The organism is Streptomyces sp. SID13666, from assembly GCF_010548325.1.
Taxonomy (GTDB): Bacteria; Actinomycetota; Actinomycetes; order Streptomycetales; family Streptomycetaceae; genus Actinacidiphila; species Actinacidiphila fildesensis.
In genome coordinates, this window is sequence record NZ_JAAGLX010000017.1 from 1 (window position 1) to 113,516 (window position 113,516).

At 71.9% G+C, this 113,516-nt stretch carries 100 protein-coding genes, 1 other RNA gene, 6 pseudogenes and 1 riboswitch (1 of these 108 running past the window's edge); of the genes and pseudogenes, 50 read left to right on the top strand and 57 right to left on the bottom strand.

Features of this window, described 5'->3' with window-relative positions; all coding sequences use genetic code 11:
• The 4 genes and pseudogenes from G3I60_RS21970 to G3I60_RS21985 all read right to left on the bottom strand — a co-directional run.
• Positions 1-199 (bottom strand): annotated as a pseudogene (locus G3I60_RS21970) (Crp/Fnr family transcriptional regulator); the annotation flags it as partial.
• Between the two features lie 582 nt (positions 200-781).
• Positions 782-1,465, bottom strand: coding sequence for a DedA family protein (locus G3I60_RS21975; protein WP_164296685.1), 684 nt, complete (start codon positions 1,463-1,465; stop codon positions 782-784).
• Between the two features lie 231 nt (positions 1,466-1,696).
• A complete protein-coding gene (locus tag G3I60_RS21980; RefSeq protein WP_164296687.1) occupies positions 1,697-3,304 on the bottom strand; it encodes an alkaline phosphatase D family protein in 1,608 nt (535 codons plus the stop codon).
• A gap of 72 nt (positions 3,305-3,376) precedes the next feature.
• Positions 3,377-4,027, bottom strand: a complete 651-nt coding sequence (locus tag G3I60_RS21985; protein WP_138357708.1) for an HNH endonuclease family protein — start codon at positions 4,025-4,027, stop codon at positions 3,377-3,379.
• A gap of 476 nt (positions 4,028-4,503) precedes the next feature.
• Between G3I60_RS21985 and G3I60_RS21990 the strand changes: the two genes are divergently transcribed.
• Positions 4,504-5,256 (top strand): ABC transporter permease, encoded by a 753-nt coding sequence (locus tag G3I60_RS21990; protein ID WP_232485469.1) that lies wholly within the window; start codon positions 4,504-4,506, stop codon positions 5,254-5,256.
• Positions 5,257-5,458: 202 nt separating this feature from the next.
• On the top strand, positions 5,459-6,040 hold the full coding sequence (locus G3I60_RS21995; protein ID WP_138357701.1) for a TMEM165/GDT1 family protein: 582 nt from the start codon (positions 5,459-5,461) through the stop codon (positions 6,038-6,040).
• Positions 6,041-6,059: 19 nt separating this feature from the next.
• Here G3I60_RS21995 and G3I60_RS22000 read toward each other — a convergent pair whose 3' ends face one another.
• The 3 genes from G3I60_RS22000 to G3I60_RS46845 form a co-directional block, all read right to left on the bottom strand.
• Positions 6,060-6,722 (bottom strand): HAD-IA family hydrolase, encoded by a 663-nt coding sequence (locus G3I60_RS22000; RefSeq protein ID WP_164296689.1) that lies wholly within the window; start codon positions 6,720-6,722, stop codon positions 6,060-6,062.
• Positions 6,723-6,865: 143 nt separating this feature from the next.
• Entirely contained in the window at positions 6,866-7,426 is a 561-nt protein-coding gene (locus G3I60_RS22005; protein WP_138357707.1) for a hypothetical protein, read from the bottom strand.
• A 28-nt stretch (positions 7,427-7,454) separates the two neighbouring features.
• The gene (locus G3I60_RS46845) at positions 7,455-8,456 is read right to left on the bottom strand and encodes a peptidoglycan-binding domain-containing protein (protein ID WP_164296691.1); all 1,002 of its coding nucleotides are present in this window, start codon (positions 8,454-8,456) and stop codon (positions 7,455-7,457) included.
• Between the two features lie 211 nt (positions 8,457-8,667).
• On the opposite strand from G3I60_RS46845, the gene G3I60_RS22015 reads away from it, so the two are divergent.
• The 6 genes from G3I60_RS22015 (at position 8,668) to G3I60_RS22035 (ending at position 15,187) form a co-directional block, all read left to right on the top strand.
• Positions 8,668-10,719: an MFS transporter gene (locus G3I60_RS22015; protein ID WP_138357698.1), complete on the top strand. Its 2,052-nt coding sequence runs from the start codon at positions 8,668-8,670 to the stop codon at positions 10,717-10,719.
• Between the two features lie 158 nt (positions 10,720-10,877).
• Complete coding sequence (locus G3I60_RS22020; protein WP_138357697.1) at positions 10,878-11,537, top strand: hypothetical protein; 660 nt, start codon at positions 10,878-10,880, stop codon at positions 11,535-11,537.
• Positions 11,538-11,662: 125 nt separating this feature from the next.
• Positions 11,663-12,286, top strand: a complete 624-nt coding sequence (locus G3I60_RS22025) for a hypothetical protein (RefSeq protein ID WP_164296693.1) — start codon at positions 11,663-11,665, stop codon at positions 12,284-12,286.
• A gap of 154 nt (positions 12,287-12,440) precedes the next feature.
• Positions 12,441-13,676: a helix-turn-helix domain-containing protein gene (locus G3I60_RS22030; RefSeq protein ID WP_164296695.1), complete on the top strand. Its 1,236-nt coding sequence runs from the start codon at positions 12,441-12,443 to the stop codon at positions 13,674-13,676.
• A gap of 186 nt (positions 13,677-13,862) precedes the next feature.
• Positions 13,863-14,006, top strand: coding sequence for a hypothetical protein (locus G3I60_RS44650; protein ID WP_187144861.1), 144 nt, complete (start codon positions 13,863-13,865; stop codon positions 14,004-14,006).
• Entirely contained in the window at positions 14,003-15,187 is a 1,185-nt protein-coding gene (locus G3I60_RS22035; protein ID WP_343241696.1) for a protein-L-isoaspartate(D-aspartate) O-methyltransferase, read from the top strand. Before G3I60_RS44650 ends, G3I60_RS22035 begins: the two co-directional genes overlap by 4 nt.
• Before the next feature lie 70 nt (positions 15,188-15,257).
• Here G3I60_RS22035 and G3I60_RS22040 read toward each other — a convergent pair whose 3' ends face one another.
• Positions 15,258-15,599, bottom strand: coding sequence for an antibiotic biosynthesis monooxygenase (locus tag G3I60_RS22040; RefSeq protein ID WP_138357694.1), 342 nt, complete (start codon positions 15,597-15,599; stop codon positions 15,258-15,260).
• Positions 15,600-15,629: 30 nt separating this feature from the next.
• Entirely contained in the window at positions 15,630-16,865 is a 1,236-nt protein-coding gene (locus G3I60_RS22045; RefSeq protein WP_164296697.1) for a cytochrome P450, read from the bottom strand.
• 228 nt (positions 16,866-17,093) lie between these two features.
• Between G3I60_RS22045 and G3I60_RS22050 the strand changes: the two genes are divergently transcribed.
• Positions 17,094-18,263: a steroid 3-ketoacyl-CoA thiolase gene (locus G3I60_RS22050; protein WP_138357692.1), complete on the top strand. Its 1,170-nt coding sequence runs from the start codon at positions 17,094-17,096 to the stop codon at positions 18,261-18,263.
• Between the two features lie 47 nt (positions 18,264-18,310).
• On the opposite strand, the gene G3I60_RS22055 is transcribed toward G3I60_RS22050, so the two are convergent.
• The 6 genes from G3I60_RS22055 to G3I60_RS22080 all read right to left on the bottom strand — a co-directional run bounded on the left by G3I60_RS22055 (position 18,311) and on the right by G3I60_RS22080 (position 25,408).
• Entirely contained in the window at positions 18,311-19,177 is an 867-nt protein-coding gene (locus G3I60_RS22055) for an ECF transporter S component (RefSeq protein WP_164296699.1), read from the bottom strand.
• Entirely contained in the window at positions 19,174-20,790 is a 1,617-nt protein-coding gene (locus G3I60_RS22060) for an ABC transporter ATP-binding protein (protein WP_138357690.1), read from the bottom strand. Before G3I60_RS22060 ends, G3I60_RS22055 begins: the two co-directional genes overlap by 4 nt.
• On the bottom strand, positions 20,787-22,007 hold the full coding sequence (locus G3I60_RS22065) for a CbiQ family ECF transporter T component (protein ID WP_164296701.1): 1,221 nt from the start codon (positions 22,005-22,007) through the stop codon (positions 20,787-20,789). Before G3I60_RS22065 ends, G3I60_RS22060 begins: the two co-directional genes overlap by 4 nt.
• Positions 22,004-22,690 carry an SCO2322 family protein gene (locus G3I60_RS22070; protein WP_164296703.1) on the bottom strand — a complete coding sequence of 229 codons (687 nt, stop codon included), beginning with the start codon at positions 22,688-22,690 and terminating at the stop codon, positions 22,004-22,006. The genes G3I60_RS22065 and G3I60_RS22070 overlap by 4 nt, the downstream gene beginning before the upstream one ends.
• Positions 22,690-23,895 carry a prenyltransferase/squalene oxidase repeat-containing protein gene (locus G3I60_RS22075; protein WP_164296705.1) on the bottom strand — a complete coding sequence of 402 codons (1,206 nt, stop codon included), beginning with the start codon at positions 23,893-23,895 and terminating at the stop codon, positions 22,690-22,692. Before G3I60_RS22075 ends, G3I60_RS22070 begins: the two co-directional genes overlap by 1 nt.
• Positions 23,896-24,198: 303 nt before the next feature.
• Positions 24,199-24,326, bottom strand: a riboswitch (cobalamin riboswitch).
• A gap of 65 nt (positions 24,327-24,391) precedes the next feature.
• Entirely contained in the window at positions 24,392-25,408 is a 1,017-nt protein-coding gene (locus tag G3I60_RS22080; protein ID WP_138357686.1) for an MBL fold metallo-hydrolase, read from the bottom strand.
• Between the two features lie 102 nt (positions 25,409-25,510).
• Here G3I60_RS22080 and G3I60_RS22085 point away from each other — a divergent pair, with 102 nt between their 5' ends.
• The 6 genes and pseudogenes from G3I60_RS22085 to G3I60_RS46850 all read left to right on the top strand — a co-directional run.
• A complete protein-coding gene (locus tag G3I60_RS22085) occupies positions 25,511-26,995 on the top strand; it encodes an aldehyde dehydrogenase (RefSeq protein WP_138357685.1) in 1,485 nt (494 codons plus the stop codon).
• Positions 26,995-27,228, top strand: coding sequence for a ferredoxin (locus G3I60_RS22090; protein WP_138357684.1), 234 nt, complete (start codon positions 26,995-26,997; stop codon positions 27,226-27,228). The genes G3I60_RS22085 and G3I60_RS22090 overlap by 1 nt, the downstream gene beginning before the upstream one ends.
• A 165-nt stretch (positions 27,229-27,393) precedes the next feature.
• Positions 27,394-30,015, top strand: coding sequence for a class III lanthionine synthetase LanKC (gene lanKC, locus G3I60_RS22095; RefSeq protein WP_164296707.1), 2,622 nt, complete (start codon positions 27,394-27,396; stop codon positions 30,013-30,015).
• Positions 30,016-30,031: 16 nt separating this feature from the next.
• Positions 30,032-30,169, top strand: a complete 138-nt coding sequence (locus G3I60_RS22100) for a SapB/AmfS family lanthipeptide (RefSeq protein ID WP_164296709.1) — start codon at positions 30,032-30,034, stop codon at positions 30,167-30,169.
• A 96-nt stretch (positions 30,170-30,265) separates the two neighbouring features.
• On the top strand, positions 30,266-32,131 hold the full coding sequence (locus G3I60_RS22105; RefSeq protein ID WP_164296712.1) for an ABC transporter ATP-binding protein: 1,866 nt from the start codon (positions 30,266-30,268) through the stop codon (positions 32,129-32,131).
• A 668-nt stretch (positions 32,132-32,799) separates the two neighbouring features.
• Positions 32,800-33,612, top strand: a pseudogene (locus tag G3I60_RS46850) (ATP-binding cassette domain-containing protein); the annotation flags it as partial.
• 270 nt (positions 33,613-33,882) lie between these two features.
• On the opposite strand, the gene G3I60_RS22115 reads toward G3I60_RS46850, so the two are convergent.
• Both G3I60_RS22115 and G3I60_RS22120 read right to left on the bottom strand, forming a co-directional pair.
• Entirely contained in the window at positions 33,883-34,458 is a 576-nt protein-coding gene (locus G3I60_RS22115; RefSeq protein ID WP_164296714.1) for a DNA-binding response regulator, read from the bottom strand.
• A 278-nt stretch (positions 34,459-34,736) separates the two neighbouring features.
• On the bottom strand, positions 34,737-35,360 hold the full coding sequence (locus G3I60_RS22120) for a TetR family transcriptional regulator (RefSeq protein WP_164296716.1): 624 nt from the start codon (positions 35,358-35,360) through the stop codon (positions 34,737-34,739).
• Between the two features lie 234 nt (positions 35,361-35,594).
• Between G3I60_RS22120 and G3I60_RS22125 the strand changes: the two genes are divergently transcribed.
• The 3 genes from G3I60_RS22125 to G3I60_RS22135 are packed head-to-tail and all read left to right on the top strand — an operon-like array spanning position 35,595 to position 38,727.
• A complete protein-coding gene (locus G3I60_RS22125; protein WP_164296718.1) occupies positions 35,595-36,884 on the top strand; it encodes a glycosyltransferase family 4 protein in 1,290 nt (429 codons plus the stop codon).
• Positions 36,878-37,621, top strand: coding sequence for a class I SAM-dependent methyltransferase (locus G3I60_RS22130; protein ID WP_138357680.1), 744 nt, complete (start codon positions 36,878-36,880; stop codon positions 37,619-37,621). Before G3I60_RS22125 ends, G3I60_RS22130 begins: the two co-directional genes overlap by 7 nt.
• Positions 37,618-38,727 carry a prenyltransferase gene (locus G3I60_RS22135; protein ID WP_138357679.1) on the top strand — a complete coding sequence of 370 codons (1,110 nt, stop codon included), beginning with the start codon at positions 37,618-37,620 and terminating at the stop codon, positions 38,725-38,727. Before G3I60_RS22130 ends, G3I60_RS22135 begins: the two co-directional genes overlap by 4 nt.
• Before the next feature lie 94 nt (positions 38,728-38,821).
• Here G3I60_RS22135 and G3I60_RS22140 read toward each other — a convergent pair whose 3' ends face one another.
• Positions 38,822-39,109 carry a hypothetical protein gene (locus G3I60_RS22140; protein WP_138357678.1) on the bottom strand — a complete coding sequence of 96 codons (288 nt, stop codon included), beginning with the start codon at positions 39,107-39,109 and terminating at the stop codon, positions 38,822-38,824.
• Positions 39,110-39,192: 83 nt separating this feature from the next.
• On the opposite strand from G3I60_RS22140, the gene G3I60_RS22145 reads away from it, so the two are divergent.
• Entirely contained in the window at positions 39,193-39,972 is a 780-nt protein-coding gene (locus G3I60_RS22145; protein WP_138357677.1) for a maleylpyruvate isomerase family mycothiol-dependent enzyme, read from the top strand.
• 117 nt (positions 39,973-40,089) lie between these two features.
• Positions 40,090-40,635: a hypothetical protein gene (locus G3I60_RS22150; RefSeq protein WP_138357676.1), complete on the top strand. Its 546-nt coding sequence runs from the start codon at positions 40,090-40,092 to the stop codon at positions 40,633-40,635.
• A gap of 6 nt (positions 40,636-40,641) precedes the next feature.
• On the opposite strand, the gene G3I60_RS22155 is transcribed toward G3I60_RS22150, so the two are convergent.
• The 4 genes from G3I60_RS22155 to G3I60_RS22170 form a co-directional block, all read right to left on the bottom strand.
• Positions 40,642-41,652: an LLM class F420-dependent oxidoreductase gene (locus G3I60_RS22155; protein WP_138357675.1), complete on the bottom strand. Its 1,011-nt coding sequence runs from the start codon at positions 41,650-41,652 to the stop codon at positions 40,642-40,644.
• A 169-nt stretch (positions 41,653-41,821) separates the two neighbouring features.
• Positions 41,822-42,739, bottom strand: coding sequence for a DUF5336 domain-containing protein (locus G3I60_RS22160; protein WP_164296720.1), 918 nt, complete (start codon positions 42,737-42,739; stop codon positions 41,822-41,824).
• 176 nt (positions 42,740-42,915) lie between these two features.
• Positions 42,916-43,917: an N-acetylmuramoyl-L-alanine amidase gene (locus tag G3I60_RS22165; RefSeq protein ID WP_343241708.1), complete on the bottom strand. Its 1,002-nt coding sequence runs from the start codon at positions 43,915-43,917 to the stop codon at positions 42,916-42,918.
• Positions 43,918-43,984: 67 nt separating this feature from the next.
• Positions 43,985-44,632, bottom strand: a complete 648-nt coding sequence (locus G3I60_RS22170) for a class I SAM-dependent methyltransferase (RefSeq protein ID WP_164296722.1) — start codon at positions 44,630-44,632, stop codon at positions 43,985-43,987.
• Positions 44,633-45,296: 664 nt separating this feature from the next.
• Here G3I60_RS22170 and G3I60_RS22175 point away from each other — a divergent pair.
• The 4 genes from G3I60_RS22175 (at position 45,297) to G3I60_RS22190 (ending at position 51,321) form a co-directional block, all read left to right on the top strand.
• Positions 45,297-47,423, top strand: a complete 2,127-nt coding sequence (locus tag G3I60_RS22175) for an acyl-CoA dehydrogenase (protein WP_164607648.1) — start codon at positions 45,297-45,299, stop codon at positions 47,421-47,423.
• 34 nt (positions 47,424-47,457) lie between these two features.
• Positions 47,458-48,660, top strand: a complete 1,203-nt coding sequence (locus G3I60_RS22180) for a lipid-transfer protein (RefSeq protein WP_164296727.1) — start codon at positions 47,458-47,460, stop codon at positions 48,658-48,660.
• 186 nt (positions 48,661-48,846) lie between these two features.
• Positions 48,847-49,797 carry a hydrolase gene (locus G3I60_RS22185; RefSeq protein WP_138357854.1) on the top strand — a complete coding sequence of 317 codons (951 nt, stop codon included), beginning with the start codon at positions 48,847-48,849 and terminating at the stop codon, positions 49,795-49,797.
• A gap of 81 nt (positions 49,798-49,878) precedes the next feature.
• Positions 49,879-51,321 (top strand): MFS transporter, encoded by a 1,443-nt coding sequence (locus G3I60_RS22190; RefSeq protein WP_164296751.1) that lies wholly within the window; start codon positions 49,879-49,881, stop codon positions 51,319-51,321.
• 15 nt (positions 51,322-51,336) lie between these two features.
• On the opposite strand, the gene G3I60_RS22195 is transcribed toward G3I60_RS22190, so the two are convergent.
• The 3 genes and pseudogenes from G3I60_RS22195 to G3I60_RS22205 all read right to left on the bottom strand — a co-directional run.
• Positions 51,337-51,951 (bottom strand): response regulator transcription factor, encoded by a 615-nt coding sequence (locus G3I60_RS22195; RefSeq protein ID WP_138357852.1) that lies wholly within the window; start codon positions 51,949-51,951, stop codon positions 51,337-51,339.
• Complete coding sequence (locus tag G3I60_RS22200; protein ID WP_239070117.1) at positions 51,948-53,066, bottom strand: sensor histidine kinase; 1,119 nt, start codon at positions 53,064-53,066, stop codon at positions 51,948-51,950. Before G3I60_RS22200 ends, G3I60_RS22195 begins: the two co-directional genes overlap by 4 nt.
• 179 nt (positions 53,067-53,245) lie before the next feature.
• Positions 53,246-53,449 (bottom strand): annotated as a pseudogene (locus G3I60_RS22205) (ATP-binding cassette domain-containing protein); the annotation flags it as partial.
• A 334-nt stretch (positions 53,450-53,783) separates the two neighbouring features.
• On the opposite strand from G3I60_RS22205, the gene G3I60_RS22210 reads away from it, so the two are divergent.
• The 3 genes from G3I60_RS22210 to G3I60_RS22220 all read left to right on the top strand — a co-directional run bounded on the left by G3I60_RS22210 (position 53,784) and on the right by G3I60_RS22220 (position 56,783).
• On the top strand, positions 53,784-54,638 hold the full coding sequence (locus tag G3I60_RS22210; RefSeq protein ID WP_164607650.1) for a MaoC/PaaZ C-terminal domain-containing protein: 855 nt from the start codon (positions 53,784-53,786) through the stop codon (positions 54,636-54,638).
• A gap of 71 nt (positions 54,639-54,709) precedes the next feature.
• Positions 54,710-55,786, top strand: a complete 1,077-nt coding sequence (locus tag G3I60_RS22215; RefSeq protein WP_164296733.1) for a Zn-dependent alcohol dehydrogenase — start codon at positions 54,710-54,712, stop codon at positions 55,784-55,786.
• Positions 55,787-55,835: 49 nt separating this feature from the next.
• Entirely contained in the window at positions 55,836-56,783 is a 948-nt protein-coding gene (locus G3I60_RS22220; protein ID WP_138357848.1) for a 3-oxoacyl-ACP reductase, read from the top strand.
• A gap of 114 nt (positions 56,784-56,897) precedes the next feature.
• Here the strand turns inward: G3I60_RS22220 and G3I60_RS46475 are convergent, their stop codons facing one another.
• A complete protein-coding gene (locus G3I60_RS46475; protein WP_269287941.1) occupies positions 56,898-57,032 on the bottom strand; it encodes a hypothetical protein in 135 nt (44 codons plus the stop codon).
• A 164-nt stretch (positions 57,033-57,196) separates the two neighbouring features.
• On the bottom strand, positions 57,197-58,354 hold the full coding sequence (locus tag G3I60_RS22225; RefSeq protein ID WP_164296735.1) for a hypothetical protein: 1,158 nt from the start codon (positions 58,352-58,354) through the stop codon (positions 57,197-57,199).
• Between the two features lie 359 nt (positions 58,355-58,713).
• Between G3I60_RS22225 and G3I60_RS22230 the strand changes: the two genes are divergently transcribed.
• From G3I60_RS22230 to G3I60_RS22240, 3 genes are read left to right on the top strand one after another with little or no spacing between them, the layout of a single operon-like run.
• Entirely contained in the window at positions 58,714-59,661 is a 948-nt protein-coding gene (locus tag G3I60_RS22230; protein WP_138357846.1) for a Nif3-like dinuclear metal center hexameric protein, read from the top strand.
• Positions 59,658-60,401, top strand: a complete 744-nt coding sequence (locus G3I60_RS22235; RefSeq protein ID WP_138357857.1) for a zinc ribbon domain-containing protein — start codon at positions 59,658-59,660, stop codon at positions 60,399-60,401. The genes G3I60_RS22230 and G3I60_RS22235 overlap by 4 nt, the downstream gene beginning before the upstream one ends.
• Positions 60,401-61,636, top strand: a complete 1,236-nt coding sequence (locus G3I60_RS22240; RefSeq protein WP_164296737.1) for a bifunctional RNase H/acid phosphatase — start codon at positions 60,401-60,403, stop codon at positions 61,634-61,636. Before G3I60_RS22235 ends, G3I60_RS22240 begins: the two co-directional genes overlap by 1 nt.
• A gap of 109 nt (positions 61,637-61,745) precedes the next feature.
• Here the strand turns inward: G3I60_RS22240 and eda are convergent, their stop codons facing one another.
• Together eda and yaaA are read right to left on the bottom strand one after the other, a co-directional pair.
• Complete coding sequence (gene eda, locus G3I60_RS22245; RefSeq protein WP_187144859.1) at positions 61,746-62,372, bottom strand: bifunctional 4-hydroxy-2-oxoglutarate aldolase/2-dehydro-3-deoxy-phosphogluconate aldolase; 627 nt, start codon at positions 62,370-62,372, stop codon at positions 61,746-61,748.
• A gap of 83 nt (positions 62,373-62,455) precedes the next feature.
• Complete coding sequence (gene yaaA / locus G3I60_RS22250) at positions 62,456-63,244, bottom strand: peroxide stress protein YaaA (protein WP_164296739.1); 789 nt, start codon at positions 63,242-63,244, stop codon at positions 62,456-62,458.
• 67 nt (positions 63,245-63,311) lie between these two features.
• Here yaaA and G3I60_RS22255 point away from each other — a divergent pair, with 67 nt between their 5' ends.
• The 5 genes from G3I60_RS22255 to G3I60_RS22275 all read left to right on the top strand — a co-directional run bounded on the left by G3I60_RS22255 (position 63,312) and on the right by G3I60_RS22275 (position 70,415).
• Positions 63,312-64,784, top strand: a complete 1,473-nt coding sequence (locus G3I60_RS22255) for an RNB domain-containing ribonuclease (protein WP_164296741.1) — start codon at positions 63,312-63,314, stop codon at positions 64,782-64,784.
• Positions 64,785-64,823: 39 nt separating this feature from the next.
• Positions 64,824-65,229, top strand: an RNA gene (gene rnpB, locus G3I60_RS22260) — RNase P RNA component class A.
• A gap of 343 nt (positions 65,230-65,572) precedes the next feature.
• Positions 65,573-66,139 (top strand): hypothetical protein, encoded by a 567-nt coding sequence (locus tag G3I60_RS22265; RefSeq protein WP_164294695.1) that lies wholly within the window; start codon positions 65,573-65,575, stop codon positions 66,137-66,139.
• Entirely contained in the window at positions 66,136-68,400 is a 2,265-nt protein-coding gene (locus tag G3I60_RS22270) for a hypothetical protein (protein ID WP_203673506.1), read from the top strand. The genes G3I60_RS22265 and G3I60_RS22270 overlap by 4 nt, the downstream gene beginning before the upstream one ends.
• 371 nt (positions 68,401-68,771) lie before the next feature.
• On the top strand, positions 68,772-70,415 hold the full coding sequence (locus G3I60_RS22275; RefSeq protein ID WP_164294697.1) for a TROVE domain-containing protein: 1,644 nt from the start codon (positions 68,772-68,774) through the stop codon (positions 70,413-70,415).
• Between the two features lie 7 nt (positions 70,416-70,422).
• Here the strand turns inward: G3I60_RS22275 and G3I60_RS22280 are convergent, their stop codons facing one another.
• The 3 genes from G3I60_RS22280 to G3I60_RS22290 form a co-directional block, all read right to left on the bottom strand.
• The gene (locus tag G3I60_RS22280; RefSeq protein WP_164294698.1) at positions 70,423-71,280 is read right to left on the bottom strand and encodes a PhzF family phenazine biosynthesis protein; all 858 of its coding nucleotides are present in this window, start codon (positions 71,278-71,280) and stop codon (positions 70,423-70,425) included.
• Between the two features lie 84 nt (positions 71,281-71,364).
• The gene (locus tag G3I60_RS22285) at positions 71,365-72,291 is read right to left on the bottom strand and encodes a tyrosine-protein phosphatase (RefSeq protein ID WP_164294699.1); all 927 of its coding nucleotides are present in this window, start codon (positions 72,289-72,291) and stop codon (positions 71,365-71,367) included.
• 110 nt (positions 72,292-72,401) lie between these two features.
• Positions 72,402-73,205 (bottom strand): SDR family oxidoreductase, encoded by an 804-nt coding sequence (locus G3I60_RS22290; RefSeq protein WP_164294700.1) that lies wholly within the window; start codon positions 73,203-73,205, stop codon positions 72,402-72,404.
• A gap of 94 nt (positions 73,206-73,299) precedes the next feature.
• On the opposite strand from G3I60_RS22290, the gene G3I60_RS22295 reads away from it, so the two are divergent.
• Positions 73,300-73,611, top strand: a complete 312-nt coding sequence (locus G3I60_RS22295; protein WP_138357611.1) for a 4a-hydroxytetrahydrobiopterin dehydratase — start codon at positions 73,300-73,302, stop codon at positions 73,609-73,611.
• Between the two features lie 28 nt (positions 73,612-73,639).
• On the opposite strand, the pseudogene G3I60_RS22300 reads toward G3I60_RS22295, so the two are convergent.
• Together G3I60_RS22300 and G3I60_RS22305 are read right to left on the bottom strand one after the other, a co-directional pair.
• A pseudogene (locus tag G3I60_RS22300) lies at positions 73,640-73,762 on the bottom strand (Tat pathway signal sequence domain protein); the annotation flags it as partial.
• Between the two features lie 209 nt (positions 73,763-73,971).
• A complete protein-coding gene (locus G3I60_RS22305; RefSeq protein ID WP_343241168.1) occupies positions 73,972-74,988 on the bottom strand; it encodes a Gfo/Idh/MocA family oxidoreductase in 1,017 nt (338 codons plus the stop codon).
• Positions 74,989-75,158: 170 nt separating this feature from the next.
• Between G3I60_RS22305 and G3I60_RS22310 the strand changes: the two genes are divergently transcribed.
• Genes G3I60_RS22310 through G3I60_RS22320 form a run of 3 tightly spaced genes read left to right on the top strand, consistent with a single transcriptional unit; the run spans position 75,159 to position 77,707 of the window.
• Positions 75,159-76,427 (top strand): multidrug effflux MFS transporter, encoded by a 1,269-nt coding sequence (locus G3I60_RS22310; RefSeq protein WP_164294702.1) that lies wholly within the window; start codon positions 75,159-75,161, stop codon positions 76,425-76,427.
• Between the two features lie 16 nt (positions 76,428-76,443).
• The gene (locus G3I60_RS22315; protein WP_138357608.1) at positions 76,444-76,641 is read left to right on the top strand and encodes a hypothetical protein; all 198 of its coding nucleotides are present in this window, start codon (positions 76,444-76,446) and stop codon (positions 76,639-76,641) included.
• Positions 76,607-77,707, top strand: a complete 1,101-nt coding sequence (locus G3I60_RS22320) for a serine hydrolase domain-containing protein (protein ID WP_164294703.1) — start codon at positions 76,607-76,609, stop codon at positions 77,705-77,707. The genes G3I60_RS22315 and G3I60_RS22320 overlap by 35 nt, the downstream gene beginning before the upstream one ends.
• On the opposite strand, the gene G3I60_RS22325 is transcribed toward G3I60_RS22320, so the two are convergent.
• Complete coding sequence (locus tag G3I60_RS22325; protein WP_164294704.1) at positions 77,704-78,897, bottom strand: YncE family protein; 1,194 nt, start codon at positions 78,895-78,897, stop codon at positions 77,704-77,706. The two genes, G3I60_RS22320 and G3I60_RS22325, sit on opposite strands and share 4 nt — an antisense overlap.
• Positions 78,897-79,682 carry a polysaccharide deacetylase family protein gene (locus tag G3I60_RS22330; protein ID WP_164294705.1) on the bottom strand — a complete coding sequence of 262 codons (786 nt, stop codon included), beginning with the start codon at positions 79,680-79,682 and terminating at the stop codon, positions 78,897-78,899. Before G3I60_RS22330 ends, G3I60_RS22325 begins: the two co-directional genes overlap by 1 nt.
• 209 nt (positions 79,683-79,891) lie before the next feature.
• Between G3I60_RS22330 and G3I60_RS22335 the strand changes: the two genes are divergently transcribed.
• Positions 79,892-80,584: a CDP-alcohol phosphatidyltransferase family protein gene (locus G3I60_RS22335; RefSeq protein ID WP_239070119.1), complete on the top strand. Its 693-nt coding sequence runs from the start codon at positions 79,892-79,894 to the stop codon at positions 80,582-80,584.
• Positions 80,585-80,668: 84 nt separating this feature from the next.
• Here the strand turns inward: G3I60_RS22335 and G3I60_RS22340 are convergent, their stop codons facing one another.
• Complete coding sequence (locus G3I60_RS22340; protein ID WP_138353807.1) at positions 80,669-81,124, bottom strand: adenylyltransferase/cytidyltransferase family protein; 456 nt, start codon at positions 81,122-81,124, stop codon at positions 80,669-80,671.
• A 230-nt stretch (positions 81,125-81,354) separates the two neighbouring features.
• Here G3I60_RS22340 and G3I60_RS22345 point away from each other — a divergent pair, with 230 nt between their 5' ends.
• The 3 genes from G3I60_RS22345 (at position 81,355) to G3I60_RS22355 (ending at position 85,664) form a co-directional block, all read left to right on the top strand.
• On the top strand, positions 81,355-82,626 hold the full coding sequence (locus G3I60_RS22345) for a glycosyltransferase family 4 protein (protein ID WP_164294706.1): 1,272 nt from the start codon (positions 81,355-81,357) through the stop codon (positions 82,624-82,626).
• Between the two features lie 66 nt (positions 82,627-82,692).
• Positions 82,693-84,366 carry a polysaccharide biosynthesis tyrosine autokinase gene (locus G3I60_RS46480; protein ID WP_187144846.1) on the top strand — a complete coding sequence of 558 codons (1,674 nt, stop codon included), beginning with the start codon at positions 82,693-82,695 and terminating at the stop codon, positions 84,364-84,366.
• Entirely contained in the window at positions 84,363-85,664 is a 1,302-nt protein-coding gene (locus G3I60_RS22355; protein ID WP_138353805.1) for a hypothetical protein, read from the top strand. The genes G3I60_RS46480 and G3I60_RS22355 overlap by 4 nt, the downstream gene beginning before the upstream one ends.
• Here G3I60_RS22355 and G3I60_RS22360 read toward each other — a convergent pair.
• The 5 genes from G3I60_RS22360 to gmd all read right to left on the bottom strand — a co-directional run bounded on the left by G3I60_RS22360 (position 85,569) and on the right by gmd (position 92,268).
• Complete coding sequence (locus G3I60_RS22360; protein WP_239070110.1) at positions 85,569-87,056, bottom strand: O-antigen polymerase; 1,488 nt, start codon at positions 87,054-87,056, stop codon at positions 85,569-85,571. The genes G3I60_RS22355 and G3I60_RS22360 overlap by 96 nt on opposite strands.
• A 29-nt stretch (positions 87,057-87,085) precedes the next feature.
• Positions 87,086-88,258, bottom strand: coding sequence for a glycosyltransferase (locus tag G3I60_RS22365; protein WP_164294707.1), 1,173 nt, complete (start codon positions 88,256-88,258; stop codon positions 87,086-87,088).
• 7 nt (positions 88,259-88,265) lie between these two features.
• On the bottom strand, positions 88,266-88,943 hold the full coding sequence (locus G3I60_RS22370) for a hypothetical protein (RefSeq protein ID WP_164294708.1): 678 nt from the start codon (positions 88,941-88,943) through the stop codon (positions 88,266-88,268).
• Entirely contained in the window at positions 88,940-91,090 is a 2,151-nt protein-coding gene (locus tag G3I60_RS22375) for a LamG-like jellyroll fold domain-containing protein (RefSeq protein WP_239070112.1), read from the bottom strand. Before G3I60_RS22375 ends, G3I60_RS22370 begins: the two co-directional genes overlap by 4 nt.
• Positions 91,091-91,254: 164 nt before the next feature.
• A complete protein-coding gene (gmd, locus tag G3I60_RS22380) occupies positions 91,255-92,268 on the bottom strand; it encodes a GDP-mannose 4,6-dehydratase (RefSeq protein WP_138353801.1) in 1,014 nt (337 codons plus the stop codon).
• Between the two features lie 96 nt (positions 92,269-92,364).
• On the opposite strand from gmd, the gene G3I60_RS22385 reads away from it, so the two are divergent.
• Positions 92,365-93,309: a GDP-L-fucose synthase gene (locus G3I60_RS22385; protein WP_164294710.1), complete on the top strand. Its 945-nt coding sequence runs from the start codon at positions 92,365-92,367 to the stop codon at positions 93,307-93,309.
• A 34-nt stretch (positions 93,310-93,343) separates the two neighbouring features.
• On the opposite strand, the gene G3I60_RS22390 is transcribed toward G3I60_RS22385, so the two are convergent.
• Positions 93,344-94,717 (bottom strand): sugar transferase, encoded by a 1,374-nt coding sequence (locus G3I60_RS22390; protein ID WP_244809148.1) that lies wholly within the window; start codon positions 94,715-94,717, stop codon positions 93,344-93,346.
• A gap of 359 nt (positions 94,718-95,076) precedes the next feature.
• On the opposite strand from G3I60_RS22390, the gene G3I60_RS22395 reads away from it, so the two are divergent.
• Positions 95,077-96,141 (top strand): small ribosomal subunit Rsm22 family protein, encoded by a 1,065-nt coding sequence (locus G3I60_RS22395; RefSeq protein ID WP_164294711.1) that lies wholly within the window; start codon positions 95,077-95,079, stop codon positions 96,139-96,141.
• Between the two features lie 10 nt (positions 96,142-96,151).
• Here G3I60_RS22395 and corA read toward each other — a convergent pair whose 3' ends face one another.
• From corA to G3I60_RS22425, 6 genes and pseudogenes are all read right to left on the bottom strand, one after another.
• Positions 96,152-97,243 carry a magnesium/cobalt transporter CorA gene (gene corA, locus G3I60_RS22400; protein WP_164294712.1) on the bottom strand — a complete coding sequence of 364 codons (1,092 nt, stop codon included), beginning with the start codon at positions 97,241-97,243 and terminating at the stop codon, positions 96,152-96,154.
• A gap of 82 nt (positions 97,244-97,325) precedes the next feature.
• Positions 97,326-98,918: an NAD(P)/FAD-dependent oxidoreductase gene (locus tag G3I60_RS22405; protein ID WP_164294713.1), complete on the bottom strand. Its 1,593-nt coding sequence runs from the start codon at positions 98,916-98,918 to the stop codon at positions 97,326-97,328.
• Between the two features lie 13 nt (positions 98,919-98,931).
• On the bottom strand, positions 98,932-99,750 hold the full coding sequence (gene ddaH / locus G3I60_RS22410; RefSeq protein WP_343241175.1) for a dimethylargininase: 819 nt from the start codon (positions 99,748-99,750) through the stop codon (positions 98,932-98,934).
• A gap of 187 nt (positions 99,751-99,937) precedes the next feature.
• Positions 99,938-100,264, bottom strand: a pseudogene (locus G3I60_RS22415) (hemin ABC transporter ATP-binding protein); the annotation flags it as partial.
• Positions 100,198-100,374, bottom strand: a pseudogene (locus G3I60_RS22420) (iron chelate uptake ABC transporter family permease subunit); the annotation flags it as partial. The pseudogenes G3I60_RS22415 and G3I60_RS22420, both read right to left, overlap by 67 nt.
• Positions 100,375-100,425: 51 nt before the next feature.
• Positions 100,426-101,079, bottom strand: a complete 654-nt coding sequence (locus tag G3I60_RS22425; RefSeq protein ID WP_138353795.1) for a heme oxygenase (biliverdin-producing) — start codon at positions 101,077-101,079, stop codon at positions 100,426-100,428.
• A 199-nt stretch (positions 101,080-101,278) separates the two neighbouring features.
• Here G3I60_RS22425 and G3I60_RS22430 point away from each other — a divergent pair, with 199 nt between their 5' ends.
• Entirely contained in the window at positions 101,279-101,989 is a 711-nt protein-coding gene (locus G3I60_RS22430; protein WP_164294714.1) for a bifunctional DNA primase/polymerase, read from the top strand.
• A gap of 39 nt (positions 101,990-102,028) precedes the next feature.
• Here the strand turns inward: G3I60_RS22430 and G3I60_RS22435 are convergent, their stop codons facing one another.
• The 5 genes from G3I60_RS22435 to map form a co-directional block, all read right to left on the bottom strand.
• Complete coding sequence (locus tag G3I60_RS22435) at positions 102,029-103,006, bottom strand: hypothetical protein (protein ID WP_164294715.1); 978 nt, start codon at positions 103,004-103,006, stop codon at positions 102,029-102,031.
• Positions 102,888-103,850, bottom strand: a complete 963-nt coding sequence (efeU, locus tag G3I60_RS22440; RefSeq protein WP_138353792.1) for an iron uptake transporter permease EfeU — start codon at positions 103,848-103,850, stop codon at positions 102,888-102,890. The genes G3I60_RS22435 and efeU overlap by 119 nt, the downstream gene beginning before the upstream one ends.
• 6 nt (positions 103,851-103,856) lie before the next feature.
• Positions 103,857-105,179, bottom strand: a complete 1,323-nt coding sequence (gene efeB, locus G3I60_RS22445; protein WP_164294716.1) for an iron uptake transporter deferrochelatase/peroxidase subunit — start codon at positions 105,177-105,179, stop codon at positions 103,857-103,859.
• A gap of 11 nt (positions 105,180-105,190) precedes the next feature.
• Positions 105,191-106,321: an iron uptake system protein EfeO gene (gene efeO / locus G3I60_RS22450; protein WP_164294717.1), complete on the bottom strand. Its 1,131-nt coding sequence runs from the start codon at positions 106,319-106,321 to the stop codon at positions 105,191-105,193.
• Between the two features lie 168 nt (positions 106,322-106,489).
• Complete coding sequence (map, locus tag G3I60_RS22455) at positions 106,490-107,347, bottom strand: type I methionyl aminopeptidase (RefSeq protein WP_138353789.1); 858 nt, start codon at positions 107,345-107,347, stop codon at positions 106,490-106,492.
• 67 nt (positions 107,348-107,414) lie between these two features.
• Here map and G3I60_RS22460 point away from each other — a divergent pair, with 67 nt between their 5' ends.
• Complete coding sequence (locus G3I60_RS22460) at positions 107,415-107,663, top strand: hypothetical protein (protein ID WP_138353788.1); 249 nt, start codon at positions 107,415-107,417, stop codon at positions 107,661-107,663.
• A 38-nt stretch (positions 107,664-107,701) separates the two neighbouring features.
• Here G3I60_RS22460 and G3I60_RS22465 read toward each other — a convergent pair whose 3' ends face one another.
• Together G3I60_RS22465 and G3I60_RS22470 are read right to left on the bottom strand one after the other, a co-directional pair.
• Positions 107,702-109,018, bottom strand: coding sequence for an MFS transporter (locus G3I60_RS22465; RefSeq protein WP_187145287.1), 1,317 nt, complete (start codon positions 109,016-109,018; stop codon positions 107,702-107,704).
• A gap of 187 nt (positions 109,019-109,205) precedes the next feature.
• On the bottom strand, positions 109,206-109,853 hold the full coding sequence (locus G3I60_RS22470) for a hypothetical protein (RefSeq protein ID WP_164294718.1): 648 nt from the start codon (positions 109,851-109,853) through the stop codon (positions 109,206-109,208).
• Positions 109,854-109,951: 98 nt separating this feature from the next.
• Here G3I60_RS22470 and npdG point away from each other — a divergent pair, with 98 nt between their 5' ends.
• Both npdG and G3I60_RS22480 read left to right on the top strand, forming a co-directional pair.
• Positions 109,952-110,692, top strand: coding sequence for an NADPH-dependent F420 reductase (npdG, locus tag G3I60_RS22475; protein WP_164294719.1), 741 nt, complete (start codon positions 109,952-109,954; stop codon positions 110,690-110,692).
• A gap of 92 nt (positions 110,693-110,784) precedes the next feature.
• On the top strand, positions 110,785-110,991 hold the full coding sequence (locus G3I60_RS22480) for a hypothetical protein (RefSeq protein WP_138353785.1): 207 nt from the start codon (positions 110,785-110,787) through the stop codon (positions 110,989-110,991).
• On the opposite strand, the gene G3I60_RS22485 is transcribed toward G3I60_RS22480, so the two are convergent.
• Positions 110,958-111,731 (bottom strand): site-2 protease family protein, encoded by a 774-nt coding sequence (locus G3I60_RS22485; RefSeq protein ID WP_164294720.1) that lies wholly within the window; start codon positions 111,729-111,731, stop codon positions 110,958-110,960. The genes G3I60_RS22480 and G3I60_RS22485 overlap by 34 nt on opposite strands.
• Before the next feature lie 68 nt (positions 111,732-111,799).
• Between G3I60_RS22485 and G3I60_RS22490 the strand changes: the two genes are divergently transcribed.
• A protein-coding gene (locus G3I60_RS22490; protein ID WP_164294721.1) for a BTAD domain-containing putative transcriptional regulator crosses the window boundary here: on the top strand, positions 111,800-113,516 show its 5' portion. 1,643 nt of this gene lie beyond the right edge of the window; only the first 1,717 of its 3,360 coding nucleotides appear in the window; the start codon lies at positions 111,800-111,802; the stop codon falls past the right edge of the window.

Sequence of the window (113,516 nt, forward strand, 5' to 3'; positions counted from 1 at the left end):
GGTAGGTGCCGGCCGTGACTTCTACCCAGGGCAGCATGCGCAGCAGCCAGCGGGAGGAGATTCCCGCCATCTGAGGTGCGGACTTGGTGGTGGTCGCCAGATTCCGGGCAGCAGCCGTATCAAGGCTGGTGTGCGCCGAGTTGTTGTCCGGGGCGCCCGGGGTGCTGAGAGCGGCGGCCTGGCCCGCATCAACCGACATGCGTATGTCCTTCGCATTAGGGGGTGGGGTATGCGGCCTCATTCTTTTTCGTCACCCTTCGCGCTGGCTATCGCTGAATCGAGTGAGAATGAATCGTAAAAACGCCAGAGCCGGGGAATGGGAACATATGACCGATGGGGACAGTGTCCGCATATGACAAGTTATGGTGCGGGCGGCCTTTGCGGCGGCCAACTGGCCCTTGCTGGGGCGGTGTTTCGATTCTGTCCGGGTGAGCACGGAGATGATCGGAATGAGTCCGGAAGGGCGTCATTTCCGCACTTCTTTGACGGATTCGGCGGCCTAGCAGGTCCGCCGCGTAATTTCCCGCCGAGCATCGAACTGATGCCTGGCATCCGTGCTGCCGGACCGACCCCGGCCGGCCCCGCACCTCGGATATTTTTCCGTTCCCTTACTTGTTCGGGTACGTGTCCGCGGACGTGATCGCGTCGGCGACGGCCGCGGGGTGGTCGAGCATCACCAGGCGGCCGGCGGGGGCGGCGCGCGCTCGCGCAGGGCGGGCCCCGGAAGTCAGGGGCTGCGCGATGTGCCGGGCAGGGGTGGTGCGGGGGGCGTGGGGCCGGCCTACAGCGCTTCGACGACCGCGCCGCGGTCGGTGGCGGCAGCGGGCTGCGGGGGGATCGCCAGCGGCACGGTGGTCAGGGCCGCGGCCATCGCGGTCCGGCGTCCGCGGCGGAAGACATACGCGGCCAGCGCGCCGGTGCCCACCAGGGCGACCAGCGACATGAAGGTGCCGAGCCAGCTCGCGCCCAGCCACTCACCGCCGAGGTAGCCCAGACCCACGCTGTACGTCGCCCAGGCCACACCGGCCACGGCCGACCAGGGCAGGAACTCCTTGGGCCGGCGGTGCGCCACGCCCGCGCCGAGGCTGACCACGGAGCGGCCGGCCGGTGCGAAGCGGGCGAGCACGACGAGCGAGCCACCGCCCCTGGTCAGCACCTCTCCCAGTCGTTCCTGGGCGGTGGAGAGCCTGCGGGACTGTGCCATGCGGCGGTCGAACCAGTCACCGCCGCGCCAGGCCAGCCGGTAGGCGGCGATGTCGCCGAGGCAGGAGGCGATCGCGGCGCACACCAGGAGCGCGACCACGTCGAGCATGTCGCCGCCCGCACCGGTGGTGCCCGCGGTCGCCGCGCTTATCACCAGCACCCCGCTGGGCAGGATCGGCACGAACACATCGAGCAGCACGGACAGCGCGACGAGTACGTAGATCCATGGCCAGTCGAACAAGGAGCCCAGACCCTCGAGCACCGTGCCTCCCCGTCCGACATATTGCCTGTTGGCGTATGGGCGGATCTACATCCGCTCCCAGCCGTACAGCGTACGCCAGAGGGGGTGGCCGGCACCGGCGAGGGGTACGTGATGTTGTAGACACGGTGTGGGGAATATCCCGGACACCGCTTGCGGGGCGGGCGGAGAACCAGCTGATGGCGGTGTGCGCCGCCGCCCGGCCGCGCGCCGGCGGACGACGGATCGCACCGCTCATGTCCGCCGGTGTGTCGACGGCTCGAACGAGCCCTTCGGACCGGCCACCCGGAGGTCGAGCAGGCGGCCGCGCAGGGTCAGGGTCATCAGCTGGTTGCCGAACCAGGGGCCGCCCAGGCGCGTCCAGCGGATGACGGACGCGGGGAGCCGGCCGTGCCGGGCGAGGGCGCGGCCGATCCAGCGGCCCGGCCGGCTCCAGCCGACGCGGAAGCCCAGCCGTATCGCCGCGGGGACGCTGTTGTGGATCGGCGAGCAGGTGAGCTGGAGGACGCGGCTGCCCACCGGGCGCGGCCAGTGCGCCTCGGCGATGTACGCGTGGTGCACATCGCCGGACAGGACGCAGATGGTCGCGGGCGCCCGCGGCCCGCTGCCCACCTCGGCGAAGAGGCCGGCGAGCGCGTCGAAGGAGGTGCGGAACGCCGCCCAGTGCTCCAGGTCGGCCGCCTGCCGCAGCTTCTCGCCGCGCTCCGCCCACCGCGGGCCGCGCACCCCCCGGCAGAGCGCCGCGTCCCACTCCTCGGCGGCGTGCACGGCGTGCGGCAGCAGCCAGGGCAGCGAGCTGCCGACCAGGAGATGGTCGAACGAGCCGTCGGACAGCGCCTGTTCGCGCACCCACCGCCACTCGCCGTCGTCGAGCATCGAGCGCCGGTCCTCCTCCAGGACGCGGGCGGCCCGGGAGTCCACCATCAGCAGCCGGACGCGTCCGAAGTCGCGCCGGTAACTCCAGCGCACCGAAGCGGCGTCGGCGTCGGCGCGGGCGGCGAAGGCCCGGACGGCCTCGGTGCCGTCGGCGGCGGCGCGCACCGTGGCGAACAGCTCGTCGGCGGCCAGCTCGGCGGGGGAGAGGTTGCCCAGGTGCTGATGGACCCAGTACGACATCAGGCCGCCGAGGATGCGCTCCTGCCACCAGGGTGTGCCGCGGATCTGTCCGAGCCATGCCTCCGAGGTGTTCCAGTCGTCGATCACATCGTGGTCGTCGAAGATCATGCAGCTGGGGACGGTGGACAGCAGCCAGCGCACCTCGGGGTCGAGCCAGGATTCGTAGTAGAGGTGGGTGTACTCCTCGTAGTCCGCGACCTGGTCCCAGGGCGGATCGGAGAGGTCGCGGCGGCGGGCGAGCCAGCGGCGGGTGGCCTCCGAGGTCTCGTCCGCGTAGACCTGGTCACCCAGCAGGAGCAGCACGTCCGGGCGGGCGGCGCCGTCCCGCACGATCTCCTGGGCGAGGGAGTCGAGGGCGTCGGGGCCGACCGGGTCGCGGGTGTGGTGCGCGGGCGCCGCCCAGCGGCAGGAGCCGAAGGCCACCCGCAGCGGGGCGCTGCCGCCCGCGGCGGTATGGATGGTGCTGGGCGGGAACGGGGAGCCGGGCAGCGGCCACACCTGCCGGCCGTCGAGGTGCACGGCGTACGGCGTCCCGGCGCCGGGACGCAGCCCGGTGACGGTCACCAGCGCGTAGTGGTGCCCGGCGACCTGCCAGGTCCTGGCGGTCCCGCCGCCGTCCCCTTCGCAGGCGACGACCGCCTCGCACGGGCGGTCCGCCTCGATCCAGACGGTCGCGCTGTCCTCGCCCACGTACCGCAGCAGTGGACCCAAACGCAGCTCAGCCAAGGTGACCGGCCTCCCCTCCGTCGCCCAAGACTACGGACGACGGAGGGGAGGCGGGAGTTGTGCGTCAGGCCGTCAGCAGCCGTTGAGGATGGAGGTCAGGGCGCTCTTCTCCGCCGAGTCGACGGTCAGGGAGTACGAGTACTTCACCCAGACCCACATACGGGCGTAGGTGCAGTGGTACGAGGCCAGCGGCGGCAGCCACTGGGCCGGGTCCTTGTCGCCCTTGGCCTGGTTGACGTTGTCGGTGACGGCGAGCAGCTGGGAGTGGGTCAGGTCGTTGGCGAACGCCTGCCGCTGGGCGGTGGTCCAGCCGGCGGCGCCGGAGCGCCAGGCCTGGGCGAGCGGGACCATGTGGTCGATGTCGACGTCGGAGGCGGCGGTCCAGGTGGCGCCGTCGTAGGGGGAGTGCCAGGTGCCGCTGACGGCGGCACAGGAGGAGTCCTGGACGACGCCCGTCCCGTCGCGCTTGAGGACGACCTCCCGGGTGTTGCAGGCGCCGCTCTGGGTGATCCAGTGCGGGAACTTGTCGCGGCTGTAGCCGGTGGACGATCCCTCGGCCTGCACGGTGAGTGCGGCCAGTTCGGTGCGGGCGGTCGCGGCGCTCGGCGGCGTGGGGGGTGCGGCCTGGGCGGTGGTGGGGGCGACGAGCAGACCGAGTGCCGCGGCGATGGCGGCGAACGCGGTGAGCACACTCACGCGTCGACGCGCGTAGACATTGCGTATCCGGGACATGCGAACTCCCTGTGGGGGTGAGGGTGGTTGCGGGCGTGTCCTAGGTCGTGTGGTCGCAGTCCCGTCTGGCCGGCGGGGCCTGGCACGCACGCTCGCGGCGTTGTCCTCGGTCGCCGATACTCCGCATGGACTCCCTCCTCCGCCTTGCGATCGCACGCACCAGACCCCGCCGGCCCCGCCCTAGCGGGCGGACGACGCTACTTTGACGACACTCCCCGGCCCGGCGAGGGTGACGGGCCCGGGTAAGCGTGCCGGGTCCGGATTGCCTGCCGAGGTGCGGCAGGTTACAGGTTGGCGACATGGGCACGTCATGTCGAGGGGTGGCGCACCGTCAGTTCCGTTGGGTTCCCGTCGTACCCGCCTACAGTGACCCCGTGCTCGCCGTCGTGTCCGCCGCCACCACGTCCTCCGCCGGTACCGCGGCCGGCGCCACTCTCCCGGCCCTGACGTCCGCCGCCGCCACCTCACTGCTGCCCGTCGACCGCACCCTCGGCGTCGTGCTGGCCGTCCTGCTCGTGGTGGCCACCGGGGTCGCCGCGTACGCCCATCTCGCGGACGAGCGGGAGAACTACGCACGCGGGATCGCCGTCGCGGGGCTGCGCGCCGCGCTGCAGCTCGCGGTCGTCTCGCTGCTCATCGGCTGGGTCGTCCGCTATCTGCCGGCGCTGCTCGCCTTCGTCGGCGTCATGTACGCGGTCGCGGTGTGGACGGCGGGTCGCCGCATCACCGACGACCGCAGCTGGCGGTGGGCGGCCGTGCCGATCGGGGTGAGCGCGCTGCCGGTCGTCGCGCTCCTGGTGCTGACCGGCCTCGTGCCACTCGACGGCATCGCGCTGATCCCCGTCGCGGGCATTCTCATCGGGGGCGCGCTCACCGCGACGGTCCTCGGCGGGCGCCGCGCGCTGGAGGAACTGCACAGCCGGAACGGCGAGGTCGAGGCCGCCATGGCGCTGGGCTTCGAGGACCGGGACGCCCGGCTGGAGATCGCCAGGCCCGCCGCGTCCGGCGCGCTGGTGCCGGGGCTCGACCAGACGCGGACTGTGGGACTGGTCACGCTGCCGGGGGCCTTCGTCGGCATGCTGCTCGGCGGGGCATCACCCGTGATGGCGGGGGCCGTTCAGCTCTTCGTGCTGGTCGCGCTGCTGGTGGTGCAGGCGGTCGCGGTCTCGTCGGTCCTGGAGCTGGTGGCCAGGGGCCGGCTGACCCGTCGCGTAGAATAGGTGGCGCAGAAGGGGAGTAGCTCTTCGCCGGACCGTCGACATACTGCTCAGATCCTGAGCCGGCGCCCGGAGGCACGGTGGGTTTCCCACCGGGCCAGCGAGACCTTCGGCCGCAGCGTTTTCCATGGACGCTGTCGAGCCGAAGCGACCCCTTTTCCCGGCGCTCTCGGTGCGGCAGCCCGACCGATGAGGATCCCGCCCCGTGTTCAGCTTCACCGTCGCCGCCATCGTCTTCGGCGTCGTCTTCCTGGCAGAACTGCCCGACAAGACCGCGCTCGCCGGCCTCATGCTCGGCACCCGCTACCGCGCCTCGTACGTCTTCTGCGGTGTCGCCGCCGCCTTCGTCGTCCATGTCGGCCTGGCCATCGCGGCGGGCAGCGTACTGACCCTGCTCCCGCACCGCTGGGTGCAGGGCGTCGTCGGCCTGCTCTTCCTCGCGGGCGCGGCCATGCTGCTGTTCAAGAAGGACGATGACGAGGAGGGCGTCCGCGAACCCGCCGACCAGAGCTTCTGGAAGGTCGCGGGCACCGGCTTCATGCTCATCCTGGTCGCCGAGTTCGGCGATCTGACGCAGATCATGACCGCCAACCTCGCCGCCCGCTACGACGATCCGGTGGCCGTCGGCCTCGGCGCCGTTCTCGCGCTGTGGGCGGTCGCCGGGCTGGGGATCTTCGGCGGGCGGCTGCTGATGAAGCGGGTGCCGCTGGCGCTGATCACGAAGGTCGCCGCCGCCGTGATGGTGCTGCTCGCCGTGTTCAGCCTCTACGAGGCGATCGCGGGCTAGCGGGACGGGTGGGCGGCGCTCAGCCGATGTGGACCAGGAGGCCGCCGTCCGCGGTGGCCTCCACCCGCACCTGCTCCAGCGAGTCGACGTGCGCGGTGGGCGCGTGGAGGGCGGCGCGCGGGCCCACGCCGATGACACGCATCCCGGCGGCCTTCGCCGCGGCGATGCCGACCTCGGCGTCCTCGAACACGATGCAGTCCTCGGGGGCGAAGCCCAGCTCCGCGGCGCCCTTCAGGAAGCCCTCCGGGTCCGGCTTGCTCGCGCTCACCCGCTCCGCGGTCACCATGACCTCCGGCATCGGCAGCGCGGCGGCGCCCATCCTCGCGCGGGCCAGTGCCTCGTCGGCGGACGTCACCAGGGCGTGCGGCCGGCCGGCGAGCGACGCCAGGAAGGCGGGCGCGCCCGGGACGGGCACGACACCGTCGAGGTCGGCGGTCTCCTCGGCGAGCATCCGCCGGTTGTCGGCGAGGTTCTCCGCCATCGGGCGGTCCGGCAGCAGCACCGCCATGGTGGCGTGGCCCTGCCGTCCGTGCACGACCTGCAGCACCGCCTGCGCGTCCAGTCCCTGCGCCTCGGCCCAGCGGCGCCAGCAGCGCTCGACCACGGCGTCGGAGTTCACCAGGGTGCCGTCCATGTCGAGGAGCAGCGCTCGGGCGGTCAGGACGGACGGCGTGGACGGCATACGGACTCCTTAGAAGTACTCAGTGGCCCCGCCCGCCGGTCAGGGGAAACGGGCGGAGCCACTTTGTTTCTCTACGATACAAAACAAGGCCCCGGTTGGCCAGCGGCCCCCGTTCCTTGCCGCTGGAGGCCCGGAACGATGGCCTACGCCTCCTCGACGTACTGGAGCAGGCCCCAGGTGAAGTGGGCGATGCGGCGGGTGCCGGCCGAGGGATCGCCGAAGGCGAGTCGCCAGCGGGTGGGGGCGCTGCCTTCCAGGGGTGTCGCGGGCCGGAAGGCACGGGCGACCTCGTCGACGGTGCAGGACCACGGGACGAGGTCGTCGGGACTCTCCAGGACCGGGGCCGGGGCGCCCGGGGCGCGGATGAGCCACTCGTTCCACACCGCGCCGCCGCCGGGCGCGCACAGCACCTCGAAGCGCAGCTCGGGCCAGAGCGGTACGGGCCACAGCAGGGCCTCGCAGCTCAGATCCCCGATCCGGCGGACGATCGTGCTCTCGGGCGGCCCGAGCACGGCACGGTAGCGGCGTTCACCGCCCGGGGAGTGCCGCCCGTGCAGCCGCGCCTGCCAGCGGCGGTTCGCCTCCCGCAGCTCCGCGCGGGACGCGCCGAGCGTACGGAGCGCCTCCTCGACCAGCTCGGGCCGGTGGTCCGCCATCCGCCGCAGCAGGACGAGTTGGAACTGACCGGGCCCGAATTCCTCCATCGCCACGGCACGATCCTCGCAGACGCGGCTACCAGGAGGTCTGTCCCTCCAGTGCGGTCCGGGTCGCCGGGCCGTAGACACCCTCGGGATCGCTGGTGATCCCCATCCAGAACTGGAACGTCGCGACGGCGTCCCTGACCCCCGTGTCGAAGACGCCGTCCGCGCTGCCCATGTAGACGTAGGCGCGGCGCAGCCGCTGCTGGAGGTCCCTGACCTGGGTGCCGGTGTCACCCATGTGCAGCGCCGGCGTCGCGAGCGTCGGGTGGTTCGTGGGAGCGGGAGTGCTGCTCGGGGTCGCGTCGGGGCCGGGCACCACCGGGTCGCCCACCGGGGAAGGGGGCGCGGACGGGGTCGCCGACACCGGGGCGACGGTGGCCGGTGGAGTCGTCACCGGATTGGACGGGGCACGGTGGGTCGCCGTCGGCGAGGCCGTGGGCGCCTTCCCGTGGGCGGCGGTCGGTGCCACGGCGGCCATCGCGTCGCTGGTGGGCAGGACGACGTCGGGGACGCTGCTGCTGTTGTCGGGCAGGGCCCGCTCCGGCCGGTCGGGCGTGCTCAGCAGCTGGTTGGCGACGGCGACCGCGCCGGCGGCCATCGCCGTGGCGGCCACGGTGGCAGCCGCGACGACCAGGCCCCGTCTGCGGCGGCGGGGGCGGCGGCGCCGGCCGCCGCGGTGCTGACCCGGGCCCTCGGCGTCGCTCCAGTCGGAGTGGCCGGTGCGGTCCAGCAGCAGCCCTGACTCATGGGGGCCCGCAGCGGACAGGTCTGCCGGATGTCCGGGACCGTCCTCGGCCGGGTATGCGAGAGCATCGTCCGCCGGGTATTCGAAGCCGTCGTAGGTGGCCGGGAACATCCCCACGTCGGTGGCGGCCGGGCGGTACGCGGCCGTCCCGATCAGCGGCTTGACCGTCGACTCGGCGGGCCCGGTGCCCGGCTCCGCCACGTATGGCCGAACGCGCAGCGGGTGGAAGCCTTCCGTCGCCGCGAGCGCGATCTGCCGTTCGGCCGACCGGGCCGCGGCCGTGGCCACACCCGGCTCCGCTCCCTCTTCGCCCTCCGGCGCCACTGGGCTCCCCTCCCACAAACGGTCCTCGGATACCTCAAGACGCAGTGATTATGCCGCCGCGGGCATGCCGTGCCCAGGTCTGTCCAGCACGACCGGGGGTCCATAGAGCGCGAAACCGGAGCGAATAGTGTGAATATTGATTCGCGATCAAGCGGCGCGACGCGAGGAGCACGGCATGGCGCAGGAGACCACGGCCCCGACCGGACCGCCGACCGCCCCCGGCGAGATCCAGGACCGGCGATCGGTGCGCATCGCGATCAGCGCCCTCGCCCTCGGCATGCTGCTGGCCGCGCTGGACCAGACGATCGTGTCCACCGCCCTGCCGACCATCGTCAGTGACCTGGGCGGGATCGAGCACCTGTCCTGGGTCGTCACCGCGTATCTGCTCGCCTCGACGGCCGCCACCCCGCTATGGGGCAAGCTCGGCGACATGTACGGCCGGAAGAAACTCTTCCAGACCGTCATCGTGATCTTCCTGATCGGCTCCGCGCTGTGCGGTATCTCGCAGAACATGCCGCAGCTGATCGCCTTCCGCGCCCTCCAGGGCCTGGGCGGCGGCGGTCTGATGGTGCTGTCGATGGCGATCGTCGGCGACATCGTGCCGCCCCGCGAGCGGGGCCGCTACCAGGGCGTGTTCGGTGCGGTGTTCGGCGCGAGCAGCGTCCTCGGGCCGCTGCTGGGCGGGGTGTTCACCGAGCAGCTCTCCTGGCGCTGGGTGTTCTACATCAACCTGCCGATCGGCGTCGTCGCGCTGGCCGTCATCGCGGCCGTGCTGCACATTCCGGTACGCCGCACCACGCACCGCATCGACTATCTGGGCATGGCGCTGGTCGCCGCCGCCGCGACCAGCCTGGTGCTGGTGACCTCGCTCGGCGGCACGACCTGGCCCTGGAGCTCGCCGAAGATCATCGGGCTGACGGTGCTCGGCCTGGTCCTGGTGGCCGTGTTCATCGTCGTCGAGCGCCGTGCGGTGGAACCGGTGCTTCCGCTGCGGCTGTTCCGGATCCGCACGTTCTGGCTCGTCTCGGTGATCTCCTTCGTCATCGGCTTCGCGATGTTCGGCGCGATGACGTACCTGCCGACGTTCCTGCAGGTCGTCCACGGCTTCTCACCGACGCTGTCCGGTGTGCACATGATCCCGATGGTGATCGGCCTGCTGGTGTCCTCCACCGGCTCCGGGCAGATCGTCAGCCGCACCGGTCACTACAAGATCTTCCCGATCCTCGGCACCGGGATCACGGCCATCGGCCTCCTGCTGCTGCACCAGCTCGACGAGTTCACCAGCACCTGGGTGATGAGCCTGTACTTCCTGATCTTCGGCCTCGGCCTGGGCCTGGTCATGCAGGTGCTGATCCTGGCCGTGCAGAACTCCGTCGGCTACGAGGACCTGGGCGCCGCCACCTCCGGCGCGACGTTCTTCCGTTCCATCGGCGCCTCCTTCGGCGTCTCGATCTTCGGCACGGTCTTCGCCAACCAGCTCAACAGCAAGATCGAGGTCCTGGTCGCGAACACGCCGCTGCCGCCCGGCTTCGACCCGTCGCTGATCTCCTCCGACCCGCGCGCCGTGGAGTCCCTGCCGGCCGCGATCCACGGGCCGGTGGTGCACGCGTACTCCGAGTCGATCACCACCGTGTTCCTGTGGGCGGTGCCGGTCACCCTGATCGCGTTCGTGCTGGCCTGGTTCCTCAAGGAACAGCCGCTGCGCGGTTCCGTGACGGTGCCGGACGCCAGCGAGACCCTGGGCACCAACCCGGTGGAACGGTCCTCGATCGAGGAGATCGCCCGCGGGCTGTCGGTGCTCGGCAGCCGGGAGGCGCGCCGCGACCTGTATGTGCGGATCACCAAGCTGGCCGACCTCGACATCCATCCGGCGTCCAGCTGGCTGCTGTTGCGGATGGCCAAGGGCGGCGAGACCGACCCGGTGGAGCTGGCCCGGCGCACCACCGTGCCCGCCGACGTCATCGAGGAGGCGGCCGTCGAGGTCGAGACCCGCGGACTGGCCGTCCGGGACGGCAATCCGCTGGTCCTCACCGACAGCGGCCGGGCGATGGCCGCGCAACTCGGCGTGGCCCGGCGGACCGTCCTCGGCGAGCTGCTCGGCGACTGGGACCCGGAGCGGCACGCGGAGCTCGCGGCGCTGCTGACGAAGCTCAGCGGCGACCTGTGCGGCGGCGACACCGACCGCCTGGAGAAGGGGCGCCCGGCGACCGGCGGCGCCACGGCCTGACGCTCCCGGCCCCCGGGCCCCGACGCCCGCCCGGCCCTCGCCGGGCGGGTGTTCGACGTTTGAGCACCCACTTTCGGGCAAGCCGATCGATGAGCCGGCAACGAAGCACACCCTGTCCGTCGACCCGTAGAAGACCCGCAGAAACGGGAGGCATTCCCATGTCCACTGGCGTGATCATCGCCATCGTCGTGGTCGTCATCGTTCTGGCCGCCGCTCTCACGACCGTGCTGCTCCGGCCGGGAGGGATGGGAGGCAGGAGCCTGCACCGCCGCTTCGGGCCCGAGTACGACCGGGTCCTGCGCCGCCATGACGGCGACACCAAGGCCACCGAGAAGGAGCTCTCCGAACGGCTGAGCCGGCACGGGGACATCACCACCCGTCCGCTGCCGACGCAGGCCCGCGAGGAGTACACGGCCCGCTGGGCCGCCGTGCAGGAGCACTTCATCGACTCGCCCGCGAAGGCGCTCGGCGAGGCCGACACGCTGATCGGGGACCTGGTCCGCGACCGCGGCTTCCCGGACGCGAAGTCCGGCGAGCACTTCGACGCGCTGTCCGTGCACCACGCCCGTCATCTGCAGGGCTACCGCGACGCCCATGAGATCGCCGGGCGGCGGGGCGGCGACGACGGCACCTCCACCGAGGAGATGCGGGAGGCGCTCGTCCGGGCCCGCGCGATGTTCGAGGAGCTCGTCCGGGCCGACACGAACCGCGCGCCGTCGAACCGCGACGCGGACCCCGACCGCCCCGACGAGCCGGCCGCGGTGAAGCCGCACGGCAGCGGATCGCGCCTCGGAGTGCTCGGCCGCCGGCAGAACTGACGGACCACCGCCGGTATCCACCGCACCGCAGGACCGGGGCCGTCAGCCCCTGCCATGAGCCATGAGCCATGAGCCATGAGTCGTGAGTCGTGAGTCATCAACGAAGTGTCAGGAGTGCAGGGACGATGAACGAAGGCCAGGACCAGACCCGCGAGAGCGCCGTACCCGACCGGAACGCCGACCGGAACGCAGACCGGAACGCAGACCGGAACCCCGCCCAGAGCCCCGACGAGCCGCCGCGCCCGCCGCGCATGGCCGATCCGCGCAAGGACGAGGCCACCGCGGCACGCACGAGCGAGGCCCCCCGTACGAGCGAGGCCAAGCGGGTAACCGAACCCACGCGTACGACCGAACCCACCCGTACGACCGAGGCCCCGCGTACGACCGACGCCTCGCGCACCACCGACGCGACGCGTACGAGCGACGCCGCACGCGCAGGCGAGGGCTCCGGACTCCGTACCGCCGAGACCCACGGCGCCCGCCACAGCGGGCCCGCGGGCGCCGGTGACGGGCTGGAGGAGCGCTTGCAGCATGCGATGGGCACGTTCGTGGACGAGCCGCGCAAGTCCGTCGAGGAGGCCGACGCCGTCCTCGAGCAGGTCGCCCGGCAGCTCACCGAGAAGCTCGCGGAGCGCCGCCGGACCCTCCGGTCGACCTGGCAGAACGACGACGCCAAGGCCGACACGGAGGAACTGCGCGTGGCGCTGACGCACTACCGCGATCTGACGCAGCAGCTCCTCAGCATCTGAAGCGGCCGACCGAGCAGCCGGGCGCACAGCTGCGAGAGCAGCTGGGACGCGGGGCCTCGTTGGCGCGGGCTTCACCCTTGGAGCCCCTCCGGATCACCCCGGAGGGGCTCTTCGCCTTCGGTCAAGCGGCGTACGCTGAACGGGAGGTGATTCGATGTCATCGCTGCGAGAGAACGTGCGCACCCATCGCCGCCGGACGGGCATGAGCCAGGAGCAACTCGGCGAAGCGGCCGGTCTGTCGGTGGGTGTGGTGCGCAAGGTCGAGCAGGGCGGCAACGTCCAGGTCGAGACCATTCACCTGCTCGCGAGGGCGCTGGGCACCACTACGTCCAGCCTCTTCGCCACCGGGTCGCCGGAGCCTGTTCGTGCGAACCCGGGCGACGGCCCGAAGCTGATGGAGCTGCGCCGAGCGCTCATGCCGCCCATCGGGCTGTCGGAAGTGCTCACCGCACCTGATCGGACCCCCAACCTCGCGACCATCCAGCGAGACATCGACGACTCGCACAGCCTTTACCAGGCGGACCGCTATGACTCGGTTGCCAAGAAACTGCCCGCCATCCTGCGTTCCGCCGAGGCCGCGGTCGTGCTCGCCGAGGACGAGGAGGCCCGCCGGCGGGCCATCGTCCTGCGCGCGAGCTCCTTCCTGCTCGCCGGCAAGTACCTGACGCAGGTACGGCGGTACGACATGGCCTATCACGCACTCTCCCAGGGCATCAGGGACGCCAGGGAGGCCGGACAGACGCTGATTGCCGCTACAGGCGTCGTAGGCATGGGCTGGCTGCTCCTGCGCCAGGACCGGTTCGACGAAGCCGAGCGCTTGGCGACCGTCACGGCTGAGGAGATCGAACCGCGGATCTCCAGTGCGACACCAGGTGAGTTGGCGGTGTGGGGTGAGCTGCTCCAGCGCGTCGCCTCGGCCGCGATGCGCAACAACCGCCCGGATGTGGCCAAGGAAGCGCGGCGCATGACCGCGACAGCTGCGAGCGCGCTGGATGTCGAGCACGTCGACTTCCGGGAGCATTGGACCACCTTCGGGCCGGTGACCGCCGAGGCGAAGGCGATTGAGGACCTCTCCCTGATCGGGGACGCCCGAGGGGTGCTCCGCCGGGCTGACGAAGGCCCCGTGGGAGCAAAGGCGCTGAAGCGGTTCGGCCGGCCGAGTGCGAACAACTGGGACCGACACCGACTCGACGTCGCGAGGGCCCACGCGAAGCTGGGATCACATCAGGACGCGATGGATGAGCTCAACGCGATCCTCCGCAGCTCGCCGGAGTGGTTGAAGCATCAGTCCATGGCGCGGTACATCATGGAGGACATCCTGTCGCACCGAAAGCGGACGCTGACCACAGACATGCGGGACATGGCCGCTCACCTGGGCGTAACCGGGTAACTACTACGCGGTGTGGCACTTCCCGTCGATCCGCCGGAGAAGCACCACGCTACGTGTCTGTTGCGTCTCTCTGTGTAGCCATAACTTCGTACTCACGGCGCAGGACCAGCAGGCCGGAACCGGAATCAGCGAACTGGCCAAGGGACTGGAGCATTTGCACCGGCAGAGCGAACGAAGGAGCGACGCATGACGAGTCTGTGGGCCACCGCCCCCACCTGGGGCGGGGACGATGACAAGGACAAGCACCCGGGTACCCCCTGGACCCCGCCGAAGGACCCGCCCAGCCCTGACGGGGGAACCCCGCCCGGCGATGGGAAGCACAAGAGGTGACGCTCAACTCCGCGCAGGTGGACCGCCCCAGCCGCAAGGAGCTGGGGCGCGTCCTCCTGGAGACGCAATCGATGACGTCGGACTGGGCGCCGACCTTCGCGGCGGTGGACCGGGCCGCGTTCCTGCCGGATCTGATGTGGCCGTTCGACATGGAGCGGGGGACCAGCGTCTGCGTGGACCGCAGAACGGACCCCGGCGCCTGGTACGCCGCGGCGGACAGCGACATTCCCATCGTGACCCAGTGGGATGACGGGAAGCACACCGGCACGGCGCCAGGCGATGTATCCAGCAGTTCCTCGTCCATGCCCTCTGTCGTCTACGAGATGCTCCTGGACCTGGACCTGGACGCGGGCATGAAGGCGCTCGACGTGGGCACCGGCACGGGCGAGACGGCCGGTGCACTGACGCACCGTCTTCGCGGTGAGAACGTCACCACGATCGAGGTGGACCGCGTCGTGTCCGCACGTGCCCGTGAACGGCTGTGCGCAGCAGGTCTGTACCCGGTGGTGGTCATGGGCGATGGGTTCGCCGGATGCGCGGAGCAGGGCCCGTACGACCGCATTCTGGCTACCGTCGGACTCCGGGAGATCCCTGGTGCCTGGATCGAGCAGACCCGTCCGGGCGGACTCGTCGTCGCCCCGTGGGGGACGCACTTCTCCAACGCGGATGCCGTGGTCCGTCTGGTGGTGAAGGACGGCAAGGCGATGGGGAACTTCACGCGCCCCGTGGAATTCATGAAGCTCCGAGCTCAGCGGTTGTCCCGCCCTGACCACGACGACTACCTCGCCACGGGCTCGATGAATGACGCCGACACGTCCAGTACGACGATCACTGAAGCCGAGTTCGTCACCGGTCGATATACCGCCGCCCGGTTCGCCCTCGGCCTTCGCGTGCCCGACTGCTCGCAGGCCGTGGCCGACAAGCGTGACGGCGCGCGGCCCGTCTGGTTCTACGGGCTGAGCGACAGATCCTGGGCGTGCGTCATGTTCCGGGACGCGGAGAAAGAGGCGCGCGTCTGGCAGTCGGGTCCGCGCCGGCTGTGGGACGAAACGGAAGCGGCATACCGGTGGTGGGTGGCGCAGGGCGGCCCCGAGCACACACGGTTCGGGCTCACCGTCACGCAGGAGGGCGAGAGCGCCTGGCTCGACGACCCCTCGCAGTTGGTACGGCCGACGGACTGACGCTCGGCCGGCGGAACGAAGGACGCTCCCCAGCCGTCAAGGCCGGGGAGCGCGGCCGGGAAACGCGTGGTCAGCTCTTGGGGGCCGTCTGCTGGACGACCTCGAACGACCACAGGGCGGAGTCCGAAGCGGCCGGTTTGGGCCGCTCGGCTCCGCCCTCGCCCGTGCCCGCACCACCGCCGTGCGCGCCGGGACCGCGCATCGAGGTGGACATCCAGTTCTTGAAGTCCTCCTCGCTGCGCCAGCGCGTGTACACGAGGTACTGGTCGGTGCCTTCGACCGGGCGCAGCAGCTCGAACCACTCGAAGCCGTCGGAGTTCTCGACGGAGCCGGCACGCGCCGCGAACCGCTTCTCCAGCGTCTCGCGCATCTCCGCCGAAACGGTCAGGGCATTGATCTTCACGATGCTCATGGCCTCATCCTGCCGTATGCGCCGGCCGGCTCAGCCCTCGTAGCTGACCTGCATCTCCTTGACGCCGTTGATCCAGGCGGAGCGGAGCCGGCGGGGGTCGCCGACCAGCTTGATGTCGGGCATCGCGTCGGCGATGGCGTTGAACATGAGGTCGATCTCCATGATCGCCAGGTTCTTGCCCATGCAGTAATGCGGGCCGCCGCCGCCGAACCCCAGGTGCAGATTGGGTTCGCGGGTGATGTCGAAGCGCTCGGGGTGGTCGAAGACCTCGGGGTCGTGGTTGGCGGAGGCGTAGAACATGCCGACGCGCTGGCCCTTCTTGATCTCCTGGCCGCCCAGCACGGTGTCCCGGGTGGCGGTGCGCTGGAAGGACGTGACGGGGGTCGCCCAGCGGACGATCTCCTCGGCGGCGGTGCTCGGCCGCGTCTCCTTGTAGAGCTCCCACTGCTCGGGATGGGTGAGGAAGGCGTGCATGCCGTGGGTGATGGCGTTGCGCGTCGTCTCGTTCCCGGCGACGGACAGCACGAGGACGAAGAAGCCGAACTCGTCCGTGCTGAGGTTGCCTTCGTCCTCGGCGGCGACGAGCTGGCTGACGATGTCCTTGACCGGACACTCCTTGCGGGCGGCGGCGAGGTTCATGGCGTACGAGATCAGCTCCATGGCCGACTCGGCGCCCACCTCCTCGGTGATGGCCAGCTCGGGGTCGTCGTAGGCGATCATCTTGTTCGACCAGTCGAAGATCTTGGTCCGGTCGTCCTGCGGGATGCCGATCAGCTCGGCGATGGCCTGCAGCGGGAGTTCGGACGCGACCTCGGTGACGAAGTTGCCCGTCCGCCGGCCGCGCGCCTCGGCGACGATGCGGTGGGCGCGGTCGCGGAGGGTCTGTTCCATCTGGCGGATCGCGCGCGGGGTGAAGCCCCGCTGGACGATCTGCCGGACGCGGGTCAGCTCGGGCGGATCCATGTTGAGCATGATCAGCCGCTGCATCTCGATCTGTTCGCGGGTGATGTGCTCGTTGAAGCGGATGACCGCGGTGTTGAGGAACGACGAGTAGACGTCGGGGTTGAGCGAGACCTCTTTGACGTCGGCGTGCCGGGTGACGACCCAGTACCCCTCGTCCTCGAACCCGGCGGCGTTGAGGGGCTGTTCGTTCCACCACACCGGGGCGGTCTCGCGCAGTTGCGCGAGTTCGGGGAGCGGTACCCGCTGCTCGTACACGTCCGGGTCGGTGAAGTCGAAGCCTTCGGGAAGGGCGGGGCAGGGCATCGGCCACTCCATGTCTGACGGTCCATCAGATATGGCTCGAAGGTAGTAACCAGTTCTACAAGTGGCAAGGGGAATGACCGTGTGGATTGAGTGCGGGTGGATGGAGGCTCGTGCACGAGTCTTGCGCGCCGCGCTCCATGGGTAATAAGACTGCAGACAGAACTAGTACGCGTTCTAGTTCTGCCGGAGGCGCCGGGACGCCGACCGGTCGAGGAGAGGACGAGATTCATGGCCGCTGAACCCGTCATCGTCGAAGCTGTACGCACGCCCATCGGCAAGCGCGGAGGCGCGCTCGCCAATCTGCACCCCGCCTACCTGCTGGGTGAGACGTACCGCGAACTGCTCGGCAGGACCGGGATCCAGCCGGACGCCGTCGAACAGGTCGTCGGCGGCACCGTCACCCACGCCGGCGAGCAGTCGATGAACCCCGCACGCAACGCCTGGCTCGCCATGGGACTTCCGTATGAGACCGCCGCGACCACCGTGGACTGTCAGTGCGGTTCCTCGCAACAGGCCAACCACATGGTCGCGAACATGGTGGCCGCCGGAGTGATCGACATCGGCATCGGCTGCGGGGTGGAGGCGATGTCCCGGGTGCCGCTCGGCAGCGGTTCCAAGCACGGGCCGGGCAAACCGTTCCCCGACGAGTGGAACGTCGATCTGCCCAACCAGTTCGAGGCCGCCGAGCGGATCGCCCGGCGGCGCGGGCTGACCCGGGAGGACGTCGACCGGCTCGGCCTCATCTCGCAGGAGCGGGCCGCCCGGGCCTGGGCGGAGGAGCGGTACAAGCGCGAGACGTTCGCGGTACAGGTCCCCACCAACGAGGAGGAGCAGCAGGCCGGTCAGGGCATGTGGCGGCTGGTCGACCGCGACCAGGGCATGCGGGACACCACCATGGAGGGCCTGGCCAAGCTGAAGCCGGTCATGCCGACCGCCGTGCACACCGCGGGCAACTCCTCGCAGATCTCCGACGGCGCCGCGGCCGTCATGTGGGCCTCCAAGCGCATGGCGCGGGCGCTCAAGCTCCGCCCGCGCGCCAGGATCGTCGCCCAGGCACTCGTCGGCTCCGACCCGCACTACCACCTGGACGGCCCGGTCGACGCGACCCGCGCGGTGCTCGGCAAGGCCGGGATGACGCTCAAGGACATCGATCTCATCGAGATCAACGAGGCGTTCGCATCCGTCGTGCTGTCCTGGGCGCAGGTCTTCGACCAGGACCTGGAGAAGGTCAACGTCAACGGCGGCGCGATAGCCCTCGGTCATCCGGTGGGGTCGACGGGGGCGCGGCTGATCGTGACGGCGTTGCACGAGCTGGAGCGCACGGACAAGGAGTTCGCGCTGATCACGATGTGCGCGGGCGGTGCGCTGGCGACGGGCACGATCATCCAGCGGCTGTAGCCGGGGCTCCGCCCCGGGCCCCGGTCCTCAAGCGCCGGACGGCTGCATCAGCCGTCCGGCGCTTGAAAACTGGTCGGCACCTCGAACGCGGCGCGGCGCGTGGCTCGGCGTAGCGCCTTGAGGATCGTCGCGCCGAGGGTGAGCGTGAGGATTGCGGTGACGGCGGCGCGTGGGAGGTCCCAGCCGAGCGAGGTGACGAGGCAGTACGCGACGAAACGGCCGAGGTTGTCGAGGACCGGGTCGCCGCCGACGTAGGAGATCCCGGAGGAGAGCCCTCCGATGGTCACCCAGCCCTGCAGATTCATGACCGTGCCGTAGAAGATCGACGAGAAGACGCCGTACGCCGCGAGCATCGCGAGCTCGCCGCGGCCGCGCAGCGTGTCGGGGCGGGGCAGCAGGCCCGCGCCCATCGCGACCCAGCCCATCGAGAGCATCTGGAACGGCATCCACGGTCCGACGCCGCCGGTGAGCAGCGCGGAGGCGAACATCGACACGGCTCCCAGTACGAAGCCGAATCCGGGGCCGAGCACCCGTCCCGACAGCACCATCAGGAAGAACATCGGCTCGATGCCGGCCGTGCCGGCGCCCAGCGGGCGCAGGGCGGCCCCGACGGCGGCCAGTACGCCGAGCATGGCGATCGACTTGGCGTCCATCCCGCCGTCCGCGATCGTCGCGATCACCACGGCGATCAGCATCGGCAGCAGCGCGGCGAACAGCCAGGGGGCGTCCTTGCTGTGGGCGAGCCCGGTGCCGGGGTCGGCGAGCAGCGGCCAGCCGAACAGGGCGATGCCGATCGCGGAGATCAGGGCCAGCGCGACGACGGAGCGCGGACCGAGCCGGATGGGACGTACCTGGCGGTCGGCGCGCGGTCGCGGTCGGGGAGACGTTTCGGGAGGCGTTCCGGGAGGCGTCATGACGACTCCTCCAGGGCCAGCGCGACCTGCGGGACCGTCAGCCAGGGGAGCGGCGCGAGGATCTTGGAGACCTGGGGGGCGAAGGCGGGGGAGGAGACCACGACCTCGGCGGTCGGGCCGTCCGCGACCACCTCGCCGTCGGCCAGGATCACCACCCGGTGGGCGAGTTCGGCGGCCAGTTCGACGTCGTGCGTGGCCAGTACGATCGCATGGCCGTCGGCCGCCAGCGCCCGCAGGAGCGCGATCAGCCGGCCCTTGGCGGCGTAGTCGAGGCCACGGGTCGGCTCGTCGAGCAGCAGCAGCGGCGGCCGGGCGGCCAGGACGACGGACAGCGCCAGTGCCAGCCGCTGGCCCTCGGAGAGATCACGGGGATGGGTCTCGTCGAGGACGCCCGGCAGGAGCGCGGTGACCAGCGCGCGGCAGGTGCCGGGCGCGGCGTGCGCGTCCTGGTCGGCGGCCGCGCACTCGCCGGCCACGGTGTCCGCGTAGAGCAGGTCCCGCGGCTCCTGCGGTACCAGGCCCACCTGCCGGATCAGCTCGCCCGGCTTCGTTCTGGACGGGACCAGGCCGCCGACGGTCACCGTGCCGGAGGCGGCGGTGTGCAGGCCCACGAGCGTGGACAGCAGTGTCGACTTGCCCGCTCCGTTGCGGCCCATCAGCGCGACGGTCTCGCCCGGCCGGACGGTCAGCGACACCTGGCGCAGCGCCTCGGTCCTGCCCCGGCGGACGGAGAGCCGGTCGAGCACCGCCACCGGTGCGGCAGCGGCCGGCAGCACGGGCGCGGCCGGGGGAGTACGGTCCGCCAGCCGCTCACGCAGCGGTCCGGCCTTCCGGCGCGCGTCGCGTACCGACAGCGGCAGCGGCGACCAGCCCGCGAGGCGGCCCAGCGCCACCACCGGCGGGTGGACGGGGGAGAGCGCCATGATGTCGGCGGGCGCGCCCTGCAGCGGGGCGGCACCGGGGGCGGGCAGCAGGATCACCTGGTCCGCGTACTGCACGACGCGCTCCAGCCGGTGCTCCGCCATCAGCACCGTCGTCCCCAGGTCATGGACCAGCCGCTGCAGCACGGCCAGCACCTCCTCGGCCGCGCCGGGGTCCAGCGCGGACGTCGGCTCGTCCAGCACCAGCACCTTGGGGTGGACGGTGAGCACCGAGCCGATGGCGACGCGCTGCTGCTGGCCGCCGGAGAGCGTGGCGATCGGCCGGTCCCGCAGTTCGGCCAGGCCCAGCAGGTCGAGGGTCTCCTCGACGCGGCGGCGCATGGTGGCGGGCGCCAGGCCCAGCGACTCCATGCCGTAGGCGAGTTCGTCCTCGACGGTGTCGGTGACGAAGTGCGACAGCGGATCCTGGCCGACGGTGCCGACGACATCGGCGAGTTCGCGCGGCTTGTGCGTCCGGGTGTCACGGCCCGCCACCGTGACCCGGCCGGACAGGACCCCGCCGGTGAAGTGCGGCACCAGACCGGACACCGCGCCCAGCAGAGTCGACTTACCGACTCCGGACGGCCCGACGAGCAGGCACAGTTCGCCCTCGGGGACGGTGAGGTCCACTCCGGCGACGGCGGGCTCTGCGGCGTTGTCGTACCGGACGGACACCTGCTCGAAGCGGATCACGTGCGGTCCTCCTTCGAGTTCGGCTTCGGGATGACGCGCCGGGTCGGGATCACGCGCGGGGCCGGGACGACCTGCGGGGCGGGGGACACCGGGGTGGGCCGGGGCAGCGCCGGGGGCGGTGCGACGAACGCCGGCAGCAGCCCGATCAGGATCGAGAGCGCGGGCCACAGGGGCAGCGTGGGCGCGGCGAGCGGGATCGTCGGCGGGGCCAGCGCCAGCGGATCGTGCGAGGCCGCATAGATCATCAGCGCCGCCACCGCGATCCCGGAGCCCGAGACCAGCCAGGCCCGCGCGCCCCACCGGTCGGGCCGGTAGCGGCTGCGGATCGACCGCCGGCCGCCGAGCCGCAGCCCCGCCAGCGCCGAGACCAGCCCGAGCAGCAGCACCGGCACGCCGTACCCGGCGCCGGACGCGGACAGCAGCGCGTACGTCCCCGCGCACACGCCGAGCAGCCCGCCCAGCGTCAGCGCGGCCGTCGTCCGGCGTATCCCGGCCGGCACGTCGGCGGACCGGCCGTAGCCGCGCGCGTCCATCGCGGCGGCCAGCGCCACCGACCGTTCCAGCGCCCCTTCCAGAACCGGCAGTCCGACCTGCAGCAGCGCCCGCACCCCGCGGTCGTCGCGGCCCCGCAGCCGGCGGGCGGCGCGCAGCCGCTGCACATCGGTGACGAGGTTCGGAGCGAAGGTCATCGCCACGACGACCGCGACACCCGCCTCGTACAGCGCGCCCGGCAGCGACTTGAGCAGCCGGGCCGGGTTGGCGAGCGCGTTCGCCGCGCCCACGCAGACCAGCAGGGTGGCCAGCTTCATGCCGTCGTACAGCGCGAACAGCAGACCCTCCGCGGTCACCTTCCCGCCCAGCCTGACCCCCCGCGCCCAGTCGGGCAGCGGGACCTCGGGCAGCCGGAAGAGCACGTAGGTCCCCGGGATCGGCGAGCCGAGCAGGACCGCGAAGCCCAGCCGGATCGCCAGCACCACCAGGCCCAGCTTCAGGAACGCCCCGTAGGACTTCGCCCAGGGCGCGTCCGTGCGGCGGGCGGCGACCACATAGCCCGCGACCGCGACCAGCAGCAGGAGCAGCAGCGGATTGGTGGTCCTGGACGCCGCCGTCGCCAGCCCCAGCGCCCACAGCCACCACGCCCCGGCGTGCAGCGCGGTCGACCGGGTGGCGACGGCGGCCCCGCGGCCGGCGGTGTTCCGGCGTACCCCGGTGTTCATCCGCGCCGGCGGCGGGCCTGCCAGAGGGCCGCCCCGCCGAGGGCGAGGACGGCGGCGATGCCGGCGACACCGACCGAGGGACCCCCGCCGTCACCGCCGCCATCGCCCGACGCCTGTGGCGCGGGTGTCTTCGACGCCGATGCCGTGCCGGAGCCGCCCGAGCCTTCGGCCACCGGCTCCCCGCAGCCCGTCTTCGGGTAGCCGGCGATGGCGCACACCATGCCCGCGGAGTTGTAGCGCAGCGGTTTGGCGACGGCGGCGAGCGCGTCGGCGCCCGTCGCGTCGCCCGGGACCTGGGCGCACGCGGTACGGGGCGCGGGCGGTGCCGCACCGCCGCCCGCGTCGGCGGCGGTGCCGAAGTCCAGCACGAGGGCGATGCGCTTGGTGCCGCCCTTGGGCGGGGTGCCCGTGCAGATCGCGGCGAACGACGTGGCGCCGGGGACGTCACGCGGCTTCGAGGAGTCCTGGGCCTCGGCGCTGGCCGCGAAGCGCCAGCCCTCCACGGAACCGTCGGCGGGCCGGTCCAGCGCGGGACCGGTCTGCGCGTACGTCCAGGTGTCGCCTGAACGCTGCCAGAACGACCAGTAGCGGTACGCGGCGGCCTGTGCGGGCAGGGCGGAGACGGCGAGCAGGGCGCCGAGCGCCAGCAGGACGGCGAGGACCCGCAGCCGGGGGCGCGGCATCAGCCCTGCTTCTTCTTGCGGCCGCTGACGAGGAAGCCGACGCCGATGCTGGCGACGAAGAAGACCCCGACGATCCACCAGGTGGCGGAGGAGGACTTGCCGTCCTTCTTCTCGGTCTTGTCGGACGGCGACGGGCTCGCGCTCGCCGCGGCGGCCGGCTTCGGGCCGAGGTTGGTCAGCTGCTGGACGAGGTCCGCGCCGCCGGCGCTCCTCGGGTCGTTGCCCGTCGCGTGGGCGGCGAGGACCAGCTGGGAGAGGGCGGCGGGGTTGCCCTTCGACCAGACGGCGGAGTTCTTCGCGAGCCAGTCGTACGACGTCTTCGCGGTGTCGAGGTTGCCGCCCGCGGCCAGCGCGACCACGGCGTCGGCGGTGGTGCCGTAGTCCGGCGTCGGCTTGTCCGCACCCGGGGTGACGGCGGTCAGGTGCGCGCCGCCCGCGGTGAGCTGCGCGGTCAGGTACGCGGCGCCGGCCGAGGCCGAACCGGCCGCGTCGAGCGTCTTGAAGGCGTCGGGCGACGCGCAGTCCGGGGCCTTCGCGGCCGTGTTCGCGGTCGGCGCGGTGACGACGAAGCCCGCACCGCGGGCGCCGCGCACCGCGTCGGCGGTGGCCTTGGCGTTCACCGTGAGCTTGCCGTTCATCGGGTAGCCGAAGGCGCCGCGGTCGGCGGCCTTGGCGTCACAGCCGAACTGGAAGGCCTTGAGGCTGTCCTGCGACGCCTTCACGTCCTGCTTGACGGCCGCCAGCGCGCCGATCACGACAGAGGTGGAGTCCGGGTCGGAGGCGCCGCCGGGGTTGTACGACCAACCGCCGTCCTTGTTGCGCACCGAGGTCAGCCAGTCGGTGGCCTTCTTCACCACGGCGTCCTTGCCGCCCAGCGCGGTGAGCGCCTGCACGGCGATGCCCGTCGCGTTGGTGTCCTCCGTCTTGGCGTCGCAGGCCTTCGCCGGGTCGGCCCGGTACGACGGGAAGCCGCCGTCCGCGCACTGCTGACCGGTCAGCCAGGTGACAGCGCTGTCGGCCGGCCGCACCCCGGCGGTGTCCAGCGCCAGCAGCGCGTACGACTGCCGCCACACCCCGTCGTACGTCGGGTCCCCGGTGCCGTAGAGACCCGGCGGCAGCGGGGTGTCGGCGGAGGCTGCGGGCACCGCGGCCATACCGAGCACGGTGGCGGCGGCGAGCGCGGCGGCGCTGCGACGGAGGTTCATGAGGGGTTGATGCCTTTCGCTGAGCGGGTGCGTGGCCGGGCGCACCGCTGCGAGCCCGCGCATAGCGCGGGGCACCGGGCTCCGGCTCCTTGCGACCTGGGGAGACATAGGGAGCGGGCTCGCGACGCCCTGCGGCCGCGCCTCCGGCGTTGTCGTCGGTCGACGACGCTCCGCGTCGCCTTCCTCCTCCGCCTTGGATGCGCAGCCGCATGACGCCGCTCGCTGATCCGCTCCCTATGTCTCCGCAGGTCGCTACCTCGACGGTGCCGGTCGCCGCCGATACGTCGCCGCATCTGCCGGACCGGGAGCCGCTCCCGTCCGCGCGGGTACTCCGACTCGCCGCCCCTGCCCTGGGGGACGGCTCACGGTTGCGGGTCAGTGCCGGATTCGCGCCGGCTTCCCCCGCTCGGACGTGGATGGAATTGTCCCGAACATCGTATGCCCTGCGGGTGCCGCTCCCGGTCCCGGCCCGCCCGCGCCCCGGCCGCCCGTGCCGTCAGACCGCCTGGTAGGTGACCGGGTCGGAGCCGGGCACGGCCTCGGCGCGGCCGGCCTTCACCAGCCGCCGCAGATGGGCCTCGGCCTCGGAGACGGCGATGTTGCGGGAGCCGAACGGGATCTGCTCCCAGGGGCGGTTCCACTCCATCACCTCGGCGAGCTGCCAGGGGGTGCGCGGTGCGTCACTGATCAGCGCCGCCAGCCCGGCGAGCCGCTCCTCGTGGTGGTCGAGCAGCTCCCGCACCCGGCCGGCCGCGTCCTTGAACGCGTACTGGTGGGCGGGCAGCACCTCGTCGGGGTTCAGCCGGCCGATGCGCTCCAGGCTGGCCAGGTAGTCGCCGAGCGGATCGGTCTCGACCTCGTCGTCGGGGTCCTCGTACAGCCCGATGTGCGGGGAGATCCCCGGCAGCAGATGGTCACCGGAGAACAGCCGCCGGCTCTCCTCCAGGAACAGGCAGACGTGCCCGGGGGTGTGGCCGGGCGTCCAGATGGCGCGCAGCCGCCGGCCGGCGAGGTCCACGAGCTCGCCGGGTTCGATGTCGCGGTCCGGGAGCGCGGGCCGCAGCCCCGGCAGGGTGCTCATCCGCCCCGATTCGCGGGCGGCGCGCAGCGGGGCGATGTGCTCCTCGGGGGCGCCGGCGGCGGTGAGTTTGGCCGTCATGAAGGTCAGCCAGCGGGCCGGCTCGGCGGACCGGGTGCGGCGCACCACGTCCGCGTCGGCGGAGTGCATCGCGATCCAGGCGCCGGACACCTCGCGGACCTGCGCGGACAGCCCGTGGTGGTCGGGGTGGTGGTGGGTGATCAGGACACCGTGCACCTCGGCGACGGAGGTGCCCGCCTCGACGAGCCCGGCCTCCAGCGCGGCATACGAGTCCGGATCGTCCCAGCCGGTGTCGATCAGTACGGGACCGCGGTCGGTGTCCAGGAGATGGACGAGCGTGTGGCCGAGGGGGTTGTCGGGGATCGGGACCGGGATGCTCCAGACCCCTCCGCCGTGGTCGGTCACGCGCACCATCTGGTCCCCTCTCGCCGACGAAGTCATTGCCCACTATAACTAGAACTGGTATCAGTTCTGAAACAGCGTCAGGTATGGGCCGACCCGCAGGAGGCACCAGTAATGACCGACCTCATCGAACACGGACAGCTGTTCATCGGCGGGGAGTTGGTGGACCCGCTCGGCAGCGGGACCATCGAGGTCATCTCCCCGCACACCGAGCAGGTCATCGGGCGGGTGCCGCACGCCTCCCGCGCCGACGTGGACCGCGCGGTCGCCACGGCCCGCAAGGCGTTCGACGAGGGTCCGTGGCCGCGGATGACCCTCGACGAGCGGATCGCCGTCGTCACCCGCATCAAGGACGCCATCGCCGTCCGGTACGACGAGATAGGCCGTCTCATCAGCTCGGAGAACGGCTCCCCTTACTCGTGGAGCATCCTCGCCCAGTCGCTCGGCGCGATGATGGTGTGGGACGCGGCGATCACCGTCGCCCGCGACTTCCCCTACGAGGAGCACCGCACCGGCGTCCTCGGCCCGATCCTGGTCCGCCGTGAGCCCGTCGGGGTCGTCGCGGCCGTGGTGCCGTGGAACGTCCCGCAGTTCACCGCCGCCGCCAAGCTCGCGCCCGCGCTGCTCACCGGCTGCACCGTCGTGCTGAAGCCGTCGCCGGAGACCCCGCTCGACGCGTATGTGCTGGCCGAGATCACCAAGGAGGCCGGGCTGCCCGACGGCGTGCTGTCCGTCGTGGCGGCCGACCGCGAGGTCAGCGAGTACCTGGTCGGCCACCCCGGCGTCGACAAGGTCTCGTTCACCGGCTCGGTCGGGGCCGGCCGGCGGGTGATGGAGGTCGCGTCCCGCAATCTCACCCGCGTCACGCTGGAACTGGGCGGCAAGTCCGCCGCCGTCATCCTCCCGGACGTGGACCTGGACACCGCCGTCCCCGGCATCACCTCGGCCGCCTGGATGAACAACGGCCAGGCGTGCGTGGCCCAGACCCGGATCCTGGCGCCGCGCTCCCGCTACGACGAGATCGCCGAGCGCTTCGCGGCGGCCGCCTCCGCGCTGGTCGTCGGCGACCCGCTCGACCCGGCCACCGAGGTCGGCCCGCTGGTCGCCAAGCGCCAGCAGCAGCGCTCGTTCGACTACATCAAGATCGGTCAGGAGGAGGGCGCGAAGGTCCTGACCGGCGGCGGCCGGCCGGCCGGTCTTGACACCGGCTGGTACGTGGAGCCGACGCTCTTCGGCGATGTCAGCAACTCCATGCGGATCGCCCGCGAGGAGATCTTCGGCCCGGTCATCTGTCTGCTCCCGTACGACGACGAGGCCGAGGCGCTGCGGATCGCCAACGACTCCGACTTCGGGCTGTCCGGCAGCGTCTGGACCGCCGACGTCGAGCACGGCATCGACATCGCCCGCCAGGTCCGCACCGGCACGTACTCGGTGAACACCTTCAGCCTCGACATGCTCGGCCCGTTCGGCGGCTACAAGAACTCCGGCGTGGGCCGGGAGTTCGGCCCCGAGGGCTTCGGCGAGTACCTGGAGCACAAGATGATCCACCTGCCGGCCGGATACCAGGCGCCGGCCGGTACGGCGGGGGCGGAGGGCTGATGGGCGACCGCTGGCACATCGAGGTGGACCGCACGGTCTGCATCGGCTCCGGCATGTGCGTCAACGCGGCCCCGGACGGCTTCACCCTCGACGGCGCCCGGCAGTCCCACCCCGCCGCCGCCGAGTCCGACGCCTCGGAACAGGTGCTGGCGGCGGCCGAAGGGTGCCCGGTGGAGGCGATCACGCTCACCCTGCTCGCCACCGGCGAGCCGGTCTTCCCGCCCGAGGAGTAACGGAACAGCTGTCCCGCCGCAGGTCAGGACACCTCCTGACCTGCGGCTGCGCACCCGTGCATTACGCACATATGCGTTCTGCACGGGTGTTTCGTTACGGACGCGACTGTTCCCCGTTTCGGCCACGTGAAAATCTCAGCACCTCGAGGCCGGAGGGGGAGAGTCATGGACAAGCGGTACGAGGTCTTCTGCCTAGTCGACAGGTATTTCTACGAGACCCCGGACCGCTTGTCCACGGGCTCCGGTCCCGACAAGGGATCCGGTGCGTCGCTCTACGAGCCGGCCCAGCGCCCGGTTCCCGAGGGCTGGCGCACCGGACGCTCCGGTGACTGGCTGCACTTCACGCCGGTGGACGACACCAGCGTCCCCAGACCCGGATCGCCCCCGCAGGGGTGGAAGATCCACGTCTCCGCGTGTCTGGAAAACGCCGAGAAGACCATCGCCAAGGTCTGGGACCACTGCGTCCCGCGCGGCATACCGTTCAAGTTCGTACCCGGCCCCTACGCCCTGCACCTGCGCAACTCCAAGTACGCGGGGCGGGCCTCCAGTGGCAAGTGCATCACCATCTACCCGTCGGGTGAAGAGCAGTTGCACACGATCCTCCGCGAGCTGGAGGACCTGCTCGGCGGCGAGGCCGGCCCGTACATCCTCAGCGACCTGCGCTGGAACCAGGGACCGCTCTACGTCCGCTACGGCGGATTCGCCCAGCGGTACTGCGTGGACGCCTCGGGCGTGCTGGTCTCCGCGGTCGAGGACGCCGACGGGGTGCTCGTACCGGACCGCCGGGAGCCGGCCTTCCACGTCCCGCCGTGGGTGACGCTGCCCGCGTTCCTCCAGCCGCATCTGGACGCCCGCAACGCCACGACCACCAACGACCTCCCGTACCGCATCGAGAGCGCGCTGCACTTCTCCAACGGCGGCGGTGTCTACACCGGTCAGGACGTGCGGACCGGCGAGAAGGTCGTCCTCAAGGAGGCCAGGCCGTACGCCGGGCTGGCCGCCGACGGGGCCGACGCCGTCGCCCGGCTGGAGCGCGAGAAGACCGCCCTGGAACGGCTGTCGGGGCTGGGCATCGCCCCCGAGGTCCGCGACTGGTTCGTCCTGGGCGACCACCGCTTCCTGGTGATGGACTTCCTGGAGGGCCGTACCCTCAACTCGTTCTTCGCCCAGCGCCATCCGCTGATCTCCGTCGATCCCGACCCTTCGGCGGTCGCCGACTACACCGACTGGGCGCTGGGCATCCACGCGGCGGTCGAGGAGGCCGTCGCCGCCGTGCACAGCCGCGGTGTGGTCTTCAACGACCTGCACATGTTCAACATCATGGTCGGGCCCGACGAACGGTCCGTCTCACTGCTGGACTTCGAGGCCGCCGCGCACATCGACGAGCACACCCGCCAGGCCCTGGCCCACCCCGGCTTCATCGCCCCGGCGGACCGCAGGGGCTTCGAGGTGGACCGGTACGCGCTCGCCTGTCTGCGGCTGGCGCTGTTCCTGCCGATGACGACGCTGCTGGTGGTGGACCGCGACAAGGCCGTACACCTGGCGGACGTGATCGCCGAACAGTTCCCGGTGCCCAGGGAGTTCCTCGACGAGGCCGTCGAGACCATCACCGGAACCGGCCCCGCCACCCGCCGCCGCACCCGGTACGTACCGGTGGAGCCGGCCGACTGGCCGCGCAGCCGCGACTCGATGGTCGCCGCGATCCTCGCCTCGGCGACCCCGGAACGCGACGACCGGCTGTTCCCCGGCGACGTCGCCCAGTTCTCCGACGGCGGCGGGATCGGGCTGGCGCACGGCGCCGCCGGTGTCCTGTACGCCCTCGCCGAGACCGGCGCCGAGCGGTACGAAGCCGGTGAGGAATGGTTACTGCGCCACACCGACCCGCCGCCGCCCGGCACCCTGCTCGGCCTCTACGACGGTCTGCTCGGCACCGCGTTCGTCCTCGACCGGCTGGGCCACACCCCGCGCGCGCTCGATCTGACCGAGCGCGTGCTGGGCGAGAAGTGGCAGCGCCTGGTGCCCGACCTGTACGGCGGTCTCGCCGGCGTGGGCCTGGCCCTTGAGCACCTGTCCAGGACCACCGGCGAGAGCGGACTGCGGGACCAGGCCGTGGAAGCGGCCCAGTTGCTCGCCGACCGGCTGGCCGGCGAGCCCGGCACCCACACCGGGCTGCTGCGCGGCGCCACCGGCTCCGCCCTGCTCTTCCTGCGCCTGTACGAGCGGACCGGCGCGCCCGAGCTGCTCGACCTCGCCGCGACCGCGCTGCGCCAGGACCTCGCCAAGTGCGGCCAGGACCGGGAGGGCACCTGGCTCGTCAACGAGGGCTTCCGCACCATGCCGTATCTCGGAGCGGGCAGCGTCGGCATCGGCATGGTCCTCGACGACTATCTCGCGCACCGCCCCGACGAGGAGTTCGAACGGGCGCGGACCGGGATCCTGCCCGCCGCGAGATCGCGCTACTACGCGCAGCCCGGGCTGTTCAACGGACGGGCCGGCATGATCCTGCACCTCGGCCGCACCACGGCCCCGGACGCGGCCCCCGGCCACCTCGCCGCCCAGATCGCCGCACTCTCCTGGTACGCGATGCCCTATCAGGGCCATCTTGCCTTCCCCGGCGACCAGATGATGCGGCTCTCCATGGACCTCAACACCGGAACGGCCGGCTGCCTGCTCGCGCTCGGCGCGGCACTGGGCGAACAGCCCGCGGCCCTCCCGTTCCTCCCGCCGCTCACGCGGCCCCTGAGCAGCCCCTTCACCGGGGCTGGAACAACAACCCCGTCCCCATGATCGAAAGGACTACACCATGGCACTTCTCGACCTTCAGAGCCTGGAAATCCCGCAGGGCCACGGCGGTGGCGGCGGTGGCGGCGGCGACCTCAGCACCGCGAGCCTCCTCCTCTGCGACACCAACAGCCACGGCAGCGTTCTTCTCTGCCTGTGACACCAGTAGGTAGTTGAGCACGGACACGGTCCCGGGCGGCCTCATGCCGCCCGGGACCGTACCCGTCACCGCGCACGAGGTGAGGACCTCCACCACATGGCGACCTCCTCCGGTACGGAGACCAGCGGGGCCACCGGGACATCCACCGCCGCCGCCACCGGATCCACGCCCGCCACCGGATCCGCCGGGCCCGTCGCGGCCGAGGCCGACCGGCTGCTGCGCGCGGCGGTCCGGCACAGCGCGGGCCGCAGCGCCGCGCTCTGTCTCTGCACCACCGCCTCGGCGTTCATCGGGCTGGCCCTGCCGGCCGCCCTCGGCCGGACCCTGGACCTGCTGCTCAGCCGCGACAGCGGCCCGCAGGCCACCCACTGGATCCTGCTGTGCACCGCCCTCACCTGCGTACTCGTCCTCCTCGACGCCGTCGACGGGCTGATCACCGGCGTCACCAACGCCCGCGGCACCGCCTGGGTACGCGGCAGGATGCTGCGCCACGTACTGGCCACCGGACCGCGCGCCACCTCCCGCTTCCCGTCCGGCGACCTGGTCGCCCGGCTGATCGGGAACGCCGCGCACGCCGGTACCGCCCCGGCCGCGCTCGCCACGCTGCTCGCCACCGTGATCACCCCGGTCGGCGGCCTCGTCGCGCTCGCCCTCATCGACCCCTGGCTCGCCGTCGCGTTCCTCGCCGGGCTGCCGGTACTCGCCCTGACCCTGCGGGCCTTCGTCCGGCGCGCCACCGACAGCGTCGCGCGCTACCAGACCGCCCAGGGCGAGATCGCGGGCCGGCTCGTCGAAGCCCTCGGCGGCGCCCGCACCATCGCCGCCGCCGCGACCACCGAACGCGAGATCGCCCGGGTCCTGGAGCCGCTGCCGGAACTGCGCCGCCAGGGGCTGCGGATGTGGCAGGTCCAGGGCCGCTCCAACGCCCAGGCCGCCATCATCGTCCCGCTGCTGCAGATCGCCGTCCTCGCGGCCGGCGGGCTCCGGGTCTCCCAGGGTCACTTGAGCGTCGGTGACCTGCTGGCGGCCTCGCGGTACGCCGTGCTCGCCACCGCGCTCGGCATGGCCGTGGGCCAGATCAACGGCCTGGTGCGCAGTCGCACCGCAGCCCGGCGGCTCGCCGAGCTGCTCGCCGAACCGGCCACCGCCTACGGGACGGAACGCCTCCCGGCCGGCGGCACGGGACGGCTCGAACTGCGCGGCATCACCGCCGTACGCGGCGGCCGCGCCGTCCTGGACGACCTCGATCTGACGCTGCCCGGCGGCACGTCGGTGGCCCTCGTCGGACGGTCCGGCACCGGCAAGTCCGTGCTGGCCGCGATCGCCGGGCGGCTCGCCGACCCGGACCGGGGAACCGTGGCGCTCGACGGCGTTCCGCTCTCCGGCCTCTCCCACGACGAACTGCGCGGCGCCGTCGGCTACGCCTTCGAACGGCCCGCGCTGCTGGGCGGCACCATCGGCGGCACCATCGCCTTCGGCGTCCCCGAGCCCGCCGGGATCGCGGTCACCGAGGCCGCCCGCACCGCCTGCGCCGACAGCTTCATCCGGCTCCTGCCGGAGGGTTACGCCACCCCCTGCGGTGACGCGTTCCTGTCCGGCGGAGAGTCGCAGCGGCTGGGCCTCGCCCGCGCCTTCGCCCACCCGGGCCGGCTGCTGATCCTCGACGACGCGACGTCCAGTCTCGACACGGTCACCGAGTTCCGGGTCACGGCCGCCCTGCTGAGCCCCACCCCCGACCGCTCCCGGCTGATCGTGGCGCACCGCGCCTCCACCGCCGCCCGCGCCGATCTCGTCGCCTGGCTCGACGACGGCCGCATCCGCGCCATCGCCCCGCACGACCACCTCTGGCGGCTGCCGGAGTACCGGGCGGTGTTCCACGCCCCGACCGATCCCGAACCCGTTGCCGATCCCGATCCTCGACGCGATCGGGAAGGGGCGGCGGAGGAGGCGGGATCGTGGTGACGCGGCGGGGCGGCCGGGCTCCTTCCGGCCTGCGGGCCGAGGGGATCCGCTTCCTGCGGCGGCGGCCGCGGGTGGTCTGCGCGCTCCTCGGGTGGTCGGTGCTGGAGGCCGTCGAGACGTTCCTGACCGGATTCGCTCTGGCGCGGGCCCTGGACGACGGGTTCCTCGCCGGGCGCGCCGGGGTGGGTCTCGGCTGGCTGGGGCTGGCCGCGCTGGCCGTGGCGGCGGGTGCGTTCGGGACCGGCCGGGTCTACCGCGCGGTCGCGGCCCTGGTGGAACCGTTGCGCGACGGCCTGGTGCGGCGGGTGGTGGCCCGCGGCCTGGACGACGCCGTACGCGACCCGCACGGCGCGGACACCGCGGTCGTCTCGCGGCTGACCCAACAGGTCGAGATCGCCCGCGACACGTTCGCCGGTCTGGTGATGGTGTCGCGGTCGTTCCTGTTCACCGTCGCGGGCGCCCTCATCGGGCTGCTCTCGCTGGCACCCGTCCTGCTGCTCGTCGTCGTACCGCCGCTGTTCGTGGGGCTCGGGCTCTTCTGCCTGACGCTGCGGCCGATGAACCGCCGCCAGGCGGCCTTCCTCACCGCGAACGAGGACGTGGCCGAGAGCCTGGGCGCGATGGCCGCCGGACTCCGCGACATCGCCGCCTGCGGCGCGGAGGAGCGGATGACGGCGGAGGCCGCGCAGCGGATCGACACCGAATTCCGCGCGTCACGGGTCCTCGCCCGCTGGGGAGTGCTGCGCGCGCTGGCCCTGGGCGTCGGCGGCCGGCTCCCCGTCGTCCTGCTGCTCGCCTCGGCGCCGTGGCTGCTGGGCAGAGGGGTGACCGCGGGCGCGCTGGTCGGCGCCCTCGCCTACCTCACCCAGTCGCTGCTGCCCGCACTGCAGGCTCTGACCCAGGGGCTGGGCACGGCCGGCTCGCGCTTCGTCGTCGTCCTCGGCCGCCTGGTACCGCAGACCGCCGCACCGGACCCGGAGGACGGAGCGCCCGTCGGGGATGCGCCCGTGTCTGCCCCCAGGGATGTACCCACCGCCCCCGCCGTGGAGTTGCGCGGTGTCACCTTCGCCTACGGGGAACTGGCCGAGCCGGTGGTCCGGGAGCTGGACCTCGTGGTGCCGCGCGGCTGCCATCTGGCGGTCGTCGGGCCGAGCGGGATCGGCAAGTCGACCCTCGCGGGGCTCATCGGGGGGCTGCTGCACCCGGGTGCGGGTGTGGTGGAACTCGGTGGCCGGCCGCTGCGGGAGCGGCCGGCCACCGAACTGCCGGGGATGCGGGTGCTGATCCCGCAGGAGGCGTACGTCTTCGCCGGAAGCGTCCGCGACAACCTGTCCTACCTGTGCCCGGGTCCCGAGCCGGTCCCCGACAGCCGGCTGTGCGCGGCGGCCGGGGCCGTCGGGATGTCGGAACTGCTGGACCGGATGGGCGGGTTGGACGGCATCGCCGAGCCGGGCACGTTGTCCCAGGGGGAGCGGCAGCTGCTGGCGCTGACCCGCGTGTATCTGTCGCCCGCGCCGCTGGTGCTGCTGGACGAGGCGACCTGCTATCTCGACCCGGCGGCGGAGGCCCGTGCGGAACGGGCCTTCGCGCTCCGCCCCGGCGGCGGAGCGCTGATCGTGATCGCGCACCGCATCAGCTCGGCGCGGCGCGCGGACCAGGTGCTGGTCATGGACGGCACGCATACGGTCTGCGGCGGCCACGAGGAGCTCCTGGAGCGGTCCGCGCTCTACCGGGACCTGGTCGGGAACTGGTCAGAGCCAGCCGGCCACCCGGGATATTCGTATGGCGTCGACCCGGTTCCGGGCGCCCGTCTTGCGGGTGATCGCGGCCATGTAGTTGCGCACGGTGCCGTTGCACAGGTGCAGGACGCGGGCGATCTCGCCGATGGACGCGCCCTCGGCGGCGAGTGACAGCACGCTCAACTCGCGGGGGGTCAGCGGAATGTCGGCGGCCTGCAGGAAATCAAAAGCGAGCGAATTGTCGACGAAACGTTCCCCCGTAGCGACTCTCCTGATCCCGCGGACCAGTTCCTCCGGCGGTGCGTCCTTGTTGACGAACCCCAGCGCACGCGCCTGCGACGCGCGGCGCAGCAGACCCGGGCGGCTCGCGGTGGCCAGGACGAGCAGGGCACATTCCTGGCCGACCGCGTAGTCCTGTAACTCCGTCAGTTGGGCCACGTTGCCGTGTTCGGCACCAGGACACTCGACGTCGACCACACACACTTGAGGCCGTAACGACCGAGCGCGTCTCGGTGCGTTGCGCCATGGCGTGGCCACCACCTCGATGTCGTGTTCCCTGCCCAGCAGCGCCGCGAGCGCGGATCGCATCAGCCATGTGTCATGTACTAGTAAAACCCGGATCACATTTGCCCCTTCGAGAACCCCGTGGACCGGACCGTGCGAGCAACCCCATTCGTACCCGCGAAGTCGTCAGGGATGGCCCCGCAATCCGGCCAAGGAGATGCACGGAGGCGCATTCCGTGCGCCCATGTGCCCCCCGCACGCTGGGAATGTGCGTGCGACAGGGGCCACCTGGGGGTGCCTCCGGCACATCCCCCCGGCCGGTATCGCCAGGTCCCGGGCGTGCCGTTCCTGAGGCGCCTTTTTCAGCCGCTCCGCTCCGGCGCCGTCAGGTCGATCAGCCGGCACACGGTTTCGATGTCTATCTTCACCTGCGCGATGGAGGCGCGGCCGGAGAGCCAGGTCACCAGGGCCGAGTGCCAGGTGTGCTCGATCACCCGGACCGCGGAGAGCTGGTCGGCGGTGGGCGGGCCGTCCAGGCCCATCGCGTCCAGGATGATCGCGGTGGTGAGCCGGGAGACGGTGTCGACCTCGGGGCTCACGGAACGGTCGGCGAACGTCAGGGCGCGCACCATCGCGTCGGCCAGATGCGGTTCGCGCTGCATCGCGCGGAAGGCGCGCATCAGCGTCTCGGCGACCCGGTCGGCCGGCTCGGCGGTGACCGGCGGACGCTTGCGCAGCGTCTCGTGCATCTGGCCGAGCTGGTCCTGCATGGTGGCGACCAGCAGATGGATCTTGGACGGGAAGTAGCGGTAGAGCGTGCCGAGCGCGACGCCCGAGTTCTCGGCGACCTCACGCATCTGCACCGCGTCGAAACCGCCGCGGCAGGCGAGCTGCGCGCTGGCGTGCAGGATGCGACGGCGGCGCGCCTCCTGACGTTCGGTCAGCAGGGGCGACGACGGAGTCGGCGGCTTGGGTTCTGTTGTCATATGTCCCATTCCGTGACATTCCATCCGTAATCCGCGGTCACCGTGGCACTGCGTTGCATGATGGCAGGACAGATGTCGTGGTGCGAATCACCTGGTCCGCCTCATTCGGGGCCGTGCCGCTGCCGGTAGATTCGGTTCTGAACGTTCGAGTCTGAAACTTGTTCTAGATTAGCGCGACCGGTTACGCTCCGGCGGAAGTGAGTGAGAAGGGGGCCGGGAGTGACCGTTGAGGCCATGCCACTACGGATCGCGCTGCTCACCTACAAGGGGAACCCCTTCTGCGGGGGCCAGGGCGTCTACGTACGCCATCTCTCCCGTGAGCTCGCCCGGCTCGGCCACACCGTCGAGGTGATCGGCGCCCAGCCCTATCCGGTGCTCGACGCCGTCGGTGCCGGAGTGACCCTCACCGAGCTGCCCAGCCTGGACCTGTACCGGCAGCCGGACCCGTTCCGCAATCCCCGGCTCGGCGAGTACCGCGACTGGATCGACGCGGTCGAGGTCGGCACGATGTGGACCGGTGGCTTCCCCGAGCCGCTGACGTTCTCGCTGCGCGCCCGGCGCCACTTGGCGGCCCGGCGCGGCGAGTTCGACGTGATCCACGACAACCAGACGCTCGGCTACGGGCTGCTCGGGCTCGGCACCCCGCTGGTCACCACGATCCACCACCCGATCACCGTCGACCGGCGGCTGGACCTGGCCGCGGCGCCCGACTGGAAGCGCCGGCTGTCGGTGCGCCGCTGGTACGGCTTCACCCAGATGCAGAAGCGCGTCGCGCGCCGGCTGCCGTCCGTGCTGACCGTCTCCGGCTCCTCCCGCGCCGAGATCGTGGAGGACCTGGGGGTGCGGGAGGACCGCGTCCACGTCGTCCACATCGGCGCCGACACCCGGCTCTTCTCGCCGGACGCCACGGTGCCCGAGATCCCCGGCCGCATCGTCACCACCTCCAGCGCCGATGTGCCGCTGAAGGGCCTGGTCCACCTCGTCGAAGCGCTCGCCAAGCTCCGCGCGGAGCGACCCGACGCGCATCTCGTCGTCGTCGGCAAGCGCGCCGAGGACGGGCCGGTCGCCGCCGCCATCACCCGGTTCGGCCTCGAAGGCGCCATCGACTTCGTCAAGGGCATCACCGACGCCGAACTCGTCGACCTCATCCGCGGTGCCGAGGTCGCCTGCGTTCCCTCGCTCTACGAAGGCTTCTCGCTGCCCGCCGCCGAGGCGATGGCCACCGGCACCCCGCTGGTCGCCACCACCGGAGGCGCGATCCCCGAGGTCGCCGGGACCGACGGCGAGACCTGTCTCGCCGTACCGCCCGGTGACGCCGGCGCGCTCGCCACCGCCCTGGGCCGGCTGCTCGGGGACGCGGACCTCCGGCGCCGCCTCGGCGTGGCCGGCCGGCAGCGCGTCCTCAGCCGCTTCACCTGGGAACAGGCCGCCATCGGCACGGCCGAGCACTACCGAGCGGCGATCGCCGCCCAGTCCGCCGCCCCCGCCCCGACCCACCGGACGAAAGCAGAGGCTCCGTGCTGACCGTCGACTTCTCCCGTTTCCCGCTCGCCCCTGGCGACCGGGTCCTCGACCTGGGCTGCGGCGCCGGAAGGCACGCCTTCGAGTGCTACCGGCGCGGCGCCAATGTCGTCGCCCTGGACCGCAACGGCGACGAGATCCGCGAGGTCGCCAAATGGTTCGCGGCGATGAAGGCGGAGGGCGAGGCCCCGGCCGGCGCGTCCGCCGTCGCGATGGAGGGTGACGCGCTCCAACTGCCGTTCCCCGACGACAGCTTCGACGTCGTGATCATCTCCGAGGTCATGGAGCACATCCCGGACGACAAGGGCGTACTCGCCGAGATGGTGCGGGTGCTGCGGCCCGGCGGCCGGATAGCGATCACGGTGCCGCGCTTCGGCCCGGAGAAGATCTGCTGGGCGCTCTCCGACGCCTACCACGAGGTCGAGGGCGGCCACATCCGCATCTACCGGGGCGACGAACTGCTCGGCAAGATGCGCGAGGCCGGCCTCCAGCCCTACGGCACCCACCACGCACACGGACTGCACTCCCCGTACTGGTGGATCAAGTGCGCCGTCGGCGTCGACAACGACAAGGCCCTGCCGGTGAAGCTGTACCACAAGCTCCTGGTCTGGGACATCATGAAGAAGCCGCTGGCCACCAAGGTCGCCGAGCAGGCCCTCAACCCGCTGATCGGCAAGAGCTTCGTGGCCTACGCCACCAAGCCGCACACCCCCGTGCTGGATGCGCGGGTGGACGCGTGACGAGTCCGGGGCGCACCGAACACCTCGTCCTGCCCGGAGTCCTCACCGCCGAGCAGGCCGAACTGACCGTGGCCGGCATCTCCGCGATCCAGCGGGCCGACGGCGCCATACCGTGGTTCACCGGCGGGCACCTCGACCCGTGGGACCACGTCGAGGCGGCCATGGCCCTGGACGCGGCGGGCGAACACGGCCGCGCCGAGGCCGCGTACCGCTGGCTCGCCGACCGGCAGAACACCGACGGCTCCTGGTACGCGTCCTACTCGTACGCCGGAGACGTACCCGGCGCGGACGCGGCCGTCGCGCCGGGCGAGCCCCTCGACCGGACCCGCGAGACCAACTTCGTCGCGTACGTGGCCGTGGGCATCTGGCACCACTACCTGTCCACCGGCGACGACGCCTTCCTGGAACGGCTGTGGCCGACCCTCTACGCCGCCGTGGAGTTCGTGCTCGCGCTCCAGCTGCCCGGCGGCCAGATCGCCTGGAAGCGCGACGACGACGGCGGCTTCCCCGAAGAGGCGCTGCTCACCGGCTCGTCCTCGATCTACCAGGCGCTGCGCTGCGCGCTGGCCGTCGCGGACTACCGCGAGGAGCCGCAGCCCGACTGGGAGCTGGCGACCGGCCTGCTCGGCCACGCTGTGCTGCACCACCCCGAGCGCTTCCTCGACAAGGGGCGCTTCTCCATGGACTGGTACTACCCGGTCCTCGGTACCGCGCTGCGTGGCCCGGCCGCCAAGGAACGCATCGAGGCGCTCTGGGAGACCTTCGTGGTGCCCGGCCTCGGGGTCCGCTGCGTCTCGGACCGGCCCTGGGTCACCGGCGGGGAGAGCGCGGAACTCGCCCTCGCCCTGTGGGCGATGGGCGAGTCCGACCGCGCTGTGGAGATCCTCGCCGACATCCAGCACCTGCGCACCGGGGACGACGGGATGTACTGGACGGGCTACGTCTACGACGACGACGCCGTCTGGCCGGAGGAACGTACTTCCTGGACGGCCGGCGCACTGCTGCTCGCGGTGGCCGCGCTCGGGGGGGACGAGGCGACCACCGCGGTCTTCGGGGGCGAGCGGCTCCCGATCGGCCTGGCTCCGGACGACGCGGGCTGCTGCTAGGACCGTACGGCCGTGCTGTCAGGAGACCTTGCCGCCAGGGCGTGGCCGGGCCCTGGCGGCCTGCCGTTCGGCCGGTTTCTTCCGTGCTGCCGGATCAGGCCCGATTCACCCGGCCGGCCACGGCATGGCCGATGACCAGGTAGACCACGGCCGGCAGGCCGTAGTTCAGCACGGTGCGGAGTTTGTCCGAATCCATGGTGAACAGGTCGAGGGACCAGCCCGCGAGCCAATTCGCCGAATTGTGGATCCAGTTGACCAGGTCGTTGGCCTTGTTGGCGTCGAGCAGATACATGAGTATCCACAGGATCAGGATCAGGGCCGCGACATCTGCGACGATCAGAATGATCGCCGCTGCGGGATTGCCTCGGTAGCGTCTGGACATGACCCTCGCCTTGCCCCGTTAGGCTGGTTGAAACTGCTGGTGGAAAATCCTTTCGATATGAAGTAGACGAGGGATGGCGGCGCATGGCCTGGCTGGAGCACGAGGCGTACTGCACGGCGATCGTCGAGGAGACCGCCCGGCTGCGTGACACACTCCGCGGTTCCGACCCCGGCGCCAAGGTGCCGACCTGCCCGGGCTGGACCCTGCACGAACTGGCGGCCCACGTCGGCCAGGCGCACCGCTGGGCGGAGACGATCGTCGGCACCAGGGCCGAGAAGTACCTCCCGGAGAACCAGGTGCCGGACTACGAGGCACCCGCCGGCGAGAAGCTCGACAGCTGGCTGGCCGAGGGCGCCGAGCGGTTCGCCGCCACGCTGCGCGAGTCCGGCCCCGAACTGCCGGTCTGGACCTGGGCGCGGCCGCAGCAAGCCGGCTTCTGGGCCCGCCGGATGGTCCTGGAAACCCTGGTGCACCGGGCGGACGCCGCGCTGGCCACCTGGAGCGAGTACCACGCGCCGGCCGAGCTGGCCGCCGACGCGATCGACGAGTGGCTGGAGATCATCACCGATCCGTTCGCCGTCGAGCAGACCCCGGAGCTCGCGGAACTGCGCGGCCACGGACAGACCCTGCACCTGCACGCCACCGACAGCCCGGCCGGACTGGTCGCCGAATGGGTGATCGAACGCGGCCCGGAATCCGTCACCTGGCGGCGCGAGCACGCCAAGGGCGACGTGGCGCTGCGCGCTCCCCTCACCGACCTGCTGCTCGCCTTCTACCGGCGGCTGCCGCTGGACAGCGACCGCGTGCAGGTGCTCGGCGACCGCGAGCTGCTGGACCACTGGCTGGCCCGTACGGCGTTCTGAACGGCCTGGACGGCCGCCGATGATCCGTGCGGCGGTTCCGGCGGCCCGAGTGGCGGGGGTGTGCCGGCCGGGTGATCCTGCGAGGACGTGTGCCCCGTACGTCCTCGGAGGTCGACCGTGCCGAACGGCATCCCCTTGCGCCGCCTGCTGACCGCGCTGCTGCTCTGCGGCGCGCTCCTCACCGCGACGACCGCGTGCAACGACAAGGCGAAGACCGAGGTGTCCGGCAGCCCGACGGCCTCGACCACGGCCGAGAAGCAGAAGCTCGCCAAGACCCGCTTCGTCGCGAACGCCGGGCTCGCGGCGGGCGCCACCTATCAGTGGATCATCAAGCCGTACCGCGCCGGGACGTTCAAGAAGGGCGCGGACGGCCGGACGTTCGCCCTGGTCAAGGCGGGTCTGGCCGGGGCGTTCGCCTACAACCGGCTCAAAGCCGCGGCGGACAACGCCAAGGGCGACCCCACGCTCTCCAAACTGGTGGCCCCGCTGACCGCAGGCATCGACGCCCTCAAGGACCTGCCCAGCAAGCTGCGCAAGGGCGATTCGACGGACGACGTGGTCAGCACGTTCCAGAAGACGATCGACGGGGTGAAGGAGGCGGGCAAGCAGGCGGGCGCCGAGGTCAAGGACCAGATCCCGTCGGCAGGTCAGCTAGGGGGCTAGGTTCCGCTAGCTGTTCAACTCGGCGAGCACACGGAGCGTGTCCGGATCGGGCGCGGTCACCAGCAGGTCGGTGACCGGCCCCGACCGCCACAGCTCCAGCCGCTCCGCGATCCGCTCCCGCGGCCCGACCAGCGAGATCTCGTCGGCGAAGGCATCCGGGACGGCCAGCACCGCCTCCTCCCGGCGCCCGTCCAGGAAGAGCCGCTGGATGTGGCGCGCCTCCTCCTCGTACCCCATCCGGGCCATCAGGTCGGCATGGAAGTTCTTCGCCTGGGCGCCCATCCCGCCGATGTAGAAGCCGAGCATCGCCTTGACCGGCAGCAGCCCCTCGGCCACGTCGTCGCACACCTGGGCCCGTACCAGGGGCGCGACCATGAAGTCCTTGGGAGCCTCGGCCAGCGACAGCTCATAGACATCGGTACGCATCGGCGACCAGTACAGCGGCATCCAGCCGTCCGCGATGCGGGTCGTCTGGGCGATGTTCTTCGGACCCTCGGCGCCGAGCAGGATCGGCAGATCGGCCCGGAGCGGATGGGTGATCGGCTTGAGCGCCTTGCCGAGCCCCGTACCGTCCTCGCCGGAGTACGGATGACTGTGGAACCGCCCGGCGAGCTCGACCGGCCCCTCCCGCCGGAAGACCTGCCGCAGAACGTCCACGTACTCGCGGGTCGCGGTCAACGGGCTCTTCGGGAACGGCCGCCCGTACCACCCCTCGACCACCTGCGGCCCGGACAGCCCGAGCCCCAGCATCATCCGGCCACCGGACAGATGGTCCAGGGTGAGCGCGTGCATCGCGGTGGCGGTGGGGGAGCGGGCAGCCATCTGCGCGATGCCCGTCCCCAGCTTGATCCGCGACGTGTGCGCCGCGATCCAGGTCAGCGGGGTGAAAGCGTCCGACCCCCACGCCTCGGCGGTCCACACGGAGTCGTACCCGAGGCGCTCGGCCTCCTGCGCGAGTTCCACATCACGCGCACGGGGCCCACGCCCCCAATAGCCGAGTGCCAGCCCGAGCCTCATGGCGCCGCCCCTTCACCCCATCTGACGATGCGTCAGATCAGGACTGTACGGCACGGACAGGGACGGCGAAAGACGCGTGAGCCCCCACCCGGAATCCGGGCGGGGGCTCATAAAGCACGACGAGGGACGGCCACCTCGCATCCGCAGATGCTGCCGTCAGCCGTGAACGTCAGCCGCGCTGAATACCGCTCGTGTCCTGCAGCACGCCACGTCGGCCGTCCTGGGTCTGCGCGATCAGCGCCGCACCCCGCTGCTCCACCGCCAGGTACCACGTACCCGGCGCCAGCTCGGCGATCGGCGTCGGCGAACCGTCCTCCGCGAACAGCGGACGCGGCACCGGCACCGCGAACCAGAACGCCGTGAAGTCCGAGGAACCGGACTGCGGCGGCTGGCCCTGCGCCGGCTGCTGGGACTGCGGAGCCGGGGCGGGAGCCGGGGCCTGGCCGCCGAAGGCGTGCGGCTGGGGCTGCGGCTGTCCGCCGAACGACGGGTCGGGCGCCGGAGCACCGGGGTAGCCGTAGCCACCCGGCTGCGGCATACCCGGCTGCGGCATGCCCGGCTGGCCAAGACCCGGCTGCGGCGCACCGTAGGGCGCGCCACCGTACGGCTGCGGCTGCTTCGGGGCGCCCATGAGCGGGGCCTGCAGCGCCGGAATGCGGGACGACAGCACGGCGACGACCGCGAGCGCGATGCCGAAGACGAGCGTCAGCCAAGCGCCGACGCCCTTGCTGACGCCGTCGTTGTTGGCGCCGCCACCGAGGTCCGGGATGACGGTGGAGAACGCCGACCACAGCGCCGACCAGCCGACGAAGACCGCCAGCGCGGTGCCCCACTGCTCCAGGGTCAGCCCAGCCACCTGACGGCCCGCGGGCACCATCGCCCGGCCGGCGACGATCAGGCCCGCGGCCGCCAGTGCGGCGAGGGTCACGGTCGGCAGCAGCGGGAACAGTGCCGCGCTCCATGTGCTGACCGTCTTGTCGGAGCCTGCGCTATCGAAGGAGAAGAACGGCAGGAACGAAGCGATCAGCAGCAGCGCCGCTGCTCCGATCACCGCGCCGTCTCCTCGGGACAGGGAGCGGATGTTCACGTAAGGTCCTTTGTCGGTCTCGGTGTCTTCGTCGCTGTCGCCGGTACGCGCAGCGCTCTCTGCCAGTTCAGGGGCGAGGCGCGGGGAGTGGCCCCCTATCGTAAGGGTGTGGTCCGCAAGCGGTGAGCCGGGTGCGGCAACTGGTGCGCAATCGGCGCCGAATGGCTACCGGTTGGTCACCTCTTCCCTTGGAGGAAAGCCGTAATACCGTCAGCGATGCCCTCCGCCGCACGCTGCCGCCACTTCGGATCGGTGAACTTCGCCGCGTCCTGCGCGTCCCGCATGTTGCCGCACTCGATGAGCACTTTGGGGACGGTCGAGAGATTGAGCCCGCCCAGATCGCTGCGGGCCATCAGCCCCGTGCCGTCCGCCAGATAGTTCGCGGGTGCCGAGCCCGTGTCGGTCGCGAAGTGCGACTTCAGTGCCGCACCGAGCAGACCGGACGGCGCCACGATGGGCCGGGTGTCGGCGGCCCCCACGTGCAGGGACGCCGGGGTGATCACATGGAATCCGCGATTCCCCGCCGCCGAGCCGTCCCCGTGAACGGAGACGGCCGCATCCGCGTGCGCCTCGTTGCCGATCCGCGCCCGCTCGTCGATGCACGGTCCGAACGACCGGTCGCCGTCCTGCGTCAGCCGCACCTTCGCCCCGCGCTCGGCGAGCAGGGTGCGGACCCGCCGGGAGACATCGAGGCTGAACGACGCTTCGGCGTATCCACTGTTGGTGGACGTGCCGGTCGTATCGCATTCCTTGCGAGTCGTCCCGATATCGACGAGCCGGTTGATGTCCGCGGTGTGGTTGACGTTGTTCGTGTTGTGCCCCGGGTCGATGACGACGGTCTTCCCGCTGAGCGGGAGTGCGGCGGCCGGGGCGGCGGGCGTCCCCTTCGTGGGGGACGTACCGGACGCCTTCCGCTGCGGATCCGTCGACGACGGTTGTCCCGACGTCCCTGACGTCCGCGACGTCGGGGACCCGGCCTTGCCGTCCGTCTGCTCGCTCGGGTCCGCCAGGGCCGACGTCGACGGCAGGGGCAGCACCCGCTGGGCCCCGTCGTCGCCGCCCGGCCCGTGCATCGACTGGTACACGAGCCAGCCCGCGAAGCAGGTGGGCACCAACGCGGCCACGGAAATGACCACGGCGCCGGTCCTGCCGCTCATCCTCGACTCGTCGCTGAACACGCTTCCGATGCTATCGGCCGCCGGCGGCGGCCGTCCCGGATCCCCGTTTCGGGTCCCCGTCTCCGTCTCAGATCCCGGTGCCGGTGCGCCGCAGGACGCGCAGCGAACGCGTCACGGACACCTCCGTGAACGCTCCGGAGTCCAGCGCCCGCCGGTACACCCGGTACGGCGCCTGGCCGCCGTCCGCGGGGTCCGGGAACACGTCGTGCACGACGAGCACGCCGTCCGGCGCCACGTGCGGGGCCCAGCCCTCGTAGTCCGCGGTGGCGTGCTCGTCGGTGTGACCGCCGTCGATGAAGACCAGGGCGAGGGGCTTGCCCCAGGTCGCCGCGACCCGGGGGGAGCGGCCGGCGATGGCGATGACGTCGTCCTCGAAGCCGGCCGCGTGCAGGGTCCTTCGGAAGGTCGGGAGGGTGTCCATCAGGCCGACCTCGGGGTCGACGAGGTCCTTGTCGTGGTACTCCCAGCCGGGCTGCTGCTCTTCGCTGCCGCGGTGGTGGTCGACGGTGACGGCCACGGTGCGGGCCGCTCGGGCCGCGGCGGCGAGCAGGATGGTGGAGCGACCGCAGTACGTCCCCACTTCGAGGAGGGGCAGCCCGGGGAGGCGCGCGGCGGCGTCGGTGGCGGCGTCGTGGAGCGCGAGCCCTTCGTCGAGCGGCATGAACCCCTTGGCGGCCTCGAAGGCGGCTTGGACGCGGGGGTCGGGGTGGGCCATGAGCTGCCGCCTTCGGGTAGGTGTTCGGTCGCGTCCGGGCATCCTGCCAGGTGGGTTGGGGGGTACGGGGGCCGGGTCCTCCGGGGGAGGGCTCCGGAATCGTATATTTGCGGTCCCCCAACCTTCGGCCGGGGGTGCCCCAGCGGCTCACAAATAGCTCGGCAGCATTTCGGACCCCTCCCCCTGCGGCCCCGTCCCCCTCCCGTCCAGGCGGCGGGGGTGTCTGCCCGGACCATCCCATCGGCGGGCCGCGTACCCCCGGCGGGGGACGGGGCGGGTGGGCGAACGCGCCGCAGGCGCAGCGGTGCCGCGGGCGCTGACGTACCGGCCCCCGCCGGAGGCAGCGCGGCTCGCCGCAGGCGCAACGGCGGCCGGGTGTCGGCGCAGGTCCCGCGGGTCGCGGGAAAGGGCGGGCGGGGGGCGAACGCGCCGCAGGCGCAGCGGGCCTGCTCGTTGCCGACCCCTCGGCGTGCCCCGCAGGCAAGGCGGAAAGGGCGGAAGGGTGGGAAAGCCCGCCGCAGGCGCAGCGGTGCTGCGGGCGCTCGTGCACCTGTACCCCCCGCCGGAGGCGTGTGCCGCGGGTGGGCTTCCGGCTGAACCTCGCCGGAGGCGAAGCCGTTTCTGACCTTCCGTCAGAATGGAACACGTTCTAGTATCCGTCCGCATGGGCATCGGAATCACCGAAGAGCACCACGAGTTGGCGGCAGCCACCCGCGGGTGGGCGGGGCGCGCTGTTCCCCCCGAAGCCGTGCGCGCAGCGCTGGAGGTGGGCCCGGGCGCGGGGGCGCCCGTGTGGTGGGGGGAGGTGGCCGCGCAGGGGTTGTCGGGGGTGCATCTGCCGGAGGAGTTCGGCGGGGGCGGCGGCGGGCTGCTGGATCTGGCGGTCGTGCTGGAGGAGCTCGGGGCGGTCTGTCTGCCGGGGCCGTTCCTGCCCACCGTGCTGGCGGCAGCCGTACTGGCGCGGGCCGCGGAGGGCAAGGCGCTGCTACCCGGGCTGGCGGACGGCAGCAGGATCGCGGCGGTCGCGCTGGGCGCGGGGTCGATGACGGCCGAGCCGTCGGAGGGCGGCGGGTACGTACTGGACGGCACCGCTCCGCCGGTGCTCGGTGGGGCGGAGGCCGGCCTGATCCTCCTGCGGGCCGGTGCGGTGTGGATGGCGGTGGACGCCGCGGCGCTGGACGTGCGGGAGAAACCCGGTGCCGATCCGACGCGGCGCACCGCCGAGGTGGTCGCGCGGCGGGTGGTGGTGCCGCCCGAGCGGGTGCTGGGGATCGAGCCCGGGTCGGTGGAGGATCTGGCCCGGGTGCTGTTCGCCGCCGAGGCGTGCGGGATCGCGGGCTGGGCGCTGCGTACGGCCACCGAGTACGCGAAGGTGCGTGAGCAGTTCGGGCGGCCCATCGGGCAGTTCCAGGCGGTGAAGCACGCGTGTGCGGAGATGCTCGTACGGGTCGAGCAGGCGCGGGCGCTGACCTGGGACGCGGCGCGTGACGTACTGCCGCTGACGGCCGCGATGGCGGCGGCGGCCGCGGTCGAGGCGGCCTTCGGCTGCGCCAAGGACTGCATCCAGATCCTGGGCGGCATCGGCTTCACCTGGGAGCACGACGCGCATCTGTATCTGCGGCGGGCCACCGCCGTGCGGCAGTTGCTCGGGGCGGGGCACACCTACCGGCTGCGGGTGGCGGAGCTGGCGGAGGAGGGGGTCCGGCGGGAGCTGCGGCTCGATCTGCCTGAGGAAGCGGAGACCTACCGGGAGCGGGCGCGGGCGGTGGTGGCGGCAGCCGCGGGGCTCGATCCGGCCGCGGCGCGCGAGGCGCTGGCTCCCACCGGGTACGCGGCGCCGTATCTGCCGGCGCCGTACGGGCTGGGCGCCGGGCCCGTGCAGCAGTTGGCGGTGCAGCTGGAGCTGCGGGCGGCCGGGGTGAAGGTGAGCGATCTGGGGATCGCCACCTGGGTGGTGCCGTCCCTGATCGCGCACGGCAGCCAGGAGCAGCGGGACCGCTATGTGCCGCGCACGCTGCGCGGCGAGGCGCTGTGGTGCCAGCTGTTCTCGGAGCCGGGCGCGGGGTCCGACCTGGCGTCGCTGCGGACCCGGGCGGAGCGGCTGCCGGACGGCCGGTGGAAGGTCAACGGGCAGAAGGTGTGGACGTCGGCCGCCCAGTGGTCGGACTTCGGGATCCTGCTGGCCAGGACGGATCCGGCGGCGCCCAAGCACAAGGGCCTGACGTACTTCGTGGTGGACATGAAGAACACGCCCGGTATCGACATCCGGCCGCTGAAGGAGATCACCGGCGACTCGTTGTTCAACGAGGTGTACTTCGACGATGTCGTGCTGCCCGGCGACGCGGTCGTCGGGGAGGTGGACGGCGGCTGGCGGGTGGCCCGCAACACGCTCGGCAACGAGCGGGTGCACATGGCGGACCAGGTGGCCTTCGACACCGGTCTCGAGGCGCTGATCGGGCGGGCCGGCGCGGCGGGCGAGGTGGTGCGCGACCGGCCCGGCGGGCTGCTCGTCGAGGCGCACGCGCTGGCCTGCATCGGCCTGCGGACCACGTTGCAGCAGGTCTCGGGCCTGGAGCCGGGCGCCGGTGCCTCGGTGCGCAAGCTCGTCCAGACCCCGCACCAGCAGCGCATCGCCGAGCTGGCGCTGGAACTGCTCGGCCCGGAGGGCGTCACGGACGAACGCGCCCTGCACGGATTCCTGATGGCGCGCTGCCTGACCATCGCGGGCGGTACCACGCAGGTGCAGCTCAATGTCGTCGCCGAGCGGATCCTCGGCCTCCCCCGTGACTGAACCCGTGACTGAACCCGTGACTGAAGGAGAACGCATGACCAGCAAGGTCTTCGTCGTCGGCGTCGGCATGACGAAGTTCGAGAAGCCCGAGACCCGTGACTGGCAGTACTGGGACATGGCGAAGGAGGCGGGGACCGCGGCCCTGGCCGACGCCGGGATTTCGTACGACCTCGTGGAACAGGTACCGGTCGGGTACTGCTACCAGGCGTCCACGGCGGGCCAGCGGGCGGTGTACGAGCTGGGGCTCAGCGGGGTGCCGGTCTACAACGTCAACAACAACTGCGCCACGGGTTCCACCGCGCTGATGATGGCCCGGCAGTTCGTGGCGGGCGGTCTCAACGACTGCGTGCTGGCGCTCGGCTTCGAGAAGATGACCAAGGGCGCCCTGGGTGCCGGTTCCAGCGGCGGTGACTTCGCGACCTCGCCGGTCGCCCGGCACTACGGGGTGATGGCGGCGAAGCACGGCTTCGAGATGACCCCGCCGACCGCCCAGATCTTCGGCAACGCCGCGCGGGAGCACATGGAGCGCTACGGCACGACGGCGGAGCAGCTGGCGGGGGTCGGCGCGAAGAACCACGGGCACTCGGCGAACAACCCCAACGCCCAGTTCCAGGACGTGTACACCGTCGAGGAGATCCTGGCCGCCAGGACCATCCACTCCCCGCTGACCAAGCTGCAGTGCTCGCCGACCTCGGACGGCGCGGCCGCCGCGGTGGTGGTCTCGGAGCGCTTCGTGCGCGAGCACGGGCTGGAGGACCGGGCCGTGGAGATCGCCGGCCAGGCGATGACCACGGACACCGGCGAGAGCTTCTCGTCGGGCTCGTGCATCGATGTGGTGGGCAAGCCGATGTCGCGGGCGGCGGCGCACGCGGTCTACGAGGAGTCCGGGCTGGGGATCGAGGATGTCGACGTCATCGAGCTCCATGACTGCTTCTCCATCAACGAGTTGCTGACGTACGAGGCGCTCGGCATGTGCGGCGAGGGGGAGTCCGGCAAGCTCATCGGCGACGGGGCCACCACGTACGGCGGGCGCTGGGTCGTCAATCCGTCCGGCGGTCTGATCTCGAAGGGCCATCCGCTCGGCGCCACCGGGCTGGCCCAGGCCGCCGAACTGGTCTGGCAGCTGCGGGGCGAGGCGGGACCGCGGCAGGTCGAAGGGGCCCGGGCCGGCCTCGCGCACAACATCGGGCTGGGCGGCGCCGCGGTCGTCACCCTGCTGCGGCGGCCCGCCGGCTGACCGTTCCGGGTGCCGTCGGCGGGTGCGGTCGGATGCGCGGATGGGGCGCGTGGGGCCGTTGTTGGGGGCGATCGTGGCATGTACCGTTCAATGGTGCGTTGCCCGGTCGTTCCCCACACGACGTTCTACGCGCGCAGACTTGGCGACCGCACGACCTCTCCCACCCCCCCCACGGAGGTACGCCGGATGCTTGTACGCAGCAGTTCCCGACGCCGCATCACCAGCGCTCTCGCCGTTCTCGGCGCCCTCGTCGCGGGCACCGCCGTCCAGACGGCGACCGCGCACGGCGCCCACGCGGCCACCCCCCACCGCGTCCTGTTCGACAACGCCCACGCCGAGACGGCCGGCAACGCCGACTGGATCATCGGCACCAGCCAGCCCGACCCGCTGGGCCAGAACTCCGCGCCCAAGACCGACAAGGACTGGACCGGCGCCCTCTCGTCCTGGGGCGTGGCGCTCCAGAAGACCGGTGGCTACTCGCTCAAGACGCTGCCGTCGGGCGGGAGGATCACCTACGGGACGTCCGCCGCGACGGACCTGGCGAACTTCGACACCTTCGTGCTGCCGGAGCCCAACATCCTGCTCACCGCGGCGGAGAAGACCGCGGTGATGACCTTCGTGAAGAACGGTGGCGGGCTCTTCCTGATCTCGGACCACAACGGTTCCGACCGCAACAACGACGGTGCCGACTCGCCCAAGATCATCAACGATCTGATGTCCAACAACACCGTCGACAGCACCGACCCGTTCGGCTTCTCCGTCGACAAGCTCAGCATCAGCTCCGACCACCCGGCGGCGATCAACGACAGCGCCAACCCGGTGCTCAACGGAACCTTCGGCAAGGTGACCAAGAGCCTGATCGCCAGCGGCACCACCTTCACGCTCAAGCCGTCCGACAACCCCGCCGTCAAGGGCCTGCTCTGGCGCACCGGTTACAGCCCCACCGGCACCACCGGAGCCTTCTTCGCCACCAGTACCTTCGGCAGCGGCCGGGTCGCGGTCTGGGGCGACAGCTCCCCGATCGACGACGGCACCGGCCAGTCCGGCAACACCCTCTACGACGGCTGGAACGACTCCACCGCCACCAACGCGGCCCTGGCCCTGAACGCCACCGCGTGGCTCTCCCGGGCCAGCTGACCGGCTGACCGGCAGCCGCCCCGGGCCTGAGCCGCGCAAACCCGGTGCGCGAAGGGCGGCCGGGAGGGGACCATGGCCGACATGAGTGAACTGGCTGAACGGAAATGGCAGTCGAGCCGCCGACAGCGGGCCGCCGCGCCCGCCTGGGCGGTGCTCGCGGCCGTCTGCGCCGGGCAGTTCCTCGTCGTGCTGGACGTCTCGGTGGTGAATGTCGCGCTGCCGTCCATACGGACCGGCCTCGGACTCCACGAGGCCGGTCTGCAATGGGTGATCAACGCCTACGCGCTGACGTTCGCGGGATTCCTGCTGCTCGGCGGCCGGGCCGCCGATCTCTTCGGCAGAAAGCGGGTCTTCCTCGCCGGGCTGCTGCTGTTCGCGGTGGCGAGCCTGGCGGGCGGGATCGCCACCGAACCGTGGCTGCTGATCGCGGCCCGCGCGGTGCAGGGCGTCGGGGCGGCCCTGCTGTCACCGACCACCCTCACGATTCTCACCGCCGCCTTCCCACCCGGTCCGGCCAGGACCCGCGCCATCGGCACCTGGAGCGCGGTCGGCGCGGCCGGCGGCGCCTCGGGCGGGCTGATCGGGGGGCTGCTCACCAACTACCTGTCCTGGCGCTGGGTGTTGCTGGTGAACGTGCCGATCGGCGTTCTCGTGCTGATCGCCGCGGTGCTGTGGCTGCCGGAGAGCCGCGGCGGCACCGTCCGCCGGCTCGACGTGCCCGGCGCGGTGCTCGTGACGGCGGGCATGGCCACCCTCGCGTACGGCATCGCGCAGACCGAATCGCACGGCTGGACCACTCCTGACTCGCTCGTACCGCTGCTCGGCGGACTGGCGGTGCTGGCCGGATTCCTCGCGGTGCAGGCGCGGACCCGGGAACCGCTGATGCCGCTCGGGCTGTTCCGGATCCACTCGGTCTCGTCCGCCAACTCCGTGCTGCTGGTGACCAGCGCCGGATCGTTCGCGATGTGGTACTTCCTGACCCTCTCCATGCAGAACGTGCTGCACTACAGCCCGTTGCGCGCCGGGCTGTGCTTCCTGCCGCACACCCTGTCGATCATCCTCGGCTCGAAGCTCGCCCCCCGGCTGATGGGCCGGTGGGGTGTCAGAACGGTCGGCGCGCTGGGCGGCGTTCTCCTGGCGGGCGGCATGGTGTGGCAGTCCCGGCTGACGCCCGACGGCACGTTCGCCGGAACGATCCTGGCGCCCGGCATCATGATGGCGCTCGGCGGCGGACTGCTGCTGACCCCCGTCGCGACCGCGGCCACCACCGGCGCCGACCCCTCCGACCAGGGCCTGGTCTCCGGTCTGCTCAACACCTCCCGCACCCTCGGCGGGGCGCTCGGCCTGACCGTCCTCGCGACCGTCGCCGCGTCGCACACCGGCTCCCGCACCGCCGCCGGCGACTCCGCGGAACAGGCCCTCGCCTCGGGTTACAGCTCGGCGTTCCTGGTCGCCTCGGGGGTGGTGCTGGTCGGCACCCTCATGATCGTCCTGCTGCCGGCCGGTGCCCGCCGCGCCGGCTGACACCGACCGAGGGGGCTACAGCCAGCCGTTCTGGCGGGCCGAGCGGACGGCCTCCATGCGGTTGCGGGTGCCGGTCTTGCCGATGGCCGAGGAGAGGTAGTTGCGGACGGTGGACTCCGAGAGGTGGAGTTTGCCCGCGATGTCGGAGACGGTCGCTCCGTCGGCGGCCGCGTTGAGCACATCCTGCTCCCGGGCCGTGAGCGGGCTCGGGCCGGCGCTCAGGGCGGCTGCCGCGAGGGCCGGGTCGACGACGCGTTCGCCGGCCAGGACACGGCGGATGGCGCCCGCGAGGTCCTCGACCGGTCCGTCCTTGACCAGGAAGCCGGCGGCGCCCGCCTCCATCGCGCGGCGCAGATATCCGGGACGGCCGAAGGTGGTGAGTATCAGCACCTGGCAGGACGGCAGTTGCTTGCGCAGGTCGGCGGCGGCGTCGAGGCCGCTGCGGCCGGGGAGTTCGATGTCGAGCAGCGCGATGTCCGGCCGGGCGGCGAGCGCCGCCTCGACGATCAGGTCGCCGGCCGCCACCTGGGCGACGACCTCGATGTCGTCCTCCAGGTCCAGGAGGAGCGCCAGCGCGCCCCGCATCATGCCCTGGTCCTCGGCGAGGAGTACCCGGATCGGGTCGGTCATGCGGCGTTTTCCTCCTCGACGGGCAGTTCCGCGGTCACCTGGAAGCCGCGGCGCTGCGCCGGGCCCGAGTCCAGGGAGCCGCCGGCCGCGGCGAGCCGTTCCGACAGGCCCTTGAGGCCGGTGCCGATGCGGTGCGCCGCGGTGGTGGCAGCCGTCGCCGAGCTTACGCCGGAGCCGTTGTCGGTGATCGTCAGGCGGGCTTTTCCGCCGGCGGAGCGCAGCTCGATCTCGCACGAGGAAGCGCCGCTGTGCCGTACGACGTTGGTGACGCCCTCGCGGACCACCCAGCCCAGCAGGGCCTCGGCCTGCGGGGGCAGCGGCGGCCCGGATTCCAGCACGACGACCTCGATGTCGGAGGCGGACAGCGCGGACCGGGCCCGGTCCAGCTCGGTGGCCAGGCTGCCCTCGCGGTAGCCGGTGACGGCCTCGCGGATCTCGGTGAGGGCCTGCCGGCCGACCGCCTCGATGTCGGCGACCTGGGTGAGCGCGGCGTCCATGTCGCGCGGCGCGAGCCGGCGGGCGGCCTCGGACTTGACCACGATGACGGAGAGCGTGTGCCCGAGCAGATCGTGCAGATCGCGGGAGAAGCGCATCCGCTCCTCCGCCACCGCGCTGCGCGCCAGCTCCTGGCGGGTGGCCTTGAGCATGTGGACGGCGTCGAAGAGGGTGAGGATCACCGAGACGACCAGGCCGGACAGGAAGGTGCCGTAGGAGAGGGTGGCGGTGTTCCAGAAGGTCTCGTGGTGCACCATCCCCGCGATGATCCCGGCCGAGGCGCTGAGTCCGATCAGCACGATGCCGAGCCGGCGGCCGCGGGCGCTGACCCCGCACGCCAGCGACAGCAGCGGGAAGAGCAGCAGCCAGTTGCCCCCGTAGCCGAGGGTGAGGGCGAGGGTGACGGCGGCCTGGGCGATCAGCAGCCGCACCGGTACCGGGCCGCCGCTGAAGCGGTCGCTGAAACCGGCGCGGACGGCGCAGACGTAGAGGACGCAGAACGCGGCGAGACCGGGACCGGCCAGCCAGGGGAACGCCACCTGGCCCGTGGCCACGTCGACGGCGGGTCCGCTGGCCATCAGCAGCCAGGGGATGAGCGACCCGCCGTCCGGGCCCTTCATCCGGTCGATCTCCTCGCCGAAGTCCCGGGGCGCGTTCCCACCGCAGTCACCCCGCCCGCCGAAGGCCCGCCGCCCCCACATGTCGACCATGTCCGTTCCACTCCCCGTCCCGCCTGCACCGCGTCGATCAGCCCACATCATGCGGTACGCGCCCCCCGGCGGTAAGAGAGGACCGCGTATCCGCCGAACAGCCGCACCTCGCGGGCGTCCGGCGCGTCCAGCCCCAGCAGCAGGCCGATCGCGGTGGATTTCCCGGCCCCGTTGCGGCCCAGCAGGGCCACGGCCTCACCGCGCCGGATCTCCAGGTCGATCCCGTCCACGGCGCGGACGCCGCCGAAGGCCTTGACCGCCCCGGAGAACCGCACCGCGGGCTCGCTCGCCATGGTTGTCGTCATGCCGTCGACGGTACGGAGAGCGCCCCTGACCTCGGCAGAGGGGAATGTACGGGGTCGGCCGGGACAAATGTCACCGGTGGTGTGATCTGATGGTGCGTCAGCTATTCACAGGCCCAGGGCGATGCGTTATACATGAGCCACTGCTAGAACACGTTCTAGCAGTCCGTGATCGACCCCGGCGCGGCCGACGGTGCGGACAGTCGCGCCGGGGTCCTCCAAGACACGCGGGCACCGCCGTCGGCGCCCGCCGGCCCGTATCCGGCGCCCGCCCGCGCCGGTCAGCGCCTGTCCCTGTCCCCACGGCGAAGGAGCCAGCCGGACCATGCCCATCGACGTCGCGAAGGCCACCGCGGCCGAGCCCCGCACCACCGACCTCGCCTGGGACCACAAGGACGTCCTGCTCTACCACCTGGGCGTGGGCGCGGGCCGGCCCGCCACCGATCCCGACGAGCTGCGCTACACGCTGGAGAGCAGACTGCAGGTACTGCCCAGCTTCGTGACCGTCGCGGGCGGCAGCCTCGCCGCCGCGGGCGGGCTCAGCGCGCCCGGGATCGACGTGAACCTCGCCGCCGTGCTGCACGGCGGCCAGCGCATCGAACTGCACCGCCCGATCCCGGTCACCGGGAAGGCCGTGCAGACCAGCCGGATCGCCGCCGTGTACGACAAGGGCAAGGCGGCCGTCATCGTGCTGCGCTCCGAAGTCGCCGACGACGAGGGGCCGTTGTGGGAGGCCGACACCCAGATCTTCGTCCGCGGCGAGGGCGGCTTCGGCGGCGACCGCGGCCCCACCGTCCGGACCGAGGCGCCCGGCCGGGAGCCGGAGCGCACCGCCGAGATCACCACCCGCGAGGACCAGGCGCTGCTCTACCGGCTTTCCGGCGACTGGAACCCGCTGCACGCGGACCCCGAGTTCGCCAAGGTCGCCGGCTTCGACAAGCCGATCCTGCACGGTCTGTGCTCGTACGGGATCGTCCTCAAGGCCGTCGTCGACACGATGCTCGACGGCGATGTGGCGCGGGTCCGCGCCTACTCCACCCGCTTCGCCGGGATCTTCTTCCCCGGCGAGACGCTGCGCGTGCGGATGTGGCGCGAGGACGGCCGCATCCAGGTGTCGGCGACCTCGGCCGACCGGGACGACGCACCGGTCCTCGCGGACACGGTCGTCGAACACGCGTAACTCCGCCGGCGCACCACCGCACCACCCGCAGGACCCCGCACCATTCCGCACCTCGCGAAGGGAGCCGCCCCGTGCGCGCAGCAATCCAGCAGGAGATAGGCCAGGACAAGCTCGAAGTCGTCGACGACATCGAGGCGGTGGGATTCGGACCCGGCAAGGTGCGGATCCGCATTCGGGCGACCGGACTGTGTCACTCCGACCTCTCGGCGATGAGCGGCGTGCTGCCGCAGCCCGCGCCGTTCGTGCCCGGCCACGAAGGCGCCGGCGAGATCATCGAGGTCGGCGAAGGCGTCACCAACGTCAAGGCGGGCGACCGCGTGCTGGTCTGCTGGCTGCCGGCCTGCGGCGCCTGCGCGTCCTGCAAGCGCGGCCAGACCCAGCTGTGCATCGCCGGCTTCCTCAACGCCGGCACCCCCAACTACAAGCGCCCCGGCGGCGATGTCTTCGGCTTCGCCGGCACCGGCACCTTCGCCGAGGAGGTCGTCGTCGACGCGTTGTGCGCCGTCCCGATCCCGGACGACGTGCCGTACGAGATCGCCGCGCTGATCGGCTGCGGCGTCACCACCGGCATCGGCGCCGCCATCAACACCGCCAAGGTGGAGGCCGGTTCCTCGGTCGCCGTCATCGGCTGCGGCGGGGTCGGCATCAGCGTCATCCAGGGCGCGCGGGCGCTCGGCGCCGCCGAGATCGTCGCCATCGACCCGGTCGAGAGCCGGCGCGAGGCGGCCCTGCGGTTCGGCGCCACCGAGGGCATCGCCCCCGACGGGCTCGCCGACGCCAAGAACCGCATCACCGCGGGCGAGGGCTTCGACTACGTCTTCGAGGTCGTCGGCAAGTCCGCCACCGCCCGCACCGCGTACGAGAACACCCGCCGCGGCGGCACCCTGTGCATCGTCGGTGCGGGCGCCATGGACGACAACCTGCAGATCAACATGTTCGAGCTGTTCTTCGACGAGAAGCGCATCCTGCCGTCGCTCTACGGCGGCGGCGACGTGCTGCGCTCCTACGAGCGCGTCATCAAGCTCTGGCGCGCCGGCCGCATCGACCTGGAGGGTCTGATCACCCACCGGGTGCGGCTGGAGGAGATCAACGACGCGATCGACCAGATGCGGACCGGCGAGGCGCTGCGCACCTGCATCACCATCTGATCCGTCCGAACCCGCACCTGTCGCTGTAGATGTAGCTGAGAGGACCAGGATGTCTGTGCACGGGCAGCAACTGTCGGGTCTGGCCGCGATCGTCACCGGGGCCGGGCGCGGCCTCGGGCGCGCCGAGGCCCTGGAGTTGGGACGGCTCGGCGCGAGTGTCGTCGTCAACGACTTCGGGCAGCCGGGCCGGGACGGCTCCGGCGCGGCGTCCGCCACCCCGGCGGAGGAGGTCGCGGCCGAGATCGTCGCGGCGGGCGGGCAGGCCGTCGCCCACCACGGCGACGTGGCCGACTTCGAGGAGGCCCGCGGGCTGGTCCAGCTCGCCGTCGACACCTACGGAAAGCTCGACATCCTGGTCAACAACGCGGGCATCCTCCGCGACCGGATGATCTTCTCCATGTCGGAGGCGGAGTGGGACGCGGTGATCCACGTCCATCTCAAGGGCCACTTCAATACGACCCACTTCGCGGCCGTGCACTGGCGGGAACGCTCCAAGGCGGCGGGCGGCCCGGTCTACGGCCGGGTCGTCAACACCTCCTCCGAGGCGTTCCTCGCCGGCTCGGCCGGGCAGCCCAACTACGCCGCCGCCAAGGGCGGCATCGTCGGGCTCACCACCTCCACGGCGCTCGCGCTCGGCAAGTACGGAGTCACCGCCAACGCGATCTGCCCGCGGGCCCGCACCCGGATGACGGAGGACGTCTTCGCGGGCTTCCTGGAGGTGGAGGAGGGTCTCGACCCGCTCGCCCCCGAGCATGTCTCACCGCTCGTCGGCTACCTCGCCTCACCGGCGGCCGCGCGCGCCAACGGCCAGCTCTTCGTGGTGCACGGCGGCATGGTCGCGGTCATCGACCGCCCCCGCGTCGCCGCCAAGTTCGACACCGCCAAGGACGTCTTCAGCCACGACGAACTCGACGGCCTGCTGACCCCGTACTACGCGGACCGCGACCCGAACCACACGTTCGCGGCCACGGAAGTGCTGGGCCTCAAGCACGAGTAGCCCTGAGCACGAGTAGTCCTGAGCACGAGTACTCCTGACCACGAGTACTCCTGCTGCTTGGGCCGGCCGGCCGACGAGACCCAGGGGTCCCGTCAGCCGGCCGGTCCTTCAGTCCTAGTCCTTGCTTCCCGCGGGGCGCCGGTGGCGGCCGTGCGGGTCGCCGTCGCTGTCGTGCGGCGAAGCGGTACCGCGGTGCCGACCCCCGGCGTTGTCGTGACTCTCGCCGGAGTCGGACGTGGATTCGGACATGGAACGTCTCCCCGATGAATGGCGTGCCGGTTTGCGCTTGAAGCGGCCGAATATCCCCAACCCGGCCTGTGGGTACGCCCGTTGGTCACCCTCGGTGCCCGAGGGGTCCGGATCCGTAGCCCCCGGCGAGTGTAGTCGGCGACCGTGTCCGGTGATCATCGGGGTTACCGTGCCCGCGCCGGGTCGAGCGGGGCCTGCTGGAGGGGGAGCACGGACATCGGCCTCGGCTCGTCCCCCGCAGGCCCGTCGACCGTGGCGGCACCCTCGACGGCCGCCCGTGCGGCACCCGTGACGGCCGCCACGGGAGCCGCGGCCGGCGCCTCGTACTCGCTCAGCCCGAACGGCCAGCGCTCGCAGGCGTACGGCAGCCGCAGGGAGCCGCGCGCCGACCACAGCCCGGTGCCCGCGAGCCAGCCCTCGGGAGCGGTGAGCCACGTCACCGTCCGTTCGCCCGGCCGCCAGACCACGGGCGCGGCCCCGTCCGGCCCCTCGGCGCGCAGCGCCACCGCCGCCCCCTCCGGCATCAGTATCTGACCGGACTGCGCGGCGAACGGCGTGAGGACCGTGTCGGCCATCCGCAGCGCCTCCGGGAAGCGCACCGGACGCCGGCTGCCCAGCACGCCCCAGCCGAGCCGGTCGGTGCCGGGTGCGTCGCTGCGCAGCATGAGCAGCCCGCTGTCGGGCTCGGCGAGCAGGACCCGGTCGTTGCTGTCCTCGGCGATCTGCAGCAGCGGGGTCACCTCGCCCTGCCGCAGATCGACGGCGACGGCCTTGGTGCGGCCGCCGTCCGGGCCGACGCGGTCGAGGGCGAGCATCCGGCCGGCGCGGTCCAGCCAGACGCCGCCGGTGCAGCGGCCCCGCACGGTGGCGAGCAGCTGCGGCCCGCCGCTGTGGTTGCCGCCGCCGCTGCCGCAGACCAGCCACACCTGGGTGGCGCCTTCGGTGGGGGCGAGCGCGAAGGCCGCTCCGGCGACCGGCGGCAGCAGCCGTACCTCCTCGCCCTCCAGGGACTTGAGGGAACCGAGCGGCAGTTCGCCGGTGCCGGGCCCCGTCGGGTAGAGCAGCGCGAGGTCGAAGCGGTCGGCGACGCGGCGGCGGATGAGCACCCGCCCGTCGGGCAGCGGCAGCACTTCGGTGCCGGGTTCCTCCGGCTGGTTGCCGGGCAGCGGGACGGTGTACGGCTCGGGGCCGGCCAGCGTCCAGCGCTCGGGGTACCAGCCCCCTTCACCCGACTCGGTGAGGCAGGCCGCGTACGAGCCGTCGGACGCGATCGTGAACCCCGCCCGCAACACCGTGGCCTTTTCGATGGCACAAGCCGTCATGTGTTGGTTCACCTCCGGAGGACGACGCTAGTTTTCGCACTTCCGGACGATCAGCGCGAGTCGGTGCAGTTCACACGTAAGGGTGGCGGTTCTTCCGTTTGCCCAAGGATCGGACGCACGTTGTGATCCGTGACCGGAACCACATCTTCCGGACTTGGCGGGCGTCGCACAGCGGAGCAAGAGGAAAGGCTCGCCTTACCCGCGTCCGCGACGAGCCGGCAGCCCGTCCGGTACCTGACCGGTACCTGCCCGGCGCGTGTCCGGTGCTCGTCCGGCACGTGTCCGGTACTCGTCCGGTACCGGTCCCCTGGCCGCCCGCGATTCCGGTCGGCGCGGGGGAGGGCGGTAACCTTCCTCCCGTGCCCTCACTGTCCGACGTCATCGCCGCGCTCGAAACCCTCTGGCCCCCTCACCAGGCCGAGGAGTGGGATGCCGTGGGCCTGGTCTGCGGTGATCCCGACGCGGAGGTCACGCGGGTGCTGTTCGCCGTCGACCCCGTCCAGGAGGTCGCCGACGAGGCCGTCCGGATCGGCGCCGACCTGCTGGTCACCCACCATCCGCTGTACCTGCGCGGTACGACGACGGTCGCGGCCACCGGCTTCAAGGGCCGGGTCGTGCACACGCTGATCAAGAACGATGTGGCCTTGCACGTCGCGCACACCAACGCCGACCGCGCCGACCCCGGAGTCTCCGACGCCCTCGCCGGCGCCGTCGGGCTGCGGATCACCGGGCCCCTCGTACCGGACGCGACCGATCCGTCCGGCCGCCGCGGCCTCGGCCGGATCGGCGAGCTGGACATCCCACTCACGCTGGCCGAATTCGCCGCCCGGGCCGCCCGCGGTCTGCCGCGCACCGCGGCCGGCCTGCGCGTGGCCGGGGACCCGGAGCAGCTGGTCCGTACCGTCGCGGTCTGCGGCGGCTCGGGCGACGGCCTCTTCGGCGACGTCCGCGCGGCGGGCGTCGACGTCTACCTCACCGCGGACCTCCGCCACCACCCGGCCTCCGAGGCCCAGCAGCAGGGACTTCTCTCGGACGGTAGGCCCGCGCTGGTCGATGCCGCACACTGGGCAACCGAGTGGCCGTGGTGCGAGCAGGCCGCGGGCCAGCTCGACGAGATCTCGGACCGGCACGGCTGGGCCCTGCGGACGTATGTGTCGCACCAGGTCACCGACCCGTGGACGGCCCACGCCCCGGCCCCGGAAGCTCTGTCCAGCACCTCTTCCACCCGCTCTTCCCGCCAGTCGCCCGAAGCCATCCTTCCAACGAGCGCCTCGCGCCCGCAGTCTCACCCAGGAGCCCCCCGCTGAACGCCGCCCCCGCCGACCAGATCCGCCTCCTCGAAGTCCAGGCGCTCGACTCGCGTATCCAGCAGCTGGACCACAAGCGGCACCACCTTCCCGAGCACGCCGAGCTCGACCGTCTGAACGCCGACCTCACCCAGCTGCGCGACCTGCTTGTCGCCGCGCAGACCGAGGAGAGCGACACCGCCCGCGAGCAGACCAAGTCCGAGCAGGACGTGGACCAGGTGCGCCAGCGCGCCGCCCGCGACCAGCAGCGGCTCGACTCCGGCGCGGCGGCCTCCCCGAAGGACCTGGAGAACCTGCAGCGCGAGATCGTCTCGCTCGCCAAGCGGCAGAGCGACCTCGAGGACGTCGTCCTGGAGGTCATGGAGCGCCGCGAGACCATGCAGGAGCGGGTCAAGGAGCTCTCCCTCCGGCTGGAGTCCGTGCAGGCCAAGGCCGTTGAGGCCGAGACCCGCAGGTCCGCCGCGCTCAAGGAGCTCGACGCCGAGGGCTCCAAGGCGGTCAAGGAGCGCGAGATCGTCGCCGGCGCCGTGCCGGCCGACCTCCTGAAGCTCTACGACAAGCTGCGCTCCCAGCAGGGTGGCGTCGGCGCCGCCCGGCTCTACCAGAAGCGCTGCGAGGGCTGCCGTCTGGAGCTCAACATCACCGAACTGGGCGAGGTGCGGGCGGCTCCCGCCGACACCGTCGTCCGCTGCGAGAACTGCATGCGCATCCTGGTCCGCACCGCGGACTCCGGCCTCTGATGGCTCGTGGTTTCGTCGTCGAGGCCGACGGCGGGTCCCGGGGCAACCCGGGCCCCGCGGGCTACGGCGCCGTGGTCCTCGACCCGGCCACCGGTGAGACGCTCGCCGAGGCCGCCGAGTACATCGGCCACGCCACGAACAACGTCGCCGAGTACCGGGGTCTGATCGCGGGGCTGCGGGCCGCCAAGGCCCTGGATCCCGAGGCCCCGGTCCGGGTCCGGATGGACTCCAAGCTCGTCGTCGAGCAGATGTCGGGGCGCTGGAAGATCAAGCACCCGGACATGCGCCCGCTCGCCGCCGAGGCCAAGTCCGTGCTGCCGGCCGGCCAGGTGACGTACGAGTGGATCCCGCGCGAGAAGAACAGGCACGCGGACCGGCTCGCGAACGAGGCGATGGACGCGGGCAGGAAGGGCCGGCAGTGGGAGCCCGGGGCGCCCATCGTGCGCAGCGAACTCGGGCTGGGCGGCGGCGTCGGGATCTCGGCCCAGGGGTCGGATCCGGGGTCGGCGCACGGGTCTGGTTCGGGTTCGGCCGGGGCTTCGGCTCAGGGGTCGGTTCAGGACGCGCTGCCGGAGACCGCTCCGACCGTGGGCTGGTCGGCCGCCGCCGATCTCGGGACGCCCACCACCTTCGTCCTGCTCCGGCACGGCGAGACCGCGCTCACGCCCGAGAAGCGGTTCTCGGGCAGCGGCGGCACCGACCCCGACCTGTCGGAGACGGGCCGCCGGCAGGCCCAGCAGGCCGCGATCTCGTTCGCGGCCCGGGGCACCGTGCAGGCGATCGTCAGCTCACCGCTGGCCCGCTGCCGGCAGACCGCGGAAGCCGTCGCGAGCCGCCTCGGCCTCGAGGTACGGATCGACGAGGGCCTGCGCGAGACCGACTTCGGGGTCTTCGAGGGGCTCACCTTCGGGGAGGTGCGGGAGCGGTATCCGGCCGAACTGGACGACTGGCTGGCATCGGCCAAGACCGCCCCGCCGGGCGGGGAGAGCTTCGCGGCGGTCGCCCGCCGCGTGTCGCTGTCCCGCGACAAGCTCCTCGCGCGCTACGCCGGGAAGACGGTGCTGCTCGTCACGCATGTCACCCCGGTCAAGACGCTGGTCCGGCTCGCGCTGGGCGCGCCGCCCGAGTCCCTGTTCCGCATGGAGCTCTCGGCGGCGTCCGTGTCGGAGGTGGCGTACTACGCCGACGGCAACGCCTCGCTGCGCCTGCTGAACGACACGTCGCACCTGAGGTAGTCCGCGGGGTCCGGTCCGGTGCGCAGCCGGTGCCATGAGTCCTACGTTGCCTGCCCTGCCCTGCCCTGCCCTGCCTTGCCGCCGTCCGGCGCGTCCGGCCCTCCGGGGTTCAGCCGCGCAGGGCGGCGGCTTCGCGTGCGAGGGCCTCGACGCGACCCCAGTCCTTGGCGCGGAGCGCCTCGGCGGGCAGCATCCAGGTGCCGCCGACGCAGCCGACGTTGGGGAGCGCCAGATAGCGCGGCGCGGCGGCCGCGTCGATTCCGCCGGTGGGGCAGAACCGCGCGAGCGGCAGCGGTGAGGCGAGCGACGTCAGATACGCGGTGCCGCCGGCGGCCTCGGCCGGGAAGAACTTCATCTCCGTTATGCCGCGTTCCAGCAGCGCGACCACTTCCGACGTCGTCGAGACGCCGGGCAGGAACGGCAGCCCCGAGGCACGCATCGCCTCCAGCAGCCGGTCGGTCCACCCCGGGCTGACCAGGAAGCGGGCCCCGGCGGCGACCGCGGCGCCGACGTGCTCGGGCGCCAGCACCGTCCCCGCGCCCACGACCGCGTCCGGGACCTCGCGCGCGATGGCGGCGATGGCGTCCAGCGCGGCGGCCGTCCGCAGGGTGACCTCGATCGCGGGCAGCCCGCCCGCGACGAGGGCGCGGGCCAGCGGCACGGCGTCGGCGGCGTCCTCCAGGACGACGACGGGGACGACGGGGGCGAGGTCGAGGACGGAAGTCATGCCCGTCATCCTGCCTGCGGCCCGGCATCCTGCGCAACGAGCGTTGCACAGGATGCAATAGAAGTGCCCCGTGCCGGGGTTCCGCCGCGGGCTCAGTGGATCTCGGTCACCAGCACGTCGAGCTTCCCCGGTGCCTGCTCCTCGATCACGAAGCCCAGGTCCCGCAGCGTCGCGGCGAGCTTCGCCGGCGTCTTCGGCTTCGCGCCCGACTCCAGGAGGGCGCGCACCAGCCGGCCCTTCGTTGCCTTGTTGAAGTGGCTCACCACGGACCGCTTCTCGACGCCGTCGACGACCGTCACCTGCAGCACCCGCACGGTGGCCGTGCGCGCCGCCGGCTCGCTGCGCGGCTTCGGCTTCCACGCGCTCGCGTACGCCGAGGAGCGCAGATCCAGCACCAGGCCGTCGCCGGCCGCCTCCGGAACGACGCCGGCCATCGGCTCCCGCCAGTACGCGCCGAGCGCGCCCAGCGCGGGCAGCTTCACCCCCATCGAGCAGCGGTACGACGGGATCCGGTCGGTGATCCGCACCGCGCCCCACAGCCCGGAGAACACCAGGAGGGAGTCCTTCGCACGCTTGCGGGCGGCAGGGCTGAGCGTCGCGAGCCCCAGTGCGTCGTAGAGCACACCGGTGTACAGCTCCCCGGCCGGCAGTGTCGGCGCGGTGAGCAGTCCCGCGTCCTTGGCGACCTCGCCGCGCAGCCCCGGGCTCAGCCCGAGCACCTCGGCCGCCTTCTCCTCATCGCCCGAGCACAGCTCCACCAGCTCCGCCAGCACCGTCGACCGCGTTCCGGTCAGCCCGGGGAGCGAGAGCGACGCCAGGTCGACGGCGGGACCAGCACCCACGGTGGCCTTGCCCTCGGACGGCGGAAGCAGGACGAGCACAGCAGTTCTCCCTCGGACGGACCAACACGAACCGGGAGCAGCCTACGGCCCGTCATACGCTCACTTCATGCCCCGCCGCCACCTGCTCGTCCCGGCCGCCGACGGAACCCTGCTGCGCGACGCGCTGCGTGCGCTGCGCGTCCGGCTCGAGGTGCCGGAGGAGTTCCCGGCCGCCGTGCTCGCCGAGGCCCGGCAGGCAGCCGACCATCCCCGGATGCCGGAGCTGGACGCCACCGGCATCCCGCTCTTCACGATCGATCCGCCGACGTCCACGGATCTCGACCAGGCCATGCACCTGGCCCGTGGGACGGGGACCGGCACCGGGGCCCCGGCCGGGGGATACCGGGTGCACTACGCCATCGCCGACGTCGCGGCCTTCGTGACGCCCGGCGGCGCGCTCGACGCCGAGGCGCACCGCCGCGTCACGACCCTCTACTTCCCCGACGAGCGCGTCCCCCTCCACCCGCAGATCCTCAGCGAGGGCGCCGCCAGCCTGCTCCCCGGCCAGGACCGCCCCGCCCTGCTGTGGCGGATCGACCTCGACGCGACGGGCCAGGTCACCGCCACCGACGTCCGCCGGGCCCGGGTCCGCAGCCGCGCCAAGCTCGACTACGCGGGCGTCCAGCGCTCCATCGACGACGGCACCGCGGAGGAACCCGTCGCCCTCCTCAAGGAGATCGGGCTGCTCCGGGAGGGGCTCGAACGGGACCGCGGTGGCATCTCCCTCAACGTCCCCGAGCAGGAGATCGAGCAGCGTCCCGACGGCGACGGCTACGTACTCGAATACCGCGCCCCGCTGCCCGCCGACGGCTGGAACGCCCAGATCTCCCTGCTCACCGGCATGGCCGCCGCCGACCTCATGATCCGGTCCGGCACCGGCATCCTCCGTACGCTCCCCGCCGCCCCCCGGAGCGCCGCCGACCGGCTCGGACGCGTCGCCGAGGCCCTCCAGGTCGACTGGCCGGCCGGCACCCTGTACGCCGACGTCATCCGCTCCCTCGACCCCCGGCGCCCCCACCACGCCGCCTTCCTGCAGGAGTGCACCTCCCTGCTGCGCGGCGCCGGCTACACGGTCTTCGACGGCGCCGCCCCCGAGCACGCCGAACATGCCGCCGTCGCCGCCCCGTACACCCACTGCACGGCACCGCTGCGCCGCCTCGTCGACCGCTACGCCGGCGAACTCTGCCTGGCCGCCGTCGCGGGCGAGCAGCCCCCGGACTGGGTCCGCGCCGCCCTCCCCGGCCTCCCCAAGGAAATGGCCGAGGGCACGCAGCACGCCAACCGCGCGGAACGCGAATGCGTCGACCTGATCGAGGCCGCCCTCCTCAAGGACCGCGTCGGCGAGGTCTTCGACGCCTTCGTCATCGACCTCGACGACCGCGCACCCGGCACCGGCACCATCCACCTCGACGACCCCGCCGTCGTGGCCCGCATCCAGTCCCCACCGTCCGCCCCCCGCCTCCCCCTCGGCCACCACCTGCGAGTCCGCCTCACCGAGGCCGACCCGGCCACATCAACGGTGCTCTTCGCCCCGGCCTAGCACTCCGCACGCTTCGACTAGGATGGGCGGCACGGCGGACGAGCCGGCCGGGCGGTCGCGGCGGGATCCTTGTGATCCTTCCGAGGAACGTCCGGGCTCCACAGGGCAAGGTGGTGGGTAACGCCCACCCGGGGTGACCCGCGTGCCAGTGCCACAGAAAACAGACCGCCGGGAGCCGCAAGGCCCCCGGTAAGGGTGAAACGGTGGTGTAAGAGACCACCAGCGTCCAGGGTGACCTGGACGGCTAGGTAAACCACACCTGGAGCAAGGTCAAGAATGGGCCGCCGCAAGGCAGCTCTGCGCGGACGACTGAGGGCTGCCCGCCCGAGTCCGCGGGTAGACCGCACGAGGCCGGCGGCAACGCCGGTCCCAGATGGATGGCCGCCTCCCCATGGCCCGCAAGGACCACGGGAGACAGAACCCGGCGTACAGGCCGACTCGTCCGCCGCCTGTACCGCCCGCGGGTCGGAGCACGCCTCTTCGAGGCGGATGCATTTCGGCGGGATCGGCGGGATCGAATCCGCTCTTTCGCACACGGGGATCGCGTTGGAGTCGGTGCGCGCGGTGCGAGAACGTGCGATCCCCCAGTGGTGCTTTCGGTCGCACTTCTGACAATTTCCTTTCTGTATATGCGAGAAATTGACACCAATCGGGGCTGGCGGGGTCGTGTCTCGATTCCTGCCCGGTTTGCTGAAAGGTCATCACTGAGGCCGTGCCGGTCACTACGTTGTCTGTCGTGTGACGTTGTGGCCGTCGGGGGATGGCGGTCTTCCAGTTGGGGGTGGCGCATGTTCAAGTGGGCGCGGAACAAGGCATTGGCGGATCCCATTCCGGTGCCGTCCGATGTGGAAGGAGCCGACGGCTTGGGAAGCTGGGAGGTCTTCACGCATTTCGGCCGGGAGGTTTTCGCGGTGGCGCATGCGGAGGACCAGGATGTGTTCGAGAACACGCTGGCCGAATTCCGTAGGAATCCGCAACGGGTGCGCCGGACGCGGGAGCTCGAGCCTGCTGTGGGCACGGGCGTGGCGCTGGTCTCCGCCGTTCCCTATCTGCTGCCGGTGGTGTCGATGCTGTTGGGGGTCGTGGGGGAGCGGGTTTCGAACCGTGCGATCGACCTCATCGAGAGCACCACCCGCCGGAAGATCGCGCGCCTGCTCGAGAACCACCGCCGGGACCCGGCCGATCCCACCGACGCGGAGGGCGAGCCGGAACGGCTGGGCGCGGATGAGGAGCGTCAGCTCCATGCCGTGTTGCTGGGCTGGGGAGTCGGGATGCGCATGGAGGCGGACGCGGCCGGGCAGCTGGCGGACTCGGTGATCGAGGCGCTGCGCCGGCGGGGGAGTGAGGACCGGTGAAGGACCCGGCCGGCGCTGTCGCACCCGCGCCGCCACCCGGTTCCGGGGCCGGATCGCCGGCTCCCAACGGCGAGGCGCCGACAGCCCCGTTACCCGAGCACATGTCAGGGCTCTTCTCGCCGACCCGGGCGCGGTACCTGCTGCTCGTGGCCGTGCTGCTGCTTGCCGGTGCCTTCGCGGGACAGATCATGCACAACGTGCTCCTGGGCAGCTCGTGGGGCGCCGCGATGTCCCGCTGCCTTGGGGAAGCGCCGACCGCCGGTACGCCGGCGGAATTCAGCGACTATCTGCAGAACTGCACCGGTCCGGCGGAGCAGCGTCGTGCGCTGGTGTCGCTGGCGGGGGCGTCGGTGGTGATGGCGCTGGGGGTGGCGTGTCTGTGGGTGCTGCCGCTGCGGCTGCTGCGCCGGGCGGGACCGATGAGCGTGGCCTCCGCGCAGTGGCAGGAGCACGCGGCGTCGGTGGCGGCGGAGATGAGGGTCAAGCGGGTGCCCGAGGTGATGTGGGGATCGGCGTGGCTCAACCAGCCCTTCACCGCGGGCCGCCCGGGCCGGATCAGGATCGTCCTGCCGCTCGGGGTGCGCGCTCTGCCACCGGCGCAGGCGGACGCGATCCTGCGGCACGAGGTCGCGCATGTCGCCGCGGGCGATGTGACGCTGGTCTGGCTGACCCGCGGGGTGTGGTGGGCCCTTCCGCCGTTGCTGCTGGTGCCGGCGGCCGGCATCGTGCTCCAAGTCTGGCTGCAGACACGAAGGAACCCGCTCGTCCCCACGTTCAGCCACGGCTTCCTCTGGGAGTACGCGCTGCGCGCGGGCTTGCTGCTGGCGGTCGCCGCCCTGGTGTCGCAGCTCGTACTGCGCTCACGGGAACACGAGGCCGATCTGCGGTCCGTACGAGGACGGCCCACCGCGGGACTGGAGGCGCTGCTGGCCGGGCAGCCACCGCGAACCCGGACATGGCTGCAGCGGGGCCTGGCCAACCACCCCGCGACGGAGAGCCGGCTCGCCGTTCTGCGACGCGCACATCTGCCGCTGCGCGTCTCACTGCTCGACGCCGCGGTGATCGGACTGCTCAGCGCCATGGCCATGGACGCGGTGACGAACATGGCGGAGACCGGGTTCACCGGCACCCCCCTGATTCCGTACGCCCGCCTGACCGGCGCGCTGGTCGCCGGATCGCTGCTGGCCGTCGGCTGGGGCGTCGCGGTCTGGCGCGGCATCCTGGCCGACCGGGCGGCGGCGCCGCTGCCGCGACTGGCCCTCCTGGTCCTCGGCATCAGCATGGCGGCGGGACTGCTGGTGCAGCTCGAGCGGACCGGCACGGCTGCGAGAGGGTCGTTGTTCGGCTGGAGCCTGGTGGGCACGGTGCCGTTGCTGACACTGGGTGCGGGGACATTGAGCGTGGCGCTCGCCCGGCTGTGGGGGTGGCGGCGTGGGGGCCCGCACGGGTCTTCGTGGGGATGGGTGGCCGCTGTCGGCGCCAATGTCGCGCTGTTCGTCGGCGCGTTGCGGATCGGGCAGGACGGTGCCCTGTTCTTCGCGGCGCTGGGGTGGAGCCACGTGATCGACGTGATCGAGCTCAGCGGCCTGTACTCGGTGTCGGCGGCCTCGACGGCGCTGGGTCTCGGCGGTGTCGCCCTGCTCGCTCTCCGGTCGGCTCTGCGCCCCGATCACGCGATCGGTCCGCCCGCCCTCCCCGGACAGATGCCCAGCCTGCCCGGACAGATGCCCGCACTGCCCGGACAGATGCCCGCACTGCCCGGACAGGAGCAGCGGATCAACCTGTACGCGGTCACCCTGGGCGGCGTCGCCGCCGCTGCGGCCGTGGCGACCCGCTGGGCCGTGGAACCACCGCTCGCCCGGCACAACGCCGTGTACAGCACCCAGTTCGACTGGTGGACCGCGGTATGTGCGGGGCTCGTCTGCCTGGTGGTGCTGCTGACCCTGCACGGTGCCGGCGGGCTCGGCGACGCCCTGTACGCGGCGCCGCTGGCAACGATCCTCGCGGCGGGCCCCTTGTGGGCGCGCCACGCCACTTCGTGGCATCACCCCTGGGGGGCGGCCGAGCACTACGCGATCGGGCCGTTGGCACAACTCGCCCTGTTCCTGCTCGTTCTGGCGGTCCCGGCCGCGCTCCTGCCGGCCTACAGGATCCGGCAGCGCCGGGCGACCCTCCTGGGCGCCCTGCTGACCGCCGCCCTCACCACTGCCGCGGTCCTCGCGCTGCTCCACTCCGGGACCGGGCTGCTGGAGCTGACGTAGCCGTCCGGGCCGGGCGGCATAAAAACCGAGTGAATCCACGGCGGTTGGTCATTAGAGTCAGGCATGTCCAGGTGCGCAGGCCGGGGTTACTTCCAATGTCAATGGTGGTGTCGCGGGTTCGAGTCCCGTCGCCGGTTGTGAGACCGGTGTAGCTCAGTTGGTAGAGCACATTGTCACCTCAGCCGACTCTGATCTCTGGACGCTTGTTCTCTGCACCTCCCGGTGCGAAGGCGACGGTTACTTCTCTGGTTGAAACGCGTTCGCGCGTGGGGTTCAAATCCCCTCGACCGCCGCCAGGACTGATCTCGGGAGGCAACAACACCGGCATGTCCGGTGTGTGGCGCCTCCCCTCCTTTGTGAGGGGTTTCTTCATGTCCCGTTTCAATACCCGTACGGCCAAGCCGTCCGTTGTCTCGCCCGTGACCAGCTCGGGGGAGCGGAGTGTCACGCATCAGGGTGGAGCCGGATATCTGCGTGATGCCAAGAGCGAGCTGTTCCTGCTCGCGGTCGCGAACTTCGTTGCGCAGGAGTCCTTCTACGAGACGGGCGGGCAGCGCGACGACCGTTTCAGCGCTCTGGTCCGGCAGCTCGCTGTCGAGGACCCGCTGTGGACGGCCGGGCTGCTCGGGTGGCTGCGGGGGGACGGCAACATGCGGACGGCGGCGATTGTCGGGGCCGCGGAATTCGTCAAGGCACGGCTCGAGGACGGGAAGGGCGAGACGGCCGTTCCGGGTGTTTCCAACCGGGCTGTCGTCGATTCCGTGCTGCGGCGTCCTGACGAGCCCGGTGAGCTGCTCGCGTACTGGACCGCTCGGTACGGCCGTAATGTGCCCAAGCCGGTCAAGCGCGGTATCGCGGATTCGGTGCAGCGGCTCTACAGCGGGAAGTCGCTGCTGAAGTACGACACCGCGTCGAAGGGTTACCGGTTCGGCGACATCCTCAATCTGGTGCACGCCGCGCCGGACGCCGGAAAGGCGTGGCAGGGCGAGCTGTTCCGCTATGCGCTCGACCGTCGGCACAACCCCGACACGGCGGTGCCGCCGGCGTCCAACCGGACGCTGACCGCGCACCGCGCGCTGATGGCGGTGCCGGTCGCGGAGCGGCGGGCGCTGGTGACCGGGCCCGAGGGGGCGGCGCGGCTGGCGGACGCGGGGATGACGTGGGAGGCGCTGGCGGGGTGGCTGCAGGGGCCGATGGACGCCGCCGCGTGGGAGGCCGTGATCCCGTCCATGGGGTACATGGCGCTGCTGCGCAATCTCCGTAACTTCGACGAGGCCGGGGTGAGTGACGAGGTCGCCGAGGGGGTCGCGAAGCGGCTCGCCGACCCGGAGCAGGTGGCGCGGTCGCGTCAGCTGCCGATGCGGTTCTACTCGGCGTACAACGCGGCGCCGTCGCTGCGCTGGGGCTACGCGCTGGAGAAGGCGCTCACCGCGTCGCTGGCCAACATCCCGGTGCTGGGCGGCCGGACGCTGGTCATGGTGGACACCAGCTCGTCCATGGAGGCCGGTTTCTCCCGGGACGGCACGCTGATGCGCTGGGACGCGGCCGCGCTCTTCGGGATCGCGCTGGGCCAACGGTGTGCCGGCGGCGATGTCGTGTCGTTCTCCAGCGCCCGCTACTACGTCAGCGACAAGCCGGGAGCGCGCACGAAGGCGTTCCCGCAGCCGCGGGGCGAGTCGCTGCTCAAGGCCGTAGGCCGGTGGAAGGACGGCGGCTGGTTCCTGGGCGGCGGCACGGACACCGCCGCCGCGCTGCGCCAGGAGTTCAAGGGGCACGACCGGGTGGTGATCGTCACCGACGAGCAGGCCGGTACGGACACCCAGGAGGTCACCGCGGCGATCCCGGCCACGGTGCCGATGTACACCTGGAACCTCGCGGGCTACCGCGCCGGCCACGCGCCGTCCGGCAGCGCGAACCGTCACACGTTCGGCGGGCTCACCGACGCGGCGTTCCGCACGGTTCCGCTGCTGGAAGCCGGGCATGACGCCAAGTGGCCCTGGGAGAACAAGGCCTGACGAGACATCAGGCCGGGATGACGGCCCCCGTTCCGCTGACGCGGATGCGGGGGTCGTCCGCCCGCAGTTCGACGGTGAGGACGCCCGGGCGGCCGAGGTCGTCGCCCTGGTGGAGGGTGAGGACGGCGGGCGCGGTGACCAGCTTCCGGTCGCGGAGGTACGCGCCCAGTGCCAGGGCGGCCGCGCCCGTGGCCGGGTCCTCGACGACGCCGCCGACCGGGAACGGGTCCCGGACGTGGAAGACGGAGTCCGAGGCACGCCACACCAGTTGGACGGTGGTCAGGTCGAGGCTGAGCATGAAGGCGGCCAGCCGCTCGAAGTCGTAGTCGAGCGCGGCCAGCCGCTCACGGGTCGCGGCGGCGAGCACGAGGTGGCGGGCGCCGGCGTAGGCGATCCGGGGTGCGAAGGCGGGATCGAGGTCGGCGGCCGGCCAGCCGAGGGCTTCGAGCGCCTCGGTGACGGCCGCGTCCGGGATCTCCTCGACCTTCGGCTCGACACTGGTGAGCGTGGCGCGCAGCGCGCCGGAGGCGTCTGCGGCGACCGTGACCGGAACCTCACCGGCGGCTGTTGAGAACAGCAGGTCACCGACACCGATCCGCTCGCCGAGGGCGACCGCCGTGGCGACCGTGGCATGGCCGCAGAACGGCACTTCGGCCTTCGGGCTGAAGTAGCGGACGGTGAGGGAGCGCCCCTGCGAGGCGGTGATGAAGGCCGTCTCCGAGTAGCCGACCTCGGCGGCGACGGCGAGCATCTCCGTCTCGCCGAGGCCGGCGGCGTCCAGGACGACACCGGCCGGGTTGCCCCCGTCCGGGTCGTCGGAGAAAGCGGTGTAGCGAAGCACCTCGGTGCCGTGAATCGACGTCATGACCTGCACCAACGACGACCACCGCCGCGATGTTCCCGCGCCCGTACAAGGACTTCGTCCGCGGTTCGCGGGGGCCTTCGCGGGTCAGGCGACCAGCCGCAGGCGCAGCCGTACGAGCGTCGACGGGTCCAGGCCGAGCCCGTCGGTCAGGAAGCGGCCGAAGGATCCGTAGTCGTGCTCCGCCTGGTCCCGGAAGGCCGCGAGGTACTCCGTCCTGACCTCCTGGAGCGGGATGAGGAGGTCCGGGTTCCGCATCAGGCCCAGCTGCTTGACCTGGTCGCGCACGGCCCGGTCGGCGGCGGCGCGCAGGTCGTTGGAGAGCAGGTAGTCGGCGGTGGTCGTGGACTGCGGTACGCCGACGGCCCGCAGGACCGTGTCGATCAGTACGCCCGTACGGTCCTTGCCCGCGGTGCAGTGGACCACCACCGGGCCCGTGGAGTCCGCGATCCGGCGGATCGCGGCGCCGAGGGCGGCGCGGTTCGCCGCGGACGTGACGAAGCCGCGGTAGGCGGTCCGCATCCGCTGCGCCGCCCGGTCGCCGCCGAGGGCCGCTTCCTGGGCGGCCGGGTCGGCACTGCCGACGACCTGCGCGATGAACAGGTAGAGGCCGGTGTCGTCGACGGGCAGCGCGACCGGTACCGGTCCGGCCGGCAGCCGGTCGGCGCCGTCGGCCTGGACCTCCGAGGGGCTGCGCAGGTCGATGACGGCGCGCAGTCCGAGCCCGGCGAGCGCGGTGACGCCGGCCGGCGGGAGCTTGGCCAGGCTCTCGGTCCGGTAGAGGGTGTTCCACCGGGTGGTGGCGCCGTCGTAGGTGCGGTAGCCGCCGGTGTCCCGGGCGTTGACGGTGCCGGGGACGGTGAGCACCCGGCTGTGCGCCGTGGCCGGTGATGGTGCCTGGGATTTTCGGGCTGCCGGAGGGCTCGTCCCCGCCGCTTGGGCGGCGGGGACGAGCGGTCCTGCGAGGACGAGTGCGAGGGCGAGCGCGGTGGCGGCGCGTGCTCCGGTCCGCATACGGGGGTCCCTTCCTGGTCGGGAGCGGGACCGTAGCGCGAGGATCTTGAGAGCGGAACTGCTTTGCTGACGAATAGTCAACAAACCGCCGTGCGGCGGAGTCGGGCCGGTCAGCCGCGCCCGATGTACGGCATCGCCGTCGCCATCACCGTCGCGAACTGCACGTTCGCCTCCAGCGGCAGCCCGGCCATGTGCAGCACCGTGCGCGCGACGTCGGCCACGTCCATCACCGGTTCCACCGCCGTCGTGCCGTTGGCCTGCTGGACCCCGGTCGTCATCCGGGCGGTCATCTCGGTCGCCGCGTTGCCGATGTCGATCTGGCCGCAGGCGATCCGGTACGCGCGGCCGTCCAGGGACAGCGACTTCGTCAGACCGGTCATCGCGTGCTTGGTGGACGTGTACGCGACGCTGTTCGGGCGCGGCACATGCGCCGAGATCGAGCCGTTGTTGATGATCCGGCCGCCCTGCGGGTCCTGCTCCTTCATCGCCCGGAACGCCCCCTGCGCGCACAGGAACGCGCCGGTGAGGTTGACGTCGACGACCGAGCGCCACTGCTCGTACGTGAGGTCCTCCAGCGGCACCGGCGGCCCGAACATCCCGGCGTTGTTGAACAGCAGGCCGAGCGGCCCGAAGCCGCTCCGCACCGACGCGAAGAGCCGGCCGACGTCCTCGGGCCGGGTCACGTCCGCGGGCACGACGAGGGTGCGGCCGCCCGGCGGCGCCCCGGTGTCCCCGGCTGCCCCCGCGTCCCCGTCCGGCCGAGCCGCCGCCAGCCGGGCCGTCTCCTCCAGCGCTTCCTGACGGCGGCCCGCGAGCGCCACCGACCAGCCGGCCCCGGTCAGCGCCAGTGCCACCGCGCGCCCCACGCCGGATCCGGCGCCCGTCACCACTGCCACCTTCTGGATCTCACTCATGGCATCGCAGGGTATGCGGTGCGAGGATGGAGATCAGCGCAGCCCCGAAGGTGACCGCAGCCCCGAAGGTGACCACCGTCCCGCAGGAGGCCCTATGCCGATCGTCGACCCGCTGTCCGACAAGGAGATCGCCGACCGTCTCGCGGAACTCCCGGGCTGGGAACTCTCCGCGGACGGTACCGCTCTCGTCCGTACGTACCGGCTGGCGCACCTGGCCGCCGCGATCCTCGCGGTGCACATCGCTCAGGTGCAGGCGGAGCTGGACCACCACTCGGATCTCACCCTCGGGTACGACACGCTCGGCGTGTCGATCACCACGCATTCGGCCGGCAGCCGGCTGACGGCGAAGGACTTCGGTCTGGCCGCCCGCATCGCGGCCATCGCCCCGGCCCACGGAGCGCAGTAGCCGGCCCACAGGGCGCAGAAGGCGACGGTCAGCCGAACCGGCGCAGCAGGGCGGACTCGGCGGCGGTGAACTCCTCGTCCGTCAGTATCCCGTCGCGCTTGAGGTCGCCCAGTTCGCGCAGCCGCCGCAGCAGCGCGTCCGGGTCCTCGGCGCGGTCGGAGACCTGCGCCGGGACGGCGTCCTCGGGCGACGGCACCGGCGGCTCGGCCCCCGGTCACGGCCCGGGACGATACGGATGACCTTGTCGTCGAACGTCCAGGTCCCGTCGTGCGTCAGCAACTCAGCCATGGACCCGATCCTCATTCTCCGGGCGCCGCGCACCGGGTCCTCCGGAGGATCCCGACGACCCTCACCGACCCGTCACTCGCCCGGGTACCGCACCCCGATCCGCTCGCGGACCGCGTCCAGGGTGCGCATGACGGCGAGCGTCCCCGCCAGCGGCACGAGCGGCGACTGGGTCTCGCCGGCCCGCAGGCACCGCATGACCTCGGCGGCCTCGTGCCGCAGGCTGTCGCGCTCCGGGACGTCGGTGACCTCGGAGAGCAGGTACTCCCGGGGCTCGTGGCCGTCGCGGTGGAGGGTGAAGCGGTCGGGGTGGAAGTAGCCGTGCGGGATCTCGATGCGTCCCGTGGAGCCGGTCACCGAGGCGGTGACGGGAGTGCCGGAGGTGATGGAGCAGCTGAGGAGGGCGACCGCGCCGCTGTCCCAGCCCAGGACGATGCCGGTGTTGTCGTCGACGCCCTCGGGCGTGAGGTGGGCGGTGGCCCGGACGGTGTCGGGCTCGCCGAGCAGCAGGTGCGCGAAGGAGACGGGGTAGACGCCGAGGTCGAGGAGCGCGCCGCCGGCCTGGGCGGGGTCCCGGAGCCGGTGGTCGGCGGCGAACGGGCCGGCGATCCCGAAGTCGGCGTGGACGGTGGTGATCTCGCCGATGGCGCCGTCCCGTACGAGCTCGGCCATGCGCAGGATCAGCGGGTTGCAGTACATCCACATGGCCTCCATGAGGAAGCTGCCGTGGTCGGCGGCGAGGGCGGTCAGCTCCGCGGCCTCGCGGACGTTGACCGTGAACGCCTTCTCGCACAGCACGGCGCGGCCGGCCTCCAGGCACAGCCCGGCGGCGGCGCGGTGCGCGGAGTGCGGGGTCGCGACGTAGACGACGTCGAGGCTGTCGTCCTGGGCGAGCTCGGCCCAGCTGCCGTAGGCGCGGTCGATGCCGTAGCGGTCGGCGAAGGTCTTGGCGGAGCCGATGCTGCGGGAGCCGACCGCGGCGACCTCGGCGTCCGGCAGGGTCAGCAGGGCCTCGGTGAAGGTGGCGGCGATGCCGCCGGTCGCCAGGATCCCCCACCGGATCGGCCGGCCCGCGCCTTCCGCGCCGCCCACAGCGCCACCCGCGGGTCCGGACGAGCCGGAAACGCCTTCTATGCCGTGTCCGCCGTCTGCGCCATGCTCGTCGTGCCCGCTGTGCACCATGCGTCCGCCCCATCAGGTCTCGACCACGTGTGTATGCCTGAAAGGATAGGCAAGGATTCAACGATTATCGGGGGTGCCCCATGCAGGAAGCCGGTCCGAGCGCCGACGCGCGCGTATCCGACGCGCAACGGCTCACCGCGCAGCGCCGTACCGGGTGGCTCGTCACGCTGGTGCTGGGCGGGCTGACCGCGCTGGCACCGCTCTCGATGGACATGTACCTGCCGGCCCTGCCGAAGGTCACCGACGCGCTGCACAGCCCCGCCGCGACCATCCAGCTCACCCTCACCGCCTGCCTGGCCGGCATGGCGCTCGGGCAGCTGGTCGTCGGGCCGATGAGCGACAAGTGGGGGCGCCGCCGGCCGCTCCTCGCCGGCATGGTGGTCTACGTCATCGCCACCGCCGTCTGCGCCTTCGCGCCCAGCGCCGAGCTGCTGATCGCCTTCCGGCTGTTCCAGGGGCTGGCGGGCGCCGCGGGCATCGTGATCGCCCGGGCCGTCGTCCGTGATCTGTACGACGGCGTCGAGATGGCCCGGTTCTTCTCCACCCTCATGCTGGTCTCCGGGGTCGCCCCGGTCATCGCGCCCGTCATCGGCGGCCAGGTGCTGCGGCTCACCGACTGGCGCGGCGTCTTCGGCGTTCTGACGGTGATCGGGGTGCTGCTCACCCTGCTGGTCTGGCGGCAGCTGGACGAGACCCTGGCCCCGGCGGACCGGCACAGCGGCGGCCTCGGCCAGACGCTCTCCGCGATGCGCGGGCTGCTCGCTGACCGGGTCTTCACCGGCTACATGCTCGCGGGCGGCTTCGCCTTCGCCGCGCTCTTCGCGTACATCTCCGCCTCGGCCTTCGTCGTGCAGGACATCTACGGCGCCTCCCCGCAGACCTTCAGCCTGCTCTTCGGCCTGAACTCGGTCGGTCTGGTCGCGGTCGGTCAGCTCAACGGCAAGGTGCTGATCGGCCGGTTCAGCCTCGACAAGGCGCTCGGCGTGGGCCTCGCGGTCATCACGCTGGCCGCCGTGGCGCTACTGGTCATGGCCTCCGGGATGTTCGGCCGGGTGGGACTGGTCCCGATGGCGGCGGGCCTGTTCGTCCTGATGTCGGCCATGGGCCTGGCGCTGCCGAACACGAACGCGCTGGCGCTGATGCGCACCAAGCACGCGGCCGGCTCAGCGTCCGCCCTGCTCGGCACGACCTCGTTCCTCATCGGCGCGGTCGTCTCGCCCCTGGTCGGGATCGCGGGGGAGCACACGGCGGTCCCGATGGCGGTGGTCCAGCTGGCCTGCGCGCTGATCGCCGTCGGATGCTTCGCCGGGCTGTGCCGCCCGTGGCGTCGTAGGGTGGATGCACCGTAGTCATCTGGAGGCAGGAATGTCCGAGCCGATCGACGGGAACCGCTGGGCGTTCAAGACCGCCGACAGCGTGCTGCACACCGGGTCCGAGAACGCGGTGGATCCGGAGGACCTGGTGATGCTCTCCGGCCGCGAACCCACTCCCGCCCGGATCGAGAGGGCCCGCAAGGAGCTGGAGGAGCATGGCGCCGCCGCTGTCGAGAGGTACCTGCCCTGAGGCCGGCCTCGACGCCGGGGAACTGCGGCGGCTCGTCCCCGGGCTGAGGACGGCCCTGGAGCCGTCGCCACTCCACCCCTGGTGCGCGGGCGCGGTCGTGCTCGCCGGGCGCGGCCAGGTCGTCGCGCTGCACGAGGCGGTCGGCTGGGCGGTGCGGTACGCGGGCTACGACGCGGCCGCCGACCGCGGTGTGGAGCTGCCGCCGGAGCGGTGGGTGCCGATGCGGCCCGACACGGTCTTCGACCTGGCGTCCGTCAGCAAGCTCTGCACAGCCGTCGTCGCGGCGCGGCTCCTGGACCTCGACCGGCCGGTGTCCTCGTACGTGCCGGAGTTCGCCGCCGCGGGCACGGCGGACATCACCGTACGGCAGCTGCTCGACCACACCTCCGGCTTCCGCCCCGAGCTGCCGTTCTACGACCTGCCCACCCCGGCGGCCCGGCGGCGGCTGCTGTGGGACGAGCGGCCGCTGCACCCGCCCGGCACCGTCCGGATCTACTCCGACCTCAATCTGATCGCCCTCCAGCAGGTACTGGAACGGGCCACAGGAACGCCGCTGGACGTCCTGGTCAGGGACGGGATCACCGGGCCGCTCGGCATGAAGGACACCGGCTACAACCCGCCCGCCGCCCTGCTGCCCCGGATCGCCGCGACCGAGGACCAGCGGCGGCCCTGGGGCAAGCTCGACCGCGGCATGGTGCACGGTGTCGTCCATGACGAGAACGCCTACGCGGCGGGCGGGGTCAGCGGGCACGCCGGGCTCTTCTCCACCGCGTGGGACCTCGCCCTGTTCTGCCGGTCGCTGCTCGACGCCGGCGGGCCCTACCCCGGCTTCGAGACCGACCAGCCGGGCCTGATGGGCGAGCTGGCCGGCCACGGCGCCGTCGGGCACAGCGGTTTCACCGGTACGAGCCTGGTGATCGATCCCGCCACCGACACGTTCCTGGTGCTGCTCACCAATTCGGTGCATCCCAGCCGTACCTGGCGGGAGGGCAGCGCGCCCCGGGCCGCGGCCGCCACCTGCCTGGCCCGGAGCGTCCTGAAGGCCTCGGGGACCCCGGGGTCCTAGCGGAAGATCCCGGTGTGGCCCAGCGAGTAGCGGCCGGGCTGCGGGTAGACGGCCAGGCCGTGCGGGCCCGAGCCGACCGGGATCTTGGCGATCGTGTGGCCGTCGCTGGTGGCGATCGCGTAGACCTCGGCGTTGTAGCGCCCCGACAGCCACAGCACCTTGCCGTCCGCGGACACCCCGCCCATGTCGGGGCTGCCGCCGCCCGGGATCTCCCACTTGTGGACGAGCTTGTTGGTGGCGAAGTCCAGCACCGACACCGACCCCTCGCCGCGGTTGGAGATGTACATCGACTTGGAGTCACGGCTGACGTAGAGGCCGTGGCAGCCCTTGCCGGTGGGCATCAGATACGGCTTGGAGAACGTGTCGCCGTTCAGCACCCACATGCCGTCGGCCATCATGTCGGCGATGTACCAGGTCTTGCCGTCGGGGGACATCTTCACGTCCTGCGGCATCGCGCCGTCGAACGGCAGCCGCTGCTGGCCGACGATCTCCATCTTCTCGGTGTCGACCTTGAGCAGCTCCGCGGAGAACTCGCAGGAGACGATGAAGTACCGGCCGTCGGGCGAGAAGTCCGCGTGGTTGACGCCGTAGCAGGACACCGGGACGGTCTTCTTGACCTTCATGCTGTGCGCGTCGCGGAAGACCAGCTCGCGGTCGAGGGAGGCCATCACCACCGCGTACTTGCCGTTCGGGGTGAAGTACAGGTTGTAGGGGTCGTGCACCTGGACCGTGGAGCCGGCCCGGCCGGTCGCCGGGTCGATCGGGGTCAGCGAGTTGCCGACGTCGTTGTTGACCCAGAGCGTCTTGAGGTCCCAGGACGGGACGACGTGCTGCGGCTGCTCACCGACCGGGATCGTCTCGATGACCTTGTACGTCGCCGGGTCGATCACCGACACCGTGTTGGAGTTGGTGTTCGGCACGTACACCCGGGACGGGAAGTTCTTCACCACCGGGGAGAGCGCGTTGGGGCGGTCCGCCGCGTAGACGTCCTTCGGGTCGAGCACCGGCGGCATACCCGGCAGCCCCTGGGGCAGGATCTTGGCCGGGGCCGACCTGACGGCGGCCTTGGTGGCCGCCGGGGAGGGCGCGTGCTGTTCGGTGCCGTCCTTCCCGCAGCCGGCGGTGGCGGTCACGAGGGCGATGGTGGCGGCCAGCAGGACGGCGGGGCGCACACGGTTCACAGGACGCATCAGGTCAGTAGCTCCGTCGTGGTCACGGCGCGCAGCCCGCGCCGTTTCAGGTCGTCGAGGATCCCGGGCAGTGCGGCGATCGTGCCGGCGTACCCGAAGTGCAGGCTCACCACGGATCCGGGGCCGACGTCCTTGGCCACCTTGGCCCGGACGGCCCCGGTTCCGGGTTCGGTGAAGTCGAGGGAGTCCACGTCGTACGCGAGGACGTGCTCGTATCCCGCCTGCCGGGCGAGGCGTTCGACGAGCGGGGTGGCCAGCCGGGCCTGGGACGGCCGGAACCAGCGGCCGGGCGAACCGGTGAGCTTGCGCAGCCGGTCCGCGCAGCCGGTGATCTCGGCGGTCGCGGCCGCCGCGCCCATCGCGCAGATGTTGCCGTGGGTCTGGGTGTGGTTGCCCAGCTCATGACCGCCGTCGAGGATCCGGCGGGCGAGTTGCGGGTACTGGTCCAGCCACTCGCCGACGGCCAGCACCGTCAGCCGCGCCCCGGCCCGCTCCGCCTCGGTCAGCAGGGCGGTGGCGATGGCCGGTTCGCCCCGGCCGTGGAAGGTGAGCGCGACCTGGGGGCGGTTTCTGGGCCCGTGCTCGATCTGCGCGGGCAGGCCGGGCGGCAGCGGTGGCAGTGCGGGGTGAGCGGAGGAGGGTGCGGCGGGCGGGTGCTCGGGGGGCGCCTGGCTGGCCGCGGGGTCCGGGGAGGCCCCGGCGGCGGAGGGCCGGCCGTCCGCACAGCCGGTGAGCAGGGCTCCGGCGGCGGCGACCTGCAGCACGGTACGGCGGGTCATGGACATTGAGGACCACTTTAGGGCGCAATGCCCGATCTTTTGATGTTATTGGGGCGGCGCGGCGCGTGGCGGAGTCGGCTGACATGATGTGGACCCGCGGTACGCGAGCGGCCATTGGTGTGCCAGGGGTATGCCGCAGACAGGACGACGTGGGGGGCTACGTGGCGGGAACAACGGCAGTTCGGGAGGCCGGTTTCGGCACCGCGCTGCGAGAACTGCGCACCGCGCAGAAGTCGGCGAAGGGCGTGTCGCTGTACTCGCGCTACATCAACCGGCCGGCGGGCCGGGTGCTCGCCGCGGCTGCCTACCGGGTCGGACTCACACCCAATCAGGTGACGCTGGTCAGCATGGCCTTCACTTACGGCGCCATCGCGGCGGTCGCGCTGGTGCGCCCGTCCTGGACGCTGTCGGTCGCTGTCTACCTCGCGCTGGTGATCGGCTTCGCCTTCGACTCGGCCGACGGCCAGCTGGCACGGCTGCTGCGCCGCGGCAGTCCGGCGGGGGAGTGGCTGGACCATGTGGTGGACTGCGGGAAGATCACCGGCGTGCACGCCGCGGTGCTGATCTCGTTCTACCGCTTCTTCGATCTGCCGGGCGAGGGCTGGCTGCTGCTGCCGCTCGGCTTCCAGTTCGCCGCCGTGATGATCTACGTCGGCGGGCTGCTGACCGAAAAGCTCAAGCCGAAATCCGCGCCCGGATCCGTGCCGGCCGCCCCGTCGCGGATCAGGGCCGTGGGCCTGCTGCCCGTCGACTACGGGGTCTTCTGCGTGGTCTTCCTGGCGCTGGGCGGCGGACGGGCGTTCCTGTACGCCTACGCGTTCCTGGGCGGGGTGTACGTGCTGTTCCTGGGCGCGTTCCTGGCGAAGTGGTTCCGCGAACTGAAGGCCGTGGGCGCCCCGGCCGCCTGATCCCCGGCCGCCTGATCCCCCGCCGTCCGATCCCCCGCCGTCCGATCCCCGGCTCCGGGGAGTCGGGCCGTTCAACCGGGCCGCTCAACCGTGGCGCTCGGCGCCTTCCGGGGTGACGGGCTCGGTGAGTACGTCCAGCGCCCGGCGCAGCTGGGTGCTGGACGTGTGCACGGTGTACGGGAAGTACACGACCTCGACGCCGACCGCCGCGAAGTCCCGCTCCAGGCGGGCGCCCTTCTCGGTGCCGCGCCAGTCGTCGCCCTTGAAGATGACGTCGAAGCGCACCTGCTGCCAGGTCTCCACCTTGTCGGGGACGGTCTCGACGAAGGCCGCGTCCACGAAGCGCACGCTGCGGACGATCTCCAGCCGCTCGATCAGCGGAACCATGGGCCGGCGCCCCTTGGCCAATTCGGCCATTTCGTCGGAGACGACGCCCGCGACGAGATAGTCGCACTGGCTGCGGGCATGCCGAAGGATGTTGAGATGCCCCACGTGGAAGAGGTCGTAGACCCCTGGCGCGTAGCCGACACGGTGTGCCACGAAACGACCCCCCAGCCGTACTGCCCCGCCCGGTAATGCCCAAGGCGATGGTGAGTCTCCGACGATAGCCGGACGTCCCAGATACTAAGCGACGATTTGCGAAACGAAGACCGGCTGGAATCGTCAACATGTAGCACCGGTGAACAGTTAGGGTGGACGCTTGGTCACTTCTGGGGGGAACGGGGCGCGCCGTGTCGGCTCTTGACAGCTTTCGCCACAAACGGCTGTTCTTGGTTTCAACCAATTACGCGCCGGAACACACCGGTATCGGGCCGTACGCCACGCAGATCGCCGAACACTGGGCCGCGGGCGGGGCCGACGTGGCGGTGCTCGCCGGTATGCCGCACTACCCCGCCTGGGAGACCGACCCCGCCTACCGGGGTGTCTGGCGGACCGAGGAGGAGCGCGGCGGGGTGCGGGTGTACCGTCGCCGGCACACCGTGCCACCGCGCCAGACCGCGGTGCGCCGCGCCCTGTTCGAAGCGTCGGTGCTCGTGCACGGACTGCTCGCGCCGCCGCGCGTCCGGCCCGACGTGGTCGTCGCGCAGCTGCCCAGCCTGGCCGGCGGCGTCCTCGCGGCGCGCACCGCCCGGCGGCACGGTGTCCCCTATGTCCCCATCGTGCAGGACCTGATGGGTGCCGCCGCCACGCAGAGCGGCATCAGCGGCGGGGACCGGGCGGCCGCCGCCGCCAGCGCCGTCGAGGCGTACGTGCTCAAGCGCGCGACGCTGGTCGGCGTCATCCACGAGAGCTTCACCGACAAGGTCGCCGCGCTCGGCGTACCGCGTGAGCGGATACGCGTGGTCCCCAACTGGTCGCATGTGGCGCGCCCCTCGCGGCCCCGCGCCGAGATGCGCGCCCGGCTGGGCTGGCGGGAGGGCCAGACCGTCGTCCTGCACTCCGGCAACATGGGACTCAAGCAGGGCCTGGAGGTGCTGGTCGAGACCGCCCGGCTGGACCCGGCCGTCCGCGTCGTCCTCATGGGGGACGGCAACCAGCGCGAGCAGCTGCGCGCACTGGCCGGCGGAATGCCGAACCTGGAGTTCATGCAACCGGTCGACGACGCGGACTTCCCCGACGTCCTCGCCGCGGCCGACGTCCTCGCCGTCACCCAGCGCGCGTCCGTCCTCGACATGAGCATCCCCTCCAAGCTCACCTCGTACTTCGCCACCGGCCGGCCGGTCGTCGCCTCGGTGGCCGCCGAGGGCGGCACGGCGGAGGAGGTGCTGCGCTCCGGCGCGGGCGTCCTGGTGGCGCCCGAGGACCCGCACGCGCTGCTGAAAGCGGTGCTGACACTCGCCGAGGACCCGGAGTCGGCCGACGAGCTGGGGTCCAACGGACCGCGCTACGCCGACGCGCACCTCAGCCGCACCGCGGGCCTGGACCGGATCGACGCCCTCGTGGCCGAGGCCCTGGACACCGCCCCGCGGGCCCCGTCGGCGCCACCAGTACCATTCGCGGAATCCGCGCAGGCCGCGGAGCCCGCACATTCGGACACCTGATCCGGTGACGAACGCGCATAATGAGCGAGCGCATGGGGAGCGCGCGCCTGAGGGGGTTTCACGCACGTGATCGAGCAACATGACGAACCGGACCTGTTGCGCGACCAGTTCCGCCAGCTGATCCGCTACCGGGCACTGATCGTGGCCGGAGTGCTGATCGGGCTGCTCGGCGGCGCCGCGCTGGCGCTGTCGGGAGCGGACAAGTACGTCGCGACGAGCGAGATCACCGTCCGGGCCGCCTCCGTGAACCCGTTCGCCACTGGTGCCACCCCCGACAAGATCCTGAACATGGGCTCGGAGCGGCAGACCGCCGCCAGCGGCGTCGTCGCGGAGCGCGCGGCCAAGGCGCTGGGACAGCCGGAAGCGGCCACCGAACTGCTCGCCAACCTGCAGGTGACCAACCCCCCGCAGACCACGGCACTGGACTTCGCGTACACCGGCCACAGCCCTCAGGAGGCGGCGGCCCGGGCCAACGCCCTCACCCAGGCCTACCTGGACAACCGGCAGCAGCAGACCGCGTCGAGCATCACGATCATGGTCAACGGCTACAAGACCCAGCTGGACCCGCTGGTGAAGCAGTCCGAGGCGCTGCGCAAGTCGATCGAGAAGCAGAAGGACCCGTCGAGCGTCGCCACCAACACCAACGCGCAGACCAACCTGCTGGGCCGGATCTCCGAGCTCAACGGCAAGATCAGCGAACTGAAGGCCCTCGACACCACCTCGGGCAACGTGATCCGCACGGCCGTCCCGCCGACCTCGCCCGCCGGGCTCGGCCTGCCGATCTCCCTCGGCCTGGGCCTGGGCGTCGGTATCGCCATCGGCCTGCTCGCCGCCTGGGTGCGGCTGGTCTTCGACCCGGCGGCCCGCTCCGACAGCGATGTGGTGCGCGCGCTGCGGGCCCCCGTCCTCGGGACGCTGCCGCGGGTCCGCGACAGCCGTGAACCGGCTCCGCTGCTCGCCCTCGACAACACCGAGAGCCGGCTCGCCGAGGCGTACCGCTCGGTGGCCTTCCGGCTCGCGTACGACCAGCGGTTCGCCGACCGCCGGCGGCTGCTGGTGGTCGCGCCGCGCGGCTCCAGCGAGACCGCCACCGCCGTCTCGGTCAACCTGGCCGCCTCCTTCGCCGAGACCGGCATGGAGGTCCTGCTCATCGAGGCCGACCTGCGCACCCCGACGCTGGCCGACCGGCTGCGCTCCGGCGACGGCTCCCGCCCGGCCTGGGCCCGTACGCCCTCGGTGGGCGACGGCGGCTGGCCGGCCGGGCACCAGATCTCCATCGACGCCGGTGAGTCCGGCTCCTTCGACCTGGTGCCGGGCCGCCGGGTCCGCAACGTCGCCCGCGCGCTGACCTCGGTACCGGCCACAAGGCTCATCTCCGAGGCCGACGCCCCGAAGTCCGCGGTCATCGTCCACGCGCCCGCCGTGCTCGCCTACGCCGACGCCCTCGCACTCGTCGACCGGGTGGACGGCGTCCTGGTGGTCTGCGACCCGCGCGAGGTGCACCGGGCCGACCTGGAGCGGGTCCGCGAACTCATCAGCGGCGCCGGCGGCACCGTGCTCGGCGCGGTGCTGCACTCGTCGGGCAGCACCGGATTCACCCTGCCGTGGCGCCGCAACGAGGACCGTACGGCCCCCCTCCCCATGGCTCCCGCGGAGGACGCCGGCAGCGCACCCGCGGCCACGGCGACGGACCTGCTGGAAGCCGTCCTCCCGGAACCCGAACGGTCGCCGGTGTCATGAGAGTCCCGGGGGCGAAAGCCTCCATAGCGTGCTCCGTCGCGGACCAGGGAGTGTCGGCGCTCACCAACATCCTGGTGCTGGTGGTCGCCGCGCGGCTGTCCAGCGCCGCCGGGTTCGCCGTCTTCTCCATGGTCTACATGGTCTTCACCATCCTGCTCGGCGTCGGCGTCAGCTACGTCGGCCAGGCGCTGGTGCTGGTCCGCGGCGAGGACCGGGTGATCCGGGCCGCCTGCCGCTCCGCGGCGGTCTTCACCGTCGTCGCGTCCACCGTCATCGGGTTCACGGCCGCGGCCGTGCTGGCCTTCGTGCCCGGCGACACCGCCGCCGCGCTCGCCGTGCTCGGGCTCATCCTGCCCATCGCCCTGACCCAGGACGGGATCCGCTACTGCTTCTCGGCGCTGCGGCTGCCGCACTACGCGCTGGCCGCCGACCTCGTACGGCTCGCCGTCGCGCTGCCCGCGCTGGCGGTGCAGCCGCACGGAGCCGGCCCCGCCCGGCTGGTGGCCGTCTGGGGCCTGTCGGCGCTGCCCGCGCTGCTCACCGCCATCGCCCTGCTCGCCCCGCTGCTCCGCGGCCTGCCCGCGGACCTGCGGACGTATGTGCGCCGCGGCCACCTCGGGCAGCGCTTCGTCGTGGAGTTCGGCGTCGGCAACGGATCCAGCCAGTTGGCGATCCTCGGCCTCGGGCTGTTCGCCACCCCGCTGGCGGTCGGCGCGCTGCGCGGCGCGACCACCCTCTTCGGACCGCTGAACGTCCTGTTCAACGCCTCGACGGCCTTCGGCCCGCCGCTGCTGAACCGGACGGAGAGCGTACGCGGCCAGGTCCGCGCCACCGCGGTGCTCGCCGCCGTACTGGCCACCGTCGCCGCGAGCTGGGCGACCGTGCTGTACCTGCTGCCGGACCGGATCGGCAGACAACTCCTCGGCGACACCTGGCCCAACGCCGCCCATCTGCTGCCGGCCAGCGGCAGCCAGTACACCGCGATGGCGGTCGGCACCTGCGGACTGCTGACGCTGCGGGTGCTGCGCCCGCGCACCACACTGCCGATCCAGGTGGTCTTCTCCCTGGCGGCGGTGGCGTTCATGCTCACCGGCTACGCGCTGGGCGGGGTCCTCGGCGCGGCCTGGGGCCTGGGTCTCGGCTCCGTCGCCAAGGCGGTCGCCACCTGGCTGCGGATCGGCTCGGTCAGCGCCTCGGCGGCGTCAGCGCAGGAGCTTGCGCGGGTCGGTGCGGAAGGAAGCGACCATGGCCAGGCACAGCACGGCGATCCCGATCCGGCCGGAGGCCTGGAGAAGTGAACCGCGCAGCAGGATGAAGGAGTAGCCGGCGATCAGCGGCACGATGATGGCCGTCATGTCGCCCGGCCGTCCGCCGTCCGCGGTGCGCAGCGCGTACCGCCGGTCGCCGCGCGCCGCCAGGTAGCCGACCCCCAGGAAGCCGCCGGTCATCCCGAGCGGTCCGAAATCCAGCCACAGTTCGGACCACAGCGGTGAGGAGAGGTTGGTGTTCTTGTTGCCCATCCACTCGCCGAGCATGATGCCGGTGTCCAGTGCCTTGTCGGGCCAGGCGGAGCGGGGCACGTAGAAGAAGACCGCGGCGGCGAGCTGGCGGCCGTAGGTGTGGCCCGCGCCGGAGTGCACCTCGGTGATCGCGTTGGCGAACATCACCGTCTGGTCGTAGTCCTTGCGCGCCAGCGGTTCGAGGACCGAATTGGTCTCCATGGGCTTGTAGTCGGCCGCGTCGTAGCGGAACCGGTCCATGAAGGGGAACACCAGCAGCGCCGCCACGACGCCCAGGGCCAGCGCGGAGCGGTACATCACGGGGCTGCGCGGGAACGCCGTGAACAGGAAGGAGAACAGCACGGTCAGGAACCAGAACCGGGCGTTGGATATCGGGTTGTTGACGACGATGTTCAGCCCGGCGGTGGCGATCCACAGCAGGATCGGCAGCGGCCGCCGGCGCGCGATGCGCGAGGTCACCAGCCAGCGGGTGAGGAAGAGCAGCGCCAGCAGCGCCGGCACCGTCCCGAAGCCGCGCAGCGTCGCGGAGCCCGCGTGCGAACCGGCGGTGGCCACCCCGGTCTCCGCGAGGGTGTCGCTGATCTCCTGGCGGCTGCTGAACAGCACCGCGGGCCCGCCGAGTTTCATGACGTAGTAGCTGCTGGCCACGAACGCCAGCAGCACCAGCAGATACAGCCGGCGCGGGCTCACGGAGGCCGCCGGGCGCTCCTTGCGGCCGGTGCGCACCGGGCGGTGCCGGGCCAGCAGGACGCCGACGTCGAAGGCCACACATCCGACGAGGGTCAGTGCGAGGGCCGCCGACAGATCGCTGCGCGGGCCGACCAGCGGCGTCGGGACGCGGCCCAGGACGAGCTGGGCGAGCGAGGCGACGCCCATCGCCGCGTAGACGAACAGCCAGAACGACCCCTGGATGAGCCGCCGGCGGCGGGTGGTGAGGATCATCGACGACAGCCGGGCCCCGGCGTAGCAGGTCAGCGCGATCTGCAGCCAGTACGCCTCGTCGTGCACGCCCGCGCCCGGCTGGAGGGCCACGGTGGCGGGCAGGAAGACGACCAGGCCGAGCACCAGCGGCACGGCCAGGGCACGGGACAGCACGGCCCGGGGGGACACCGCGGGCACCTCGGGCCGCCTGGTGCGCGTCTCGGCCACCCGTGTGTCGACAACCGCCATGGCTGCAGTCCCCCTTCCCCGCTACCCCGTCAGCGTCGCACGTCCGCGTACACCTTTTGCAGGTGGTCCACGATCGCGTCGATGGTGAAGGAGTCATGGATCAGCCGCCGGGCCGCGACGGAGGCCGCCGCGTGCACCGCCGGGTCGAGCAGCTCCAGGATCGCACCGGCGATCCGGGCGCCGTTCTCGGCACTGTTCCCGCCGCCGGTCTCCTCGCGGCTGTCCACGAGCCGGCCCGCGCCCGCCGCCTCGATGTCGGGGGCCAGCCCGCAGGTCTTGGTGACGACCACGGGTGTGCCCACGGACATGGCCTCGGCCGCGGACAGCGAGAACGATTCCTGGATCGACGGGATGACGTAGACGTCCGCCCGCCGCAGCTGCTCGTACACCGCGGTCCTGTCGAGCGCGCCGACGTACTCCACCGACCCGTCGACCCCCAGCGCGCGGGCGCGGGCCAGGGTCGCGTCCAGGCCGCCCGTGTCGGGCCCGGCGAGTACGAAGCGCGCCTCCGGGTGCTTGCCGAGCACGCCGGGGACGGCCTCGATGAAGTCCTCGGGCCGCTTGGCGGGGTGCACCCGGGCCAGATACAGCACGGTGGGCGGCCCGCCGTGCGAGGAGGCCCGCAGTTCCGGGCGGTACTCGCCCTGCGGTTCGACGCCGTTGGCCAGCCGTACGGTGTTGGTCAGTTCGACCGGTTCCACCACGGCGTTGACGTTGCGGCGCTCGGTCTCGGTGAGGCACAGCACCGCGTCGGCCCGCCGCAGCACCCGCCGCACCCCGAACGCGTCGGAGATCTTGGCGGGCAGCCGCTCGGTCGGGTCGATCATCCCGTGCGTCTGCAGGACCAGTGGCCGGCCGCACTGCAGGGCGGCGAGCGCGATCGGCAGGGTGACGAGGTCCCGCATGAGGTGGACGTGCACGACGTCCGCCGACTTCACCAGCCGGCGCGCCCTGGCCAGCAGTGACGGGGAGGTGATCCCCGCGACGCCGAACCGCCGGATGAGGTGCCGGGCCTGGAACAGCTGCGCCGGTACCCCTTCCACCTCGGTCGGCAGCGGCCCCTCGAACTCGTCGCCGAGGGTGACCAGCCGGGCGTCGACCCCGCGCTCGATCAGCCCGCGCGAGAGGCTGAGCGCCACCCGCGTCGGACCGCCGAAGGCGTGGCTGGGTGTGTGCAGCGTGACGGCGTGCAGGACCCGCATACCCCGTTCACTCCCCCTTCGAGAAGAGCCAGACGGAGCAGCCCGTGCTGGTGAAGCCGCGTGCGCCGGCCGGCACGGTGACCAGCGCCCTGCTGCCGGAGACCGCCTTGCCGTCCGCGCCGGTGAGCTTCCAGGAGCAGCCCTTGGACGGGGTCGGCGCGTGATAGGTGCCGGGGGTGATGACGCTGCCGGCCTTCACCTTGCTCCCGACGGTGAAGGTGCCGTCGGTGAAGCCGTGTTCCGCCGCCGCGAGTACCGGCTTCTGGTCGGGGCAGAGTGCGGTGACGGCGTCGTGCGCGCTGGAGATCTGGCCGAGGACGATGCCGCTCGCCGCCGCGTCGGGGTCCCGCTTGGCGATGAACTTGATCTTGTCGCAGGACTCCTGGCCGAGCTCCAGCACGGCCGCCGGGTCCGATCCCTTCGGCACCCGGCCGGTCAGGTACTGCTTCTGCTGCTTGGTGAAGGAGCCCGTCGCCGGTGTCAGTTCCGCCGCCGGGACGGTGGGTCCGGGCGTGGTCGGAGCGGCGGTGGCGGTGGGGTTCTGGTCGAGGCCCCCGGAGGCGGGGGCGGAGGCGGTCGGAGGCGCGGCGGCCTTCGGGTCGCTGCTGGAGCAGCCGGTCAGGAACACCACCGCCGCCGCCGTCGTGATGACGGCGGCGGCGGTGGCCCGGAGCGGGTGGATCATCCGGTGAGCCCCAGGGTGCGGTGCTGGGCGATCTGCGCGGGAGTCAGAACGCTCGGGTAGATCGCGGTCTCGTCGATGGAGCCGGCGAAGTAGTTGCTCGCGGGCTGGCTCGGCCAGCCGTTGAGCTGGTCGCCGCCGACGTGCCAGTAACCGGTGTAGTCCTGGCTGGCGGTGTACGCGCTGTTGCTGGACACGAGGTTTCCGTCGACGTAGAGCCGCATGCCGTTGGAGCCCTGGGTACCGACCACGTGGTGCCACTGGCCGTTGTTCAGGCCGGTGCCGCTGGCGATGGTGCGGGTCCCGTTGAGGTAGGCGCCGAAGATCAGCTGACCGTTGTTGGTCATGTAGATGTGCTTGTCGTAGTTGGAGCTGAGCCGGCCGTTGGTGTTGCTGCCGAAGCCGACGAGCTTTCCGCCCTGCGTGGTGGTCGTCTTGAACCACGTCTCGACGCTGTACGAGGCCGGGCGGGGGTAGGAGCGGTCGCTGTACGAGTACTGGCTGGTGCCGTTGTACGTGACCGCCGTGCTGTTGCCCTGGACCGCGGCGGGGACGACCCGGCGGGTCGAGTACCCGACGTTGTCGCCGGCCGCCTGGTTGCCCGAGGCGTCCGCGAGGTAGCCGGCCGTCTCGTCGTAGCGCCAGTACAGGTTGGCGCCGTCGGCGATCACCTTGGCGGGGTACGACTCGGCGGTGGCCGCGGCGACGGTGGTCGCGTTGGCCGACTTGGCGCTGACGTTGGTGCCGTCGCTCGCCGACACCCGGTAGGTGTACGACGTGCCCGCCACCACGTTGGTGTCGGTGAAGGTGAGCTGCGGCCGCACCCACGGGAGCGAGGAGGCGCTGACGGTGTAGACCGGGGTGGCACCGTTGTTCCGGTACACGTTGTAGGTCAGGTTGCCGTCGTCGAGGTCCAGACTGGTCTGCCAGCGGACCTGGACCTTGCCGGGCTCCACGCTCGACGCGACGACCTGCGGGATGCTGGGCGCCCCGGTGTCAGGACCGTTCGAGAAGCGGGTCAGACCCTGCTGGGCCTTGAGGTTGGTGGTGGTGAAACCGCCACCGGCCCAGAGGTAGTCCTTGCCGCCGCCGGACGCGACGATCAGCACACGCGGGCCGACCAGCTCGCCGAGACCGTCATTGGTGTCGGGGAACCAGGGCAGCAGCGTCGGGCTGTCGACCGACTCGGCCAGCAGGTGGTGGCGGGTGCCGTCCGGGTACTCGCCCATGGTCGAGCAGTCGTGGGCGTGCGAACCGCTGTAGATCACCGACTGGTAGAGCGCCAGGTTCTGGGTGGCGCCCAGGCAGGTGTCCCGCCAGCGCTGGTTCCAGTCGCTGTAGTTGAAGGCGATGCGGCCGTCGAACACACCGCCGCCGGTGCCCTCGTTGGCGACGTAGAAGCCGGTGCTGTCGGTGATGATGTCCTTGACGACCGACGTGTTGTCGATGAAGCCGTTCGGGTAGTTCTTGGTGACGGCTCCGGTGGTGGCGTCCACCACCGCCAGGGCGTGCGAGTTCGCGCCGTTCACGGTGTAGAAGTCACCGCCGACGATCACATGTGTGCCGTCGGCCGCGACCTCGACGGCGCGCGCCGTCTCGTCCGTGTCGGCCGTCCACGGCTTCAGGGCGCCCGCGGTGGTGACCGCGGCCAGGTGGCTGCGGGTCTGGCCCTCGACGGACTGGAAGTCGCCGCCGAGGTAGACGGTGTCGGCGGTCGCCGTCAGCGCGCGCACGGTGGCGGTGACGTTGACGTGGAAGTCGTTGCGCGGGGTGCAGGTGGCGATGTCGATCGCCGCCAGGTTGCTCACCCCGACGCCGTTGACCGCTCCGAAGGAGCCGCCCGCGTAGAGCGTCTTGCGGTCCGGCGAGACGGTGAGCGCGCGGACCGTCTCCGTGCCGCCGGTGAAGGACAGGTGGCACCCGGTGGGTGCGCCCGTCGTGGTGTCGAACGCGGCGAAGTTGACCGCGGGCTGCTCGTTCTCGCCGGCAGCCGAGCCGGGCGGCCGGATGGCCGAGAACGTACCCCCGGCGAAGACCACTCCGTCCGCCTGGGCGAAGGCCCAGACGATCCCGTTGGTCTGCCAGGTCGAAAGGTCGTCCGCCGTGATGGCGACCGGCGGAGTCAGTGCCGTCGCGGACTGCGACGTCATCACTCCCAGTGTCGCGGCCGCCAATGCAGTGGCAACCGAGAACACCCCCAATTTACGCATGCGTAGCCCCCCAGGCCCCTAGCGTTTGCCCGTGGCTCGTACAGCCGACGGTGCAGGGCAGAGTAGGGCGCTCCGTAGGCCCCAGTCTGCAGTTTTGGCGAGATTTAGCGATCTATGCGCACAGTTGCGCCCGCCAACTGATCGGATACGTGCTGAATGTCGGCATCCACCATGATCCGAGCTAGCTCTTCCACCTTGACCGATGCTTTCCAGCCAAGGAGGTCGTGGGCCTTGCTCGCATCCCCGATGAGTGCGTCGACCTCGCTGGGCCGCTCGTACTTGGGGTCGTAGCGAACATATTCGGCCCATTCCAGTCCCGCATGGGCGAACGCGGTCTCCACGAACTGCCGCACCGTAGCAGGCTCACCGGTGGCGACCACATAGTCGTCGGGCTCGTCGCGCTGCAGCATCCGCCACATCGCGTCCACGTACTCCGGCGCGTAGCCCCAGTCGCGGACCGCGTCGAGGTTGCCGAGGTAGAGCCGGTCCTGCAGGCCGGCCTGGATCCGGGCGACCGCCCGGGTGATCTTCCGTGTGACGAAGGTCTCGCCACGGCGCGGGGACTCGTGGTTGAACAGGATCCCGTTGACGGCGAACATTCCGTACGCCTCGCGGTAGTTCACCGTCGACCAGTAGCCGAAGACCTTGGCGCAGCCGTAGGGGCTGCGCGGGTGGAACGGCGTGCTCTCGTTCTGCGGCGGCGGCGCGGCGCCGAACATCTCCGACGACGAGGCCTGGTAGACGCGGGTGCTGATACCGCTCGCGCGGACCGCCTCCAGCAGGCGCAGCGCGCCGAGACCGGTCACGTCGCCGGTGTAGAGCGGCGCGTCGAAGGAGACCCGGACGTGCGACTGCGCGCCGAGGTTGTACACCTCGTCGGGCTGCAGGTCGCGCAGCAGGTTCACCAGGGCGACGCCGTCCGACAGATCGGCGTGGTGCAGCACGAGGGAACGATTCGCCTCCTGCGGGCCCTGGTAGATGTGGTCGATCCGCTCGGTGTTGAAGCTGGACGACCGGCGCACGAGACCGTGCACCGTGTAGCCCTTGGCGAGCAGCAGTTCGGCCAGGTACGAGCCGTCCTGGCCGGTGACGCCGGTGATGAGTGCGCTCTTGCTCACGCGGTCCCCCCTTAGGGATCCGGATATATTGCTGTTTCGTACGGAAAGCTGGGCTCAGACCCGAATGGGTGATGCCACAGGGCATAATCCGGTGTCATGAAGGCTACGAGGGAACTGCTCCCGCCCAGCGCCCGGATCTTCGTCGCGGGACACCGCGGACTGGTCGGCTCGGCGGTCACCCGCCGGCTCACCGCCGACGGCTACCAGGTGATCACCCGCGGCCGGGACGGACTGGACCTGCGCGACGCCGCGGAGACCGGGAAGTTCCTGGCGGAGGTCCGGCCCGACGCGGTCGTGCTCGCCGCCGCCAAGGTCGGCGGGATCATGGCCAACAGCACCTATCCGGTGCAGTTCATCGAGGACAACCTGCGGATCCAGCTGAGCGTCATCGCCGGCGCACACGCGGCGGGGGTCGGCCGGCTGCTCTTCCTCGGCTCGTCCTGCATCTACCCCAAGCTCGCCCCGCAGCCGATCCGCGAGGACGCGCTGCTCACCGGCCCGCTGGAGCCGACCAACGAGCCGTACGCGCTCGCCAAGATCGCCGGCATCGTCCAGATCCAGTCCTACCGGCGGCAGTACGGCGCCTCGTACATCTCGGCGATGCCGACCAATCTCTACGGTCCCGGCGACAACTTCGACCTGGAGACCTCGCACGTCCTGCCGGCCCTGATCCGCCGCTTCCACGAGGCGAAGCGGGACGGGCGCGAGAGCGTCGAGCTCTGGGGCACCGGCTCCCCGCGGCGCGAGTTCCTGCACGTGGACGATCTCGCCGCCGCCTGCGCGCTGCTGCTGCGCACCTACGACGGCGACGAGCCGGTCAACGTCGGCTGCGGCGACGACCTGACGATCCGCGAACTCGCGCAGACCGTCAGGGACGTCGTCGGCTATGAGGGTGCCATCGCCTGGGACTCGACCAAGCCCGACGGGACCCCGCGGAAACTGCTGGACGTGTCCCGGCTGACGGATCTCGGCTGGAAGCCGACGATCCCGCTGCCGGACGGCATCGCCTCGGTGTACACCCAGTGGCGGTCCGAGGCGTGAGGGGTTGGCGGATGGAGGAACGAAGGGCACCGGTCTAATACGCTCCTCGTCCGTCGACCACGGCACGGAGCGTGCGGGCCATCACGTCGACATCACTGGTGAACGACCAGTTGTCGACGTACTGCAGGTCGAGTGCGACCGTCTCGTCCCAGGACAGGTCGGAACGTCCGCTGACCTGCCAGAGTCCGGTGATACCCGGCTTGACGGCGAGCCGGCGCAGCTCGATCTCGTCGTAGCGGGCCACCTCCTCCGGCAGCGGCGGGCGCGGCCCGACCAGTGACATCTCACCGCGCAGCACATTGACGAGCTGCGGCAGTTCGTCGAGCGAGCAGCGGCGCAGCAGCCGGCCGACGCTGGTGACCCGGGGGTCCCGGCGCATCTTGAACATCAGGCCGTCGTTCTCGTTGGCGGCCGTCAGTTCGGCCTTGCGGGCCTCGGCGTCCACGACCATGGTGCGGAACTTCCACATGGTGAAAGGCGCGCAGTTCTGGCCGTGCCGGACCTGCTTGTGGAAGGCCGGGCCGGGTGACCCGAGCCGGATGGCGGCGGCGATCAGCCCGAACAGCGGTGCCAGCACCAGCAGCCCGGCGGCGGCGCCGGCCCGGTCCATGGCCGACTTGAGCTGGATCTGGACTCCGCGCCGGGTGGGCGGGGCGATGTGGAGCATCGCCAGCCCGGCGGGCGCGGCGAGCTGGACGCGGCGCATGGACACGTCCACCAGTCCCGGCAGGACCGCCAGCGGCAGTCCCGCGTCGTGCAGCGCCCAGGACAAACGTTTCAGCCGCTCTCCGGCCATCCGCGGTCCCGGTGCCACCAGCACGAGTTCCGCGCGGTGGTCCCGGGCGGCGCCCAGCACGAGCGCGGAGTCGCCGCTCGGGGCGCTGGGCATCACGGAGCCCAGCCGGGCACTGACCGGCGCGCCGCATTCGAGGTTGGCGTTCCCGACCGGGACGACACCGACGACCACATAGGCGTGGTCGGTGCGTCCGGCCAGGTGGCCGACGACATGGTCCGCGGCGCTCGGCTCGCCGATCACCAGGACCTTGCGGACCGCGTGCGCCTCGCGGCGGGCCGCCGCGAGATGCCGGTGCGTCATCTTGCGGCAGGAGGCGGTCAGCAGCAGTCCGGGCGCGAGCCCGAGCAGCGCCAGTGAGGGCTCGGAGATCTCGCCGACGGCGGTACGCGCGACGGCCAGCACTCCGAGCAGGATCAGCCAGTCGTACAGAACCGGCAACGCGGCCCGGGACTCGCCCAGGGAGCGCGCCGCATAGCGGTGCCTGCCCGCCTGCACACACAGCCAGGCCACCGCGGCCACCACTGCGCATGCCCATGGGTACGGCTGACGCGTCGCCTGGAACACGAGCGCCACGGGAAGCGCGATACCCACCAGGTCGACGGCGAGCGCCACCGGTAGGTACCACGTCGGTTTGTCACTGAGTCCGCGCGGAGCCTTGCTCCGCACGGGTTTCGGTTCGGCTTCGATCAGACCATTGGGTACTTCGACACGCCGCATGGACCCCCCAGGCACATCGCGACCGACTGAGCGCGGTTGCCACTTCCCCAAGCAGCAGTGCGCCGTGATAAACCGGAACGCTAGGCCAAAAGAGTGGTCATCCGCTGCGGTTTACGTATATTCGAGCCGTTGTTGTGTCCAAGTTAATAGCTCAGCTGCACAACGTGGCCATACGGAGTATGGCGGGCGTCCACATTATGGTTACAACCGGGGAGGGACACCTTCCGGAACGTACCGTCCCGGTACCGGACCGCATGCGGAGGGTAAGCGTCCGGCGCCCAGGACGGCGCCCCTTACAGTTGTCGCTTGTGTCCACCTTGCAAGCCTCCGATGACCTGCGCGCCGCGCTGAACGGCCTGCTCGACGGTCTGCCGCCGAACCGGGCGGCCCAGGCGGTCGACCGGCTGATCGCAGCCTACCGAGGCGCCACGCCGACCGACGTCCCGATCCTGCGGGACGCCTCCGACGTCGCCGCGTACGCCGCGTACCGGATGCCCGCCACCTACGCCGCCGTGCGCTCCGCGCTCGCGGAGTTCCAGGCGCGGGCGGGCACCTGGGCCCCGGCCACCCATCTGGACGTGGGCGGCGGCACCGGAGCGGCGACCTGGGCGGTCGCCGACACCTGGCAGCAGGACACCCACACCAGCACCGTCCTGGACTGGTCGGACGCCGCCCTCACCCTCGGCCGCGAACTGGCCGCGGGCGCCGACTCCGCGGCGGTACGGGACGCCGAATGGCGCCGGGCCCCGCTGGGCGGCGCCGTACGGCTGCCCGAGTCCGACCTGGTCACCGTCTCGTACGTGCTCGGCGAACTGGACGCCGCCGCCCGGGTCTCCGTCGTCGCCGAGGCGGCCCGCGCGGCACTGGGCGCCGTGGTGATCGTCGAGCCCGGCACCCCGGACGGCTACGCCCGGGTCATCGCCGCGCGCGACCAGCTCCTCGGCGCCGGGTACACCGTGCTCGCCCCCTGCCCGCACAACGGGACCTGCCCGATAGAGGGCACCGACTGGTGCCACTTCGCGGCCCGGGTGAACCGCTCCTCGCTGCACCGCCAGATCAAGGGCGGCTCACTGCCGTACGAGGACGAGAAGTTCAGCTACGTCGCGGCCGCCCGCTTCCCGGCCGCCCCCGCGGCCGGGCGCGTCGTGCGGCACCCGCAGATCCGCAAGGGCCAGGTGCTGCTCGACCTGTGCACCCGGGACGACGGACTCTCCCGCAGCATCATCACCAAGAAGCGGCACGGCGACCTCTACCGCGCCGCCCGCGACGCGGACTCGGGCGACCCCTGGCCGCCCGCGACAGACGCGACGGACTCCTGAGCCGGCCGGCTCAGAGCCAGCCGTAGCGCCGGAAGGCCCGGTAGACCACCGCGGACAGCACGGCCGTCACCCCGACCATCAGCGGATAGCCGAAGGTCCACTTCAGTTCCGGCATGTGCTCGAAGTTCATCCCGTAGAAACCGGCGATCATCGTCGGGATCGCGAGGATCGCGGCCGCCGCGCTGATACGCCGCATATCGGTGTTCTGCTGCACGGCGAGCTGGCTGAGATTGGCCGACAACAGCCCGTCCACCAACTCGGTGTAGCCCGCCAGCCGCTCCCGGACATGGGACAGATGGTCGGCGACGTCCCGCAGATACCGGCCCACCTCGGGCCCGATGACGGGGTGCGGGTCCTCCGCGAGGCGCTGCAGCGGCCGCGCCATCGGATGGACGGCCCGCTTGAACTCGATCAGCTCGCGCTTGAGCTGGTAGATCCGCTCCGCGTCGTCGCCGTGCCCGGCCGAGAACACATCGGACTCCAGCTGGTCCACATCCAGCTCCACCCGGTCCGCGACGTCCAGATAGTCGTCGACGACCTGGTCCGCGATCGCGTGCAGCACCGATGCCGGACCCTGCGCCAGCAGGTCCGGCCGCGCCTCCAGGGAACTGCGCACCCGCGACAGGCCCGGCGCGCTGCCGTGCCGGACGACCACGACGAAGTCCTTGCCCAGGAACATCATGATCTCGCCGGTGTCGACGACCTCACTGGTCGCCGTCAGCTGCTCGTGCTCCACGAAGACGATCGTCTTCAGCACCAGGAAGAGCGTGTCGCCGTAGCTCTCCAGCTTCGGCCGCTGGTGCGCCTTGACGGCGTCCTCCACGGCGAGCGGGTGCAGGCCGAACACATCGGCGATCTCCACGAGGTGCTCGGCGTCCGGCTGGTACAGCCCGATCCAGGCGAAGCCGCCCGGCCGCTCCCTCGCCGCCGCCAGCGCCTCACGCGGCGGCAGGGTCGCGGAGCGCTTGCCGTCCTCGTACACCGCGCAGTCCACGATCACGTCCGCGGTGCACTTGCGGGGCGCGGGCAGCGCGCCGCCACTCTCGTCGAGGGTGTGCCACTTGCCCCCGCTCCCGCTTCTGCGCCACTGCCGACCGGTCATCGTGCCCTCCTCGGTACGTATCCGAGGAAGTATCGCCGATCGGGCAGGTGGCCCGTCCGTCCGCCCTGCCGTGCGGCCCCGGTCAGGCTCCCGGCGTCCCGTGCAGGACCGCCATCGCCGCGTTGTGCCCGGGGATCCCGCTGACACCGCCGCCGCGCACCGCGCCCGCGCCGCACAGCAGCACGGCGGGGTCCCCGGTCTCCACGCCCCAGGGGCCGGTGCCGGGGGCGGCGTACGGCCAGCTCAGGTCGCGGTGGAAGATATGGCCGCCCGGCAGGCCGACCTCGCGCTCCAGGTCCAGCGGGGACTTCGCCTCGATGCAGGGCCGGCCGTCGGCGTCGAGCGCCAGGCAGTCGGCCAGCGGCTCGGCCAGTACCGCGTCGAGCTGGGCGAGGGTGGCCTTGAGCAGCGCCTCCTTCGTACCGGACGGGTCGGCGGCGAACAGCCGGGCAGGGGCGTGCAGGCCGAAGAGGGTGAGGGTGTGCGCGCCCTGGCCGGCCAGGGCGGGGGAGAGGATCGACGGGTCGCTCAGCGAGTGGCAGTAGATCTCGGACGGCGGGGCGGCCGGGATCCGGCCCGCCGCGGCCTCCTCGTACGCGGTCGCCAGCTCGCCGTACGACTCGGCGATGTGGAACGTGCCGGCGAACGCCTCGCGCGGGTCCACGGAACGGTCCCGCAGCCGCGGCAGCCGCCGCAGCAGCATGTTGACCTTGAGCTGGGCGCCTTCCGGCCGGGACGGTTCGGGCTCGCCGAGCAGTCCGGCGAGGGTGTGCGGGGCGGCGTTCACCAGCACGTGCCCGGCGCCCACCCGGCCCCCCTCGAAGGAGACCTCGGCGCGGCCGCCGTCCGTCGCGATGCCCGTCACCTCGCAGCCGGTGACGATCTCCGCGCCGGCCGCCAGGGCGGCCCCGGCCAGCGCGTCCGTCAGCGCGCCCATACCGCCCACCGGCACGTCCCAGTCCCCGGTCCCGCCGCCGATGACGTGGTAGAGGAAGCAGCGGTTCTGCCGCAGCGTCTCGTCGTGGGCGTGGGTGAACGTGCCGATCAGCGCGTCGGTCAGCACGATGCCCCGGACCAGTTCGTCCTCGAACACCGCCTCCACGGTCTCGCCCAGCGGACGTTCGAACAGCGCCTCCCAGGCCGCCGGATCGTCCACGATCCGCTCCAGCTCCGCCCGGGACGGCAGCGGCCCGGTCAGCGTCGGGAAGACCCGCTCCGCCACCTGCCGCGTCATCGTGTAGAAGCGCTGCCACGCGTCGAAGTCCCGCTCCGAGCCGGTGCGGCGCACGAAGCCCTCCCGGGTCCTGGACGGATCCTGCGAGTCGACCAGCAGGCCTCCCCCAACCTCCGGCCGGGGGGACCCCCACCCGTACGGCGTGTACGAGGAGATCCGGCGGCGGCGCACCGCGAAGCGCAGCCCCAGCTCCTCCGTGATCTTCTTCGGGAGCAGGCTGACCAGGTACGAGTAGCGCGACAGCCGGGCGTCGACCCCCGTGAACGCCTGGGCGGACACGGCCGCGCCGCCGGTGGCCGGCAGCCGCTCCAGCAGCAGCACGCTGCGGCCGGCGCGGGCCAGGTAGGCGGCGGCCACCAGACCGTTGTGGCCGCCGCCGACGATCACGGCGTCGTACGAGGAACGCTTCGGTACGCGGGACGATGCGGTGGTGGAGGACATGCAGGCACGGTAGCTACCGCAGCTCCTGGGTGCAGCACTTCACGCTGCCGCCGGCTTTGTGGAGCTCCGACAGATCGACCGCGACCGGTTCGAAACCGCGCTCGCGCAGCGGTGCGAACAGGCCGGTGGCGCCACGCGGGAGGACCACATGGCGTCCGTCGCTGACGGCGTTCAGCCCGAGTGCGGCGGCGTCCGCCGCCGTCGCGAGCAGGGCGTCGGGGAAGAGCCGGGCCAGTACTTTGCGGCTGCCGGGCGAGAACGCGTCAGGGAAGTACATGACCTCGCCCGCCGCGTCGTCGAGAACGGCGAACGCGGTGTCGAGGTGGTAGTAGCGGGGGTCGGTCAGTTCCAGCCCGATGACGGGCCGGCCGAAGAACTCCTGGGCCTCGGAGTGCGAGAGCGGGCTGCTGCGGAAGCCCATTCCGGCCAGGATCCACTGCGAGGTGACGGCGAAGTCGCCCTCGGCCTCGTTGATGTGCTGCGGCTCGCGCACCTCGGTGAATCCGTTGCGGCGGAACCACGCCAGATGCGCCGGCGCCTCGTCGGTCCGCTCCGCGTTGAAGAACCGGGCGCCGAGCACCCGGCCGTCCACGACGGTGGCGCCGTTGGCGGCGAAGACCATGTCGGGCAGGTCGGCCACCGGGTCGAGGACCTCGACGGTATGGCCCAGGGAGCGGTAGCGGTCCCGCAGTTCCTCCCACTGGAAGAGCGCGAGTACGGGGTCGACCGGCTTGGCCGGGTCCATCCACGGATTGATCGAGTAGGTCACCCGGAAGTGCTCGGGCGGGCACATCAGGTACCGCCGGGGTGTGGCGGTGCGGACTGTGCGCAATGCGGGCTCCTCGTCGTTTGAGGCTCCGGCGGAACGCCGATGGGGCTGCGTACGCGTATCGGGGTCACGTACGCGCACAAATCGTCCACCCTCGGCGGCCGAAACGCATCGAACCATTTGGGTGGTTCGCACGATCGTTTTCATACACGGCGGCCTATCGCACCGGCCCTGTCCCACGCCGCGACCGTCAGCGGCGGGGGAGTACGAGCGGTTCGCCGGTTCTGGGGTGGGCGAACACCTCGACCGGATGCCGGTACACCGTGCTCAGCAGTTCCTCGGACAGGACGTCGGCGGGGGCGCCGTCGGCCGCGATCCGGCCGTCCGCCAGCACCGCGATCCGGTCGGCGTGCGCGGCCGCCAGGCCCAGGTCGTGCAGCACCACGACCACGGCGCGGCCCCCGCCGGCCTGGGCGCGGCGGCTCCAGAACCTGTTGACGAGCGGCTTGTTCACGCCCAGCCTCCCCGTCGGTTGCGGATACGGCGCAGCAGCCAGCAGAAGAACGGGCTGCCGACGAGGGCGGTCAGAACACCGAGCGGCAGTTCCGCGGGGGCCGCGAGGGTGCGGGCGGCGAGGTCGGCGGCGACCAGCACCAGCGCACCGCCGAGCGCGCTGCCGGGCACCAGAACCCGCCGGCCCCGCCCTCCGGGCGGACGACGCTACTTCGAAGACACTCCCTACGCGCTCAGCGGGTAGGCGGCACCGAGGTCGGCGAAGACGGCGCTGTTCAGGGCGAAGGCGGTGCGGCACTCGTCCACCACGCGCTGCTTCTCCAGGTCGTCGACGGCCAGGGCGTCCAGCAGCTCGCGGTACTCGCGCTTGAACGCGGCCGGGTTGCCGATCCCCTCGAAGACGTAGAACCGCACGCCGTCGCCCTTGCGTTCGAACCCCCAGGTCTTCTCCGCGATGCCACGGATCACCTGTCCGCCGGACAGGTCCCCCAGATAGCGGGTGTAGTGATGTGCGACATACCCCGCGGGCCACGTCCTGGCGACCTCGGCGACCCGCTCCGCGTACGCCGCCGTGGCGGGCAGCGGCACCGAGCGCTGCTGCCAGCCCGCGCCGAGCAGATGGTCCAGGTCGCGCTCCAGCTCCGCGACGCGCAGCAGTTCGGCGCGGACGAAGGGGCCGGCGACCGGGTCTGCGGCCAGCGACTGCGCCGCGTCCTCCAGGGCCCGGTAGACGAACCACAACTGCTCGGTGTAGCGGGCGTACGCGTCCACGCCGAGCCGTCCGCCGAGCAGGTCGCTCATGAAGGTCGAGTTCTCGGCCTCGGTGTGCTGAGCGTGGCTGGCGGTGCGGATCACAGTGGAGAACGGGGACGGCGTCAAGACAACCTCCTGCTTCGGGCGTGCCGCGATCCTTGCAACTTAGGTATACCTAAGTCTAGAGGATGCCGACAGCCTGTCGGGAACAACGCTACTCCAGTCCTTCCACCCCGGCTGTGCGTTCATTCCGGACAAGAGGCAGGATGATGCCCACCACCCGCGTACCGTGGACCATGGACGCGGGGGCGAGGGAAGGAGCCCGATGGCAGGCAAGAGCAGGTTGTCCGAGTGGCTGCGCCGCCGATCGGCAGGCTCGGACACCGATCCCGGATCTGCTCCCGCCCTGGTCCGCGAGGATCTGATCAAGGCCGCGGCCGCCGCAGGCTTCCCCGTCGCACCGGCCGCGCACCCCTCCGGATACGGCTGTTCGTGCGACCGCGTGGGCTGTCCCACCCCGGGCATGCACCCGGTCTCGTTCGCCTGGCACACGCAGGCCACCACGGATCCGCAGAAGATCGACCACTGGCTGCGCACCCAGCCGCTCGCGAACTTCATCTCCGCCACCGGCGCCAGCCATGACGTCCTAGACGTGCCGGCCGACGCGGGCGGCATCGCGCTGGACCGGCTCGCGGCCGAGGGCGGGGACGCCGGTCCGGTCGCCGCCTACGGGGACGACCGCCTGCTGTTCTTCACCGCCACCCGCGGCACCCCCGTCGACGAGGACGAGTGGTGGCCCTGCGAGCTGGACTGCCATCCCGAGACCGTCGACGAACACCCCGGTCTGCGCTGGCACTGCCGCGGCAGTTACGTCCTGCTGCCGCCCGCCAAGCTGCCCACCGGCGGCGCCGTGACCTGGCTGCCCGGCCGCGGTCCCGACCGCCCGCTGCCCGACCCGCTGCCGCTCCTGGAGGTCCTCATGGACTCCTGCGCCCAGGTGGAGTACGTCCCCGAAACGGTGGGCTGGCGGCTCTGACCGCCCGAGGCCGGCTCCGCGCGGGACCCGGCCACCGGTTCACTCGCCCTTGGCGGAGACCAGACCCAGCAGACGGCTCAGGAAGACGACCTTCCCCTGGGCGTCGTTCGCCGGCGGGACCATGACGGCCTGTTCCGCCACCCGGATCAGCGTGACCGAGTTCTTCGGGGTGCCGGTCATCAGCGCCTTGGTGTCCGGGTCGTCGACCTTCAACGGCTTGCCCGGCGTGGTCAGCCGCGACTGGTGGCGGGAGGCGAAGAACACCAGCGCCCCGCCGTCCGTGGTCCGCAGCCCCACCGGGGGGAACTCGCCCGCGCCCACCGGCTGGTCGGCGTACTCGGTGACCGCGGCCGAGGTGCCCGCGCCCTTGCGGCGCTGCTGGCGCACCTGCGAGGTCTGGGTGCCGTCGGCGAAGGCCAGCGTCGCCGCGGTGCCGGTCTGCAGATACGAGGTGTACGCGGCGCTGAGCCGGCCGGGCTCGACCAGCAGCCCCGAGCCGTCCAGCGGCACCGGCTCGGCGTAGCCGTCCTGGTCCAGCACGAACTTCGGCATCCGGTCGGCGGCGACCACCGCCAGGTACGAGGCCTTCCACGGGTCGCTCACGGCGGACCGCTGGAAGAGCAGCAGCCAGTGGGCGCCGTTGCCGGCACTGCTGACGGCGTCGGCGGCGAACCACTTGGGCCAGCCGCGCTGCTTCGGTATCAGGTAGCGCGCGTCGGTGAGCTTGAGCGGCACCGCGGCCGGATTGCCCTCCGGGTGGTTGGTGTGCCGCGCCGTCAGACCCGCGTTGTCCATCGCGCCGAGCGCGCCGGTCTCCGCCTTCGCCAGCGTCGCCGGATCGTAGCTCCGCTTGGCGTCGTTGTTGAGCTGGGTGAAACGGGCGAGGGCCTTGGCGGCCTCAGCCTTCGTCACCGCCGGTACGAGCGCCTGCTCCCCGTGCACGGTCACGCACCCCGTCACCGGCATCAGCACGAGCAGCAGAACTGCGGCTGTCAGGGACAACCTGCGGCGGGTCATTGGGCGTCGGCTCCTTCGGGGCTGCTGCGGTCGGCGCAACCCTACCGGGGGCGAGGAAGAAGGCCATCGTCGGTACGAGATACAGCGCCCACACCGTGACCTGGACGACGGTCGGATCCGGCTGGAAGTTGAGGACGCCCTTCAACAGGGTGCCGTACCAGCTGTCCTGGGGGATCGTGGAGCTGATGTCGAAGGCCACCGAGCCGAGGCCGGGCAGCCAGTCGGCCTCCTGCAGATCGTGCACGCCGTAGGCGAGCACGCCCGCCGCGACCACGACCAGCATGGCGCCGGTCCAGGTGAAGAACTTCGCCAGGTTGATCCTCAGCGCGCCGCGGTAGAAGAGCCAGCCGAGCACCACCGCGGTGGCCAGGCCCAGCGCGACGCCGATCAGCGGCTGCGTCGACCCGTCCTCGGAACCGGCGGCCTGCACCGCGGCCCAGACGAACAGCGCGGTCTCCAGGCCCTCGCGGCCGACCGCCAGCAGCGCGGTCGCGACGATCGCGGTGGTCCCCATGGCGAGCGCGGCGTCCAGCTTGCCGTGCAGCTCGCGCTTGAGATGCCGCGCGGTGCGCCGCATCCAGAAGACCATCCAGGTGACCAGGCAGACGGAGAGGATCGACAGCGAACCGCCCAGCGCCTCCTGCGCCTTGAAGTCCAGCGACGAGGAGCCGAACTGCAGCAGCGCGCCGAAGGCGGCACTGATGACGATGGCCACGGCCACACCGGCCCACATCGGCAGCAGTGTGTCCCTGCGCCCGGACTTCACCAGGTACGCGATCAGGATGCAGACGACCAGGCTGGCTTCGAGCCCTTCGCGCAGCCCGATCAGATAGTTACCGATCACCGCCGGTCACTTCCCTTCGAAGAGGCCGCGGCCCCACCAGTCGGCGCTGTCGCGGACGCCGGGCGGGCAGGCGAAGTGCGCGGAACCGACGTGCTGGATGTACTCGTTGAGGGCGTCGGTCGCAGCCAGCCGTTTCTGCACCGGGATGAAACCCGAGCGCACATCGCGCTGGTAGGCCAGGAAGAACAGCCCGGCGTCGAGCCGGCCCAGACCGTCCGTGCCGTCGGTGAAGGAGTAGCCGCGGCGCAGGATCGTCACCCCGGAGTTGCTGTCCGGGTGCGCCAGGCGGACGTGCGCGGTCGGCAGCATCGCCTTGAGGTTCGGGGTGTCGTGCTCGCGCTGCTTGCCGGCCGGCGCGCCCTCGCCCTTGTTCCGCCCGAAGATGTCCTCCTGCTCCTTGAGCGGAGTGCGGTCCCAGGTCTCTATGTGCATCCGGATGCGCCGGGCGACGAGGTAGGAGCCGCCGGTCATCCAGGCGGCGCCGTCCTTCGCGGCCGCCCACACATGCTCGTCCTGGGTGGCCCGGTCGCTGCCCGCGACGTTGTGCGTACCGTCCTTGAACCCCATCAGGTTGCGCGGGGTCTGCTCGTCCGGTGTCGTCGAGGACGTCTTGCCGAAGCCCAGCTGCGACCAGCGCACGGCGACCTTGCCGAAGCCGATGCGCGCCAGGTTGCGGATCGCGTGCACGGCCACCTGCGGGTCGTCCGCGCACGCCTGGACGCAGATGTCGCCGCCGCTGCGGGTCGCGTCCAGGTTGTCGTGCGGGAACGCCGGCAGGTCGACGAGGGCGGTGGGACGCTGCGCCTTGAGGCCGAAGCGGTCCTTGCCGTCCTTCTCGAACAGCGTCGGGCCGAAGCCCACGGTGATGGTCAGCCGGGAGGACGGCAGGCCGAGCGCCTCGCCGGTGTCGTCCGGCGGGGCCTCGGGCAGACCGCCGACGGCGCCCGCGCCGACCGGCTTGCCGGCCGTCATCGCGGCGGCCGCCGCCGTCCACTCCTTCAGCAGCGCGACGAGTTCGGCGCGGTCGTCGGTCTTCACGTCGAAGGCCGCGAAGTGCAGCCGGTCCTGGACCGGGGTGGTGATACCGGCCTGGTTCGTGCCGTGGAACGCGATGACATTGCCCGCGGAGCCGGCCGGCTGCACGTCGTTGCCGGTGCGCACCGCCGCCGCGGCACCCCCCGCGGCGGCCGCGCCGAGCGCGATGCCGGCGCCGGTCCAGCCGATGACGGCCCGCCGGGAGACCGGGCCCCTGGCCCGTTCCGCCGTGGTGTCCCGGTCCGCCCCGTCCTGCTGGGGGGCGGCCGCTTCGGTGGTGTTCTCGTCAGACATGGAGGACTCCGTTACTTCGCGACGGCCGCGGCGAGCTTGGAGAGCGGCTCGGCCAGCGCGTTGACGCCGTCCGAGAGCTCCTTGCGCTGGGCCGCGTTCACGGTGTCGTACGCGACGAAGGTGTCGCCGGTGCGGTACTTGGCGAGCAGCGTGTTGATCGCGGTGAACTGCTTGTCCAGTTCCTTGGCCAGCTCGGGGTTGTTCTGCGAGGCGACCGGCTTGAGCAGCTCGTACGCCTTCTGCGCGCCGTCGACGTTGCCCTTGAAGTCCGAGAGGTCGGTGTGGCTGTAGCGGTCCTCCTCACCGGTGATCTTCCCGGTGGCGACCTCGTCCAGCAGCTCCTTGGCGCCGTTGGCCATGCTGGTCGGGGTGATCTCCGCCGTGCCGACCCGCTTCTGCCAGCCGGTGAGGTCGGTGAGGAGCTGCGCGGCGAGCGTCTTGTCCTCCGCGGAGATCGCCTTGGTGGCCCACAGCGACTTCTCGAGCTTGTGCCAGCCGGTCCACTTCTGGCCGGGCTCCAGGCCGTCCTCGCGGGTGTCCGTCTTCGGGTCGATGTCACCGAAGGACTCGGCTATCGGCTCGGTGGACTCCCAGCCGGTACGGGACGGGGCGAAGGCCGCCTTGGCGCCCTCGATGTCGCCCTTGATGACCGCGTCGGTGAAGACCTTGACCTTCGGGATCGTGGCGTCGGCCTCGCTCTGCGCCCACTTGCGGTACTCGGCGACGGCCGTGTCCAGCCGCGGGTCGTTCTTCTTCGGCGCGCCGGCGCCGGTGACGCTGACCTTGGTGCGCAGGCCGTCGCCTTTCATCCCGGGCTTGCAGGTGACCTCGTAGTCGCCGGCCTTGAGCTCGGCGGAGATGTCGGCCTTGGTGCCGGGGCCGATGTTCTCCCGCTCGGTCACGATCTTGTCGCCCGGGGCGTAGACGTACAGCTCGTTGACCTTGGAGCCCTTGTTCTCGAACGCGAACTTCACGTGCCCGGCCGGGAAGCTGGTCTTCGAGACCTTGCAGGAGTCGTCGGTCGCGGTGACCTGGATCGCGTCGGACGCCTTGGCGTCCGTCTTCTCGGAGCACCCGCTGACAGCGGCGAGCGCGGCGACGACCGCGACGGCGGTGACGACGGAGAGACGGGCTGCGGACATACGGGGCTCCAGGCTGCTCAAGGACGCTCGAGATGGGTTCTGGCCGGTGAGGCTGCCCTAACTTATCTGAGCCTTGCCTTTGTAGTACCCGCGGGGTCGCATGAAGTCCAGTGATTCGGGTCTCACCGGTCGCATGCGGGGGCGCGTCGCGGCGCGCCCCCGCTCCCGTCATGGCAGCGTGAGCACCTCTGCGCCGGTTTCGGTGACGACCAGGGTGTGTTCGAACTGGGCGGTGCGCTTGCGGTCCTTGGTGACCACCGTCCAGCCGTCCTCCCAGATCTCGTAGTCGTGGGTGCCCAGCGTGAGCATCGGCTCGATGGTGAACGTCATGCCCGGCTTGATCACGGTGGTGGCGTGCGGGGCGTCGTAGTGCGGCACGATCAGCCCGGAGTGGAACGACGTGTTGATGCCGTGCCCGGTGAAGTCCCGGACCACCCCGTAGCCGAACCGCTTGGCGTACGACTCGATGACCCGCCCGATCACATTGATCGCCCGGCCGGGCTTGACCGCCTTGATCGCCCGGTTCAGCGACTCCTCGGTGCGCTCGACCAGCAGCCGCGACTCCTCGTCGACGTCACCGCACAGGTACGTGGCGTTCGTGTCGCCGTGCACCCCGTGGATGAACGCCGTCACGTCCAGGTTCACGATGTCGCCGTCGCGCAGCTCGGTCGAGTCCGGGATGCCGTGGCAGATGACCTCGTTGATCGACGCGCACAGCGACTTCGGGAAGCCCCGGTAGCCGAGGTCCGAGGGGTAGGCGCGGTGGTCGCACATGTACTCGTGCGCGACGCGGTCCAGCTCGTCCGTGGTCACCCCCGGAGCGATGTGCTTGGCCGCTTCGACCATCGCCCGCGCGGCGATCTGCGACGCGATCCGCATCTTCTCGACGGTTTCGGCGTCCTGCACCTCCGGCCCGGTGTACGGAGTGGGCGCGGGCTTGCCCACGTACTCGGGCCGGGGGATCGAGGACGGTACCGGGCGCGGCGGGGAGAGCTTGCCGGGAACGAGAAGCGACTGACCAGACATGCCGACGAGTGTATCGGCGGGCGATCGGGCAGGCTGGCGGCAGGTACTCGTACATCAGGAGGCAGTCATGGCGCTCTTCAGGGCGAAGAAGCCGGCCGGCAAGCCGGGCGAATGGTTCTACTGCCTGGAGCACAAGAAGGTCGAGGAAGGGCCCGACTGCCCGGCCAAGGACCGGTTCGGCCCCTACGCCACCCGCGCCGAGGCCGAGCACGCGATGCAGACGGCGGCCGACCGCAACCTCCAGTGGGAGACGGACCCCCGCTGGCACGACAAGGAGGCGGGCCCGGACGACGAGCCCGGCCCGTCCGGCCCCTGACGGCTCCGCGTCCCGGGCCCCGGATTCCGGGCCCCGGCTCAGACCGCTGAGGCCGCCGCGGACGCCGGCGACCCGGCGGGCGTGGCGGGCGCGGCGGCGGGTCCGGCCTGGGCCGTCCGCATCCGCACGGCGTGCTCGTTGGTGCGGGCGTCGTACGACATCAGCTTCGGAAGGGCCAGCGCCAGCAGCCCCACCGCCGCCACACAGGCCACTCCGCCGCTCCAGACCGAGGCACGGGCGCTGGTCAGCGCCGCCATGCCACCGGCCCTGACCTGGCCGAGCTGCGGCCCGACCGAGTACGACAGCAGCTCGATGCCGGCCAGCCGGCCGCGCAGCTCATCCGGGATCGTCTGGTTCCACATGGTCATCCGGCCGAGGGCACTGACCATGTCGCAGCCGCCGGCGACCGCCAGCATCAGCAGGACCAGCCAGATGTTGCCCATCCACCCGGCGACCGCCATCGCCAGCCCCCAGCCGATCGCCGAGATCACCACCAGCCGGCCGTGCCGGTGGATCCGCGACGTCCAGCCGCTGGTCATGCTGACCACCAGCGAACCGACCGACCCGGCCGCGTACATCAGGCCCAGCGCCCAGGGCGCGTGCAGGTCGTCGGCGAGGAACGGGAAGATCGCGGTGGGGAAGGCGAAGAACATCGCCGCCATGTCGATCGCGTACGTGCCGAGCAGTTCCTTACGGCTCCAGGCGTAGCGCGCGCCCTCCGCGATACCGCGCAGCGACGGCTTGTCGGCGTCGTGCGCCGCGGGCGACGGCCGCAGCCCCATGGCCAGGCCGACCGAGACGACGAACGTCCCGATGTCGATCGCGTAAGCCCACGACAGCCCGGCGAAGGCGATGAGCACCCCCGCCAGCGACGGTCCCGCGATGGCGCCGACCTGCCAGCGCAGCGCGTTCAGCGACGCCGCGGCCGACAGCTGGTCGTGCGCGACGATCCGCGGCACGATCGAGTCCAGCGCCGGACGCTGCAGCCCGGTCAGGGCGCTCGACATCGCCGCCACCACGTACAGCGGCCACACCATCGGATGCGGCAGCAGGGTGTTGGCCAGCAGCAGTGCGGACAGCAGGCCGAGCGCGGCCTCGCTGTAGAGGATCAGCTTCCGGCGGTCCATGGCGTCGGCCAGCGCGCCCCCGTAGAGCCCGAACACGATCAGCGGCACCAGCTCGACGGCGCCGATCGCGCCGACGGCGACCGCCGACCCGGTCAGCTCCTTGATCTGCACCGGCAGCGCGACGAAGGTGAGGAAGCTGCCGAAGACCGTCACGACCCCGGCCATCCACATGAGGCGGAAGTCGCGGGAGGAGCGCCACGGGGCCAGGTCAGGGAGCAGAGCTCTCAGCCGGGACGGTGGCGGACCGGGTGCGGGGCCGGGATCGGGGCCGGAGTCGGCGTCGGGGTCGGGGTCGGGGTCGGAAAGGCTGTCGTTCACGGGTTCGCATGCTCCGCTTCCGGGGCGCGCGGGGCAAATGGTTTTGGGCCCGGTCCGGATCTTCGCGGGCGGTGCTCGAGGACCGCTGAGGTCACCGCTACCAGCGAGCCGGCGGCGGTGACGTCAGCTGTTCGGCCAGCCGGGCCAGCCGGTCGCGGAACGAGCCGTGGGGGCGGGCGGCTGGCAGGCTGTTCTCCCCGGCCGCGGCGGCGACCAGGTGCTGCAGCAGGTCCATCCCCATCGGCGCGGGTGCGGCCCCTTCCGCGGGTGCCGTGCCGTCCGGCGGCTCCGCTTCCGGCGGTACGGTCAGCGCGTCGTGCGCCAGTTCACGCAGCCCTGGGTCCCCGGCGTCCATCGCCAGCACCGTCGCGCCGGCCCGGCGGGCGTCCGCCACCCGCTCCAGCAGCGCGGCTCCCGGCGCCTCCGGGCTGACGACGAACACCGTCTCCCCGCGCCGCGCGGCCTCCAGCCGCCGCAGTCCCACGGCCAGATGCGCGGGCGCCCCCGCCGGAATCCGGAACCGCACCAGCGTCGGGGACAGTCCGGTCAGCCCGCTCCACGCCGCCTCGTCGTCCAGGTGCGCCGCCAGATGCCAGGGCTCGTAACCCCGGGTCCCCACCAGCAGCAGCCCGCCGGGCCGCCGGTGCACCGAGGCCCGCAGCGACCCCGCGAAGGACCGCGTGGTCTGGAGCCACTCGGTCCCCGCCAGTACTTCCCGCAACAGCGCCACCCGTACCGCGTCCATGCCGGGCATCCTGCCGGACCGGCGGTACCGCACGGGTCCGCTCGCCGCACTTCCCCCGTAACGAGTGGCGGTTCGCGGGGCGTGGCAGGATCGCCCGCATGACTTCCCCTGACGATGTGAACAACGCCCCCGGGACCGCTCCCGCTCCCGCCCCCGCCAAGGCGCCGGTCAAGGACCCGTGGGATCTGCCGGACGTGTCCGGCCTGGTGGTCGGCGTCCTCGGCGGCACCGGCGACCAGGGCCGCGGGCTCGCGTACCGGCTGGCGAAGGCCGGGCAGAAGGTGATCATCGGATCGCGGAACGCGGAGCGCGCGCAGACCGCCGCCGACGAGCTGGGGCTCGGTGTGGAGGGCGCGGACAACGCGGAGTGCGCCCGGCGCAGCGACATCGTGATCGTGGCGGTGCCGTGGGACGGGCACGCCAAGACCCTGGAGTCGCTCCGCGCGGACCTGGCGGGCAAGCTCGTCGTCGACTGCGTCAACCCGCTGGGCTTCGACAAGCAGGGTGCCTACGCGCTGAAGCCCGAGGAGGGCAGCGCCGCCCAGCAGGCCGCCGCGCTGCTCCCGGAGTCCCGGGTGACCGCGGCCTTCCACCACCTGTCGGCGGTACTGCTCTCCGACCCGGAGATCGCGGAGATCGACACCGATGTGATGGTGCTGGGCGAGGTCCGCGCGGACACCGACCTCGTCCAGGCGCTGGCCGCCCGCATCCCGGGGATGCGCGGCGTCTTCGCGGGCCGGCTGCGCAACGCGCACCAGGTCGAGTCGCTGGTCGCCAACCTGATCTCGGTGAACCGCCGCTACAAGGCCCACGCCGGGCTGCGCGTCACCGACGTGTAGGGGCGCGACGGGCGGGTCGCGGGGCACGGCGGGGTGTGGGGGACAATCGTCAGGACCGTATGTCACCGGTTTCCGGACAGGAGCTCCTCCCCATGCCCCGCCTTGCCGTCTACGCCCTCGCCGTGTTCCTGCTCACGGTCGCCGCGGCCGTCGTCTCCTTCGCGAACGGCAGCTGGACCGGCATTGTCTGGGTCCTGCTGGCCGGCCTGTCCAGCAACATGTGCTGGTACTACGTGCGCAAGGCGAAGGCCGACGCCAGGGCCGCTCAGTCGGAGACCCAGAACCTGAAGAGCGTGTAGCCGTACCTGGTCGCGCCCTCCGGGACGTCGAACCAGCCCATCACGGTGTAGACGAAGTCGAAGAACGCCACGTTCACCTCGGGGATCCACAGACACCCGAAGACCGCCAGCAGACCGAACTGCGCGAACGGCTCCACCTGCCGGCGGACGTTGTACGACAGCCACGGCTCGATGATCCCGTAGCCGTCGAGCCCGGGTACCGGCAGCAGGTTCAGCACCGCCGCCGTCACCTGGAGCATCGCCAGGAACGCGAACGCCGCCAGGAAGCCGACCGGCCAGGAGTCCGTCGCGCCGAAGGCGAACGGCAGCATCAGGACGATCGCGAAGAGCACGTTCATCAGCGGCCCGGCCGCCGAGATCAGACTGTGCTTCCAGCGCCCCTGGATCCGGCCCCGCTCGATGAAGACCGCGCCGCCGGGCAGCCCGATCCCGCCCATGATCACGAAGAGCACCGGCAGCACGATGCTGAGCAGCGCGTGGGTGTACTTCAGCGGGTTGAGGGTCAGATAGCCCTTGGCACCTATCGTGATGTCCCCGCTGTGCAGCGCCGTGCGGGCGTGGGCGTACTCGTGCAGGCACAGCGAGACGACCCACCCGGAGACCACGAAGAGGAAGACGGCGAAGCCGGGGCTCGACGAGAAGCCGGACCACACCGCCCAGCCCGATACGGCCATGACCGCCGCGATCCCCAGGAAGATCGGGCTGACCCGGTGGTCACTGCGGGTATCTGTGCTGCTCATACGGGGATCATGTCGCCGGGCGGCCGTAATTTACAAGCCTGTCCCGTGATTGAGGGCAAGATGGGGGCGTGCGTTACGCGATCCTCGGCACCACTCAGGCATTCCGCGACGACGGAACCCCCGTCCCGCTCGCGGGGCTGCGCCTGCGCGCGCTGCTGACCGCGCTGGCCCTGCGCCCCGGGCGGCTGATAACCGCGGAGGCCCTGATCGACGAACTGTGGGCCGACGATCCGCCGGCGAACGCGTCCGGCGCGCTCCAGGCGCTGGTCGCGCGGCTGCGCCGGGCCATCGGCCATGACGCCATCGGTTCCGCCGACGGCGGGTACCGGCTGTGCGCCGCCCCCGAGGCGGTCGACGCGCACCGCTTCGAGCGGCTGGTGGACGAGGGCGGCCGGGCGCTGGCCGACGGCGACCCGGTGAAGGCCTCCGATCTGCTGGAGGACGCCCTCGCGCTGTGGCGGGGAGCGGCGTTCGCCGATCTGCCCGACCGGGACACGCTCGCGGTGCGCTGCGAGGAACTGCGGCTGGAGGCGGTCCGGCTGCGCCTCACCGCGGGGCTCGCGCTCGGCCGCGCGGCACAGCAGCTGCCCGAACTCGCCGGGCTCGCCGCCGCCCATCCGCTCAACGAATCGCTCCGCGCCCTGCACATCCGGGCGTTGCGCGACGCGGGCCGCACCGCCGACGCGCTCACCGCGTACGAGGACGTCCGCCGCGACCTGGCCGACGAGCTGGGCACCGACCCGAGCGCCGAACTGCGCGCGCTGCACACCGAACTGCTGAACCCGGCGCCGGACGGTGCTCAGGAACCGCCGTTCCCCGCCGGTGCCGAGCCCGCTCCCGAGCCGCCGTCCGCGCCCGTCGCCCGCCGCTCCGGCAACGCCCGCGCCCGGCTCACCAGCTTCGTCGGCCGGGCGGCCGACCTCGTGTCGATCCGCGAGGACCTGGCCGCGGCCCGGCTGGTCACCCTCACCGGCCCCGGCGGGACCGGCAAGACCCGGCTGTCGCAGGAGACGGGCGACCTGCTCCGCGACCGCTGGCCCGACGGCGTCTGGTACGCGGAACTCGCACCGGTCAGCGATGCGCGAACGGTGCCCGAGGCGGTGCTCACCTCGCTCGGTCTGCGCGAGACGCTGCTGCACCCGACCAGCGCGACGGAGCAGGCGCTGCAGGCGGAGGGCAAGACCAAGGACCCGGCCAGGATGCTCGCGGAGTACTGCGCGAGCCGCAGCCTGCTGCTGGTGCTCGACAACTGCGAACACGTCATCGGCGCGGCGGCCGCCCTCGCGGAACAGCTCCTCGCGCACTGCCCGGACGTCACCATCCTCGCCACCAGCCGCGAACCGCTGGGCGTCCCCGGTGAACGGGTCAGGCCGCTGGACCCGCTGCCGGACCCGTTCGCGCTGCGGCTGCTCGCCGACCGCGGCGCCGCCGCCCGGCCCGGGTTCACGGTGGAGGACGATCCGGTCGCGTGCGTCGAACTGTGCCGCCGGCTCGACGGGCTGCCGCTCGCCATCGAACTGGCCGCCGCCCGGCTGCGCAGCCTCACCCCGCGCCAGCTCGCCAACCGGCTCGACGACCGGTTCCGGCTCCTCACCGGCGGCAGCAGGACCGTACTGCCGCGCCAGCAGACGCTGCGCGCGGTCGTCGACTGGAGCTGGGACCTGCTGGACCCGGCGGAACGGACCCTGCTGCGCCGGCTGGCGGTCTTCGCGGGCGGCTGGACACTGGAGGCCGTCGAGGAGGTGTGCTCCGGTGACGGGATCGACGCCGCCGACGCCGCGGCTC

Excerpts from the sequence above, each read along its gene's own strand:
- G3I60_RS22000 (WP_164296689.1), bottom strand. The coding sequence starts at position 6,722 with ATGCCGTCCACGCCGTCCGTCCTGACCGCCCGAGCGCTGCTCCTCGAC.
- G3I60_RS22005 (WP_138357707.1), bottom strand. The coding sequence starts at position 7,426 with ATGGAGGAATTCGGGCCCGGTCAGTTCCAACTCGTCCTGCTGCGGCGG.
- G3I60_RS22015 (WP_138357698.1), top strand. The coding sequence starts at position 8,668 with ATGGCGCAGGAGACCACGGCCCCGACCGGACCGCCGACCGCCCCCGGC.
- G3I60_RS22020 (WP_138357697.1), top strand. The coding sequence starts at position 10,878 with ATGTCCACTGGCGTGATCATCGCCATCGTCGTGGTCGTCATCGTTCTG.
- G3I60_RS22025 (WP_164296693.1), top strand. The coding sequence starts at position 11,663 with ATGAACGAAGGCCAGGACCAGACCCGCGAGAGCGCCGTACCCGACCGG.
- G3I60_RS22030 (WP_164296695.1), top strand. The coding sequence starts at position 12,441 with ATGTCATCGCTGCGAGAGAACGTGCGCACCCATCGCCGCCGGACGGGC.
- G3I60_RS44650 (WP_187144861.1), top strand. The coding sequence starts at position 13,863 with ATGACGAGTCTGTGGGCCACCGCCCCCACCTGGGGCGGGGACGATGAC.
- G3I60_RS22040 (WP_138357694.1), bottom strand. The coding sequence starts at position 15,599 with ATGAGCATCGTGAAGATCAATGCCCTGACCGTTTCGGCGGAGATGCGC.
- G3I60_RS22045 (WP_164296697.1), bottom strand. The coding sequence starts at position 16,865 with ATGCCCTGCCCCGCCCTTCCCGAAGGCTTCGACTTCACCGACCCGGAC.
- G3I60_RS22050 (WP_138357692.1), top strand. The coding sequence starts at position 17,094 with ATGGCCGCTGAACCCGTCATCGTCGAAGCTGTACGCACGCCCATCGGC.
- G3I60_RS22055 (WP_164296699.1), bottom strand. The coding sequence starts at position 19,177 with ATGACGCCTCCCGGAACGCCTCCCGAAACGTCTCCCCGACCGCGACCG.
- G3I60_RS22065 (WP_164296701.1), bottom strand. The coding sequence starts at position 22,007 with ATGAACACCGGGGTACGCCGGAACACCGCCGGCCGCGGGGCCGCCGTC.
- G3I60_RS22070 (WP_164296703.1), bottom strand. The coding sequence starts at position 22,690 with ATGCCGCGCCCCCGGCTGCGGGTCCTCGCCGTCCTGCTGGCGCTCGGC.
- G3I60_RS22075 (WP_164296705.1), bottom strand. The coding sequence starts at position 23,895 with ATGAACCTCCGTCGCAGCGCCGCCGCGCTCGCCGCCGCCACCGTGCTC.
- G3I60_RS22080 (WP_138357686.1), bottom strand. The coding sequence starts at position 25,408 with ATGGTGCGCGTGACCGACCACGGCGGAGGGGTCTGGAGCATCCCGGTC.
- G3I60_RS22085 (WP_138357685.1), top strand. The coding sequence starts at position 25,511 with ATGACCGACCTCATCGAACACGGACAGCTGTTCATCGGCGGGGAGTTG.
- G3I60_RS22090 (WP_138357684.1), top strand. The coding sequence starts at position 26,995 with ATGGGCGACCGCTGGCACATCGAGGTGGACCGCACGGTCTGCATCGGC.
- lanKC (WP_164296707.1), top strand. The coding sequence starts at position 27,394 with ATGGACAAGCGGTACGAGGTCTTCTGCCTAGTCGACAGGTATTTCTAC.
- G3I60_RS22100 (WP_164296709.1), top strand. The coding sequence starts at position 30,032 with ATGGCACTTCTCGACCTTCAGAGCCTGGAAATCCCGCAGGGCCACGGC.
- G3I60_RS22105 (WP_164296712.1), top strand. The coding sequence starts at position 30,266 with ATGGCGACCTCCTCCGGTACGGAGACCAGCGGGGCCACCGGGACATCC.
- G3I60_RS22115 (WP_164296714.1), bottom strand. The coding sequence starts at position 34,458 with ATGCGATCCGCGCTCGCGGCGCTGCTGGGCAGGGAACACGACATCGAG.
- G3I60_RS22120 (WP_164296716.1), bottom strand. The coding sequence starts at position 35,360 with ATGACAACAGAACCCAAGCCGCCGACTCCGTCGTCGCCCCTGCTGACC.
- G3I60_RS22125 (WP_164296718.1), top strand. The coding sequence starts at position 35,595 with ATGCCACTACGGATCGCGCTGCTCACCTACAAGGGGAACCCCTTCTGC.
- G3I60_RS22140 (WP_138357678.1), bottom strand. The coding sequence starts at position 39,109 with ATGTCCAGACGCTACCGAGGCAATCCCGCAGCGGCGATCATTCTGATC.
- G3I60_RS22145 (WP_138357677.1), top strand. The coding sequence starts at position 39,193 with ATGGCCTGGCTGGAGCACGAGGCGTACTGCACGGCGATCGTCGAGGAG.
- G3I60_RS22155 (WP_138357675.1), bottom strand. The coding sequence starts at position 41,652 with ATGAGGCTCGGGCTGGCACTCGGCTATTGGGGGCGTGGGCCCCGTGCG.
- G3I60_RS22170 (WP_164296722.1), bottom strand. The coding sequence starts at position 44,632 with ATGGCCCACCCCGACCCCCGCGTCCAAGCCGCCTTCGAGGCCGCCAAG.
- G3I60_RS22175 (WP_164607648.1), top strand. The coding sequence starts at position 45,297 with ATGGGCATCGGAATCACCGAAGAGCACCACGAGTTGGCGGCAGCCACC.
- G3I60_RS22180 (WP_164296727.1), top strand. The coding sequence starts at position 47,458 with ATGACCAGCAAGGTCTTCGTCGTCGGCGTCGGCATGACGAAGTTCGAG.
- G3I60_RS22185 (WP_138357854.1), top strand. The coding sequence starts at position 48,847 with ATGCTTGTACGCAGCAGTTCCCGACGCCGCATCACCAGCGCTCTCGCC.
- G3I60_RS22190 (WP_164296751.1), top strand. The coding sequence starts at position 49,879 with ATGAGTGAACTGGCTGAACGGAAATGGCAGTCGAGCCGCCGACAGCGG.
- G3I60_RS22195 (WP_138357852.1), bottom strand. The coding sequence starts at position 51,951 with ATGACCGACCCGATCCGGGTACTCCTCGCCGAGGACCAGGGCATGATG.
- G3I60_RS22200 (WP_239070117.1), bottom strand. The coding sequence starts at position 53,066 with ATGAAGGGCCCGGACGGCGGGTCGCTCATCCCCTGGCTGCTGATGGCC.
- G3I60_RS22210 (WP_164607650.1), top strand. The coding sequence starts at position 53,784 with ATGCCCATCGACGTCGCGAAGGCCACCGCGGCCGAGCCCCGCACCACC.
- G3I60_RS22220 (WP_138357848.1), top strand. The coding sequence starts at position 55,836 with ATGTCTGTGCACGGGCAGCAACTGTCGGGTCTGGCCGCGATCGTCACC.
- G3I60_RS46475 (WP_269287941.1), bottom strand. The coding sequence starts at position 57,032 with ATGTCCGAATCCACGTCCGACTCCGGCGAGAGTCACGACAACGCCGGG.
- G3I60_RS22225 (WP_164296735.1), bottom strand. The coding sequence starts at position 58,354 with ATGACGGCTTGTGCCATCGAAAAGGCCACGGTGTTGCGGGCGGGGTTC.
- G3I60_RS22240 (WP_164296737.1), top strand. The coding sequence starts at position 60,401 with ATGGCTCGTGGTTTCGTCGTCGAGGCCGACGGCGGGTCCCGGGGCAAC.
- eda (WP_187144859.1), bottom strand. The coding sequence starts at position 62,372 with ATGACGGGCATGACTTCCGTCCTCGACCTCGCCCCCGTCGTCCCCGTC.
- G3I60_RS22255 (WP_164296741.1), top strand. The coding sequence starts at position 63,312 with ATGCCCCGCCGCCACCTGCTCGTCCCGGCCGCCGACGGAACCCTGCTG.
- G3I60_RS22265 (WP_164294695.1), top strand. The coding sequence starts at position 65,573 with ATGTTCAAGTGGGCGCGGAACAAGGCATTGGCGGATCCCATTCCGGTG.
- G3I60_RS22275 (WP_164294697.1), top strand. The coding sequence starts at position 68,772 with ATGTCCCGTTTCAATACCCGTACGGCCAAGCCGTCCGTTGTCTCGCCC.
- G3I60_RS22280 (WP_164294698.1), bottom strand. The coding sequence starts at position 71,280 with ATGACGTCGATTCACGGCACCGAGGTGCTTCGCTACACCGCTTTCTCC.
- G3I60_RS22285 (WP_164294699.1), bottom strand. The coding sequence starts at position 72,291 with ATGCGGACCGGAGCACGCGCCGCCACCGCGCTCGCCCTCGCACTCGTC.
- G3I60_RS22290 (WP_164294700.1), bottom strand. The coding sequence starts at position 73,205 with ATGAGTGAGATCCAGAAGGTGGCAGTGGTGACGGGCGCCGGATCCGGC.
- G3I60_RS22295 (WP_138357611.1), top strand. The coding sequence starts at position 73,300 with ATGCCGATCGTCGACCCGCTGTCCGACAAGGAGATCGCCGACCGTCTC.
- G3I60_RS22310 (WP_164294702.1), top strand. The coding sequence starts at position 75,159 with ATGCAGGAAGCCGGTCCGAGCGCCGACGCGCGCGTATCCGACGCGCAA.
- G3I60_RS22315 (WP_138357608.1), top strand. The coding sequence starts at position 76,444 with ATGTCCGAGCCGATCGACGGGAACCGCTGGGCGTTCAAGACCGCCGAC.
- G3I60_RS22320 (WP_164294703.1), top strand. The coding sequence starts at position 76,607 with ATGGCGCCGCCGCTGTCGAGAGGTACCTGCCCTGAGGCCGGCCTCGAC.
- G3I60_RS22325 (WP_164294704.1), bottom strand. The coding sequence starts at position 78,897 with ATGCGTCCTGTGAACCGTGTGCGCCCCGCCGTCCTGCTGGCCGCCACC.
- G3I60_RS22330 (WP_164294705.1), bottom strand. The coding sequence starts at position 79,682 with ATGTCCATGACCCGCCGTACCGTGCTGCAGGTCGCCGCCGCCGGAGCC.
- G3I60_RS22355 (WP_138353805.1), top strand. The coding sequence starts at position 84,363 with ATGAGAGTCCCGGGGGCGAAAGCCTCCATAGCGTGCTCCGTCGCGGAC.
- G3I60_RS22360 (WP_239070110.1), bottom strand. The coding sequence starts at position 87,056 with ATGGCGGTTGTCGACACACGGGTGGCCGAGACGCGCACCAGGCGGCCC.
- G3I60_RS22365 (WP_164294707.1), bottom strand. The coding sequence starts at position 88,258 with ATGCGGGTCCTGCACGCCGTCACGCTGCACACACCCAGCCACGCCTTC.
- G3I60_RS22370 (WP_164294708.1), bottom strand. The coding sequence starts at position 88,943 with ATGATCCACCCGCTCCGGGCCACCGCCGCCGCCGTCATCACGACGGCG.
- G3I60_RS22375 (WP_239070112.1), bottom strand. The coding sequence starts at position 91,090 with ATGACGTCGCAGTCCGCGACGGCACTGACTCCGCCGGTCGCCATCACG.
- G3I60_RS22385 (WP_164294710.1), top strand. The coding sequence starts at position 92,365 with ATGAAGGCTACGAGGGAACTGCTCCCGCCCAGCGCCCGGATCTTCGTC.
- G3I60_RS22395 (WP_164294711.1), top strand. The coding sequence starts at position 95,077 with ATGCGGAGGGTAAGCGTCCGGCGCCCAGGACGGCGCCCCTTACAGTTG.
- corA (WP_164294712.1), bottom strand. The coding sequence starts at position 97,243 with ATGACCGGTCGGCAGTGGCGCAGAAGCGGGAGCGGGGGCAAGTGGCAC.
- G3I60_RS22405 (WP_164294713.1), bottom strand. The coding sequence starts at position 98,918 with ATGTCCTCCACCACCGCATCGTCCCGCGTACCGAAGCGTTCCTCGTAC.
- G3I60_RS22430 (WP_164294714.1), top strand. The coding sequence starts at position 101,279 with ATGGCAGGCAAGAGCAGGTTGTCCGAGTGGCTGCGCCGCCGATCGGCA.
- G3I60_RS22435 (WP_164294715.1), bottom strand. The coding sequence starts at position 103,006 with ATGACCCGCCGCAGGTTGTCCCTGACAGCCGCAGTTCTGCTGCTCGTG.
- efeB (WP_164294716.1), bottom strand. The coding sequence starts at position 105,179 with ATGTCTGACGAGAACACCACCGAAGCGGCCGCCCCCCAGCAGGACGGG.
- efeO (WP_164294717.1), bottom strand. The coding sequence starts at position 106,321 with ATGTCCGCAGCCCGTCTCTCCGTCGTCACCGCCGTCGCGGTCGTCGCC.
- map (WP_138353789.1), bottom strand. The coding sequence starts at position 107,347 with ATGTCTGGTCAGTCGCTTCTCGTTCCCGGCAAGCTCTCCCCGCCGCGC.
- G3I60_RS22460 (WP_138353788.1), top strand. The coding sequence starts at position 107,415 with ATGGCGCTCTTCAGGGCGAAGAAGCCGGCCGGCAAGCCGGGCGAATGG.
- G3I60_RS22470 (WP_164294718.1), bottom strand. The coding sequence starts at position 109,853 with ATGGACGCGGTACGGGTGGCGCTGTTGCGGGAAGTACTGGCGGGGACC.
- npdG (WP_164294719.1), top strand. The coding sequence starts at position 109,952 with ATGACTTCCCCTGACGATGTGAACAACGCCCCCGGGACCGCTCCCGCT.
- G3I60_RS22480 (WP_138353785.1), top strand. The coding sequence starts at position 110,785 with ATGCCCCGCCTTGCCGTCTACGCCCTCGCCGTGTTCCTGCTCACGGTC.
- G3I60_RS22485 (WP_164294720.1), bottom strand. The coding sequence starts at position 111,731 with ATGAGCAGCACAGATACCCGCAGTGACCACCGGGTCAGCCCGATCTTC.